At 71.4% G+C, this 115,343-nt stretch carries 96 protein-coding genes and 2 pseudogenes (2 of these 98 running past the window's edge); 46 read left to right on the plus strand and 52 right to left on the minus strand.

Annotated features, from left to right (window positions below; all coding sequences use genetic code 11):
• From AWX74_RS17840 to AWX74_RS17860, 5 genes are all read left to right on the plus strand, one after another.
• Window positions 1–698, plus strand: the final stretch of a protein-coding gene (locus AWX74_RS17840) for a hypothetical protein (RefSeq protein WP_091278067.1). Its footprint begins 3,151 nt before the window's first position; the window shows 698 of its 3,849 coding nt (coding positions 3,152–3,849); the start codon falls outside the window, past its left edge; it ends in the stop codon at window positions 696–698.
• Window positions 699–738: 40 nt separating this feature from the next.
• On the plus strand, window positions 739–2,304 hold the full coding sequence (locus AWX74_RS17845) for a hypothetical protein (RefSeq protein WP_207550357.1): 1,566 nt from the start codon (window positions 739–741) through the stop codon (window positions 2,302–2,304).
• Window positions 2,305–2,522: 218 nt separating this feature from the next.
• The gene (locus AWX74_RS17850) at window positions 2,523–3,320 is read left to right on the plus strand and encodes an RsiV family protein (protein ID WP_242666293.1); all 798 of its coding nucleotides are present in this window, start codon (window positions 2,523–2,525) and stop codon (window positions 3,318–3,320) included.
• A 70-nt stretch (window positions 3,321–3,390) separates the two neighbouring features.
• Window positions 3,391–4,446 (plus strand): LLM class flavin-dependent oxidoreductase, encoded by a 1,056-nt coding sequence (locus tag AWX74_RS17855; RefSeq protein ID WP_423212971.1) that lies wholly within the window; start codon window positions 3,391–3,393, stop codon window positions 4,444–4,446.
• Window positions 4,447–4,653: 207 nt separating this feature from the next.
• Window positions 4,654–5,082 (plus strand): nitroreductase family deazaflavin-dependent oxidoreductase, encoded by a 429-nt coding sequence (locus tag AWX74_RS17860; protein WP_091278071.1) that lies wholly within the window; start codon window positions 4,654–4,656, stop codon window positions 5,080–5,082.
• A gap of 50 nt (window positions 5,083–5,132) precedes the next feature.
• Here the strand turns inward: AWX74_RS17860 and AWX74_RS17865 are convergent, their stop codons facing one another.
• The 5 genes from AWX74_RS17865 to AWX74_RS17890 all read right to left on the minus strand — a co-directional run bounded on the left by AWX74_RS17865 (window position 5,133) and on the right by AWX74_RS17890 (window position 10,520).
• Window positions 5,133–6,062, minus strand: a complete 930-nt coding sequence (locus AWX74_RS17865) for a class I SAM-dependent methyltransferase (RefSeq protein ID WP_091278072.1) — start codon at window positions 6,060–6,062, stop codon at window positions 5,133–5,135.
• A 229-nt stretch (window positions 6,063–6,291) separates the two neighbouring features.
• A complete protein-coding gene (locus tag AWX74_RS17870) occupies window positions 6,292–7,485 on the minus strand; it encodes a cytochrome P450 (protein WP_091278074.1) in 1,194 nt (397 codons plus the stop codon).
• A 208-nt stretch (window positions 7,486–7,693) separates the two neighbouring features.
• The gene (locus AWX74_RS17875) at window positions 7,694–8,428 is read right to left on the minus strand and encodes an SDR family NAD(P)-dependent oxidoreductase (protein WP_091278077.1); all 735 of its coding nucleotides are present in this window, start codon (window positions 8,426–8,428) and stop codon (window positions 7,694–7,696) included.
• A 126-nt stretch (window positions 8,429–8,554) separates the two neighbouring features.
• Window positions 8,555–9,325, minus strand: coding sequence for a TetR family transcriptional regulator (locus AWX74_RS17880; protein ID WP_311984678.1), 771 nt, complete (start codon window positions 9,323–9,325; stop codon window positions 8,555–8,557).
• 133 nt (window positions 9,326–9,458) lie between these two features.
• Complete coding sequence (locus AWX74_RS17890; RefSeq protein ID WP_226931324.1) at window positions 9,459–10,520, minus strand: protein kinase family protein; 1,062 nt, start codon at window positions 10,518–10,520, stop codon at window positions 9,459–9,461.
• A gap of 423 nt (window positions 10,521–10,943) precedes the next feature.
• Here AWX74_RS17890 and AWX74_RS17895 point away from each other — a divergent pair, with 423 nt between their 5' ends.
• Complete coding sequence (locus tag AWX74_RS17895) at window positions 10,944–11,978, plus strand: alpha/beta hydrolase (protein ID WP_226931323.1); 1,035 nt, start codon at window positions 10,944–10,946, stop codon at window positions 11,976–11,978.
• A 13-nt stretch (window positions 11,979–11,991) separates the two neighbouring features.
• Here the strand turns inward: AWX74_RS17895 and AWX74_RS17900 are convergent, their stop codons facing one another.
• A complete protein-coding gene (locus AWX74_RS17900) occupies window positions 11,992–12,804 on the minus strand; it encodes a glycerophosphodiester phosphodiesterase family protein (RefSeq protein ID WP_091278079.1) in 813 nt (270 codons plus the stop codon).
• Window positions 12,805–12,841: 37 nt separating this feature from the next.
• A complete protein-coding gene (locus tag AWX74_RS17905; RefSeq protein ID WP_226931322.1) occupies window positions 12,842–13,450 on the minus strand; it encodes a TetR/AcrR family transcriptional regulator in 609 nt (202 codons plus the stop codon).
• A gap of 137 nt (window positions 13,451–13,587) precedes the next feature.
• Between AWX74_RS17905 and AWX74_RS17910 the strand changes: the two genes are divergently transcribed.
• On the plus strand, window positions 13,588–14,193 hold the full coding sequence (locus AWX74_RS17910) for a nuclear transport factor 2 family protein (RefSeq protein WP_165615675.1): 606 nt from the start codon (window positions 13,588–13,590) through the stop codon (window positions 14,191–14,193).
• Window positions 14,194–14,423: 230 nt separating this feature from the next.
• Here the strand turns inward: AWX74_RS17910 and AWX74_RS17915 are convergent, their stop codons facing one another.
• Both AWX74_RS17915 and AWX74_RS17920 read right to left on the minus strand, forming a co-directional pair.
• Window positions 14,424–15,206 (minus strand): Mut7-C RNAse domain-containing protein, encoded by a 783-nt coding sequence (locus AWX74_RS17915; RefSeq protein ID WP_207550360.1) that lies wholly within the window; start codon window positions 15,204–15,206, stop codon window positions 14,424–14,426.
• Window positions 15,207–15,240: 34 nt separating this feature from the next.
• The gene (locus AWX74_RS17920; protein ID WP_091278083.1) at window positions 15,241–15,843 is read right to left on the minus strand and encodes a TetR/AcrR family transcriptional regulator; all 603 of its coding nucleotides are present in this window, start codon (window positions 15,841–15,843) and stop codon (window positions 15,241–15,243) included.
• A 294-nt stretch (window positions 15,844–16,137) separates the two neighbouring features.
• On the opposite strand from AWX74_RS17920, the gene AWX74_RS17925 reads away from it, so the two are divergent.
• Window positions 16,138–16,953, plus strand: a complete 816-nt coding sequence (locus AWX74_RS17925; protein ID WP_091278085.1) for a mycofactocin-coupled SDR family oxidoreductase — start codon at window positions 16,138–16,140, stop codon at window positions 16,951–16,953.
• A gap of 122 nt (window positions 16,954–17,075) precedes the next feature.
• Here AWX74_RS17925 and AWX74_RS17930 read toward each other — a convergent pair whose 3' ends face one another.
• Window positions 17,076–18,113 carry a zinc-binding dehydrogenase gene (locus tag AWX74_RS17930; protein WP_193209852.1) on the minus strand — a complete coding sequence of 346 codons (1,038 nt, stop codon included), beginning with the start codon at window positions 18,111–18,113 and terminating at the stop codon, window positions 17,076–17,078.
• Between the two features lie 126 nt (window positions 18,114–18,239).
• Window positions 18,240–18,653 (minus strand): annotated as a pseudogene (locus tag AWX74_RS17935) (aldo/keto reductase); the annotation flags it as partial.
• Window positions 18,654–18,885: 232 nt separating this feature from the next.
• Here AWX74_RS17935 and AWX74_RS17940 point away from each other — a divergent pair.
• Window positions 18,886–19,866: a helix-turn-helix domain-containing protein gene (locus AWX74_RS17940; protein ID WP_091278089.1), complete on the plus strand. Its 981-nt coding sequence runs from the start codon at window positions 18,886–18,888 to the stop codon at window positions 19,864–19,866.
• Window positions 19,867–19,888: 22 nt separating this feature from the next.
• Here AWX74_RS17940 and AWX74_RS17945 read toward each other — a convergent pair whose 3' ends face one another.
• The 8 genes from AWX74_RS17945 to AWX74_RS17980 form a co-directional block, all read right to left on the minus strand.
• Window positions 19,889–20,755, minus strand: a complete 867-nt coding sequence (locus tag AWX74_RS17945; protein ID WP_226931321.1) for a Fic family protein — start codon at window positions 20,753–20,755, stop codon at window positions 19,889–19,891.
• Between the two features lie 118 nt (window positions 20,756–20,873).
• A complete protein-coding gene (locus AWX74_RS17950) occupies window positions 20,874–21,194 on the minus strand; it encodes a DUF4286 family protein (protein ID WP_091278091.1) in 321 nt (106 codons plus the stop codon).
• Window positions 21,195–21,223: 29 nt separating this feature from the next.
• Window positions 21,224–22,510: a metal-dependent hydrolase family protein gene (locus AWX74_RS17955; protein WP_091278093.1), complete on the minus strand. Its 1,287-nt coding sequence runs from the start codon at window positions 22,508–22,510 to the stop codon at window positions 21,224–21,226.
• A complete protein-coding gene (locus AWX74_RS17960) occupies window positions 22,510–22,842 on the minus strand; it encodes a hypothetical protein (RefSeq protein ID WP_091278230.1) in 333 nt (110 codons plus the stop codon). Before AWX74_RS17960 ends, AWX74_RS17955 begins: the two co-directional genes overlap by 1 nt.
• Window positions 22,843–22,853: 11 nt before the next feature.
• The gene (locus AWX74_RS17965) at window positions 22,854–24,113 is read right to left on the minus strand and encodes an aromatic ring-hydroxylating oxygenase subunit alpha (RefSeq protein WP_091278095.1); all 1,260 of its coding nucleotides are present in this window, start codon (window positions 24,111–24,113) and stop codon (window positions 22,854–22,856) included.
• A 26-nt stretch (window positions 24,114–24,139) separates the two neighbouring features.
• Window positions 24,140–24,730, minus strand: a complete 591-nt coding sequence (locus tag AWX74_RS17970) for a carboxymuconolactone decarboxylase family protein (protein WP_091278097.1) — start codon at window positions 24,728–24,730, stop codon at window positions 24,140–24,142.
• Entirely contained in the window at window positions 24,727–25,509 is a 783-nt protein-coding gene (locus AWX74_RS17975; RefSeq protein WP_091278100.1) for an SDR family NAD(P)-dependent oxidoreductase, read from the minus strand. The genes AWX74_RS17970 and AWX74_RS17975 overlap by 4 nt, the downstream gene beginning before the upstream one ends.
• 14 nt (window positions 25,510–25,523) lie before the next feature.
• Entirely contained in the window at window positions 25,524–25,805 is a 282-nt protein-coding gene (locus AWX74_RS17980) for a 2Fe-2S iron-sulfur cluster-binding protein (protein WP_091278102.1), read from the minus strand.
• A gap of 154 nt (window positions 25,806–25,959) precedes the next feature.
• On the opposite strand from AWX74_RS17980, the gene AWX74_RS17985 reads away from it, so the two are divergent.
• On the plus strand, window positions 25,960–26,610 hold the full coding sequence (locus tag AWX74_RS17985; protein WP_226931320.1) for a TetR/AcrR family transcriptional regulator: 651 nt from the start codon (window positions 25,960–25,962) through the stop codon (window positions 26,608–26,610).
• Here AWX74_RS17985 and AWX74_RS17990 read toward each other — a convergent pair.
• From AWX74_RS17990 to AWX74_RS18000, 3 genes are read right to left on the minus strand one after another with little or no spacing between them, the layout of a single operon-like run.
• On the minus strand, window positions 26,544–27,389 hold the full coding sequence (locus AWX74_RS17990; protein WP_091278104.1) for a TauD/TfdA dioxygenase family protein: 846 nt from the start codon (window positions 27,387–27,389) through the stop codon (window positions 26,544–26,546). The genes AWX74_RS17985 and AWX74_RS17990 overlap by 67 nt on opposite strands.
• Window positions 27,386–27,724 carry a hypothetical protein gene (locus AWX74_RS17995; RefSeq protein WP_091278231.1) on the minus strand — a complete coding sequence of 113 codons (339 nt, stop codon included), beginning with the start codon at window positions 27,722–27,724 and terminating at the stop codon, window positions 27,386–27,388. The genes AWX74_RS17990 and AWX74_RS17995 overlap by 4 nt, the downstream gene beginning before the upstream one ends.
• A gap of 5 nt (window positions 27,725–27,729) precedes the next feature.
• Entirely contained in the window at window positions 27,730–29,019 is a 1,290-nt protein-coding gene (locus tag AWX74_RS18000; RefSeq protein WP_091278106.1) for an aromatic ring-hydroxylating oxygenase subunit alpha, read from the minus strand.
• 238 nt (window positions 29,020–29,257) lie between these two features.
• Between AWX74_RS18000 and AWX74_RS18005 the strand changes: the two genes are divergently transcribed.
• Window positions 29,258–30,706, plus strand: a complete 1,449-nt coding sequence (locus tag AWX74_RS18005) for an aldehyde dehydrogenase (RefSeq protein WP_091278108.1) — start codon at window positions 29,258–29,260, stop codon at window positions 30,704–30,706.
• A gap of 76 nt (window positions 30,707–30,782) precedes the next feature.
• Here the strand turns inward: AWX74_RS18005 and AWX74_RS18010 are convergent, their stop codons facing one another.
• From AWX74_RS18010 to AWX74_RS18025, 4 genes are all read right to left on the minus strand, one after another.
• On the minus strand, window positions 30,783–31,631 hold the full coding sequence (locus AWX74_RS18010) for an SDR family NAD(P)-dependent oxidoreductase (protein ID WP_091278110.1): 849 nt from the start codon (window positions 31,629–31,631) through the stop codon (window positions 30,783–30,785).
• A gap of 318 nt (window positions 31,632–31,949) precedes the next feature.
• Window positions 31,950–32,801, minus strand: coding sequence for an NAD(P)-dependent oxidoreductase (locus AWX74_RS18015; RefSeq protein WP_091278112.1), 852 nt, complete (start codon window positions 32,799–32,801; stop codon window positions 31,950–31,952).
• 46 nt (window positions 32,802–32,847) lie between these two features.
• Complete coding sequence (locus AWX74_RS18020) at window positions 32,848–33,390, minus strand: nuclear transport factor 2 family protein (RefSeq protein ID WP_091278114.1); 543 nt, start codon at window positions 33,388–33,390, stop codon at window positions 32,848–32,850.
• 87 nt (window positions 33,391–33,477) lie between these two features.
• The gene (locus tag AWX74_RS18025) at window positions 33,478–34,533 is read right to left on the minus strand and encodes a zinc-binding dehydrogenase (RefSeq protein WP_091278116.1); all 1,056 of its coding nucleotides are present in this window, start codon (window positions 34,531–34,533) and stop codon (window positions 33,478–33,480) included.
• A gap of 168 nt (window positions 34,534–34,701) precedes the next feature.
• On the opposite strand from AWX74_RS18025, the gene AWX74_RS18030 reads away from it, so the two are divergent.
• The 5 genes from AWX74_RS18030 (at window position 34,702) to AWX74_RS18050 (ending at window position 39,614) form a co-directional block, all read left to right on the plus strand.
• Window positions 34,702–35,319: a TetR/AcrR family transcriptional regulator gene (locus AWX74_RS18030; protein ID WP_091278117.1), complete on the plus strand. Its 618-nt coding sequence runs from the start codon at window positions 34,702–34,704 to the stop codon at window positions 35,317–35,319.
• Window positions 35,309–35,740 (plus strand): nuclear transport factor 2 family protein, encoded by a 432-nt coding sequence (locus AWX74_RS18035; RefSeq protein ID WP_091278118.1) that lies wholly within the window; start codon window positions 35,309–35,311, stop codon window positions 35,738–35,740. Before AWX74_RS18030 ends, AWX74_RS18035 begins: the two co-directional genes overlap by 11 nt.
• Window positions 35,741–35,984: 244 nt before the next feature.
• Window positions 35,985–37,220 (plus strand): acyl-CoA dehydrogenase family protein, encoded by a 1,236-nt coding sequence (locus tag AWX74_RS18040; protein ID WP_091278120.1) that lies wholly within the window; start codon window positions 35,985–35,987, stop codon window positions 37,218–37,220.
• Window positions 37,213–38,427, plus strand: coding sequence for an acyl-CoA dehydrogenase family protein (locus AWX74_RS18045; protein ID WP_091278122.1), 1,215 nt, complete (start codon window positions 37,213–37,215; stop codon window positions 38,425–38,427). The genes AWX74_RS18040 and AWX74_RS18045 overlap by 8 nt, the downstream gene beginning before the upstream one ends.
• Complete coding sequence (locus tag AWX74_RS18050; RefSeq protein ID WP_091278126.1) at window positions 38,424–39,614, plus strand: acyl-CoA dehydrogenase family protein; 1,191 nt, start codon at window positions 38,424–38,426, stop codon at window positions 39,612–39,614. The genes AWX74_RS18045 and AWX74_RS18050 overlap by 4 nt, the downstream gene beginning before the upstream one ends.
• A gap of 293 nt (window positions 39,615–39,907) precedes the next feature.
• On the opposite strand, the gene murD is transcribed toward AWX74_RS18050, so the two are convergent.
• The 9 genes from murD to AWX74_RS18095 all read right to left on the minus strand — a co-directional run bounded on the left by murD (window position 39,908) and on the right by AWX74_RS18095 (window position 50,028).
• Window positions 39,908–41,263, minus strand: a complete 1,356-nt coding sequence (gene murD / locus AWX74_RS18055) for a UDP-N-acetylmuramoyl-L-alanine--D-glutamate ligase (protein WP_091278128.1) — start codon at window positions 41,261–41,263, stop codon at window positions 39,908–39,910.
• Complete coding sequence (locus tag AWX74_RS18060; RefSeq protein WP_091278131.1) at window positions 41,250–42,689, minus strand: MurL-like N-terminal domain-containing; 1,440 nt, start codon at window positions 42,687–42,689, stop codon at window positions 41,250–41,252. Before AWX74_RS18060 ends, murD begins: the two co-directional genes overlap by 14 nt.
• Window positions 42,690–42,847: 158 nt before the next feature.
• Window positions 42,848–44,212, minus strand: a complete 1,365-nt coding sequence (locus AWX74_RS18065; RefSeq protein WP_091278133.1) for a KamA family radical SAM protein — start codon at window positions 44,210–44,212, stop codon at window positions 42,848–42,850.
• Between the two features lie 43 nt (window positions 44,213–44,255).
• A complete protein-coding gene (locus AWX74_RS18070) occupies window positions 44,256–45,764 on the minus strand; it encodes an amidase (RefSeq protein WP_131799492.1) in 1,509 nt (502 codons plus the stop codon).
• On the minus strand, window positions 45,761–46,327 hold the full coding sequence (locus tag AWX74_RS18075) for a hypothetical protein (protein WP_091278137.1): 567 nt from the start codon (window positions 46,325–46,327) through the stop codon (window positions 45,761–45,763). Before AWX74_RS18075 ends, AWX74_RS18070 begins: the two co-directional genes overlap by 4 nt.
• 70 nt (window positions 46,328–46,397) lie before the next feature.
• A complete protein-coding gene (locus tag AWX74_RS18080) occupies window positions 46,398–47,276 on the minus strand; it encodes a TauD/TfdA family dioxygenase (protein ID WP_165615676.1) in 879 nt (292 codons plus the stop codon).
• Window positions 47,277–48,302: 1,026 nt separating this feature from the next.
• Window positions 48,303–48,569, minus strand: coding sequence for a hypothetical protein (locus tag AWX74_RS18085; RefSeq protein ID WP_091278139.1), 267 nt, complete (start codon window positions 48,567–48,569; stop codon window positions 48,303–48,305).
• A 262-nt stretch (window positions 48,570–48,831) separates the two neighbouring features.
• Window positions 48,832–49,605 carry an SDR family oxidoreductase gene (locus AWX74_RS18090; protein WP_165615677.1) on the minus strand — a complete coding sequence of 258 codons (774 nt, stop codon included), beginning with the start codon at window positions 49,603–49,605 and terminating at the stop codon, window positions 48,832–48,834.
• Window positions 49,606–49,824: 219 nt separating this feature from the next.
• Window positions 49,825–50,028 carry a hypothetical protein gene (locus AWX74_RS18095; protein ID WP_006538649.1) on the minus strand — a complete coding sequence of 68 codons (204 nt, stop codon included), beginning with the start codon at window positions 50,026–50,028 and terminating at the stop codon, window positions 49,825–49,827.
• Window positions 50,029–50,310: 282 nt separating this feature from the next.
• On the opposite strand from AWX74_RS18095, the gene AWX74_RS18100 reads away from it, so the two are divergent.
• On the plus strand, window positions 50,311–50,937 hold the full coding sequence (locus AWX74_RS18100; protein WP_006538648.1) for a peroxiredoxin: 627 nt from the start codon (window positions 50,311–50,313) through the stop codon (window positions 50,935–50,937).
• A 184-nt stretch (window positions 50,938–51,121) separates the two neighbouring features.
• Here AWX74_RS18100 and AWX74_RS18105 read toward each other — a convergent pair whose 3' ends face one another.
• The 3 genes from AWX74_RS18105 to AWX74_RS18115 form a co-directional block, all read right to left on the minus strand.
• Entirely contained in the window at window positions 51,122–51,508 is a 387-nt protein-coding gene (locus tag AWX74_RS18105; protein WP_193209851.1) for an MmcQ/YjbR family DNA-binding protein, read from the minus strand.
• A 78-nt stretch (window positions 51,509–51,586) separates the two neighbouring features.
• Complete coding sequence (locus tag AWX74_RS18110) at window positions 51,587–52,264, minus strand: response regulator (protein WP_006538646.1); 678 nt, start codon at window positions 52,262–52,264, stop codon at window positions 51,587–51,589.
• Window positions 52,261–53,463, minus strand: a complete 1,203-nt coding sequence (locus AWX74_RS18115; protein ID WP_226931318.1) for a sensor histidine kinase — start codon at window positions 53,461–53,463, stop codon at window positions 52,261–52,263. Before AWX74_RS18115 ends, AWX74_RS18110 begins: the two co-directional genes overlap by 4 nt.
• Before the next feature lie 380 nt (window positions 53,464–53,843).
• On the opposite strand from AWX74_RS18115, the gene AWX74_RS18120 reads away from it, so the two are divergent.
• A complete protein-coding gene (locus AWX74_RS18120; RefSeq protein ID WP_091278141.1) occupies window positions 53,844–55,964 on the plus strand; it encodes an MMPL family transporter in 2,121 nt (706 codons plus the stop codon).
• Between the two features lie 86 nt (window positions 55,965–56,050).
• Here AWX74_RS18120 and AWX74_RS18125 read toward each other — a convergent pair whose 3' ends face one another.
• The gene (locus tag AWX74_RS18125; RefSeq protein ID WP_242666294.1) at window positions 56,051–57,241 is read right to left on the minus strand and encodes an ABC transporter substrate-binding protein; all 1,191 of its coding nucleotides are present in this window, start codon (window positions 57,239–57,241) and stop codon (window positions 56,051–56,053) included.
• Between the two features lie 728 nt (window positions 57,242–57,969).
• Here AWX74_RS18125 and AWX74_RS18130 point away from each other — a divergent pair.
• The 4 genes from AWX74_RS18130 to AWX74_RS18145 all read left to right on the plus strand — a co-directional run bounded on the left by AWX74_RS18130 (window position 57,970) and on the right by AWX74_RS18145 (window position 64,105).
• Window positions 57,970–59,100: an SGNH/GDSL hydrolase family protein gene (locus tag AWX74_RS18130; protein WP_091278145.1), complete on the plus strand. Its 1,131-nt coding sequence runs from the start codon at window positions 57,970–57,972 to the stop codon at window positions 59,098–59,100.
• A 328-nt stretch (window positions 59,101–59,428) separates the two neighbouring features.
• Window positions 59,429–61,762, plus strand: a complete 2,334-nt coding sequence (locus tag AWX74_RS18135; protein ID WP_091278147.1) for an FdhF/YdeP family oxidoreductase — start codon at window positions 59,429–59,431, stop codon at window positions 61,760–61,762.
• Window positions 61,759–62,631, plus strand: a complete 873-nt coding sequence (gene purU / locus AWX74_RS18140) for a formyltetrahydrofolate deformylase (protein WP_091278149.1) — start codon at window positions 61,759–61,761, stop codon at window positions 62,629–62,631. Before AWX74_RS18135 ends, purU begins: the two co-directional genes overlap by 4 nt.
• A 301-nt stretch (window positions 62,632–62,932) precedes the next feature.
• Complete coding sequence (locus AWX74_RS18145) at window positions 62,933–64,105, plus strand: lipase family protein (protein ID WP_242666295.1); 1,173 nt, start codon at window positions 62,933–62,935, stop codon at window positions 64,103–64,105.
• 86 nt (window positions 64,106–64,191) lie between these two features.
• Here AWX74_RS18145 and AWX74_RS18150 read toward each other — a convergent pair whose 3' ends face one another.
• Window positions 64,192–65,103 carry a TIGR03564 family F420-dependent LLM class oxidoreductase gene (locus tag AWX74_RS18150; protein WP_091278238.1) on the minus strand — a complete coding sequence of 304 codons (912 nt, stop codon included), beginning with the start codon at window positions 65,101–65,103 and terminating at the stop codon, window positions 64,192–64,194.
• 289 nt (window positions 65,104–65,392) lie between these two features.
• Here AWX74_RS18150 and AWX74_RS18155 point away from each other — a divergent pair, with 289 nt between their 5' ends.
• From AWX74_RS18155 to AWX74_RS18170, 4 genes are all read left to right on the plus strand, one after another.
• A complete protein-coding gene (locus tag AWX74_RS18155) occupies window positions 65,393–65,992 on the plus strand; it encodes a hypothetical protein (protein ID WP_091278153.1) in 600 nt (199 codons plus the stop codon).
• Complete coding sequence (locus AWX74_RS18160) at window positions 65,992–66,600, plus strand: FHA domain-containing protein (RefSeq protein WP_091278155.1); 609 nt, start codon at window positions 65,992–65,994, stop codon at window positions 66,598–66,600. Before AWX74_RS18155 ends, AWX74_RS18160 begins: the two co-directional genes overlap by 1 nt.
• A gap of 118 nt (window positions 66,601–66,718) precedes the next feature.
• Window positions 66,719–68,947, plus strand: a complete 2,229-nt coding sequence (locus AWX74_RS18165) for a serine/threonine protein kinase (protein WP_091278156.1) — start codon at window positions 66,719–66,721, stop codon at window positions 68,945–68,947.
• A gap of 42 nt (window positions 68,948–68,989) precedes the next feature.
• Entirely contained in the window at window positions 68,990–70,303 is a 1,314-nt protein-coding gene (locus tag AWX74_RS18170) for a VWA domain-containing protein (protein ID WP_091278158.1), read from the plus strand.
• A 37-nt stretch (window positions 70,304–70,340) separates the two neighbouring features.
• On the opposite strand, the gene AWX74_RS18175 is transcribed toward AWX74_RS18170, so the two are convergent.
• Complete coding sequence (locus AWX74_RS18175) at window positions 70,341–71,453, minus strand: transporter substrate-binding domain-containing protein (RefSeq protein WP_242666296.1); 1,113 nt, start codon at window positions 71,451–71,453, stop codon at window positions 70,341–70,343.
• A gap of 83 nt (window positions 71,454–71,536) precedes the next feature.
• Complete coding sequence (locus tag AWX74_RS18180; RefSeq protein WP_226931317.1) at window positions 71,537–72,922, minus strand: hypothetical protein; 1,386 nt, start codon at window positions 72,920–72,922, stop codon at window positions 71,537–71,539.
• 230 nt (window positions 72,923–73,152) lie between these two features.
• On the opposite strand from AWX74_RS18180, the gene AWX74_RS18185 reads away from it, so the two are divergent.
• Window positions 73,153–74,901: a serine/threonine-protein kinase gene (locus AWX74_RS18185; RefSeq protein ID WP_091278163.1), complete on the plus strand. Its 1,749-nt coding sequence runs from the start codon at window positions 73,153–73,155 to the stop codon at window positions 74,899–74,901.
• A gap of 93 nt (window positions 74,902–74,994) precedes the next feature.
• Here AWX74_RS18185 and AWX74_RS18190 read toward each other — a convergent pair whose 3' ends face one another.
• The 3 genes from AWX74_RS18190 to AWX74_RS18200 form a co-directional block, all read right to left on the minus strand.
• Window positions 74,995–75,861, minus strand: coding sequence for an acyl-CoA thioesterase (locus AWX74_RS18190; protein ID WP_397312791.1), 867 nt, complete (start codon window positions 75,859–75,861; stop codon window positions 74,995–74,997).
• Window positions 75,862–76,007: 146 nt separating this feature from the next.
• Window positions 76,008–76,742: a response regulator gene (locus tag AWX74_RS18195; protein ID WP_278184636.1), complete on the minus strand. Its 735-nt coding sequence runs from the start codon at window positions 76,740–76,742 to the stop codon at window positions 76,008–76,010.
• Window positions 76,743–76,791: 49 nt separating this feature from the next.
• Complete coding sequence (locus AWX74_RS18200; protein ID WP_242666297.1) at window positions 76,792–78,306, minus strand: sensor histidine kinase; 1,515 nt, start codon at window positions 78,304–78,306, stop codon at window positions 76,792–76,794.
• 260 nt (window positions 78,307–78,566) lie between these two features.
• On the opposite strand from AWX74_RS18200, the gene AWX74_RS18205 reads away from it, so the two are divergent.
• Window positions 78,567–79,292 (plus strand): ABC transporter ATP-binding protein, encoded by a 726-nt coding sequence (locus AWX74_RS18205; protein ID WP_091278164.1) that lies wholly within the window; start codon window positions 78,567–78,569, stop codon window positions 79,290–79,292.
• Window positions 79,292–81,787 carry an ABC transporter permease gene (locus tag AWX74_RS18210; protein ID WP_091278165.1) on the plus strand — a complete coding sequence of 832 codons (2,496 nt, stop codon included), beginning with the start codon at window positions 79,292–79,294 and terminating at the stop codon, window positions 81,785–81,787. The genes AWX74_RS18205 and AWX74_RS18210 overlap by 1 nt, the downstream gene beginning before the upstream one ends.
• 63 nt (window positions 81,788–81,850) lie before the next feature.
• Here AWX74_RS18210 and AWX74_RS18215 read toward each other — a convergent pair whose 3' ends face one another.
• On the minus strand, window positions 81,851–82,285 hold the full coding sequence (locus AWX74_RS18215) for a PH domain-containing protein (protein WP_242666298.1): 435 nt from the start codon (window positions 82,283–82,285) through the stop codon (window positions 81,851–81,853).
• Window positions 82,286–83,055: 770 nt separating this feature from the next.
• Here AWX74_RS18215 and AWX74_RS18220 point away from each other — a divergent pair.
• Together AWX74_RS18220 and AWX74_RS18225 are read left to right on the plus strand one after the other, a co-directional pair.
• Complete coding sequence (locus AWX74_RS18220; RefSeq protein ID WP_091278168.1) at window positions 83,056–84,276, plus strand: ABC transporter substrate-binding protein; 1,221 nt, start codon at window positions 83,056–83,058, stop codon at window positions 84,274–84,276.
• Window positions 84,277–84,387: 111 nt separating this feature from the next.
• Window positions 84,388–86,343 (plus strand): M13 family metallopeptidase, encoded by a 1,956-nt coding sequence (locus AWX74_RS18225; RefSeq protein WP_091278170.1) that lies wholly within the window; start codon window positions 84,388–84,390, stop codon window positions 86,341–86,343.
• A 597-nt stretch (window positions 86,344–86,940) separates the two neighbouring features.
• On the opposite strand, the gene AWX74_RS18230 is transcribed toward AWX74_RS18225, so the two are convergent.
• Entirely contained in the window at window positions 86,941–87,714 is a 774-nt protein-coding gene (locus AWX74_RS18230; RefSeq protein ID WP_091278172.1) for a GntR family transcriptional regulator, read from the minus strand.
• A gap of 136 nt (window positions 87,715–87,850) precedes the next feature.
• Between AWX74_RS18230 and AWX74_RS18235 the strand changes: the two genes are divergently transcribed.
• From AWX74_RS18235 to AWX74_RS18250, 4 genes are all read left to right on the plus strand, one after another.
• Window positions 87,851–89,023, plus strand: coding sequence for an amidohydrolase family protein (locus AWX74_RS18235; RefSeq protein WP_091278174.1), 1,173 nt, complete (start codon window positions 87,851–87,853; stop codon window positions 89,021–89,023).
• A 172-nt stretch (window positions 89,024–89,195) separates the two neighbouring features.
• Window positions 89,196–90,431, plus strand: a complete 1,236-nt coding sequence (locus AWX74_RS18240; protein WP_091278175.1) for a cytochrome P450 — start codon at window positions 89,196–89,198, stop codon at window positions 90,429–90,431.
• Between the two features lie 50 nt (window positions 90,432–90,481).
• Complete coding sequence (locus AWX74_RS18245; protein WP_226931316.1) at window positions 90,482–92,560, plus strand: AMP-dependent synthetase/ligase; 2,079 nt, start codon at window positions 90,482–90,484, stop codon at window positions 92,558–92,560.
• Between the two features lie 70 nt (window positions 92,561–92,630).
• A complete protein-coding gene (locus AWX74_RS18250; protein WP_207550362.1) occupies window positions 92,631–93,587 on the plus strand; it encodes a DUF6454 family protein in 957 nt (318 codons plus the stop codon).
• A 472-nt stretch (window positions 93,588–94,059) separates the two neighbouring features.
• Here the strand turns inward: AWX74_RS18250 and AWX74_RS18255 are convergent, their stop codons facing one another.
• Window positions 94,060–95,733 carry an MFS transporter gene (locus AWX74_RS18255; RefSeq protein ID WP_226931315.1) on the minus strand — a complete coding sequence of 558 codons (1,674 nt, stop codon included), beginning with the start codon at window positions 95,731–95,733 and terminating at the stop codon, window positions 94,060–94,062.
• Window positions 95,734–95,801: 68 nt separating this feature from the next.
• Between AWX74_RS18255 and AWX74_RS18260 the strand changes: the two genes are divergently transcribed.
• The 5 genes from AWX74_RS18260 to AWX74_RS18280 all read left to right on the plus strand — a co-directional run bounded on the left by AWX74_RS18260 (window position 95,802) and on the right by AWX74_RS18280 (window position 103,772).
• On the plus strand, window positions 95,802–96,413 hold the full coding sequence (locus tag AWX74_RS18260; RefSeq protein WP_226933052.1) for a TetR/AcrR family transcriptional regulator: 612 nt from the start codon (window positions 95,802–95,804) through the stop codon (window positions 96,411–96,413).
• Window positions 96,414–96,463: 50 nt separating this feature from the next.
• Entirely contained in the window at window positions 96,464–97,246 is a 783-nt protein-coding gene (locus AWX74_RS18265; RefSeq protein WP_242666299.1) for a PaaI family thioesterase, read from the plus strand.
• 259 nt (window positions 97,247–97,505) lie between these two features.
• Entirely contained in the window at window positions 97,506–98,759 is a 1,254-nt protein-coding gene (locus AWX74_RS42070) for a Fic family protein (RefSeq protein ID WP_193209849.1), read from the plus strand.
• 295 nt (window positions 98,760–99,054) lie between these two features.
• The gene (gene helR / locus AWX74_RS18275; RefSeq protein ID WP_091278178.1) at window positions 99,055–101,238 is read left to right on the plus strand and encodes an RNA polymerase recycling motor ATPase HelR; all 2,184 of its coding nucleotides are present in this window, start codon (window positions 99,055–99,057) and stop codon (window positions 101,236–101,238) included.
• A 671-nt stretch (window positions 101,239–101,909) separates the two neighbouring features.
• Window positions 101,910–103,772 (plus strand): alkyl/aryl-sulfatase, encoded by a 1,863-nt coding sequence (locus AWX74_RS18280; RefSeq protein ID WP_091278256.1) that lies wholly within the window; start codon window positions 101,910–101,912, stop codon window positions 103,770–103,772.
• 236 nt (window positions 103,773–104,008) lie between these two features.
• Here AWX74_RS18280 and AWX74_RS18285 read toward each other — a convergent pair whose 3' ends face one another.
• Both AWX74_RS18285 and AWX74_RS41360 read right to left on the minus strand, forming a co-directional pair.
• Window positions 104,009–104,683: a GAP family protein gene (locus tag AWX74_RS18285; RefSeq protein WP_165615678.1), complete on the minus strand. Its 675-nt coding sequence runs from the start codon at window positions 104,681–104,683 to the stop codon at window positions 104,009–104,011.
• 135 nt (window positions 104,684–104,818) lie between these two features.
• Window positions 104,819–105,062: pseudogene (locus AWX74_RS41360) on the minus strand (RNA-guided endonuclease TnpB family protein); the annotation flags it as partial.
• Window positions 105,063–105,110: 48 nt separating this feature from the next.
• Between AWX74_RS41360 and AWX74_RS18295 the strand changes: the two are divergent.
• From AWX74_RS18295 to AWX74_RS18305, 3 genes are all read left to right on the plus strand, one after another.
• Window positions 105,111–108,431, plus strand: coding sequence for a helix-turn-helix transcriptional regulator (locus tag AWX74_RS18295; protein ID WP_242666300.1), 3,321 nt, complete (start codon window positions 105,111–105,113; stop codon window positions 108,429–108,431).
• 107 nt (window positions 108,432–108,538) lie between these two features.
• Window positions 108,539–108,832 carry a hypothetical protein gene (locus tag AWX74_RS18300; RefSeq protein ID WP_091278183.1) on the plus strand — a complete coding sequence of 98 codons (294 nt, stop codon included), beginning with the start codon at window positions 108,539–108,541 and terminating at the stop codon, window positions 108,830–108,832.
• Between the two features lie 33 nt (window positions 108,833–108,865).
• Window positions 108,866–110,002, plus strand: coding sequence for an FG-GAP repeat domain-containing protein (locus tag AWX74_RS18305; protein WP_091278185.1), 1,137 nt, complete (start codon window positions 108,866–108,868; stop codon window positions 110,000–110,002).
• Window positions 110,003–110,261: 259 nt separating this feature from the next.
• Here AWX74_RS18305 and AWX74_RS18310 read toward each other — a convergent pair whose 3' ends face one another.
• A complete protein-coding gene (locus AWX74_RS18310; RefSeq protein ID WP_091278187.1) occupies window positions 110,262–111,515 on the minus strand; it encodes an ATP-binding protein in 1,254 nt (417 codons plus the stop codon).
• A 303-nt stretch (window positions 111,516–111,818) separates the two neighbouring features.
• A complete protein-coding gene (locus AWX74_RS18315) occupies window positions 111,819–112,484 on the minus strand; it encodes a GOLPH3/VPS74 family protein (RefSeq protein ID WP_091278188.1) in 666 nt (221 codons plus the stop codon).
• A 147-nt stretch (window positions 112,485–112,631) separates the two neighbouring features.
• Between AWX74_RS18315 and AWX74_RS18320 the strand changes: the two genes are divergently transcribed.
• The 3 genes in view from AWX74_RS18320 to AWX74_RS18330 are tightly spaced (at most 36 nt apart) and all read left to right on the plus strand, a layout consistent with a single transcriptional unit that may run on beyond the window.
• Window positions 112,632–113,456 carry a S1C family serine protease gene (locus AWX74_RS18320; RefSeq protein WP_091278190.1) on the plus strand — a complete coding sequence of 275 codons (825 nt, stop codon included), beginning with the start codon at window positions 112,632–112,634 and terminating at the stop codon, window positions 113,454–113,456.
• Window positions 113,457–113,492: 36 nt separating this feature from the next.
• Window positions 113,493–114,578, plus strand: a complete 1,086-nt coding sequence (locus tag AWX74_RS18325) for an AAA family ATPase (protein ID WP_207550364.1) — start codon at window positions 113,493–113,495, stop codon at window positions 114,576–114,578.
• On the plus strand, window positions 114,578–115,343 hold the 5' portion of the coding sequence (locus AWX74_RS18330; RefSeq protein ID WP_091278192.1) for a DUF58 domain-containing protein. The gene runs 122 nt beyond the window's last position; only the first 766 of its 888 coding nucleotides appear in the window; it begins with the start codon at window positions 114,578–114,580; its stop codon lies off the right edge, out of view. The genes AWX74_RS18325 and AWX74_RS18330 overlap by 1 nt, the downstream gene beginning before the upstream one ends.

Here is a 115,343-nt window from a genome sequence, read left to right on the forward strand (position 1 = left end):
CTTCGCCGGCCGCCGCGGCCGCGCTCGCGCCGGCGGCGCTGGCCAGCGCGCTGGCGGAACTGGTCTCGCCGGAAGGACGCCTGCCCATCCTGTCCCGGCTGCCGCTGGACCAGCTACCGACCGCTCTGGTCCCCGACGTCGCCGGGCCGGCCGCGCTCGACCCGTACTGGCTCGAGGTCGTCTCGCCCGTCCGCGCGCACCTGGCCCGGTTCGAGGCGTACCAGCTCAGCAGGCACGTCTGGGGACTGCGCCCGCTCGCCGCGTGGACGAACCGGCCGGGCGACCCGTGGCAGCGCGAACCCCTGCCCGACGCCGACGCGCCCCCGGTGGACAACCACCTGCTCGCGGCGTTCGGCCCGGCCGGGGCGCTGGACCCGGCCGCCGGCCCGGCCCGGCCCGTCGCGCTCGGCCTGGTGGACTCGTTCAGCGAGGTCATCCCGGCCACCGACCACACGACGACGGTCGCCTTCCACGTGGATGCGCCGGCGTCGCGGGCACCGCAGGCCGTGCTGATCGCCGTCCCGCCGGATGTCGACGTTCCGCTCGACACCGAGGCGCTCGTCGACGTCCTCGCCGACACCCGCCGGCTGGTCCGGGCCCGCGCGGCCGCCCCGCCGGACCTGGACGCGCTGGCCGCGGGCACCCCGTCCGTGCTGCTGCCAGCGCACCAGCCCACCGGCATCAGCCTCACGAAGTAAGGGAGCGGACAGTGCTGCAGCGGACGGTGCGGAGCGCCTCATGACGCGATTCGATCTGGGACGTCGGCTGGAGCCGATCCGCCCCGTGACGGACCTCGGCCGTGGGTTCCGCGCCGAGATCGCGGACCCGGCGTGGTTCCTGGCCCGGCAGTGGCACCTCGGCGAGCACCAGGGCGAGGACGCCGCCTCCCCCACCCTCGTACGCCACGTGGCCGCGCATCACCCGGTCGACCCGCTGCTGCCGCCGGCGACCGACCCCGACCAGGCGACGGATCCCGCGGTCGTGCCCGCCGAGGCGATCATCGAGGCGGAGTCCGACGAATGGTGGACACCGGGCCGCCGGATCCGCGTCGGCCGTGACCTCGCGACGTCCAGGCCGGCGCTGCTGGCCGACACCAGCCTGCGGCTCGCCGGGCTCCCACCGCCCTACGACGCTCTCGACGGCACCGGCGTCGACGGCCTCACGGCCTACCGGCGACGCGCCGAGCTCGGCCTGACGGCGGCCGACTTCCCCGGCGTGCCGACCGTCCCCGCCGCCGACCTGTGGGATCCCGCCGAGTTCGTGCACACCGCCGAGTTCACCAGCGGTGGTGTGGCCCTTCAGGTACCTCGCCATCGGGGCGGGGACGTCGACTGGTACTCGGTCCAGGCCAAGGAGCCGCCCGCTCCGGGCAGCGGCCCGGAGGTGCTGCGGGAGGTGCTGCCCAGCCGGCTGAAGTACCCGGGCGCGCCGCATCCCCGCTGGTGGCAGATCGAGAACGCGCACGTCGACATCGGCGGCTTCCCGCCGGACCGCAGCCACCTGGCGACCATGCTGCTGATCGACCTGGTGATGTCCCACGCCGACGACTGGTTCAGCTTCCCGGTGGAGGCGAGCGCCGGGACCCTGGTCACACTGCGGGAAGTCGTCGTCGTGAACTCGTTCGACGAGGAGATCGTGCTGACGGCACCGGCGGACTGGAGCCTGTTCCGCATCACCGGCCTCGAACCCTCCACCCTCGCCATCTGGCCGACGGCGGTGACGCCGCTGAGCGACCGGCCCGTCGACGACGTCGCCGTCGGCCTCGACGAGGACGCGAACCTGCTGTGGGCCGTCGAGCACCGGGCCGCCGGCCGCGACCTGGCACCCGTCGCCGCAGCCACCGGCTCCACGTCGCCACCGGAGGGGCCACCGGATGGCCCCCCGCAGGCACCCGACACCTCCGGCGAGGTGCTCGGCAGCGAGCCCGTCAGCTACGCCTACCGGCCGAGCACGACGCTGCCCCGGTACTGGCACCCCTACCCGGTGCGCGAGGTCGACGGGCGGCGGCGCTTCGTCCAGGGGCAGCTGCGGGACCTGGAGGCACGCCCGCCGGTGCCGATGCCCGCGCCGGTCAGCCCGCTGCTCGAGGACCCACACGCGCCGGCCGACGGGCCCGCGCACCAGATCGAGCCGGCCGCGCTCCCGACGACCGGCGTGCGGCTGCAGCGGCAGTGGAAGCTGGCCAGGCGGACCGACGGCCGCCCCGTGCTGTGGATGCAGCGCCAGCAGCTGCCGTTGATCGGCCCACCGGTCTCCGGGCTGCGCTTCGACATCGCCGAGGCCCGGCACCCTTCCGCCGGCTGAGGCCGGCTGAGGCCGGGGACCGCTCCTGCGGTAACCGTCGGAAAACCGACCGGCATCCTGTCGCGTTGGCTTCAGCCCACATGACGGTGTCGAGCCACCATGGGCCCGTGATCAGGATTTCAGGGCCCAGAGGTCAGCAGCAGGACGACAGCGCCGGTACCGGCCCCGGCCTGCCCCGCCGCAGTCTCCGCCTGGTCCGGTCGCGGCCCCGCGGTCCAGTGACGGCGGCCGTCGCCTGCGTCCTGCTGTTGGGGGCTCCGCTGGCGCTGGTCACCGGCTGCCAGCCGAGCAGCGGCAGCGGCGGCAGCGGGAAGAGCACCGGCACCCACACTCATGCCAGTACGCGCACGACACCGCGGGACAAACCACCAGCCGTGCCGGCGGGACAGCCGAACTCCCCCACCACCCGGGCACCGGGCGGGTCGTCGGCCTACCGGATCACCATCAGGAACGAGCGGGGGGCGATCGAGCCGAGCGCCAGCTACACCGCGCAGGTGCCGGTGCTGGCCGGCCCCGACGCGACGGTCGTGCGCCGGGTGAACGCGGCCATCGCCGCGTACGTCGACCAGGAGAAGGCCCACACCGCCCATGAGACCCTCACCCTGACAGCCGGCGATCCGCATGTGGGCACGCGGGTGCTGGCCCTCTCCTTCGGCGGCGACCGCTACCCACCCGGCGCGGCGCACCCCAGCGAGCTCGCCAGTGGCCTGGTCTTCGACCTGCGCACCGGTGACCGCGTCACCATCGAGGACGTCTTCACCTCCACCGACGCGGGCCTGCGCCGGCTGGAGCCGGTCGTCCGGGCCGAGCTGGAGCGGCGGTTCCCGGACGGCCCGACGGGCGGGGTCACCGATCCGCTGCCGGCCAACTACCAGCAGTTCGTGGTGAACCCGAAGGGCCTGGTGGTGATCGTGACGGAGCTGCCGTACGTGCTCGGGCCGCAGAGCGTCCTCGTCCCGTGGAACAGCCTCGACGGCCTCGTCCGGCCCGAGCTCGCCGAGATCCTGCGCTCCTGAGCACCTGCGCTCGTGAGCACCTGAGCACCCGCGAGCGCTCCTGAGCCGAGATGCCGCGCTCTCGCGGGGAATGCCTCCAGGCGGGGCGGGATTGACACTACGAGTGAGCGACGTCGACGAATCCCTTCCGCTGGCCGTGCTCGACTTCGTGGGGATCGAGCACGGCGAGAGCCCGGCTGCCGCGATCGCGGGTGCGGTGAGCATCGCGCAGACCGTCGAGGCGGCCGGATACCGGCGGTACTGGGTCTCCGAACACCACAACATGCACAGCCTGGCCTGCAGCGCCCCGGAGCTGCTGACCGCGCATGTCGGGGCGCTCACCTCCCGGATCAGGGTCGGCGCCGCCGGGATCATGCTGCCGAACCACACGTCGTTCAAGGTCGCGGAGCTGTTCCGGACGCTGGTGGCGATGTATCCCGGGCGCATCGATCTGGCGCTCGGCCGGGCGCCGGGCACCGACCCGCTGACCGCGCACGTGCTGCGCCGGGGTGGCGGCGCCGACGCCGGCGCGGAGTTCCCCCACCAGGTCGGTGAGCTGCTGGCGTTCCTCGGCGACGGCTTCCCGTCCAATCATCCGTACGCGCGGCTGGTCGCCGCGCCGGTGGTCGACGAGCGGCCCGAGCTGTTCGTGCTGGGCTCCAGCCCGTACGGACCGCGGTTCGCGGCCGTCAACGGCCTGAGCGCGGTGTTCGCCCATCACATGAGCCCCGAGCTGGCGTTCGACGCGCTACGCGCCTACCGGCGTGAGTTCACCGCCCGCGGCGGCGGCAGCGACAGGCCGTACTCGGCGATGTCCGTGCTCGCCTTCGCCAGCGAGGACGAGGAGGCCACGCTGGACTTCGAGGCGGCATGGACCCTCACCATCCAGAACATCAGCCGCGGTGTCCGGGAACCGCTGCGTCCCGAGGACGTCCACGGCTTCGCCCGCTCCGAGCGGTTCCGGGCGGCACGGCGCGACGACGGGCGGATGGTCACCGGGGAGCCGAAGGCCGTCGCCGCCCGCCTGTTGGAGATGAAGCAGCAGGCCCAGGCCGACGAGATCGTCGTCGTCACCCCGAGCCTGGACCGGGCCCGGCGCCAGGCCAGTTTCACCGCGCTCGCCGAAGCCTGGCGCAGCGCGGCCTAGCCTAGGCCGGTTCTGGGCCTGGGCAGGTTCTGCGCGGTTCCGCGGAACCGGGCAGGTTCTCCGCGGTTCCGCGGAACCGCGGAACCGCCCTGCGCCCAGCCCCGCCGGTGGCGCGGCTGTCTTGCGCCACCCGGCAGCGGGAAGTTCACACAGTGGCAGGCTGGCGCGGCGGCAAGCTGACGCAGGGACACCGGAGGGGATGTCGGGATGGCCGAGGCAAACGACTGGAACGCGCAGATCATCGCCGAGTTCCGGGCGAACGCGGGGCAGGTCGGGGGGAACTTCTCGGGCGCCCCGATGGTGCTGGTGCACCACCGGGGCCGCAGGAGCGGCCGCGAATACGTCAATCCGATGATGTACCTGGCGGACGACACCGATACCAACACGATCTACGTGTTCGCGTCCAAGGCCGGCGCACCGTCGAATCCGGACTGGTACTACAACCTGACGTCCGCCGGTGCGACGACCATCGAGCGCGGCGCCGAGACGTACCAGGTCGGCATCCGGGAGCTCACCGGCACCGAGCGCGACCAGGTGTACGCCGAGCAGGCGCGCCGCTACCCGGGGTTCGCGGAGTACGAGACGAAGGCCGCGGGCGTCCGGACGATCCCGGTGCTCGCCCTGCAACGCTCCTGATCGAGGCGCACTCCCGGATACCCCGGGGCCCCGGGGCCCCGGGGCCACTGTCACTGCGGGCGGTCGGCGACGACGACCCGGCCGCTGCGCAGTGAGTTGCGGCGGGAGGTCGGGGTGTCCAGGCGTTCGGCGATGGCGAGAAGATCCTCGTCGCGCCGGACGGTGAACCCGTGCCGGCCGAGGAGTTCGCACATCGTGGCCGCCGTCCAGTAGGAGCGCCACGGTTCGTTCACCCACATGCTGCTCCGCCGGGCCAGGGTGTGCATCATCCGGGCGATCCACTGGCCGATCGCGATCCGGACCTGGCGGGCCTGATAGTTGATGATCAGCCGGCTGTCGGGGGCGGACAGGCCCGCGACGACGGCCATGGTCCGCTCGACCTCGGCCCGGGTGAGGTACGGGACGACTCCCTCCCAGATCCAGGTAGTCGGCGCGTCCGCGCGGTGACCGGCGGCGGCCAGGGCGCTGCCGAGCCGGTCCCGGGCGAAGTCGACGGGGACGAACCGGACCGGCTCCGCGGGCCCGGCGGGCCCGGCGGGCCGCGTGATCTCCCCGGGGCCCGTCACCCACGGCTGGCCCAGGCCGACGAGCCGCTCCCGCTTGTCCCGCTGGGACGCCGGATGGTCGACCTCGAACACGACGCTGCCCGCGAGCTCCGGCATCCGCCAGGCTCGATCGTCCAGGCCCGCGCCGAGCAGCACGACCTGCGGGGACGGATGGTCGCGCAGCGCGTCGTCGATCGCGATCACCCGCGGCACGATGATCGTGGCGCAGGCCCGCACCGACTCGTAGTCGATGCGGTCGGGCAGGCTGGCGGGCGGTTTGCCGGCACGCACCTGCTCGACCGTTCGCCGCTCCTCGCCGCGCAGCAGGTGTGCCGCGAGCGGGTCGGCGAAGCGGCCGGTGGCGGTCAGCCCGTCCGCGACCGCTCTGCCCTGGCAGACGAGCACCGCCGTGCGACTGCCCCCGGCCGCCTTCATCCCGCACCACCATTCGACTCGTCCCGCCGCAGGCCCGCCTGGCCGCCCGACCGCCAGGCCACCCGACCGCCAGGCCACCCGACCGCCAGGCCACCCGACCGACCGCCCGCCGCCGTGCCGGCCCTCCGTCGCGCCGCCCGCACGGCAACCGGGCAGACCTCCATCACGCGCCAGACCCGCGCCCCCGTCAACTCGGCGAACCCCGGCGGCAGGGCGCGGCATCCGCAGGCTAGCCGATCGTGATCGGGAGCGACTCCCAGCCGCGGACGGTCGAGGTCTGGGCGAGCTTCGCGGTCTCCCAGTCGACGTCCCAGGACGGGAAGCGGCGCAGGATCTCCTCCATCGCCACCCGGCCCTCGAGCCGGGCGAGCGCCGCGCCCAGGCAGTAGTGCGCGCCGAGCCCGAAGGTGAGCTGGTTACCCATCCGGCGGTGCAGGTCGAGGCGGTCCGCGTCGGGGTACCGGGACTCGTCCCGGTTCGCGGAGCCGACGATGAACAGGATGGCGCTGCCGGCGGGAACCGTCCGGCCGTGGAACTCGACGTCCCGCGTGACGTACCGGCCGATGAAGGGGCCCGGCGGCTCGAGGCGCAGGATCTCCTCGATCGCGGCCGGGACCAGCGACGGATCGGCGACGATCTCCGCGCGCTGCTCGGGGTTCCTGGCGAGCGTGGCGCCGATCCAGCCGACCAGGCGACCGGTCGTCTCGTTGCCCGCGCCGGCGACGACGGTGGTGTAGGTGATCACCTCGTCCCGGGTGAGGGTCCGCACCGTGCCGTTCTCGTCCTCGAACTCGGTGTACAGCAGGTCGGTCATCAGGTCGGTCGACGGGTTGTCACGCCGCCAGTCGATGTACTCGGCGAACGCCTCGTTGCTGAGGATCGCGCCGCCCTTGAAGTCCATCTGGCCGCCGGCCTCCGTGCGCAGGCTCTCGTCGGCGGTGTCGCGCAGCGCTTCCTGATCGGTCTCGGGGATGCCGAGCAGCATGCCGATGACGCGCATCGGCAGCTCGGTGCCCACCGCGGCCATCAGGTCGAAGCTGCCGGCGCCGACCAGCGGGTCGAGCGTGCGCTCGCAGTAGGCCCGGACCTTCGCCTCTAGCTCGCTGATCCGGCGCGGGGTGAAGACCCGGGCGAGCAGCTTGCGGTGGATGTCGTGGGCGGGCGGGTCCTCGAAGATGAGCGTGCCAGGCGGGATCTCGATGCCCGACTTGATCAGTTCCAGGATGCCGCCGCGCGCCGACGAGAACGTCTGCCAGTCGGGCAGCCCGCGCTCGCAGTCGACGTACCGGCTGACCGCGTAGAAGTCGTATTCCGCGTTGTAGTAGAGCGGTGCCTCCTCCCGCAGCCGGCGGTAGACCGGGTACGGGTCGGAGACCAGTGACGGGTCATAGGGATCCCAGTGGACCGCGCTGTCGGTGCTCAAGGTTCGTCCTCTCTGCGACGGGATCTGCCGCGTGCGCCGTCTCGCCCTCTCACCGCGGCTGGGCGGCCGGGCGGGGCCGGATCCGCATCGCCGCGCCACGAAACGAGCATAGCGAGATCGATGCATGAAGTCTCGCACCAATTCGGATCCCGGCGGTGCGGGAAGAGGAACAGCGGCCCGGGGGGACTTGCCTGGCAGGTCGAAGGACTCAGATCGCGGGCCGGCCCGCTCCGGCCGCGATCGTCGCGCCCGTGATGAACCGGGCACGGTCGGAGGCAAGGAAAACGACCGTCTCGGCGATCTCGCGAGGTGTGGCGAGCCGGCCGAGCAGGGTGTTGCGCGCGAGCCGGTCGAGGCCGTCCGCGCTGGTGGCCGCGACCAGTGCGTCGGTGCCGGTCGGTCCGGGCACGACGGTGTTCACGCGGACGCCCGCCGGGCCGAACTCGGTCGCCCAGGCACGGCTCAGCGACTCCAGTGCGGCCTTGGTCGCCCCGTAGGCGGAGAAGCCGGGCATGCCGACCCGCGCCGCCAGAGTGCTGATGTTGACGATGCTGCCCGTGCCATTCTCGACCATCGTGGGCACCAGCGCGGCGGTGAGAAGGTAGGGCGCGCGGACGTTGATGGCGAGCGCCGCGTCCAACGACTCGACGTCCTGCGACACCGTCGGCGCGCCGGGAATCGCGGCCGCGTTGTTGACCAGGATCTCGACGGGGCCCGCGAGCGACGCGAGGCGGTGCGGCCCGGCCGGGTCGGCCAGGTCTGCCGCGACGAACCGGGCCGACCCACCCGCCGCCGCGATCTCCGCGACGAGGTCGGCTCCACGGGCGGCGTCACGGCCAGTGACGACGACCCGAGCCCCGGCCGCGGCCATCAGCCTGGCTGTCTCCCGCCCGATGCCTCCGGTGGAGCCCGTGATCAGGGCGGTCTTTCCGGCAAGTTCCATGACGACTTCCTATCGGAAGCGGTCAGGCCGGCGCGTCCTGCGTCATCCACGGCCCGTCCACCACAGCCAGCCGGAGTCGTCACCACTCCGCCCTCGGCCGCCGTCCACCCGCGCGCCGGGCTGCCCTCACCCGCTGCCCGCGGAACTCGCCTCGCCCGGCCCGCCGTCAGGCTCGCCGCCAGGACCGTCGCCGGCTCGGACCGCCGCGCCCAGCGTCGCGATCACCCAGTTCACGGCGCGGGTGGCACGTTCGGGATCCAGCTTCCAGGTCACCGTCAGCCGCTCGTAGGACGGGACGTTCCAGAAGACGTCCAGCATCGCGGCGGCCAGCTCGGCCTCCTCGTCCGGCCAGTCCACGGCGGCGTCGGAGACGGCGGCGATGAGCGCGCGGCGCCGGCGTTCGTCGATGTCGGCGAAGGTCGGATCCTCCGGCGGCGGCTGGGCCACCGGGAAGGAGGACAGGTAGGCGAACATCCGCCCGACGACGTCGCCGAACTCCTCCAGCCGGAGCCCTTCGAGGTCGACCCCGGCCTCCTGCTCCAGGCGACGCATCACCGCGTCGCGCAGGCGCCGTTCGTTGGAGAAGTAGCGGTACACGGTGCTCTCGTTCACCTGGGCGCGGCGCGCCACCGCCCGGATGGTGAGGGCTCCCCAGTCCCAGGTCGGAAAACCGTGGACCATCTCGGTCGCCGCGGCCAGGATGCGATCCCGCGTCACCGCGGCCTGCTGGCGGCGCAGCGGGCTCTCGTAGTGACGGCGACCGCCCGCGCCCCGGGCCCCCTCCGCCCGCTGCTCTGCCGACTGCTCCGCCGGCTGCTCCGACGGCTGCTCTGCCGACTGCTCCGACGGCTGCTCTGCCGGCTGTTCCGACGGCCGTTCTGCCTCAGGCCCATCCACGGTCAACGACCACCAGATCCTTCCGCGGCGTCGCGTCACCGGCCGATGCCGGTCGAACCCGTACGCGGCTTCCTGCCATCGGAGGAGATGATGCCGGATCGGCCGCGGTGCGCGCGCATCCCTGCAGGTGAGATCACGGCTGGCCGGCTGCCTCCGCGTCGAGGTCGCGGAACGCCGTCGCGTAGCGCCCCACCAGTGCCAGGGAGACGTCGTGGCGCTGCCAGCCGTCGGTGCCCAGCGTCGACAGCCAGATCGCGAGGCCGTAGGCGGCGCTGGCCCGGTAGCCGCGCCAGGCCGACTCCCAGGACGGACGGGCGTCCGCCGGCAGGTCGAGCGCGTCGAGGTAATGCCGCAGCAGGTCGGTCTCGTGGTCCCGCCGGTCCGGCGTCGTCAGCGCGCCCATCAGGAAGTAGCCGACGTCCTGGGACCAGCCACCGCGCCGGACGACCTGCCAGTCGAGGAAGCCCACGTCGTCACCGGGCAGGACGTAGGTGTTGCCGATGTGGGCGTCGGCGTGCAGCAGGGTCGGCGTCTCCTGCCCGACCGCGGCCACGTAGCGCGCCCACAGGTCGACGATGCCGTCGGCGCCGTACCGCGCAACCTCGGCGGGGAGCTGGCCGTCGGCCCGGTCGAGGCCGGTCGGGATGCGTGATCGCAGGCCGCCGGCGAAACCGTCCGTCGGCTCCCAGGTCCGCACCCAGGCGAGAGCGGGCTGGGTCGCCGCGTCGAAGTCCCAGTAGTGGCTGTGCAGCCGGGCCAGCCCGCGCAGCCCGGCCGCGGCCTGGTCGACCGTCAGGGGACGGGTCGCGTCCCGCGGGTCGGCGCCCCGCAGCGTGACGTCCTCCATCACGAGGAGCCAGTCGAGGCCGGGGCGGTCGACCAACGCCCGGTAGACGAGCGGGTGGTCGACGGGTAAGGGAACCTCGGAGGCGAACAGGTCCACCTCGTTGAAGAGATTCCCGTTACGGCTGTGCACCAGCCGGTGCTCGCCCTCGGCCTTCAGGAACACCCGGCGAGGGCCCGACCCGGCGGCGAAGTCCAGCTCGAACCGCGCCCGCCGGTTGGTGCCGTCGTCACGCAGAACGAGGTGGACGTCGCCGACCCGCGCGCCGGGGTGATGACGCGCGAGCGCGGCCGTCATCCACTGCGGGGTCACCTCGTCCCAGTCGGCGGGAACTGTCAACGGTTGTGACATGGCCTGGCCCTTCTCATCCGTGGCGGCTGCGTTCCCAGCCGCTGCGTTCCCGGCGGCTGCGCACGATCGCGGGCCCACCGCGCCAGGATGCCACCCCAGGGCCCGCCGCCGACCGGCCGTCGCCGTGCCCGAGCCTCGTCCAGGACGCAGCATCGCGCGATTCATGCAACATCTCATGGTCTAATTCGAGCACGGATTCCGGCCCGGGAACAGAAATGCGACACCGGGAGTCAGCGAGAGGTCGCACTGCCGGTACCGCGGCACCGCGTCGCGGCGGTTCCGCGGCGCCGGGGTTCCGCGTCGCGGCGGTTCCGCGGTGCCGGGGTTACATCGCGGCGGTTCCGCGGTGCCGCGTCGCGGGTGGCCGTGACCGCCGGAGCCCTGGAGGACGCACGGGCGCCGAATTGCTGGCAGTGTGGCGCCATGAGCACTCGGGCGGTCGGACCTGACGAGCTGCCGCCAGCGTTGCACGTCCCCGAGCGAGTCGTGCCGGTGCCGGCGAGCGTGAGCCCCGAGGCGCAGGCGATGCTGGGGCTGGGGGTACTTACCCCCGCGACGCGGTGGCCCGCGCTCGACGACGTCGACGGCTGGCGCCGGGTGATCACCGAACGCGACCAGGCCGCGCTCGCCGCGGCCGGGGCCTCCCCGCTCCCGGCAGGTACCGAGGTCCGCGACATCGACCTCGGCGACTTCCCCGTCTACGAGATCGCCCCGGTCGGGGCGGCGGGCGACGACCGGCGGGTCTATCTCGACTTCCACGGTGGTGGCTTCGTGCAGGGCGGTGGCGCGGTCTGCCGGGCACGGACGTACAACACATCGCAGTGGATCGGTGCCCGGGTGTGGTCCGTCGACTACCGCATGCCGCCCGATCACCCATACCCAGCCGCGGTCACCGACTGCGTCACCGCCTACCGGGCGCTGCTTGATCAGTACCGGCCGCAGGACGTGGTCCTCGGCGGATCCTCCGCCGGTGCCTCACTCGTCGCGAGCACGATTCTGCGCGCCCGCGACGAGGGCCTGCCGCTACCGGCCGCAGCGGTGATGAACACGCCGGTCGTCGACCTCGGCACCTGGGGCGACACCTTCCACACCAACCACGGGATCGACTCCATCCTGGACCGGGACCTCGTGCAGGCCCTCCTGCTCTACGCCGGCGGCCACGACCTGCGCGATCCCTACCTCTCGCCGCTTCACGGCGATCTGGCCAAGGGCTTCCCACCGACCATCCTGCTCAGCGGGACCCGCGATCTCCTGCTGTCGGACACGGTGCGCTTCCATCGGGCGCTGCTGCGGGCCGGCCTCGAGGCCGAGCTGCATGTCTTCGAGGCCGCGGGGCACGGGGGCTTCCTCGGAACCGCCCCGGAGGACCGGGAGCGACTCGCCCAGATGCGGCAGTTCGCGGAATCCGCCTGGGCCCGCGGCCAACAGGACCGGCGACCGCGACCGCCACAGCCGTAGAACCACCCGCCGCCTAGTTGGACCCCCACCACTGGCCGCGGCTGACCAGATGGGCTTTCAGTATCTCCGGGTAGTCGGTGATCAGCCCCTGGACGCCCAGATCCAGCAGCCTTTCCATCTCGTCGGTGTCGTTGATCGTCCAGGCATGCACCGGTACGCCGAGCCGTGTCGCGCAGCGCACGAAGCGCGCGTCGCATACGGGCACACCACGGAAGGCCGTCGGGACCTGCACGACATCGGCCCTCCCGCGCAGCCGCCCACGTTGGGCGGCCGCAGGCAACAGGCTCTGCAGGCGCAGGGACCCGACAGTCCTGGTCCCACCGCCGACGCAGAGGTTCTCGCCGAGCAGACTGCGCACCTGGCGGATCGTGGCGTCCCGGAAGGAGGTGACACACACCCTGCTCACGGCGTTCGCCCGCCGGATGACGTCAACGGTGGGAGCCACGGCGCCCGGCTCCTTGATGTCGATGTTCAGGCGGATGTCGGGCCACCGGTCGAGCAGCTGGTCCAGCCGCGGGATCTCCTGGTCCGCCTCCGTGCCCGGCTCGTGGGCGTTCCCGGGCGAGCGGAGCCTGATCCCGGCCGCCTCCCGGCAGGTCAGCGAACTGATCGGCCCGGTCGAGTCCGTCACCCTGTCGAGGGTCTCGTCGTGCAGGAGCAGCACCACCCCGTCGCTCGTTGCCCGGACGTCGGTCTCGAGGTACCGGTAGCCGAGCCCGACCGCGTTCTCGAAGGCGGGCCAGGAGTTCTCCGGCCAGCTCCCCCTGCCCCCGCGGTGCGCGAACGGGATGGGGCCCGGATGATCCAGAAACTCCAGATGCCGCACTGAATCTCCCTTCCTGCCGGCCGGGTGGCCTGGGCTGTCAGGCCGAGGCGGGCGGCCCGAGGTAGGCAAGCAGATCGTCCACCAGGTCGGACGGATCCGCGCGGCCCTTGCCGGCAGCGGCGAGGTGACCGGCGAGCGCGAGGTCGACAGCACCGTGGGCGAGCGCGAGCAGTAGCGCGGTCAGCCGTTCGGGATCCCCTGCCGGCAGCTGACCGGCCTGTTGGGCCTGGGCGACCGCCGACACGAACGCCGATCGGGTCGCGGCCGCCGCCTCGCCCAGCTCCGCGGAGCCTCTGGTCCACGCCCCGTAGACGAGCTTGAACCGGGCCGGATGCGCCAGCGCCCAGGCGACGTAGGCATGCATGATCGATCGGACCACGCCGCCCGGCGGCTGCGGCCCGGCCAGCCGATCGTGGACGGCCCGGCCCTGGCCGGCGAGCTCCCGGGCCGCCACGGCGGCCAGCAGCGCCTCCTTGTCGGCGAAGTGCTTGTAGGGCGCGTTGTGCGAGACCCCGGCCCGGCGCCCGACCTCGCGCAGGGTCACCGCGCCTGGGCCGCCCTCGTCGAGGAGCGCGACAGCGGCGGCGACCAGCGCCTCCCCCGTTTCACCCGCAGCCATGCTCACCCGCAGCCATACCGCAAGCATAGGACGCATCCAGGTTGACGCCGTCAACCACAATCATCTAAGGTTGACAGCGTCAACCTTAGATGCCGGAACTACCGCACCCGAGGTTCTTCCCACTACTTCCCCGAAAGGCGCTGCCTGCCGTGCCGGCGAAATGGATGTTCCGATCACCAACGCTTCTCGCCACCCTGCTGGGAACCCTTGTCATTGCCACTCTGTCCGGCTGCGCCGGCACTTCCGGCCCAGCCGAGGAGGAATCCAGCCCACACACGACGTCAGCTCGGGCGACCGGGGCCCCGGAAGGTCAGCCCGGCGTCGTTCCGCAGCGGACGCTGGATTTCTTTCGCGCGATGGAACGGCGCGAGACGGCGACCATGGAGGCGATGCTGGCGCCCGACGCCACCTGGCGGGTCGCGATGAGCTTCTCGGGTGATCGGGCGGACCAGTCGTACTTCGGCGACCGGGCGGCGGCCCTGGCCAACCTCCGGCAGATCTCCACCATGGTGAGCACGGTCCGATTCGTCGACACCCGGGTGAGCGTCACCGGCGACGGGGCGACATCGTTCATGCAGGCCAACGGCGACTTCGTCACGGCCGCCGGAAAACCGTACCGGAACACGTATGTCTTCCGCCTCGACTGGCGAAACGGCCTGATCACCCAGGTGGAGGAATACACGAACCCGATCACGATCTGCGCGAGCTTCGGCCTGCCACTGTGCGTTCCCGATGATTCCGGCGCCCAGCAGTCACCGGCCGCCGGCTGAACCCGGCGGTTCGAGGCGGCGGTTCGAGAGTTGAGGATTGGTCGTTCCGACAACCGCAATCCTCGGCTCTTGCTCGGCAGCAGCGACCGAGAACTCGGCCTGGCAAGGGTCAGAAGCAGCCGCAGTGGCGTGCGCCATGACCGCAACAGGCGTTCGGCTTCGCTCCAGCAGGTCACGTCGGCCGACCGCAGCGCGCGTCCGCGCCGCCACAGAGGACGTCCACGGCGCCCTCACCGACCTGCTCGACTGTGCTCGCGCCGTCGAACCTCCGAGGCCGCAACGTTCCCTGCTCCGGCGCTGATCCGGGCCGTGGCCGCGGCGACCAGGGCGTCAAGCCGTCTCGCATGGGCCCCCCGCCAGAACACGCGCCCGCACCCGGCGCAGCGCGTGAACCGCGTCGCGGTCCGCCGGGTGCCCGGCGCCAGCTCGTCCAGCACCTGCTCCCTGGTCGCCGGCCGCAGCCACGCGCCGCAGGACAGGCAGCGGGTGAAGGGTGCCAACGGCGGCGCGAACCGTGTCAGGACGTCACGCACCTGCTCGTCGGGCAGCTGGCCGCGCACGTAGGCGCCCCGTGGGAGAGCCCGCCGCAGCAGGAGGCCACGGTCGCGTGTCAGCAGTACCCGGTGCTCGCGCCGGGCCCACGCGACCAGGTCGTCATCCGCCGCGTCGTTGCGGTAGGCCACGTCCAGTCCGAGCAGGCGCAGCCGGCGCGCCAGCGCACCGAGGTGGACGTCGAGGAGGAACCGCGGGTCGACCAGAAGCTGCGGACGTGACAGCGGCATGACCCGCACGACCTCGTCGGGAGCAGGACGGTAGGACGGGACGAGAGCCGTCCCGTCGCACCGCCGCAAGGCGCCGACCTCGGTCAGCGGCACGCCGACGGACTGTACGACGTGCCCGAGCGACGCATGCGGATCGGCGGGCAGGCCGCGGATCACGCCGTGCACGCAGGCCCGGCGCCCGGACGCGTACAGCAGCGGACGCAGCTCCTCGGCGACTTCCAGCACGACCACGACGCAAGGCATACCCGGTGGGCGTCGCGGCCGTTCACTCCTCGGGCGGGCCCGCCCGGCGGGCCTCCAGGCGGGCCACCAGGCGGGTCATCGCGGCGGTGGCCTCCTCGTGGGCGGTGTCGTGGCCGGCCGCCCGGTCGGCGACGACCGCGAACGCGAGGCCCTGGACGGCGGCGGTGACCAGCGCGGGCGGGAAGTCGTCCAGGTCGAGTCCGTACTCGCCGAGGATCGACGTCATGGCCTCCATCTGCATCCGCCGCAGTTCGCGCGCCACCCGGCCGACCTCCGTCCGCAGCGCCGGCCGATGGTTCGCGGCCGCGACGAACTCCACGGTCAGCCCGGTTCCGCGTGGGTCGGAGACCAGCTCCCACCAGGCACCCAGCGGCTGTGGGGAGGTCAGTGCCGCTTCCGTCCGCGCCAGGGTCTCCTCCGCGCGCCGCCGCAGGACCGCGACGAACAGATCGTCGATCGTCGCGAAGTAGTAGTGCAGGAGCGGCGCGGTGATCTCGGCGCGGGCGGCGACGCTGCGGGAGCTGACCGCCGCGTAACCCTCCGCCAGCATGATCTCCTCGGTCACGTCGAGGAGCCGGGTGACCTTCTCCGCGGTCGCCGCCCGGCGTCGGCGGGGCTCGGCCATGCACCCCACCTCCAGGACAGGTCGTCCGGCTCCGGGCGCCGGCGGACGTCCCATCATGACGGATCCGCCCGTTCGGGAGCCGGTTCCGTGGCCGCGGCGTGACCTGGGCGACAGCGGCTATGGCCGGCGACCGGCTCGCGAATCGGACCGGCCCGTCGGGCCGAGCGGGTCCGTCGAACCCGTGCACGCGACCTTCGCGGCCCGGCGATTTGGTTGACATGGGCCACCGGCAAAGTTAGAACGACTGTTAAAAATCCAGACACAGCACGACACGGCGGGACTCAGGGAGAAGTGATGGGAAAGCTTGACGGCAAGGTCGCCTTCATCACCGGTGCAGCCCGCGGCCAGGGCCGTAGCCACGCGCTGCGGTTGGCGCAGGAGGGCGCCGACATCATCGCCGTGGACCTCTGCGGCCCGGTGCGCTCGGTCGCCTACCCGATGCCCACGCTGGACGACCTGCAGCAGACCGCGAAGGACGTCGAGGCCCTCGGCCGGCGGGTCGTCGCGCGCCAGGCCGACGTCCGGGACTTCGCCGGGCTGGAGGCGGCGTTCAAGGAGGGCGTGGCCGAGCTCGGCCCGGTCCAGCTCGTCGTCGCCAACGCCGGGATCGGCGCCGGCGGTGTCGCCACCGACGATGAGCAGTGGGAGGACGTCGTCGCGGTCAACCTGACCGGGGTGTGGAACACCGGCCGGGTCGCGATCCCGCAGATGCTGGAGCTGAACCAGGGCGGGTCGATCGTCCTGACCAGCTCCACCGGCGGCCTGGTCGGCGTCGGCATCCCCACCGCCGGGTTCCTCGGCTACACCGCCGCCAAGCACGGCGTCATCGGCCTGATGCGGTCGTGGGCGAACTTCCTCGCGCCGTTCAACATCCGGGTGAACAGCGTCGCCCCGACCGCTGTGCGCACGCCGATGGCCGGTGACGGGAACCTGCAGAAGATCCTCGAGCACGCCCCGCAGCTGGCCAACGCGCTCACCAACGCGATGCCGGTCGACCTGGTCGAGCCGATCGACGTCTCCAACGCCGTCGCCTGGCTGGTGTCGGAGGACGCGCGGTACATCACCGGCACGGTCGTCCCCGTCGACGCGGGCCTGCTCAACAAGCGGTAGCACCTCCGGAGCGGTAGCACCTCCCCGCCGCCGAGGCGGTGAGCACCCAGGCTCAGGACGTACTCGGGTGGCAGCCTGCGGGCCATGGCCGGTTCGCGGCTGCCACTCAGCCTGACGTCATGTCACGGGCGGACCACGACCTTCAGGGCGTGGCGGGAGTCCATGGCCTGGTAGGCGTCGGCGACGTGGTCGAGGTCAACGGTTCGGTCGAACACCCGGCCGGGGTCGATCCGGCCTTCGAGCACGTCGGGCAGAGCCCGCTCGATGTAGGCGCGGACGGGGGCCGGCCCGCCGTTGAGGGTGGCGTTCTTGCGGAACAGGGAGCCGAACCCGACCGGTGCCTGCTCGTACTGCGGCACCCCGACCCGGGAGATGGTGCCGCCGGGGCGCAGCACGCCGTACGCCTGCTCGTAGGCGGGCAGGTGCCCGACGGCTTCGAGCACGACGTGGCTGCCCGCGCCGCCGGTGAGCGCGAGGACCGCGGCGACGCCCTCCTCGCCGCGGGCGGCGACGACGTCGGTGGCACCGAACTCACGCCCGAGGTCGGTGCGGTCGGTGTGCCGACCCATGAGGATGATCCGCTCGGCGCCCATCCGCTTCGAGGCCAGCACCGCGGACAGCCCCACCGCGCCGTCACCGATCACGGTGACGGTCCGCCCGGGCGCGACCCGGGCCATGTGCGCGGCGTGCCAGCCGGTGAGGTAGACGTCCGAAAGGGTCAGCAGCGAGGGCCACAACGCCTCGTCGACGTCGGCGGGGAGCTTCACCAGGGTGCCGGCGGCCTGCGGGACCCGCACCGCCTCGGCCTGCGCGCCGCCGACCCCGCCGACGCCGTACCAGCCGCCGTGCACGCAGGAGGTGTGGAAGCCCTCGCGGCAGAACTCACAGGTGTTGTCGGAGAACGCGAACGGGGACACGACGAAGTCACCGGGCGCCAGGCCCGTCACCGCCGCGCCGACCTCCTCCACCACGCCGATGAACTCGTGCCCCATCGGAACACCGTCGCCGGTGGCGAGCATGGAGCGGTACGGATGCAGGTCCGACCCGCACACGCACGCCAGCACCACCCGCACGACGGCGTCCGTCGGCTCGTGCAGCTTCGCGTCCGGGACGTCCTCGACGCGGACGTCACCGGGGCCGTACATGAATGTTGCTCGCATGGAACGGTCACCTTCCGTGTACCGAGACAGCGCGGGACGGCAGCTGGACCAGCACGTGGTCAGCGCTCGATCATCCGCATCTGCTCCTCGTTGTGATGATCACCGGCGGGTACGGTGAGGCCGTCGAGCCAGGGCTCCGACGACGTCCTCGATCGGCGTCTGCGGGTCGACCCGGTGCTGGTAGTACAGGTCGATGTAGTCGGTTTCCAGCCGTCGCAGCGACCCTTCGACCGCGGTGCGGATGCTCGCCGGGCTGCTGTCCAGGCCGGCGCGGCCGGTGTGCGAGACGAAGCCGAACTTCGTGGCCAGCACGACACTGTCGCGACGGCCCTTCAGCGCCCGCCCGACCAGTTCCTCGTTCGTGAACGGGCCATAGACCTCGGCCGTGTCGAGGAAGGTCACGCCCAGGTCGAGCGCCCGGTGGATGGTCCGGATCGACTCGTCGTCGTCGCTGCCCGCGCCGGTGTACCCGAACGACATGCCCATCGCGCCCAGACCGATCCGGGAGACGTCGAGATCTCCCAGTCTGACGTGCCGCATGGTCGTCTCTCCCTTGCCTGCGTCGTGCCCTGCCTGCGTCGTGCCCTTCCTGCTTCGCGCCCTGCCTGCGTTGTGCCCTGTCCGCGTTGTGACTCGCGGGCGGCAGGGGCCCGGTCGGGCAGTCCCCACTCTGGAGCCGGCCGGGACGTCCGGGGAGTGCCTGGCCTTCCAGGTAACGGCAGTACCTCCCTGCTCGCCGTTCCCCGGCGGCGGCCGTGCCTACCGTGGACGCATGGACAACCAGGCGGGTGACCGGGCAGACGACCGCGCGGGCAACCGGGCGGACAACCGAGCCCAGGTCCGCGAGTTCCTCATCTCGCGGCGGGAGCGGATCACCCCCGAGCAGGCCGGGCTGCCCGCCTACGGGGGCGCCAACCGCCGCGTCAAGGGACTGCGCCGCGAAGAGGTCGCCCTGCTCGCCGGGGTGAGCGTCGACTACTACGTCCGGATGGAACGCGGGAACCTCACCGGTACGTCGGACGCCGTCCTCGGCTGCCTCGCCACCGCGCTGCAGCTCGACGACGCCGAGCGCGAGCACCTGTTCGACCTCGCCCGCGCCGCGCAGCCCGCTCCCACCCGGCAACGCCGAGCGGTGACACCGGATGTCACCGACGGGATCCAGCGGGTCCTCGACGCCATCACCGAAGCCCCGGCCTGGGTCCGCAACGCCCGCCACGACCTGCTGGCCACCAACCGGCTGGCCCGCGCGCTGTACGCCCCGGTGCTCGCCGACCCGCGGCGGCCGGCCAACACCGCCCGCTTCATCTACCTCGACCCCGCGTCGCGTGCGTTCTTCGCCGACTGGGAACGCGCCGCCGACGACACCGCGGGCATGCTGCGCTCCGAAGCCGGCCGCAACCCCCACGACCGGCAGCTGATCGAACTGATCGGCGAGCTGTCCACGCGCAGCGCGCAGTTCCGCACCCGCTGGGCCGCGCACAACGTCCGCTTCCACCGCACCGGCCGCAAACGGCTCCACCACCCCGTGATCGGCGCCCTCGACCTCACGTTCGAGGCCATGGAGTTCCCGTCCCACCCAGGCCTCACGCTGGTCGTCTACACCGCACCGACCGGCACCCCCGCCGCCGACGGCCTGCGGCTCCTCGCCAGCTGGGCCGCCACCACGGAGGCCGAGGCAGTGGACGGCGAAACCGCCGAGGCCGAAGCGGCCGACGGCGACAGCACGGCCGGGCGCCCCTGGAAGACCGTCTGATCGTTCGGTCGGGGCTCGCCGGTCAGCCGGCGGAAGCGTACGGATTGCGCAGGGTCATCGGCGTGTGGGCGACGTCCAGCGCCGGCTGCGGGAAGCGGGCGCCAGCCGTGTAGTAGCGGGCCCGGGTGCGGCCGACCGGCTGCAGGACCTGGGCGGTGGTGAGGTCACGCAGGTCGCGTTGCGCCTGCTGCAGGCTCAGGCCTTCGGCGTGCTCGTAGCGCGCGCGGCGGACCCGTCCGGTCATGGCCACGTCGTGCAGGGCGGTCACGACCCTCTCGCCCAGCCCGGTGCTCACGGCGAACGCGGCGAGTGCCTCCCCCACCCGCCCGGAGCGGTCGAGTCGCCCCGCAACGGTCTGGGCCTGCTGGTGGTAAGCGGTCAGGCTGAACCGGATCCAGCTGGAGACATCCTGGTCGGGAAGGTAGGTCGGGCCCCGGTCGGCGAGCTCGCGGTAGTACTCCCAGGTGTTGCCGGGGCGGCCGAGCCACGCCTCGATGGAGGAGAACTCCGGGGCGAGGACACCTTCACGGGCGATCATGAGCGTCTGCAGCGAGCGGGACATCCGGCCGTTCCCGTCGGCCCACGGGTGGATGGATACCAGGTGCAGGTGGGCCATGGCCGCCCGCACCAGCGGGTGGGTGCCGTCGTCGGCGTTGAGCCAGTCGACGAGTTCCCGCATCAGGGTGGGGACGGCGTCGGCGCCCGGGGCGGTGTAGGCCGCGATGCTGGGATCGCGGGCGTCGGTGACGTAGACGGGGGCCCGGCGCCACTGCCCCGCCGGCCTGCGCACCGCGTGGCGGTGCCCCTGCAGCATCCAGTGCAGCGCGTTGAGCAGGCCCTTGCTGTAGGTGAAGTCCTCAGCGTCGTGGAGCGTCTGGATGTAGGTCATCATCCGCTGGTACGCGAGGGTCTCCTCGCGGTTTGGGCCGACAGGGAGGCCGAGCGCCCGGAAGGTGTCGCCACCGGGGAGGGCTCAGCGGGTTTCGCCAGCCCTCCCGGGCGACCCGCTAGGCGTCCTGCCCGATGGCGCCGAGCTGGCTGAAGAAGCGAACGGTCGGAGGCGGGGTCAGTTCCACTCCGACCGGACGTGACATCGCCCCGGAGCCCAGCGCCTGGCCCAGCGCGGCCTTGGCCGCCTCGACATCACCGTCGATCTCGTAGATCGCGATGAAGGTGTCACCGCCGAGGGCCGCGAGCCGCCGGGCGGCGACGAAGCCGTCCACCTTGAGCATCTCGGGCAGGTGCGTGTTGTCGTACCAGTCGTGGTAGGCCGCGGCCTCCTGCGGCGAGGCGGGACGCGATTCGACGATCAGAACACCGCTTGCCATTCCTGCTCCGTTCGGATCGATGACGATGATCAGACCTGTTTGTGGACGTGCCCGTCCTTCATGACGAACCGGACGTCCTGGGTGCGGGTGATGTCCTGGGCGGGGTCGCCGGGGACGGCGATGATGTCGGCGAGGTAGCCCTCCCGCAGCCGGCCGAGCTCGTGGTCCAGCCCGATCAGCTCCGCACTGGTCACGGTGGCGGCCCGCAGCGCCTGTACCGGGGTCATACCCCGCGACACCAGCGCGACCAGCTCCTTGGCGTTGTCGCCGTGCGGAACCGCCGGGGCGTCGGTGCCGCAGGCGATCCTGACGCCGGCGGCGACGGCTCTGGGCAGCATCGCCTTGGCGCGGGGGAACACCTCGGCCGCCTTCTTCCGCAGCTCGGGTGCTGCCCGCGCGATATCCATGCCGTCGGTCAGGTACGTCGTCGACACCAGGAAGGTGCCGTGATCGACCATCATCCGCAGCGTCTCGTCGCTGGCGAGGAAGCCGTGCTCGATGCAGTCGATGCCGGCCCGGACGCAGGCCTGAACCGCCCGGTCGCCGACGGCGTGCGCGGCGACGCGGATGTCGGCCCGGTGCGCCTCGTCGGCGATCGCCGCCAGCTCCTCGTCGGAGTACTGCTGGGCTCCCGGGCCGGTGCTGTGCGACATCACGCCGCCGGACGCCGACACCTTGATCACCTTGGCGCCGTGGCGGATCTGGTAGCGGACGCAGGCCCGCACGTCGGCCACCCCGTTCGCGATCCCCTCCGCGACGCTCAACGGCATGATCCCGGGCGCCAGGCGCTGGAAGACGGTCGGGTCGAGATGCCCGCCGTACGGCGTGACCGCGTGACCGGCCGGAATGATCCGTGGCCCTTCCACCCAGCCCTGCTCGATCGAGCGCGCCAACGCGACGTCGAGCAGGTAGCCCCCGGTCTTGACCATCAGCCCGAGGTTGCGGACCGTGGTGAAGCCGGCGTGCAGCGTCGTGCGGGCGTTCACGGTCGCCCGCAGCGTGCGGTACGCGGGGTCGTCCTGGACGCCGTGCATCGGCAGCGGCAGGCCCGTCGGGGTCTCCGGCCCGCCGATGAGCAGGTTGAGCTCCATGTCCATCAGCCCGGGCAGCAGGGTGACATCGCCCAGGTCGATCTCGACCGCGTCAGCGCCCGCGTGCGCATCCACGTCCATGCCCACGGGGAGATCGGTCGGGTTGACCGCGCTGATCCGGTCACCCACGACGACGATCACCGCCGGCGACCGGACCTCCCCGGCGTCGACGTCCAGCCAGCGCCGCGCGCGCAGGATGATGGTCGGGGCCGTCGCCGTCGCCATCAGGGCACTGGCTCGACGAAGCAGTCGAAGGACGCCGATCCGGTGTCGGGGACCCGGGGCTGGCGCCACACCTCGACCGGGAACGACACCTCGATCGTGGAGTACAGCAGGTGCAGGAGGTTCACCGCGTCCTCGGGTAACGCGTCGAACGGGAGCTTCTCCAGGTACACCATGGCGCCTTCGACCCGAGGTTTCGCGGCGTCGTACAGCGCCTGCATCTCGTCCATGGTGGAGGCCAGCCGGGTGTGGTACCGCTCGTGTTCGGTCGGCAGGCACCATTTCGCGGCGAAGGGTTCGAGGTCGGCGAACTCCGCCGGCAGCAGCGCGGTCATCGGCGGCGTGGTCATCGGCGGGCCCCCTCGAAGTCCGCGACCCAGTCACGGACGACCTTGTGCAGGTGTCGGCAGAGGATTTCCTGGTCGTTGAGCAGGAACTCGCTGACGTAGTCGTTCTCGAGCATCATCTGGGTGGCCTCGAGCGTGTTGGAGTCCTGCAGCGCGAACTCCTTGAACGTCACCGCCGCCATCTCCTGCGCGACCCGTTCCCTGATGTTCGTGGCCGGCGGGAAATACGCGCTGCCCTCGAAGACGTGGGTGTTGTACGCCGTCGGCCAGTACTGGTAGGTGATGTACCAGCCCTGGCTCCAGATCAGGATCACGAAGTTCGGGAACAGCTGGAACGAGTCCAGCCCCCACGGGTCGCACCCGGCCGGGTTGAGCCCGGGTGGCATCTCCCCCAGCTCGGCCTTCTCCCACGGACCGAACAGCCCGCTGCGAGTGATGATCTCCATCGGCTTGAGCAGGTCCGCGTCCATCTCCCAGAAACGGACGCCGGAGGTGCTCACCAGCCGGTGCGGCCCGTCGAGCTGGTAGTGCGGTGCCTCGAAGCCGGCCTGCGCGGCGGCCGCCGAGTACTTCTCCGGCGACTGCTTCGCGTGCAGGATCGGCGCGTGGTAGAACTCGGCGAACGCGTCCATGTACAGCTTCCAGTTCGACTGGATCGTCGTGCTGTATCCGAAGCGGGCCGTGAGCTTCTCGAAGGGATAGCCTTCGAGCGCCGTCACCATCGGGCCGAGGAACTCGCGCAGCGACTGCTCCGGCTCCGGGGCGAAGTTCACGAAGACGAATCCGGCCCAGACGTCGCAGTGCACCGGCGCCAGGCCGTACCGGCTCCTGTCGACGTCGAAGAACTCCCCCTCCTGCTGGATGAACTTCAGCGCGCCGTCGAGGTCGTAACGCCAGCCGTGGTACTTGCAGGTGAACTGCCGGCAGATGCCCTGGCTGTCGAGCTTCGGGTCCTCCGTCCAGACGAGCTTGTTACCACGGTGGCGGCAGACGTTGTGGAACGCGCGGACCTGCCCCGCCCGGTCTCGGACGACGACGATCGACGCGTTGGCGGCACGGATGTCCTTGGTGAAGTAGCTGCCGACACGGGGCAGCTGTTCCACCCGGCCGACATGCAGCCACGCACGCTTGAAGACCGCCTTCTTCTCCCGCTGGTAGTACTCGGGTGAGGTCGAGTCCTCGTAGGACACCGGGGCCGTTCCAAGCTCCGGGTAATGCTGGGTCCAGCTGCCTTCCGGTGGTTTCGGGAAACGCGGCACGGGCCGCCTCCTTCGCAGGATCGGTGTCAGGGAACGGGCTTGGTCGCCGGTTCCAGCCCAACGCTGTTCAGCACCATGGCGAGACACGTGTAGCTTCCGACCACGAAGATCGCCTCAAGGAGCTGTCGTTCGTCGAGAAAGGAGGCCAGTCGCGCCCAGAGAGCGTCGTCGAGGGCGTGGTCGGCAACGAGCTGATCGGTGGCGCGCAGCAGGTCGCGGTCCCGCTCGGCCCACCCGGCGGCCTCGGGGCCCTCGGTGACGGCGGCGGTTCGCTCCCGCGTCAGCCCTGCCGAGCGGGCGAGACCGACGTGTTCCGCCCACAGGTAGCGGCAGCCCGTCCGGGAAGCGACCCGCAGAATCAGCAGTTCCCGGTCGCGCGGGTCGAGCGTCCCGGCGTCGAGCAGGCGGCCGTTGAAGGCGAGCCAGGGCCCACCCACCCGCGAGTGCCGGGCGAGAAGGCCGAGGATGGGTGGCATCGGTGGCGCGTCGGCGTCACCGGAGAGGTAGCGATCGGCGCGGGCGAAACTGCCGCGCAGCGTCTCGCGGTCCTGTTCGGACCATTGCGCGACCGGCAGCGGGCCCAGCCGGGGCGCGGCGGAGCGGGTCGATGACGTCAAAGCACGGACCCGCCGTTGACCCCGAGGACCTGCCCGGTGATGAAACCGGCCTCTTCGGAGGCGAGGAACACGGCCGCCGCGGCGATGTCGTCGGGAGTCCCGAGATGGCCGAGCGGGATGGTCCCGGCCATCACCTCGTTGCTGGGGAGGTTCCCCTCGGCCTGCGACTGGTGCTGCATCGGCGTCTCGATGCCCGACGGCGGGATGCTGTTGACGGTGATTCCGTGCGAGGCGTACGCACGGGCCAGCGACTTGGTCAGGACGATCACACCGCCCTTGGCCGCGGCGTAGTGCGCCATGTTCGGCGACCCGCGCTGGGCGCTCGACGACGCGATCGTGACGATGCGGCCCCAGCGCGCCGTGACCATGTCGGGGATCGCCGCCTGGCAGCTGTGGAACGTGCCGGTGAGGTTCACGTCGAGGACGCGGTTCCACTGGTCGAGCGTGATCTGCTCGAACGGGTCGAACGCGACGAGGCCCGCGCTGGTCACCAGGATCTCCGTCGGCCCCAGCGTCGAACGGATCTCGGCGAAGGCCGCGTCGAGGGCTGGCCGGTCGGTGACATCCGCGGCGAGGCCGATGGCCTGCCCGCCGGCGGCCCGCACCTGCTTGGCCACCCGGTCCGCCGTCTCGCGGTCGAGGTCGAGCACGGCGACGCGGTGGCCTCGTTCGGCCAGCTGGTGGCAGGTGGCCTCGCCGATGCCCGACGCCCCGCCGGTGACCACCGCCACCCGGGACCTGGGCGGCCTGGCGCCTGGCCCTGGCCTGGTACCTGACATACCCGTCTGCCTCCTCACTCGTAGACCACTTCGACGGTCGGGGTGGCGGGCTCGGCCTGGCAGGTGAGCACCCAGCCCTCGGCGACCTCGTCGAGGGTCAGCGCGTCGTTGTTACGCATCTCGGCCCGCCCCCGCACGATCTGCGCCATGCAGGTGGCGCAGCTTCCCGTCTCGCACGACGAGGGGGGCCGCAGGCCCGCGGACCGCGCGGTCTGCAGCAGCGTGGCGCCCCGGCGGTAGGCGGTCGTGATCGTCCTGCCGCCGAGCCTGATGGTCACCTCGACGTCCTCTGACACGTGTTCTCCATATGACTAACATCACGATGGCCGGGTGTGCGAGCAGCCCACCGGTGCCGGCGGCGTAACACTGGAAGCGCAGTTGAGGGCAGCGAAGCGCAGTTGAGGGCAGCTGAGTGCGGCTGCGGCACCGCCGACCAGCAGGAGGACGTTCATGGCGCCGGCACGGCGGAGCACCGTCGAGGACTCGATCACCCGCACGGCGCTTCTCGACGCCACCGAGAGCCTGATGCTGGAAGAGGGCTACGCCGCCGTCACCACCCGCCGGCTGGCCAGCAAGGCCGGTGTCAACAACGGGCTCGTCTACTACTACTTCGGGACGATGGACGGCCTGTACATCGAGCTGTTCCGGCGTGGCGCCGAGCGGAGCCTGGCGCGCCTGCGGCTCATCCTGCAGTCCCCGCAACCACTGTGGGCGCTCTGGGACCTGACCCACGACTTCTCCAGCAACGCGCTCACCATGGAGTTCACCGCGCTGGCCAATCACCGCAAGGCGATCCGGGCCGAGATAGCGGCCTACTCGCGTACCTTCCGCAAGCTGGAGCTCGACGCCCTCACCGAGGTGCTCAAGGACTACGGAGTGGACCGCGAGCGATGGCCGCCGGTGTCGCTGATCCTCGCCATGACCGCGATCTCCCGATTCCTGCAGATCGAGGAGGACTTCGACGTCACCGTCGGCCACGCCGAGATGGTCGCCGTGATCGAACGTGAGATCCGCGCCCTGGAGGGAGAGCGCCGTCAACGGATCGGCTCGTCACCGAAGACCGTCGTCCGCAGCATCTCCCGCGGCGAGCCCGGGTCGTAGGGCGCCGCCCGGTGCACCACCCCGGTGTTGTCCCAGATGACGGTGTCACCGACGGACCACCGGTGGCGGTAGACCCGTTCGGGCGCCGTCGCCCGGTCGAGCAGGTCCTGCAGCAGCCGCCGGCCCTCGGCGAGATCCATGTCGACGACGTGGCCGGCCTGGACGCCGATGACGAGCGACCGCCGGCCGGTGCGGCGCCGCCACACCAGCGGGTGGACGGACGTCGGGCGGGCCCGCCACCGCGCGAGCTGCTCAGGGGTCGGATCGGGGGTGACCCGGCGTTGGGAGGCCTCCATGGCGTGGACGACCCGCAGGGCGGCGAACGCCTCCTTCTCCTCGCCACCGAGCGCGTCGTGGGCGGCGTAGGTGCTGGCGAACTCGGTCTCCCCGCCGGTCGCCGCCACCGCCTTGGCGCTGAGCACCGTGGCCTTCTGCGGTGGCTCTCCGTGCAGCGGGGTGCAGCCGTCCATATGCCACTCGAACGTGGCTTTCAGGTAGTCCGCCGAGGAGTTCTTCGACGCGTCGAGGGTGACCCGGTAGATCCCGGGGACGGGGTGGTGCCCGGGCTCGTAGTCGATCTCGCCGAGGCGCCGGGAGAAGGCGACCTGGGATTCCGGGTCGAGGTCCAGACCGCGGAAGACGAGCACTCCGTACTGCTCGAGTGCCGCCAGGACGGCTCCGGCGACCTTGTCGTCCCGGCCGAGCTGTTCCGCGTCGACCCCGCTGACCTCGGCGCCGACCGTCGCGGCCAGCGGCTCACAGATGATGGTCGGCGTCACGGTGCGGGCTCCAGGTAACGGTCGAAGTAGGCGGTCCCGGAATCGATGACCCGCGGCTGGTGCCAGACCTCGACGGGCAGCGACACCATGATGAGCGAATAGACCAGGTGGAGAAGATTCTCCTGCGTCGCGGAAAGCTCCTGCAGGGGGAACTTGTCGAGATAGGCCATGGCGTCCCGTACCCGCCCGAACGCGGCGTCGTAGAAGGCCTCCATGTCGGCCATCGTGCTGTTGAGCCGCTCGGCGTATCGGGCCGGCTCGGTCGCGAGGCACCAGCGCCGCGCGAAGGGCTCGAGGTCGGAGAACTCCGCCGGGAGTAACGGCCCGGCCGACATGTCACTCACGCCCGGACCGCCTTTTCGTCACGAAGGTAGGACTGCACCCAGTTCTCGGCGACCTTGTGGAGATGACGAACAGTGATCTCCTGGTCGGAGAGCGGGTACCGGTCGATGACCCGGGATTCCAGGCCCATCTGGGTGCCGTCGAGGGTGCCGGCGTCCTGCAGACCGGCTTCCTTCGAGATGACGGCGGTGAGCTCGTGCCGGATCCGTTCGCTGGCGTTCCGCGACTGCGGGAAGTAGTACGACATCTCCCATGAATGGGTGTTGTGGGAGGTCGGCCAGTACTGGTACGTGAGGTACCAGCCCCGCTCGTAGACCAGAATCACGAAGTTCGGGAAGATCTGGAAGTTCGAGATCGACCAGGGGTCGAGACCGCCCGGATTGAGACCCGCCGGCAGGTTCGCCGGGTCGAGCTCGGGAATGTCCGGGCGCTGCCAGGGCCCCATGAGCCCGGCCTCGATGTTGGGCTCGATCGGGTACATCTGGTCGCGCGGCAGCAGATGGCGTGGCACGCCCTTCCAGCCACCGGTGCTCACCAGCCGGTGCGGCCCGTCGGTCTGGTAGTACGGGGCCTTGAAACCGGACTCGAAGCTTCGCAGGCTCGGGACCTGCTGCTGCGAGTGCAGGACGGAGGCGTGGTAGTACTCCTGGAACGCGTCCAGGTAGATCTTCCAGTTGCTGAGGAGATCGGCCTTGTACGCGTACCGCTCGGTGACGAGGTGGAACGGATAGCCTTCGAGCCCGCGCACCATCGGCCCGAGAAACTCGGGCAGCGTCTGGCTGGGCTCGTCCGCCAGGTTGATGAAGATGAATCCTTCCCAGACCTCGCAGTGGACGGACACCAGCGGGAAGTCCGCCTTGTCGAAGTCGAAGAACTCCTCCTCCTGGAGAACGAACTTCAGCTGCCCGTCAAGCCCGTAACGCCAGCCGTGGTATCGGCACATGAACTGGCGACACACACCGCTCGTCTCGTGCTTCGGGGTGTTCTCCCACACCAGTTTGTTACCCCGGTGCCGGCAGACGTTGTGGAAGGCCCGAACCCGGCCGTCCAGGTCGCGCGCGATGATCACGGCCGTCTTCGCGACGTCCAGGTTCTTGGTGAAGAAGCTTCCTTTGCGGGGCAGCTGCTCGACTCGGCCGACGTTCAGCCAGGCTCGCTTGAAGATCGCCTCGCGTTCGAGCTCGTAGAACTCCGGGGAGATCGAGTCCTCGTACGACACGAGCCCGGTGCCCAGGTCCGGGTAGCGCCCGGTCCAGCTGGCCTCCGCCGGCTTGCCGGCATGCGCCATGGCTAGCCCTCCGTTCGCATCCGTGGAGATCACCAGATCGGCATGTTCAACACTCGACTAACTTTCTGTTCTACAAGTGACTAACATGAGGACCCGCCGGGCCGCAAGGTCCCGGCTCGGCTCGCGGCCGGCATCGGCGGAGGCCGTGGCAGGTCCCGGTGGCGCCTCCGGTCGGCATCGGCGGAGCCCGCGGTAGGCATCGGCGCAGCCCGCGGTTGGCATGGACGAGGGAGCAGGCATGTGGGATCGGCAGCACCTGTTCATCGGGGGCGCCTGGGTCGCGCCGAGCACCGACCGGCAGATCGAGATGATCTCTCCGCACTCCGAGGAACCGATCGGCCAGGTGGCGGCGGCGAGCGTCGCCGACGTCGACCGCGCCGTCGCCGCGGCCCGGCAGGCCTTCGACGAGGGGCCCTGGCCGCGCACGGATCCGGCCGAGCGGGTCGAGGCGATCCGCCGGCTGGCCGCGCGCTACGGAAAGCGCGGTGACGAACTGGCCGCGCTCATCTGCGCCGAGCTGGGCGCACCGATCTCGTTTGCCAGGCGGGCGCAGGTCGCCCTGCCGGGCATGATGATGACCGCGTTCGCCGACATCGCGGCCGGCTACCCGTGGCAGGAGAAACGACCGGGCGTGTACGGCCAGGACGTCATCCTGCGCCGGGAGCCGGTCGGTGTCGTGGCCGCGGTGGTCCCCTGGAACATGCCCCAGTTCCTGACCGTGACAAAGGTGATCCCGGCGCTGCTCGCGGGCTGCGCGGTCATTCTGAAGCCAGCCCCCGAATCATCCCTGGACGCGCTTTTCTTCGCCGATCTCGTCGAGGAGATCGGCCTGCCCGCGGGCGTCCTGAACGTCGTTCCCGCGGACCGCGACGTGAGCGCCTACCTGGTCGGCCATCCCGGTATCGACAAGGTCTCGTTCACCGGCTCCTCGGGCGCCGGCCGGCAGGTGGCCGCGGCGTGCGCCGCCCAGCTCACCAAGGTCAGCCTGGAGCTCGGCGGCAAGTCGGCGGCCATCGCGCTGGCGGACGCCGACCCGGCCGCCGTGGCGCTGGCAGTCCGACTCTCGGGCATGGGCATGGCCGGGCAGATCTGCAACTCCCTCACCCGGGTGGTGGTGCCCGCGAGCCGCATCGACGACCACGCCGACGCGCTCGCGGCGACCCTGTCCGCAATCAGGGTCGGCGACCCGGCCGATCCCGCGACCCAGATGGGCCCGCTGGTCGCCAGGCGCCAGCAGGAGCGGGTGCGCGGGTACATCGACACCGGCATTCGGGAAGGCGCCCGGCTCGTCACCGGTGGCACCGCGCTGCCCGACGGTGTCGACCGCGGGTGGTACGTACGCCCGACCGTCTTCAGCGATGTCGACAACGCGATGACGATCGCCCAGGAGGAGATCTTCGGCCCGGTCGTGGTCGTCATTCCCTACCACGACGAGAACGAGGCCGTCCGAATCGCCAACGACTCCGAGTACGGGCTGGCCGGATCGGTCTTCACCGCCGATGTCGAGCGGGGGCTCGCGGTGGCGGCCCAGGTCAGAACCGGCACCTTCGGCGTGAACCAGGGTTATGCGATGGACCCCGCGGCCCCGTTCGGGGGCGTGAAGGCCAGCGGCTACGGCCGCGAGCTCGGCCGGGAGGGCATCGAGAGCTACCTCGACGTCAAATCCATCTCCGTCGCGGCCCCGTGACGCCGGTGCCGCCGCGGTTCCGCGGAACCGCGGCGGCACCAAACCGCGGAACCAGCACCGGCACCGTTCACTCCCGTCACTCTGACGGATCGGTTCCCGGTGCGGCAGCCGCGTCGGCCGCGTGGCTGGTGGCGGGGGCGTGGCTGGTGGCGGGGGCGCTGGCTCGGCTCATCGCGAGCACCGCGTCCCGGCGGGGCATCGCGCCGAACGGCGAACCGCCGGTCGGGTCCGCGCTCCCGAAGATCCAGGTCGGTCCGTCGGCGAGGTGGTCGAGCGCCTCCCGGGCGACGTCGGAAGGGTCGGCGGCGTCCCCGTACGGCTCGCCCTTGGCGTCGAACACCCGGCGCATCGACGGTGTGTCGGTCTTGCCGAGCACCAGGCCCAGCACGGCGACCCCACTGGAACGCCATTCGGCCCACAGCGCCTCCGCCAGGACGAGGTCGAACGCCTTGGTGGCACCGTAGGCGGCGAGCGTGGCGCCACCCACCCAGGCCGCTCCCGACGTCACGAGAACCACGCCGCCCCGCCCGCGCGCCACCATCGGCCCGCCGAAGCGGTAGGCCGCCTCGAGCACGCTGTCGCAGTTTCGGTGGATCAGCTGCAGGTGGGTGTCGAGATCCTTGTCGAGGAACGGGGTGCTGAAGTCGTCGCCGCCGGCGTTGTACACGAAGAGCCCGACCTCGAGTTCGGCGGTCGCGCTCGCGAGCTCCGCCAGCGCGCCCGGGGCACTGAGATCAAGCGCGACCGCGCGGACCTCGACGCCGTGCTTCGCCCGGATCTCCTCGGCGAACGCCTCCAGCACGGGAACCCGCCGCGCCACCAGCACGACGTTCAGGCCCCTGGCGGCCATCTCGTGAGCGAACGCCGCCCCGACTCCGTCAGATCCGCCGGCCACGATCCCCCACGGCCCGTACTCATTCGTCATCGCGGTATCCATGCTCGTCTCCCGGGGTATTCGAGTCGTCCAGTGCCAGCGATCAGTGATCAGTGATCAGTGAGCCCGTCGCGGAATCCCGGGCTTCGGGCTTCGACTGCTGCCGAGCAAGAATTGAGGATTTCGGTCGTTCCGACAGCCGAAATCCTCAACTCTTGCGGATTAGCAAGCGACTCTACGCCGCATTTGTACTATTAGCGGAAATTGCCGATGCTGCGCGGCGACGCGGGATCCCCGGTGGGCCGCCGCGCGGCGGGTGGGAACGCGGACCGGCGGGTCCCAGTCCCAGACGGTTCTCAGGGTCTGCTGTCAGGCCCCGGCCTCAGGTCCGCTCCCCCGCCCGAGCACCTTCTCCGCGACCACCTCCGACGCGAGGACCGTGCCGATGATCCCGAGCTCCGCGCCCGCGTTGCGGGCGACCTCGCGCACCACCGTGACGTCCTTGAGCATGAGGTCGCCGATGCGGCCCGCGACGGCGTCGACCGAGCCGCCACCGGCGACGACGCCAAGGCCACGGCTGGCACCACTGCCGTGTTGGAGGGCAGCCAGAATCGCCGACTCCTCGATCCCGAGGGAACCCGCGAGACGCACCGCGTCGATCGCGAGCCCCACCTGCGCCACGAACAGCGCGTTGTTCACCAGCTTCACCCGCTGGCCGTTACCGACCGGCCCGACGGACATGACCGGTGACGCGTACGTGCCGAGCACCGGACGCATCCGGTCCAGCAGGGCCTCGTCGCCACCCACCCACAGCGTCAGCCGGCCCGCGGCGATGTCGTGCGGGCCGCCCGAGAGCGCGGCGTCGAGTACCCCGATCCCCCGGCCTGATCCCGCCGCGCCCGCCGCGGCGAGCAGGTGTGCGGTCCGCGGATCGGACGTCGTGTGCTGGACGAGCGTCGCGCCCGGCCTCATGGCCGCGATGGCGCCGTCCGGGCCGAGGCACGCCGAGCGGACCTGATCGTCGGTCAGGACGACGACGAACACCGCGTCGGCGTCGCGGACCGTGGCCGACACCGTGTCGGCAACGGTCAGCCCGTCGGCCTGCGCCGCCGCCCGGGCCTGCGGGCTGCGCACCAGGACGGTCACCTCGTGGCCCGCGGCCATCAGCCGGTCGACCATCGGCCGGCCCATGCGACCCGCGCCGATGAACCCGATCTTCATTGATCCTCGATCCTTGGAGTGTGCTGGTCACCGTGCCGACGCGCGGTCAGGTCGACCCGCGGTCGCCGGCAGGAACGGACGACTGTGCCGGCGGGGGCTGCCGCGGCGGTGCCAGCATCTCGCGGTGTTCGGCCGTGCCGTCGAGGTTGGCGTTGATCCGCTCGGTGATGCGCCAGCCCTGCGCGGTGCGCGCCCAGCGCCAGGTGTTCGCGGAGACCCGGGCCACCCAGAACCGGTCTGCGCCGGCATCCCAGCGGATGTTGAGCGCGTAGCTGCGGCCGGTCGCCTCATCGCCGTCGACCACGATGTGCGGCACCGTCAGGACGTGGCCGCAGCCGTTGCGGATCAGGCTCTGGTGGCCGCCGTTGACCATGTCGACGATGTCACTCCGCCCCCGCATCCGCAGGTGGGGAACGGCGTCGAAGGCGCCGTCCTCGGTCCACAGCGCCGCGGCGGCCTCGGCCGAGCCGCTGTCGACGGCGGGCCCGTACTGGGCGACGAGCTGCATGATCTCGACCTGGTCCTCCAGGGCGTGGACCCGGGCCGCCAGCTTCTCGACCACGGCACGAAGATCGTCGATCTCGCTCATACGCGACAGCCTTTCCGGGACGACGACGCGGTGCAGGGACTGGCACGCGGCTCGGGGACTGCGCGCGGCTCAGGGAGTGGATGCGGCTCAGGGGACGACGACGATGCGGACCGGCCCGTCGGCGTCGCGGGACGCGTCGAGGGCCGCCGCGACGCCGTCGAGCCCGACCGTCCGGCCGAGCATCGGGGTGACGTCGAGGCTGCCCGAGCAGACCGCTTCGAACGCCTCGTCCCAGTGCTGCAGCGACGGGCCACCGCCGAACTGGATGTTCAGGCCCTTCCGCTTGGCGATCAGGGTGCTCAGGTGGTCGCCCTCCGGCGGGCCGCCCATGGAGAAGATCCGGGTGCCGCGCTCGCACCCCCTGATGATCGAGTCGAGGACACCGGGGACACCGACGCACTCGAAGACGACACAGCCGGGCAGGCCGGCCATCGCGATCATCTCCTTCGTCGACTCGGGTGAGCCGTGGGCGACGTCCCGCCAGGCCTGGTACGGCGAGATCTCGGCGGGGTCGATGACCACGTCGGCACCCATGGCCAGCGCGGTCCCGCGCCGGGAGGCCACGAAGTCGACCGCGATGATCGGGCCCACGCCGAGGCGCCTGAGCTGGGCGATCACTGAGAGGGCGATCGCCCCGCAGCCGATGACCAGCGGCACCTCCTTCGTCGTCAGCTGGGCCCGGGAGGCGGCCGACCAGCCGACCGAGATCGCGTCGGCGATGCACACGATCTCGCTCGGGAGCTCCGAGGCCGCGACGCGGGTGAGGGACTCGTCCAGCAGGAGGTACTCGCCGAACCCGCCGGGCGACTCGGGGTTCTGGCCGATGATCCTGCGGCCGGTGCCGGTGGACAGGACCGGCAGGGAGCTCACCCGGGTGCCGATCGGGATCCGGCGCTCGGTGCCCGGGCCGTGGTCGACGACCTCGGCGCAGTACTCGTGACCCATGACGATGTCGACGTCCCGGTCGTAGGTCGACATGCCGCTGTCGTCGTCGGCGCCGGCTTCCAAATGATCCATGAAGTGGATGTCCGACGCGCAGATCCCGCAGGCGAGCGATCGGACGAGGAGCTGCCCCGGCCCCGGGACCGGATCGTCGATGACGCGCGCCTGCACCGTTCCGCCCCGCAGTACCGCAGCACGCATCGGCCGCTCCCTCTCGTTCGTGTGACGGGGACTGCCCTGCCACGGGACTGTAGCGACCGTTCTGGAGTTATAGAAGAGACCGTCCTAAAAAAATTATAGAAGATCTTGTCCTGTAAATCGGCGCCGGCGGCGCTGGCCGGAGGCGCCGCCGGCGTTACGATCGCTGGCATGACAGAGCCCGCCCGCCGGCGCCCGGGTCGTCCCCGCGACACGAGCATCGACGAGCGGGCGCTGGCCTCGACCCGCGAGCTGCTCGTGCAGCGCGGCTTCGACGCGACGACCATCCAGGCGGTCGCCGGGCACTCCGGGGTCCACGCCTCCGCCATCTACCGCCGCTGGGGGTCGCGGATCGAGCTGATCGAGGAGGCCACGTTCCCCGGCCTCAGCCCGCTCAGCGTCCGGCCGACCGGGGACCTCCGGCGCGACCTGCGCCGCTTCATCCGCGCCTATGTGGCGGCCTTCGACGCACCGGCGGCACGCGCGGCCGCCGCCGGCCTGCTCGCCCATTACCAGACCGGTGGCCGGCAACGCCCGCCGGAGCTCTACCTGCGGGTGTCGGCGCGGCCGCAGTTCCAGGACATCCTGTGCGCCGCCCCGGCGGGAAGCGTCGACCCCGCCGTGGACCCGGACGACGTCTTCGACCTGCTCCTCGGCGCCGTCCTGACCCGCACGCTGCTGTTCAACGCCACCGCCCGCCGCCGCCCCATCGAGCGCACCGTCGAAATGATCCTCCGGGTGCTGCAGCCTCAGGCGGTCCCCATCCGAACGGAGAGCCATGACCAGTGACCGCGACGCGATCGCCGACGTGCTGCTGCGCTACTCGACCGGTATCGATCGCCGCGACTGGGATCTGTTCCGCTCCTGCTTCACCGACGACTGCGACCTGGACTACGGCGAGATCGGCACGTGGCGAGGCGCGGCGGCGTTCACCGAGGTCTTCACCGCCCTGCACGCCCCCCTCGGCCACACCATGCACAGTCTCAGCAACATCGACATCCGCCTCGAGGGCGACCACGCCCAGGCACGCACCCACGTCAACGCACTGATCATGTCGACGGACGGGCGCAGCGGCGTCACCGCGCACGGCGTCTACGACGACGACCTCGTCCGGACCGCGGGCGGCTGGCGGATCGCCCGGCGGCACTTCACCTCGGTCCACACCGGCGCCATCGGGGCTCCCGCGGACCCGGCCGGCGACGGTTCCTGACCCTCACCCAGGTCACCGGTTGCGGGCGCCGGTCGCTGGCGCCCGCGAAGGCGTCGGCCCGGCGGCCGCCGCGGGCCATCGGCGCGATGTTCCTGGTCGTGGGCTCGCCGGGGCGCGCCGCCACAGCAGTGGTTGACACCGCCGGCAGCTGACGGCAGGCTGACAGCCAGAAATAAGCGGTCGCTTAGTCAGTCGCTGTGCCGGACGGCGACGGCATCCCACCGACCAGTCCCTGGAGGGGCCGATGGAGTTCTCGCTCGACGCCCGCACCGAGGATCTGCGCGCCGACCTGCTCGACTTCGTGGCGACCTGCGTCGAGCCGGCGGAGGCGGAATTCGACTCCCAGCTCGCAGCACGGCCGGACCGGTGGGCGTGGGACACCGTCGCAGCGCTCGTGGATCTGCGTACGCAGGCGCGTAAGCGGGGCCTGTGGAACCTCTTCCTGCCCGGCGACGACGGTGCCGGCCTGACCAACCTGCAGTACGCGCCGCTCGCCGAGATCACCGGTCACAGCCGTCTCGCGCCAGCCGCGGTCAACTGCTCCGCCCCCGACACGGGCAACATGGAGGTACTGCGCGACTTCGGCACACCGGAACAGAAGCGGGCGTGGCTGGAGCCGCTGCTGGCCGGCGAGATCCGCAGCGCCTTCGCCATGACCGAGCCCGACGTGGCCTCCTCCGACGCGACCAACATCGCCACCCGGATCACCCGGGACGGCGACGAGTACGTCGTCAACGGCCGCAAGTGGTGGATCACCGGGGCGATGAACCCCAACGCGCAGATCTTCATCGTCATGGGGAAGACCGACCCCTCCGCCGACCGCCACCGGCAGCAGTCGATGATCCTCGTCCCCCGTGACACCCCCGGCGTGGAGATCAGACGTGGCCTGGAGGTCTACGGGTACGACGACCACGACCACGGTGGCCACGCCGAGCTGGCCTTCCACGACGTCCGGGTGCCCGCCGCGAACCTGGTCGGCGAGCAGGGGTCGGGGTTCGCGATCGCGCAGGCCCGCCTCGGCCCCGGCCGGATCCACCACTGCATGCGCTCCATCGGCGTCGCGGAGAAGGCGATCGCGCTGATGTGCGAGCGGGTGGAGGGCCGGGTCGCGTTCGGCCGGCCGCTCTCGGAGCAGGGCGTGATCAGGGACTGGATCGCGCAGGCCCGGGTCCGGGTCGAACAGCTGCGTCTGCTGGTGCTCAAGACGGCCTGGCTGATGGACACGGTCGGCAACAAGGGCGCGCACACCGAGATCCAGGCCATCAAGATCGCGACGCCGGCGACCGTCCAGTGGATCCTCGACAAGGCCATCCAGGCCCACGGCGCCGGTGGGCTCTCGCCGGACTTTCCGCTCGCCCGCCAGTACGCCGGCATTCGAACCCTGCGGTTCGCCGACGGCCCCGACGAGGTCCACAAGAACGCCCTGGCGCGGGCCGAGCTGCGCCGCCAGGCCAAGGCACGGGAGGCCCGCCATGGCTGACGAGCACGCGATTCAGGCGATCCACGCGGACCTGCGCACACGGGTTCGGACGTTCCTCGCGGACCATGACCCGGCAGGCGTGCGCACCGACGCGGACCGGCTGGAGTTCCTGCGTGCCCGGTACGACGCCGGCCTGGCCTGGGTCGCGTACCCCGTCGGCCACGGCGGCCTGGGACTGGGGCAGTCGTACCAGTCCGAGGTGGACGCGAGCTTCGCCGCCGCCGGCGCGCCCGACAACCGGCCGCACGCCAACGGCATCGGGCTCGGCATGGCCGCGCCCACGATCGCCGCCTTCGGGACCCAGGAGCAGAAGCGGCGGTACCTGCGCCCGTTGTGGACCGGCGAGGAGATCTGGTGCCAGCTGTTCAGCGAGCCGGGCGCCGGTTCGGACCTCGCCAATGTCGCCACCCGCGCCGTACGTGACGGCGACACCTGGATCGTCAACGGGCAGAAGGTGTGGACGTCGGGTGCCCATCATTCCGACCTGGCGATCCTCGTCGCCCGCACCGACATCGACCTGCCCAAGCACCGCGGGCTGACCTACTTCCTGTGCGACATGCACGATCCGGGGGTCGACGTGCGCCCGCTGCGGCAGATCACCGGCGAGGCGGAGTTCAACGAGGTGTTCCTCACCGACGTCCGCATCCCGGACAGCCAGCGCCTCGGGGCCGTCGGGGACGGCTGGCGGGTGGCCACCGGCACGCTCAACAACGAGCGCGTCTCGATCGGCGGCAAGGCGACCGTGCGCGAGGCCGGAATGATCGGAGTCGTCGCGCAGACCTGGCGGGCGCGCCCCGAGCTGCGTACACCCGAGCTGCACGACCGTCTGATGAAGCTCTGGGTCGAGGCGGAGGTCGCCCGGCTGACCGGTCGGCGGCTGGCGCAGAAGCTGGCCCAGGGGCAGCCCGGCCCGGAAGGCTCCGCCATCAAGCTGGCTTTCGCCCGCATCAACCAGCAGCTGTCCGGCCTCGAGCTTGAACTGCTCGGGGAGGAAGGCCTGCGTTACTCCGACTGGACGATGGTCCGACCGGAGCGGGTCGAGTTCACCGCCCGCGACGCCGGCTACCGGTACCTGCGTGCCAAGGGGAACTCGATCGAGGGCGGCACCTCGGAGATCCTGCGCAACATCCTGGCCGAGCGGGTGCTCGGCCTGCCCGGTGAGCCACGCGTCGACAAGGACGTTCCCTGGAAGGACACAGCGCGTTGACAGATCTCGATCTGCTCTACACCGAGGTCGAGGACGACCTGCGCTCGACCGTGCGCGACCTGCTCGCGGATCGTTGCCCGCCGGCGGCGGTCACCGCCGTGTACGACGGCGACCGCACGCTGGTCGACCCGCTCTGGCAGGCCCTGGCGGTCGACCTCGGCCTGGCAGGGCTGCTCGTTCCCGAGGACCGGGGCGGCGCCGGGGCCTCGGCACGGGAGGCCGCCGTCGTGCTGGAGGAGCTCGGCCGTGTGGCGGCGCCGGTCCCCTTCCTGACCAGCGCGGTCGTCGCGACGACGGTGCTGCTGGCGGCCGGTTCCGAACTCGCGGCCAGGTTCACGGCGTCGCTCGCGGCCGGTGAGCGGACCGCGGCGCTGACCGTGCCGTTCACGGCGGCGCCGTTCACTGCCGCGCTGTCCGCGGCGGCGTCGGGCGCGCAGGCGCGGGGCGTGGAGGCGCGGGGCGCGCGGCTGGCCACTGTCGACGTTGTCAGGCCGCACACGCTCACCGGCACGGTGACCACCGTGGCCGGTGCACTGGAGGCGGACCTGCTGCTGGTACCGGCGTCCCGGGATGGACGTGTCGTGCTCTACGCCGTCGACGCCGCCGCGGTGGATCGGCCGCCCGTGGTCTCGTTCGACATGACCCGCCAGCTTGCCGATGTGCACCTGGTGGACGTCGAGGCCACGCCCGTGCTCGACGACCCCGCCGACCCTGGCGCCGCGGAGCGGGCGATTCGCGGCGGGCTGACCGCGGGCGCCGCCCTGCTCGCCTCCGAGCAGCTCGGCGTTGCGAGCTGGTGCCTGGACGAGACCGTTAAGTACCTGAAGACACGTCGCCAGTTCGGCCGGGTGGTCGGTGGCTTCCAGGCGCTCAAGCACAGGCTGGCCGACCTCTACGCCGGCGTCGAGTCCGCGGCCGCGGCCGCCCGCTACGCCGCCGCGGCACTGGCGTCCGGCGACCCGGATCTGGCTGTGGCCACCAGCGTCGCGGCGGCGTTCTGCGGCGACCTCGCGGTCGTCGCCGCGGAGGAGGCGGTGCAGCTGCACGGCGGCATCGGCATGACCTGGGAGTACCCGGCGCACCTTTACCTGAAGAAGGCCAAGGCCGACCAGATCGCGTTCGGCACCCCGGGTGCCCATCGCGCCCTGCTGGCATCGCTGGTGCACCTGCCGGAGGCTCCGCGCTAGCGCCCGGTGCGCCGTCGGGGCCCAGCCCGTCCGACGATCTGGAGATGTTCGTCGCCCCGGCAGCCGTCGCAGAATCCCGAGCTTTGGGCTTCCACCACCACCGCCGTTGTCCACCATCGCCGCCGTTGTCGCTGAGCAAGAAGCGAGGATATTGGCTGCGGCAACAACCGAAATCCTCACTTCTTGCGAGCCGTCAAGCCGGCTCCAGGCCCCACTTGCCCCTATTAAGGTTGAATTGCCGATGCTTTGCGGTGCCCGGTGGCAGCCGACCACCCCTCGGGTAGCGCGGGCTGTCAGGCGATCTGGGGGCTCGGGGAGTAGAGCCGGGTCACCGCGTCGTGGAACTCCGCGGACTTCTCGGCGTAGTTCGCGTACCGGTCGTAGCTCGGCGCGCCCGGCGAGAGAATCACGTGGCTGCCCAGCGAACCCAGGCGGGCCGCCAGGGCCACCGCTTCCCGCAGCCCGCGGGCTGGGTGGACCCGATCCGGGTGGCGCTCGCCGAACTCCGCGACCACCGCGAGGCCGTTCGAGGGAATCGCGATGACGTCCACCCTGCGGGGGCTGCCCAGCAGGAAGTCGTTGAGCGGCTGGTAGGAGATGCCGCGGTCCTGACCGCCGACGATGAGGATCGTGTGCTCGGCGTCGAACGCCTCGACCGCGGCGACGACGCTGTTCGCGGTGGTGGACAACGTGTCGTCGACCCAGACGAGCCCGCCGTCGCGGCTGATCGTCTCCAGCCGGTGTGGGAGGGGCGCATGCCCGGCGAGGCCTCGGTGCACGGCGTCCGGCGACAGCGGTGTTTCGAGGGCCGCGCCGGCGGCCAGCACCGCCAGTCGCACGCTGGAGACCAGATGACCGGCCCGCAGGTGCGGCGGCAGCTCGCGCACCGTCAGCAGGCGGGTGCCGTCACGATCCACGATGTCTTCGCCGGACGTGGCGGCCAACAGGGTGGGCAGCCCGCGCACCCGCGGCTCGACCGAGACCAGCTTCGCCAGGGTCGGCTCGTCGCAGACCAGCACCGCGGCGCCGTGCACCGCGATCCGCGCCTTGTCCTGCCAGTACCGCTCCAGTGAGCCGTGCCAGGGAAGGTGCTCCTCGTAGAGGTTGGTGACGACGGCCACCCGCGGCGACCGGGTGATCCAGAAGCACTGGTAGCTCGACAGCTCCGCGACGACCGCGGCCGGGCCCGGCGGCACGGCCAGCAGCGGCAGGCCGATGTTCCCGGCGAGCACGGCGCCCGCGTCGGTGCCGGTCGGCTGGCTCAGGATGGCGTGGATGAGGGACGCCGTGGTGCTCTTGCCCTTGGTGCCGGTGACCCCGACCGCCCGCTCGGCCTCGGACTCGAGCCAGACCGCGGAGCCCGAGGTCAGGTGGATCTCCTTCGCCCGCAGCGTCTCCAGGAACGGGTGGGTCCTCGGTATCCCGGGGCTCACCACGACGAGGTCGCAGTCGAGCAGCCGCTCCAGGCTGCCGGCGCCCCAGTTGTACTCGACCCCGGGGAGAGTCTCGGCCACGTCCGCGGACGCCTCCCGCTCATCCACGACGACCACCCCGGCGGGCGAAGCCGCGACGGCGCCGAGGACGGCGCGCCCCTCCAGGCCGAGACCCCAGATCCCGACGCGCCTGGTGGCGATCTCAGCCAAGCGCATCGAGTGCCTCGCGGAAGGGCCGCGGGATGAAGTGGGTGGCCGAGGGCTCGAGCAACGCGGCGTCGAGCCCCGGGGCCGGGGTCTGGCCCTTGGCGTGCATCTCGTCGGTGAGCGGCCCCACCAGCCGGGCCTGGACCCACCCGGGATCGCGCCCCAGCAGGGCCAGGGCGACCAGAGCCTCGTCGTACTCGCCGACGCATTCGAAGGGCTTGTGCCCGCGAAGACCCAGGATCTCCAGGTAGCCGTCGAGGTTCGCCGGGTCGTCGAGCATGTTTCCCCCGAAGATCTCCGTCAGCCGACCGCTCGAAAGGAAAGGGGCGAGCACCAGGAAGACGAACTGGCACTTCGGGCATTCACGGCACCAGGACGACGCCCGCTTGGACTCGTCGATCCGGAAGCTGCGGTTACAGCTGGTGAAAGCCTCGAAATAGGCCGGCAACCCGGCGAACCGACGGGCGATCTCCAGCTCCGAGAGCGGGCGAAGCAGCGAGAAGTACGCGTCGGCACCGGTTCCTCCGGAAGCAGCTCCCCCGGAACTCTCCAGCGCCGAACGGAGCAAAGCCTCGAAATGAATGCTCTTCGACCACTGATGATTGATGGTGTGGCCGTTCCAGGAGAGGTTTCCGTATTCCGCCGACCGCTCGTTGGACATGACCACCGGGCCGAGGCCCAGGCGCTCCGCGGCCATCAGGGCGATCAGGCTGACGACCGCGGTGACGGGCACATGGCCGTTGTGAGCCCCCTGCCGGTTGGCCTCGAGCAGGGCGGGGTCGATCGACCTCTGGGCGGAGACCAGTGGCTGCCCGCTGACCCGCGCGCAGCGGGTGATCGGCGCGAACGTGTTGACGGAGAAGAGCACCGGGTCGAAGCCCGCGGCCTTCAGCGACTCGATCGTGACCACGGAGTCCTTGCCGCCGCCGACCGGAACGAGCGGCGCGGCCGGCGCCGCGGCCACCGCGCCGCCAGCTTCGCCACCGCCGCGAGCTCCGCTGCCGCCGCCGGCAGCTCCGCCGCCGACCGCGCCCGTGATCTCGTCGGGGACCTCGTCCAGGCGCTTGCCCGTGATCTGGGGCGTGAGGGCGCCGGGCAGCTGGTTGCGGAACGCGAATTCGCCGAGCCCGTTCCTGATCAGCTCCGACAGGAACGTGTGCTCTCCGTCGGTGAGACCGAACCCCACCCGGACGGTGCCGGGAGCGGCCGCCTTGTAGTAGCTCAGGCCACTCGCCAGTGCCAGCAGCCGAGCCGTCCGCGCCGACGGCACTCCAGCGGGCCGGCCCTGGTTCCCGTTCGGGAGGCGGATCGTCTCGACGAACTCGATGCTCCCAGCCTGCCCCAGCAGTGAGTAGAAGGCGCGAAAGGTCTCCCCGGTCGAATCGAAGGAATAGCCCTCATAGGAGAATTCGCTGAATCCAGCCGGATCGAACATCGTGCTCGGATTTCCTCCCGCGCTCGACCGTGCAGTTTATCGTCGTGCAGCTTATCGTCGTGCGACTCATCACCGTGCCAGCACTGGAGGCCAATCCTACCAGCGAGCCACAGTGAGCACGGAGCGCACCCGACCCGGCCGGGCCCGCGCCGGTTTTCTTACCGCGCCAGGGGAATATCAGGGCCGTGGTCCGCGCCCCAGGACGACCAGGGCACTCCGGGCGCCGCGCCAACCGGTGGGCGCAGGTCGTCCCACCAGCACGCCCGCGGATCATACCGGGCCAGAAACGGCCGGTTCACCAGTCCCGGATCACGGCATTGCAGGAATCTCAGCGCGATGTACTTCTCCGCACCCACGGTATGAACACCGTCGACCACCACCTTTCCCGGCGTGGCGGACATCACCGGCCCACGGACGGTGCGTCCCAGACCGGACACGGAGCGGTAGGCGGCGCTGAAGATCTCGTAGGCGCGCAGCAGCGCGACCTCGAAGTAGCCACGCGGCCCGGTGTCACGCTCCACGAACATGTAGTACGGAACCATGCCGAGCCGCACCTGGCGCTGCCACATGGCCGCCCAGGACCCGGCGTCGTCGTTCACGGAGCGGATGACCGGGCCCTGGGTCCGGATCACCGCGCCGGTCGCGAGCACCCGGCGCACCGCGTGCTCGGCGAGGTCGGTCTCCAGCTCACGCGGGTGTGAGTAGTGGGCCATCAGGGCGAGGCTGCGCCCGCTGGCCACAACTCGTTCGAACAGCCGCAGGGTGTCGTCGGCCCCCGGATCCGTGACGAACCGCGCGGGCCAGTACGACAACGACTTCGTGCCGATCCGGATCGACTGCAGATGCCCGAGCCCGGGTTCGTCGAGCAGCGGCAGCACGCACCGCGCCAGCATCTCGGCCGACATCACCATCGGGTCGCCCCCGGTGATCAGGACGTCGGTGACCTCGGGATGCGCATGTACGTACCTCACGAGGTCGTCCACGTTCCGCGAGGCCATCCGCAGGTGCGGCTCCTGGACGAACTGCGCCCACCGGAAGCAGTAGGTGCAGTACGCGTGGCAGGTCTGCCCGTGGGCGGGGAAGTACAGGACGGTCTCGGGATACTTGTGCTGGAGCCCGTCCAGGCGGGTGCCGGCGAGCTCCGGGACGTTGAGCTCCCGCTGGCCCGCCGGATGCGGGTTGAGCGCCGCACGCACCGCCGCCGCGGCGGCCTGGACCTCACGCGTGGGCGCGCCGCGCGCCAGGAGCTGGGCGATCGGCGCCACCTGCTCGGCGGGCAGCATGTCCGGCTGCGGGAAGACCAGCCGGTAGATCGGGTCGTCGGGGGCCGCGTCCCAGTCGATGAGCGCGTCGACCACGTAGTCGTTGACGCGGAACGGCAGCACAGCCGCGACGGCGCGGGCCATCAGGCGGTCGGGACCGGCGAGCCCGGCCCGCCTGAGCAGGCCGTCGAGCGATGCGGCGTTGTAGAAGCGGGGGATGGCAGGCGCCGAGATCGGCCTGAGCGTTTCGCGTGTGGTCAAGAGGAGCGCTCCTGTGTGGCGGCTCGGGTATGACGGTGCCTGGTCAGCCGACCCAGACGGGCGGCACGCGGTTCGCCCAGGGGGCGAGCCGTTCCAGCCGCAGGGCCAGCCCGAGCAGGCCCGCCAGGTCTCGGGGCCGTGCCATGAGCTGGACCCCGACCGGAACGGGTCCACCGACGCCCGGTGCAGCCACAGCACCCGGCGCACCCGGCGCGACCGGCGCGATCAGCGGTAGCGAGACCGCGCACAGGCCCGCGAGGTTGGCGAACGCGGCGAACGGCGCGAAGTGCGCGGCGCGCCGGAAGACGTCCGCCGGATGTGCGGGGGCGGTGACCCAGCCGTGCGGGACCGACGGCCTCGCGACCGTCGGGGTCAGCAGGACGTCGCCTTCGGCGAGCACGCGGCTGGCCCGCTGGGTGTACGCGCCGAGCCGTGCGATGGCCCGGTGCAGGTCGAGCGCGCTGGTCCGGCCGGCGAGCTCGATGCCCGCCCGCGTCGTCGCGTCCAGCAGTTCGGGCCGAGGATCCCCGTACGCCACCGGAACCGTGCTGCGCACCAGCATCAGATCGTCGAGAACCGCGTCGGCCGACCAGTCCGGTGCCGCCTCCTCGACGCGGCACCCCTCCCCTGCCAACAGGTTCGCGGCCGCCACCGCGGCGGCGGTGCATGCCGGGTCGACCTCGCAGTCGACCGGCGGGACGTTCGTCAGCACGATCCGGTGGTCGTCCGCCGGCCACGGATCCTCGGACACGGCCAGGGCCACCTCGTCGAGGTCGAGCGCACCCAGCGCGGTCAGCCAGTAGATCGCGTCCGCGACCGTGCGGCTGACGACACCGTCCTGGGCGCCCGCGCCCAGAGTCGGGCGCGGGGTCGCGGGGAGGCGGCCCGGCCCCGGCATGACCGCGAAGACCCCGCAGCACGAGGCGGGGATGCGCAACGACCCAGCCCCGTCGCTTCCGTGCGCGACAGCGGTGACCCCGGCCGCGACACTCGCGGCGGCGCCTCCGCTCGATCCGCCGGCGCTGAGCGTGTGATCCCAGGGATTTCGGCAGACACCGTTCAGCTCGGGCTCGGTGACCGGGAGGATGCCGAACTCGGACGTACTCGTCTTCGCGAACACGGCCGCGCCGGCGGCCTTCATCCGTCCGACCACCGGCGCGTCGTGCGGCGGTACGTGCTCCGCGAACGCACGGGACGCGAAGGTCGTGCGCATTCCCGCGGTGGGGGTCAGGTCCTTGACGGACGTCGGGATTCCCCACAGCAGGGGCCGCTCGTCCGGCGCGCTGGTGCGGAAGCGGGAAAGCGACTGCTCGAGTGCCTGTTCCAGGGCCTGCTCCGCGCCGATGGTGACGTAGCAGTTCAGCGCGGCGTTCGCCCGGGTCGCGCGCCGGTGGCAGTCGTCGAGGACCTGCCGCGGGGAGAGTTCCCCCGCGCGCAGCAGCCGGGCGGTCTCCTGGAGGCTGCCGGGGGTGGCGTTCTCCGCCAGTCTCCGCATCGCCCGCTGCCCGAGAACGCGGGCCGGGATCGTCACGGGGCGCTCAGGCCCGCTCACCGGTCACCGTGTCCGCCGTGGTCGGCCGTGGTCCGCTGTGAGCGCCAGCCGTCGTAGAACGCGATCAGGTCGTGGGCGTCGAAAAGGATGACGTTCTCCTCCTCGCCGTAGGCCTGGATCGGGCCGGAGAGCGGCACCAGGGGAACGCCCGCCCGGGCCAGGGCTCGCCAGAAGGGTGCGATGGTCAGGCCGTACATCATCGGCCGTTGTAACTCGACGCAGTGCCGGGCGGCGTTGACCATCAGCTCGTACAGGTTCCTGGCGTCGGCGGTCTCCCGCCGCAGCACACAAAGCCGGCCGAACTCCGCGCCCCTCGTCTGCTCCAGGGGGCCGTCATAGCGGTCCTGCAGCGGCCAGCGGCCTTCGAGGACGACCCGCACCGCGGCGACCGGAGCACCGGTGTCGTCCGTCATCACGATGTGCCGGCAGGCGCGGTCGTACGTGTCCGACGCCCAGGCGTCGAGATGGGCCGGATCGCGCCGGCTGCCGGAGAACGCGGCCCTCCGAAACGAGAGGACCGTGGCGAGGCGGGCCGCGTCACTCCCGTCGAAGATTTCAATCATGACCGATCCTTTTCCGTCGTCGACTCGGACCTGCGGCGTCCCCGGTCATGCACCGTAAGACGAAAAAGGATCACTGGTTCCTGAGATGACCCATCCTGATGAGGACCCGGCGACCCGTGTCATCGAACCCCGTGCGGCCGTGCATGAAACGGGAGTTGTCGAAGACCGCGAGGTTCCCGGGTTCCCAGGAGACCCGCACGGAGACCGTCTCCGCGACCTCGCGGATCTCGGCGAGGAGATCGGCCGGGAATGGGCTCCCGTCCGCCAGCGCGACACGGAAGCTGTCCCTGGCGTAATAGTCGCTTTTCTCCCGATAGGCATAGATCATCAGCGAGTTACAGAAGGACGGAACACCACTTTTTGACGGGATCACCGCCTTTGTGCGGAACCGGCCATGGAGCACATCCCCCTGGAAGTCGCCGTCAAGCCGCTCGTAGGGGCGCAGCAAACTCCCGACCCGAGCCAGCGCCACCCGGGCCTGCGCCACATCGGTCACGCCGAAGGTCTGCTGCCAGCGTGCCGGCGTAGCCTCCCAGCTCCAGTAAAGGTCCAGGTCGCAGACGTACGTACGGGTCGACTCGTCGAGGCGCCGCAGCAGTTCCGCCCCGTCGCACAGGACAGTCTCACCACCGGCGGCGGCGGGGCGCTCGCAGTAGAGGACGAGCAGGTCCGGGCAGCCCGGCGCGTAGGAGCCCTCCCGGTGCAGCGGAATCGCGTCCATACCCTTGTTGACGGTGGACGTGCTTGGATCCGCCCCCACCGGGTCACGTTCGATGGTGTTGGTTGCGTGGTGAACCATCGGGACCATGAGCGCCTCGGTGAACTCCCTGAAGTCGAACAGGGTGGTTCCTGGCCTTTTGATGAACGCCGCGCCGTGCTCGATGACAGCCGTAAGCGCCACACCTGGGTCGACGTCGTCGAGGACGGGAATATGAACACCGGCGACCATGATGAATCCCCCTTTGGAACCGTCCGCACGGAACGGGCCACCACCGCCGGCGGATGCACCTGGCGGGACTTCTGTCGGCACCATCAGTCCGAGAATTCCAGATCGGAACAGTAGCATCGCCGAAGGCCGCCGAACAGAGTTTTCAAGTACGGCCCCGGTTTGGCGGCCACGGCAGACGAGTACCCGCGGGCGCAACGCCGGGAGGTCAGTCAGATATCGGCCGCGCTGGCATCTGGCCGAAGGGTGCCCTCATCGACCTGAGCCCGTTCCACCGGCTGCTCCGGCGTCTGTGGACGGTCGCGCTTCCCGGACCCGGCCGGAGAGGATCTGCTCCAGGACGCCGCGCAGGACCGCGACCGGCTCCATGCCGGCGATCCGCCAGCGGCCTCCCGCGACGGATTGCGTCCTCCACCCGACCACAACCCGGCGACGCGGAGCTTGCCGGCACGGTGGGCGGTCGGCTGGCGGCCGGCGGCCGGCGGCCGGTCTTGCCGACGGCGCGGCGGGACGGGTGGTGGCCGTCCCGCCGTCCGCGCTGGACCCCTCGACACGAGCTCGACCAGTGGTCTTCGGCCCAGTGGACTTCGACAGGGCGTCGTCCAGATCGGTCCTACGACGTCCGCCCTCAGTGCGGAACGATTGATCAGCTAGCTAGAAGTGCGGGTCGATGTCGTCGTGGTTGCCGTGCAGAACGGACAGGACGGTGATAAGCCGGATGACGATGGTGCCGATCGCCAGTGCCGTGCGCACCGGGCGAAGGCGTCCCTCCGTCGGGTTGTCGCAACTGGCAGTCGCGGCCGGCCGTGGAACGCCGGGTCCGTCGCTGCACCTGTGTGGCGGGCGTGGTCTACTCAAAGCGGCCTCTCTCGTTGAGGTTGCAGGTGGGAAGACCTCTGGTTCCGGCGTCTTGATCTCTTGGCGGGGAATGGGACGCCGGTCCAGAGCATGAGATGTCAGCTGCCGCGGGCGGTTCGGCCTGTTGGGCGCTGACTGGGTGACTGCCTTCTTCGACAGTTGCGACGACGATCAGCATGCCGGCCTGACGGTCGGGCTCGAAGTGAGCCATCGGCCGGTCGTCCGATCCGCGGCCCGCCTGGAACCGGCGAGTCGGTGCCGGCTGGCGGCTGCCTCGTTATCCGTGAGCCATCCCTGTTGGGCGGCCCAGGCGCGAGCCGCGCGCTCGGTCGGAGCGAGCCGGTGGAACGGGTCGATCTCGTGCACCCACCACGCGAAGTCGTCGGGTTCGACGTCCGGCTGAGGCGGGTTGTGGGTGATGGCTGAGCGCATGCGCATCTCGACTTCTCCAGTGAATGGCACTGATGGACTACTCAATCCTAGTCACATCTGACTAGGTCGAAGGGTGTGCCGGGCTCACGGGTGGCCGCGAACTGGCATCGCCTCGAAGAGACCCTGGTCAGCGCCTTTCAGGCGCCGACACGCCGCGCGTCGTGCCGGCCGGGACCGACAACCGTCCTCGCGCCCAGTAGCCATCGGCAGGGAGGTTCCGGCCGTACGGCCGGGGCGTGGAGGTGCGGCTGCCGGAGTGGGCTCCGACCTACAGTGCCGAGCCGCCGGTGGTGTCGATGGTCTGGCCGGTGACCCAGCGGGCGTCAGGAGAGGCCACAAAGGCGACCACATCAGCGACGTCCTGCGGCTGACCCACCCGGCCGAAGACCGAGAGGGAGGCGGCGGACCGCGCCGCGGGGGCCTGCTCGTCGCCGCGCAGCCAGTCGGCGTTCACATCGGTGTCGATGATGCCGGGGTTCACCGAGTTCACGGTGATGCCGCGCACGCCGAGATCCTTGGCCAGCGCGAGGCTGAACGTGTCGAGCGCGCCCTTGGTCATGGCGTAGGCCAGGATGTCCGGGGTGGCGATGCGGGTGACGCCCGAGGAGATGTTGATGATCCTCCCGCCGTCACGCAGCCGGACCAGGCCGTGCTGCACGATGAAGAACGGTGCCCGCACATTCACCGCGAACAGCTGGTCGAACTCCGCCGGCGTGACGTTCCTGATGTCCTCCGACCGGCCGATGCCCGCGTTGTTCACGATGACGTCGACCCCGGGGTCGAGGCCGGCTGCCGCGAGCCCCGCGTCGAAGGCGGCCCAGAGCGCCGCCGCGTCGCCGGGCGCGCCCAGCGTTGCGTGCACCGGAAACGCGCGACCACCGGAAGCGATGATCATTTCAACGGTCTGCTTCGCCGCGGCCTCACTGCTGCCGAAGTGGACGGCCACGACCGCCCCGTCCGCGGCGAGCCGCCGCGCAATCGCCCGACCGATGCCACGGCTGGCCCCGGTGACCAGCGCCGTCCTGCCGTCAAGCACACCCATTGTGCCGATCACCGTCTCTCGGTCGCCGCGCGGCCGCATGCTCCCATGCGCCGTGCGGGCGCGCAGCGCGGAAACCGGGGAGCCCAAGCCACGGCCACCTGCCTGGCCTGGCCACCTGTCCGGCGATTGGTGACCTGCCCCTACGGCTGGTGACCTGCCCCTGCGCCTGGCGACCTCCGCCCGGGCGGCCTGGTGACCTCAGCCCGGGCGGTGCGCCGGCTACCTGCTCTCGGCGAGGCGGCAGCGGATGGCGGCAGCCTCGTTGTCGGCGAGCCAATGGCGGCGGGCGGCTCGGGCGCGGGCCTGGCGGACAGGCGGCGAGAGCCGGTGGAACGGGTCGATCTCGTGTACCCACCACGCGAAGTCGTCCGGGCCGGCGTCTGGTTGCGGCGGCACGTAGGAGACGTCAGAGCGGTTGCTCATGTCGCAGCTCCCTCTCGGATGGCACTGGCCGACCACCATCGTAGCTACATCGGACTAGTGCTTTTGGGGCAGGTAGCCGACACCTGAGGCCAGGCCGCTCGGCGGCGAACCGCGGATGGGGGGTGCCGGCGTCCTCGTGGCCGTCGTGACCTCGGACGTCTCTGCGATGCTGGACCCCGGGACGTGCGGGGGGCAGCGCAATCTCAGGTAGTTTCTGGCCTACTGTCACGCCTCGGGCCGTGGCAGCCGTGCGGTCTCTGACAACGACGAAGGGACGCTCCTATGGGCCTCCGCCTGGGCGACATCGCGCCCGATTTCACCGCCACGACCACCGATGGCGAGATCTCGTTCCACGACTGGAAGCAGGGCTCGTGGGCGGTGCTGTTCAGCCACCCGGCCGACTTCACCCCCGTGTGCACCACCGAGCTCGGGCGTACCGCGGCTCTGCATGGTGAGTTCGACAAGCGCAACACGAAGGCGATCGCGCTGTCGGTCGACTCGGTCGAGGACCACCGCGGCTGGGCACCCGACATCGCCGAGGTGAGCGGGACGGCGCTGAACTTCCCGATCATCGCGGACCCGAACCGTGCCGTCGCCGAGCTGTACGACATGATCCACCCCGGCGAGGGTGACACGTCCACCGTTCGTTCGGTCTTCATCATCGACCCGAACAACAAGATCCGTCTGACTCTCACCTACCCCAAGTCGGTGGGGCGCAACTTCGACGAGATCATTCGGATCATCGACGCGCTGCAGGCGACCGACAAGAACCCGATCTCCACGCCGGTCGACTGGAAGCCCGGCGACCGGGTGATCGTCGCGCCGACGCTGTCGACCGAGGACGCCAAGGGCAAGTTCAGCAACGTCGAAGAGGTCAAGCCCTACCTCCGGTACGCCGACGCTCCCTGAGCTGCCTGACGGCTCGGGTTCGTCCGCGCCGCTGCCAGCCCGTACATCGCCACGGGCCGGCAGCGGCGTTCGTGTTTTCGGCGCCCATGGGCAGGAAACGCGGTGAGTCCGACCCGCATCCGGGTAGCGGCGTCGCTTCCGGCACGTCTGAAACGTCTGTGCCCGGCACCGCGGACTCCCCTGCTCAGCGGGCCTGCCCGAGACTCGCCTCGTCCAGGTCGCTCACCAGCTCCTCGGGTGCGCGCATCCGCCAGGCGTCGGTCACCAGCTCCGCCAGCCGCTCGGCCGTCACCTTCGCCAGGCGCACCATCAGCACCGGCCAGCCGTCGTAACCGGGCGCGGTGAAGAAGCGGTCCGGTTCGCCGAGCAGAAGCGCCTGCTTCTCCGCCTCGTCGCCCACGAAGAGCACGGCGATGTCAGTTCGGATCACCCGCGGCTTCCCCGGCACACGTTCCGGGTAGGACCAGACGAATCCCTTGTCCGCGACCCGGAAGTCGAAACCGTCGCTGTCGATCTCCACGACATGCGGCAGGCTCATCGCGAGGCGCCGCACATCGTCGGCATCAGCCACCAAGGCCCTCCTTCGGACGCACAGTTCGAACCTTGACGAGGCTACGACGAGCCTGTCTGACGGGCCGAGACACCGGTCTCACCGGCCGATGTCGTGGTCGCCAGCCTCGACCAGCCCGCTTTCGTAGGCGAAGACCACGACCTGGGCGCGGTCGCGAAGGCCGAGTTTGGTGAGGATGCTCGACACATGCGACTTGACTGTCGCGGGCCCGATGAAGAGTTCCTTGGCGATCTCCGAATTGCTGGACCCGCGGGCGACCGCGACCACCACGTCACGTTCGCGGTCGGTCAGACGTTCCACGCGGCGCGCGACCGTCGAGCTGACAGGCCTGCGTTCGGTGAACCGGCCGATGAGGCGCCGGGTGATCGACGGCGCGATCAGTGCGCCACCGTCGGCGACGGTGCGGACCGCGACGGCGAGCTGGTCGGCCGGAATGTCCTTCAGCACAAAGGCGCTCGCTCCGGCGCGGAGCGCCTCATAGACGTACTCGTCCGGATCGAAGGTGGTGAGAATCAGTACCCGCACGCCCCAGTCGGCCTCGGCGAGAATTCTCGACGTGGCTTCCAGGCCATCCATCTCCGGCATCCGGATGTCCATGAGGATGACGTCGGGACGATGCTCCCGGGCGGCCTCCATCGCCTCCAGCCCGTTGCCTGCCTCGGCCACCACGTCGATGTCGCTGTGGATCCGCAGCACCATGGCCAGGCCACCACGGACCAGGGCCTGGTCGTCGACGATGAGAACACGAACAGTCAACCCGGTTTCCCTCCGAAAGGCAGGTGGGCAGCGACCTGGAACCCGCCGCCCACGCGAGGTCCTGCGTCCAGGCTCCCGCCCAGCAGCAGAGCCCGCTCCCGCATCCCGACGAGGCCGTGGCCTCCCGGATGGTCGCCATCGGCGTCTGACCTGGGGGCGACGGTGCTGCCGCGACCATCATCGCGGACCTCGATGACCATGCCGTTGCGCCCGGTACGCAGACTCACCTCAGCCCGGGTTCCAGGGCCGGCGTGCTTGAGGACGTTGGTCAGCGCCTCCTGGATGATGCGGTAGGCGAACAGATCCGTCCGGGCAGAGAGCTCCGCTGACGGCAGGTCCATCGCCAGTTGCACGACCACACCGGCTCCGCGCAGCTGCTCGATCAGCCGGGGGAGCTCCGCGAGGCTGGGTTGGGGGCCCAGGCCGTCATGGCCTGTCTCGGGACGCAGGACGCCGAGAAGATGGCGAAGCTCGTCGAGGGCCTGGCGCCCCGCCTCCTCGACCGCTGTCATCGCGTGCAGCGCGGCCTGTGGGTCCTGCGCCGCGACAGCCCGGGCTCCGCTCGCCTGCACGGTCATGAGGCTCACCCGGTGGGCGACGACGTCGTGGAGCTCCCGCGCGATGCGGGCCCGCTCCTCCATGACGATCCGCCGGTTCTCCGCCGCGTGCTCGCGGCGGCGCTCGACGGTGCGGGCACGGCGCAGCTGGATGCGGCGCCCGGCATACCACGCCCCGGCCATGAAGAGGCCGCCGAACGCGGGCTCCTGCCACCACGGGCCCGGATCGTCGAGGCCATCGAGACCGACCAGGCCGGTCGCGACGACAACTCCGACAGCGCCCTGCCAGTCCGCCGAGCTGTACCGCCCCGCGGCGTACAGCGCGATGATCGACACGCAGCCCAGCTGGGTGTCGCTGCCGACCAGCGCGGCCCAGCAGACCAACGTCAGGCCGAGCACACGCAGCGGCGCGCGCCGGCGCCAGAACAGGGCCGGACTGGCCACCGCGCAGACCAGCAGGACGAGGATCGGGACATCGCCGAGCGGGCGGATCGTTATCGCGTCTCCAGGCCCGTCGGCCATGAAAGCGGCCATGAAGTAGAGCGCGAGGACGAGCACGGTGTCGGCGGCGCGCGGCCAGCGGGCGAAGGGCCCTCGGAACCTCCGCGGGACGTCCTCATGCGGCGTCGGGGTAATCGGCATCGCACGGCTTTCCATCGGGTTCTCAGCGAGGTGAACCGCGACTGGTCGCGGCTTCGTCAGTGGGCACGGGCTCACGGTATGCCAGTGCGGCAGTGCGGTCTCCGGCCTTCCGGCGGGGACGGTTCTCCCCCGCCAGACGGAGAACGGCTCGGAATCCACACGACGCAATCCTTCTCGCGGCGGGTTGCCGAATCCGCTCCCAGGCGGGCGACAGCTTCGGGGCACAGCCAGCACAGTTGAGCCCGCACGGCGCTCGGGTCGAGGGCCGGGCCAGGCCGGCCCACCTTCCGCGCACAGGGCACCGCCTCCGGGCGGTCCCGGCCGGCCCTGCCTTCAGAACCACCGGTCGAACCACGCCGAATCCCGCAGGAGAGGTAGCCATGAATCGGCTCACCCGCCACATCGCAGCAGTGAGCGCACGCAGGCCTCGGCGCACGGTCGCGGCCTGGGTATTCGCCGCCGTCCTCGCCCTCGCCCTGGCCAGCACGGTCGGAGGGTCGTTCGTCGACGACTTCGTCGCTCCCGGCAGCCAGAGCGAGAAGGCGACGGATCTGCTGGAGCAGCGCTTTCCCGACGCCGCCGATGGCAGCGCGCAGGCAGTGTTCGCCGTGCCGGCGGGCCAACGACTCGACCACCACCGTGCGGCCGTCACCGCCGCCGTCGCGCGGATCGCGGAGGTGGATCACGTCACCGCGGTGGCCAGCCCGTTCGCCGCCGGTACCACCTCACCGGACGGCCGGATCGGCTACGCCCAGATCACGTTCGATGTGCCGGCGACCGATCTCGGTCCAGGAGCACTCACCGCGATAAGCGACGCCATGCGGCCGGCGCGCGACGCGGGTGTCGTGACAGAGCTGGGCGGCGACGCCGCGTTCATCAACGGTGAGGCGGCTACGTCAGGTGCGGAGGCAATCGGCCTGCTGGCCGCACTGGTGGTCCTGCTCCTGGCCTTCGGCACGATCGTGGCCGCGCTGATCCCGGTCGCGCTCGCGCTGATCACGGTGGCCGTGGGGCTGGGGAGCGTGCTGCTGCTGGCGAACGTCCTGGAGGTCTCCTCCGCGGCGCCGACGATCGGCGCGATGATCGGTCTTGGCGTCGGCATCGACTACGCCCTGTTCATCGTGGCCCGCTATCGGGAGAACCGTGGCGCCGGCCAGGACAACGCCGCCGCGCTCTCCGCGGCGATGGCGACCTCAGGCACCGCCGTCGTGCTGGCCGGTGGGACGGTCGTCGCCGCGATGGCGGCCCTCGCACTGACCGGTCTGGGCTTCCTGACCTCGGTCGGTCTGAGCACGGCGCTGGTGGTGGTTTGCGCGGTAGCGAGTGCGCTGACCCTGCTGCCAGCGATGCTTTCGTTGCTCGGTGACCGGGTCGACGCGGGTCGAGTCCCGGGCCGCCGCCTCCACTCGCTGCCTGAGAGCACCGTGTGGTGGCGCTTCGCTCACCGGGTCGCCCGCCGGCCGTGGCCGTTTCTGATCCTCTCGGTAACCGTGCTGCTCGTGCTGGCCGCCCCCGCACTGCGCCTGCAGACGGGCTTCCCGGACGCAGGTGATGACTCGCCCAGCAGCAGTTCCGCCCGCCGGGCCTACGATCTGCTCGCCGAAGGCTTCGGTCCGGGCGTCAACGCACCGTTACTGCTGGTCGCCGACCTGCGCAGCCCAGGTGTGGATCGTGGCGCACTCACCGCGCTGTCCGATCGGGTCGAAGCCGACCCCGGCATCGCGGAGGTCGGTGATCCCCGGTTCTCACCCGACGGCGACACGGCTGTGCTGTCGATGCTGCCCACCACTGCACCCGCGGACGACGCGACCTCGGAGACACTCGCCCGCGTCCGTGATCTCGTCCCGGGCAACGTCGCGGTCGCGGGCCTGACCGCGATGACCGACGACCTCGACCGGCAGCTGAGCGACACTCTTCCGATCTTCATCGCGGCGATTCTGGCGGCGTCGTTCCTTCTGCTGATGGTGATGTTCCGTTCCATCGCGGTGCCACTGAAGGCCGTCGCGTTGAACCTGCTGTCGATCGGTGGCGCGTACGGCGTCGTCGTCGCCGTGTTCCAGTGGGGGTGGTTCGGGAGTGTGTTCGGCCTGGAGGAGACCTACCAGATCGCCTCTCCACTGCCGACGATCTTCTTCGCGGTGCTCTTCGGCCTCTCCGTCGACTACGAGGTGTTCCTCCTCTCCCGGATCCGCGAGGAGTACGACGCCAGCGGCGACAACGTCGAGTCAGTCGCCCGGGGCCTGGCCGGCACCGGGCGCGTGATCACCTCGGCCGCCCTGATCATGACGGTGGTGTTCCTGGGTTTCGTCGCCGACCCGTCGCCGTTGGTGCGGATGCTGGGCCTCGGGCTGGCGACGGCGATCGTGCTCGACGCGACGATCGTCCGCATGATCCTGGTCCCCGCGATCATGACGTTGCTGGGCAGGGCGAACTGGTGGCTGCCCCGCTGGGGTGGCCACCGGGCCCCGCGCCCGCGCGCCGGCGTCGTCGAACACGGCTGAACAGCCCTGCCCGGCCTTCGTGTTGTCTCCGAAGGCCGGGCAGGGGTTCGCGTCCGGTCAGCTGGCGGGCTTGCAGGAGTCGTATCTCACTGGGCCGGCAGCACGCTCCCGCAGAGCCTGCGGTCCACCACGTCGAACGAGTTGCCGGCGTCGTTGACGCGGACGAAGGCCAGACAGTTCTGCGGTTGGCTGCGGCGACCGCTGATGTCCGTGGGCTGGATCAGCCCGCCCGCGTCGTAGTCGCGCATACTGTCGAGCGCCCTGATCACGCTCTCCCGGTCGGGGCACTCCCCCGCGGCCGCCACCGCGCGCAGCAGCATGTCCGTCTCGATGTAGGAACGGATCGTGAACTCCTGTTCCGGGTTCCCCACCTGCGGGGCGTAGTGGGCGATCGCGGCCGCGTACTGCTCCGCGGCGGGCCCACCCAGCTCCAGCGGCGTCACATAGCTCATGATCGACACCCCGGCCAGCGCTGGACCGTACCGGCCGAGCAGGTTCGCGTTGTAGCCGGGGACGGAGAGCGTCGCGCGCAGCGTCGCGCCGGCATTGCGCAGGGCGTTGAGAATGCCGGCGAGCACCGGCGGGTCGATGATGCTGACAAGGACGTCGGCGTCGGTGGCGGCGAAGGCCTCGGCGACCCGTTGCGGGCTCTGTGATGCCTCGGCGAACTGCACGATGCCCGCCGGAACGACACCGGCCGCCCGTAGGCCGAGCGAAATCCGGTCGGCATAGATGGCCGTCGACGCGACGTTCTCCGGGATGACGATCAGCGCCCGGGTGCCCCCGTTGTTTCTGAGGTACCGCCCCCAGGTGTCGACGGAGCCACTCATGTTGGCGAACACGAACATGTTCTCGTACTGGGACCAGACCGGCTCGGTGCCCGCACCTGTCACCGGGACGCCCCGCTCGGCCAGATAGGCCGCGGAGCCGCTCATCGTGAAGCTGGTCGCGACGAGCCCCGCGATACTGACATCCTCGACGAGCTCGCCGACGACACGGCGGTTCGTCTCCGTCGACATCTGGTCGTCGCGCCATTCGTAACTGACTTCGCGGCCGTTGATGCCACCCTGTTCGTTGGCCAGCCCGACCCGCGCCTCCACCCCGCCGCGCGCCGCGGAGAACGCACCGGCATCCGTGCCCGTGTCGGGGTAGACGAAGCCGATCTTCACCTGGTCCGCGGTGACTCCCGGAGCGACGCAGCTCTCGGCGGCCGGTGCACCGCTGCTCCCCGAACAGGCGGACGTCGTCGCGAGAAGCAGCGGAAGGGTGACCGCCACGGCGCACCGGCCGGCCAGAGCGCGCACAGGTCCCCCGCCACGCCGCCGCCGAGTCGCGGCACCGGAGCCGGCTCGCGATCCATTTCGCATGGACGAATCGCCGCGCATTGATGGCGAGTCTGTTAATCTAAGGTTGTCGTTTTGTACTGATAGCCTCCCGGACGCTGGACGGACCTGTGACGACGGCGGGATCTGTGGGGGCGGCAGGATCTGCGGCAACGTGAGGTTCCTCTCGATTCGGGCACGCCGAAGTCGCGCACTCGGCAGCATTCAGCAGACCGAGCCCAGTTCTCCACGCACCCCGGAACGCCGGATTTTACTGATTACCGAATCACCGAATTGACTATCAGAAACAAACGGGACCACACCGGCACGCGCACCCGGACCGTCACCCTCGGCAAACATGCCCACGGAAACCCTGTCGCCGATCGCCGGATCGCCGGATCGCCGGGCAGGAAACCCAAAGCATGGGCGACCAAACTCGGCAAATCGGATTATTTGCCGAGTCGCGCGACATTCGGCCACGCTCCGCGCAAGGTCGCCTGCCTGGGCCGGACGACCAGCCCACACCGAGCCGGGACAGTGCACGCCGCGCGGCCGACTGGCACCTTCGGGTGAACCCGAAGGTGTTGCCGCCCGCCGGATGCCCGACGGCCGGCCAGCGAAGGCGCCTCAGTGCCAGGATCAGCGACGTCCCTCCCGATTCGGCGAAAAGCGGTGAGACGAGCGTGGGCAGACACCGCCGCGTCCAGCCCAGCCCCGGCGCGCGGTTGCGGCAGCCGATCCGCAGGGCGGCCGGGGTGGCAGGCACGACGATCGTGCTCACCGGCACCGTGACCCTGGCCGGAACGGTTGTGACCAGCCCGGCGGCCGTGGCCGCCGCGCAGACCCGGGTGATGATCCTGGGTGACTCGGTCACCCACCAGACCGCCGGGGACTACACCTGGCGTTACCGGCTCGCCCAGCACCTGAGCCTCAGCGCGCCCGGCGCCGTCGACTTCGTCGGGGACCGCATCGACGTCTGGGACAACACCGCCAACACGGCCGGCTCGAACGACTACGTCGACGCCTGGTTCGACCGCGACCACCACTCCATCTGGGGCGACGCCACGCGGACCGAGCGCGACGCGGTCGAGGGCCTGCTGCGAGCGACCCCCGCCGACGTGCTCATCGTGGCGCTCGGCGCAAATGACCTCACCTACTTCTCGACCCCGCAGCAGGCCGCCGACGACATGCTGGCGCTGATCAACAACGCCCGCCGGGTGAACCCCGACATCGACGTCGTCGTCGCCCAGGTCCTCGACCGCACGGACTACACCGGCGGTCGGAACCTGCAGCCCCAGGCCACCGCCTACAACACCCTGCTCGACCAGCAGCTCGGCAACTGGCAGACCGCGACGTCCAAGGTGGTCGTCGCGCGGGACTACGCCGACTGGAACCCCTACCAGCACACCTGGGACGGGTCGCATCCGAACCCGACCGGCGACTTCGTCATCGCCCGCGGGGTCGCGAACGCCCTGGCACAGCTCGGGATCGGCACGGCCTTCGGCCCGCTGTACGGCACCGTGCCCTGGCCCGGCACCGGCCGCGCGGTCACCGCCGTCGGGAAGCCCGGCCAGCACACGCTGACCTGGGCGGCGACGCCCGGCGCGTCCGCCTACCTCGTCGAGCAGCGGGTGCTCTCCTACGGTGAGCAGACGTTCTACCGCCTGCCGTACCCGCTGGCGGCGAAGCCCGGGACGAACACGTGGACGACCGGCACCCTGCCAGCCGGGCTGAGGAGCGAGTACCGGATCGTCCCGGTCAAGGGCAGCATGATCGGCCAGGCCGGCCCGTCGGGCACCGCCACCGCGCAGTAGCGGCGCGACCGCCCGACAGTCTCGGCTGGACGCCGAACGGCCCGGCACTGCTCACGGACATCGCCGCGGGCGCCTGTGCGCCGGCCAGCTGACGACACGCCCTCACCGTGTGCACGTGACATGACCAGCCGTGGCCAGATCCAGGCACCGCACCCGGCGCAAGGGCAAGTACGGACAGGAACTGGTCAGCAATGAATACGTTCGGTGCACCTCGCGGCACCCGGGTCCGCGCGCGCGGGTCTCGTACGATGTCACGGCTCGCCAAGCGACGGGTATCAGCCGGGCCGGGGTCGGTCCCGCTCCGAAGATCTTGTGGAGGTGGGCCACCGTGGCACGCGGACCGGTGAGCGCGGATCCGGGCGACGAGCAGCTGTCGGTACGCGGCCCGGCGGCGTCGGCCGCGGGGCTGCCCGCCGTCTCCCACGCGCTGGGGCAGGCCTGGAGCCAGATGGGCGTCCGGCGGACGGTGACCACCCTGCGGCTGCTCAACCAGACGTCCGGCTTCGACTGCCCGGGCTGCGCCTGGCCGGACCCGGACCACGAGCGCCGCCACCTGGCCGAGTTCTGCGAGAACGGCGCGAAGGCGGTGGCCGAGGAGGCCACGCTTCGGCGGCTGACACCGGAGTTCTTCGCCACCCACTCGCTGACGGATCTCGCCGGCCGGTCGGGCTACTGGCTGGGCCAGCAGGGCCGCCTGACCGAGCCGATGTTCCGGCCGGCCGGTAGCGACCACTACCAGCCGATCGGCTGGGACGAGGCGTTCGGGATCATCGCCGCCGAGCTGAACGGGCTGGCGAGCCCGGACGAGGCCGCCTTCTACACCTCCGGTCGGACCAGCAACGAGGCCGCTTTCGCGTACCAGCTGTTCGTCCGCGCGTTCGGAACGAACAACCTGCCGGACTGCTCGAACATGTGCCACGAGTCGTCCGGGGCCGCCCTCGTCGAGACGATCGGGATCGGCAAGGGCAGCGTCACCCTGGACGACCTGGAAACAGCCGACCTGGTGCTCGTCGTCGGGCAGAATCCCGGGACGAACCATCCGCGGATGCTGACCTCGCTGGAGAAGGTCAAACGGAACGGCGGCAGCATCGTCGCGGTGAACCCGCTGCCGGAGCCGTCGCTGCTGCGCTTCCGCAACCCGCAGCGGCCCGCCGGCGTCCTCGGCCGTGGCACCACCCTCGCCGACCAGTTCCTGCAGATCCGGCTGAACGGCGACCTGGCCCTGTTCCAGGCGGTGTCCCGCCGCCTGCTGGACGCGGAGGACGCGAACCCGGGCACCGTGCTCGACCACGACTTCCTCCGCGTGCACACCACCGGTTTCGAGGCCTTCGCGGCGCACCTGCGCACCCTGTCCGACGACGAGGTACGGGCGGCCACCGGCCTGACCGACGCCGAGATCGACGAGCTGACCCGCCGGGTGCTGGCCGCCGAGCGGATCGTCGTGTGCTGGGCGATGGGCCTGACCCAGCACGCGAACTCGGTCGCCACCATCCGCGAGGTCGTCAACTTCCTGCTGCTGCGCGGCAACATCGGCCGGCCCGGCGCCGGGGTGTGCCCGGTGCGCGGGCACAGCAACGTGCAGGGCGACCGCACCATGGGCATCTGGGAGAAGATGCCGGACGCCTTCCTCGACGCGCTGGGTACCGAGTTCGCGTTCACCCCGCCCCGTCGGCACGGCTACGACGTCGTCGACACGATCCGCGCGATGCGCGACGGCCGGGTCGGGGTCTTCGTCGGGATGGGCGGCAACTTCGTGGCCGCCGCACCCGACACCGCCGTCAGCGAGGCGGCGCTGCGCGGCTGCCGGCTCACCGTGCAGATCTCCACCAAGCTCAACCGGTCACATGTGGTCACCGGCGAGCAGGCCCTCATCCTGCCCACACTCGGCCGCACCGAGCTGGACGTCCAACCGGCCGGCCCGCAGTTCGTCACGGTCGAGGACTCCATGGGCGAGGTGCACGCCTCCCGTGGCACGCTCACGCCGGCCGGGCCGGCACTGCGTTCCGAGGTCGCGATCGTCTGTGGGCTCGCCGCCGCCACCCTCGGGCCCACCACGCCTGTGGACTGGGCCGGCCTGGCCGCCGACTACCGGCGCATCCGTGGCCACATCGAGGCCGTGATCCCCGGGTTCGCCGACTACGAGCGGCGGGTGGCCGAGCCCGGCGGGTTCCGGCTGCCCCACCCGCCGCGGGACGGCCGGCGTTTCCCGACGCCGTCCGGTCGTGCGGTGCTGACGGTGAACGCGCTGGAGGTGCTGCGCCCACCGCCCGGTCACCTGCTGCTGCAGACGATCCGCTCGCACGACCAGTACAACACCACCATCTACGGGCTCGACGACCGCTACCGCGGTGTCCGCCAGGGCCGGCGGGTCGTCTTCGTCCACGCCGACGACCTCACCGCCGCCGGGCTGTCCGACGGACGCCGGGTGGACATCGTCAGTGTCTGGGCGGACGGCGTCGAACGCCGCGCCGAGGACTTCCGCCTCGTCGCCTACCCCACCGCCCGCGGCTGCGTCGCCGCCTACTTCCCCGAGACCAACGTTCTGGTGCCCCTGGACAGCACCGCGCGGCGCAGCAACACCCCCACCTCGAAATCCCTGGTCGTCCGGCTGGAGCCACGGCAGCCACGGCCGGCCCCGGCGCAGGATCCGGGGGCCTCGTGACCGCGCCCGCCGGCGCCCAGCACGGGGTGCTGCTGCTGTCCTGCCCGGACACGCCGGGCATCGTGCACGCCGTCGCCGAGCTGTTGCTGCACGAGAAGTGCACGATCGTGGCGAGCCACCAGTTCGGCAGCGCCGCCACCCGCACCTTCTACCTGCGGGTCGAGTTCGCCCACATCGACGGTTCCCGGCTCGACCTCGACGAGCTGCGGGCGCGGATCGCACCGCTGGGCGCCCGGTTCGGGATGACCTGGCGGCTGGCCGACACCGCGCATCGCACCCGCACGGTCATCATGGTCAGCAGGTTCGCGCACTGCCTCAACGACCTGCTGTTCCGGACGTCGATCGGCGAGCTGAACCTCGACGTCGTCGCGGTCGTGTCCAACCACCCCGATCTCGGCGGCATCGCCCGCCATTTCGACGCCCCGTTCCGGCACCTCCCGGTCACCCCCGCCACCAGGGCCGAGGCGGAGGCCGACCTGCTCGACCTCGTCCGCGCCGAGCAGGTCGACCTGGTCGTGCTGGCCCGCTACATGCAGATCCTCTCCCCGCGCCTGTGCGAGCAGCTCGCCGGCCGGGCGATCAACATCCACCACTCGATGCTGCCGAGCTTCAAGGGCGCGAAGCCCTACCACCAGGCCTACGCCCGCGGGGTGAAGTTCATCGGAGCGACCGCCCACTACGTGACCGAGGACCTCGACGAGGGCCCGATCATCGAGCAGGAGCTCATCCGGGTCGACCACACCCTCGACCCGGACCAGCTCGCCGCCCGCGGCCGCGAGGCGGAGACCCGGGCGCTGGCCCGCGCCGTGCGCTGGCACACCGAGAACCGCATCATCCTCAGCGACGGGAAGACCGTCATCCTGCACTGAGCCCGGCACCCGCACCGGGCGCGGCGCCCGGCTGGCGACGACACCCGCGGTCGGGGGCACACCTTGGTGCCATCGACCGACGATGACCTATACGCATCGTGACCACGCTCCTACCGTCAAGACATCCGTACTCACCGGTAGAACCCTGCGGTAACACCCGCCGGTAACCGTGCGGAGGCCTGTTCCGACGGCAGGAGAGATCATGAACAGATCGGTTGGATCAGGGCGTCGAGCACGCCCGAGAGCGATGCGCCGCAAGGCGGGAGTCCTACCGTTAGCACTGGCCGTGACGGTGGCCGCGGTGCTGACGGCGTTCCCCGCCGGGCCGGCCCACGCCGACACGGCCCCTGCTCCCGGGTCGGTCGTCCCGGACGAGGACCCCTTCTACGACGCCCCCGCGGACATCGCCTCCTACCAACCCGGCGAGGTCGTGGCCACCAGACCGGTCACGCCCAAGGGCCTGACCGGCGTCAATGCCTGGCAGATCTCCTTCCGCACCAACGACGCCCACGACTCCCCCGAGCTCGCCGTCGCCACCCTGCTCGAGCCGAGAACACCCTGGCGTGGCACCGGTCCTCGGCCGGTCGTGTCCGTCCAGGTCGCCGAGGACTCCACCGGCACCCAGTGCGCCCCGTCGTACGGGCTGGCGTCCGGCAACGGAGTGGGCGCGATCATCGCCACCGGATCGGCGCAGCCGATCCTCGACCGGGGCTGGGCAGCGGTCCTGCCCGACTTCGAAGGCGCTGCCTCCGCCTTCATGGACGGACTACTGGCCGGCCATGTCGTGCTGGACAGCATCCGTGCCACCAGGAACGCGGGCCTGGGCGGCGTGGGAACGACCAACCCATGGGCGATCGAGGGCTATTCCGGCGGAGCCCAGGCCACCGGCTGGGCCGCTCAGCTACAGCGTTCCTATGCCCCTGACGTCCAGCTCGTGGGAGCGGCGATAGGCGGCATTCCCGCCGACCCGGCCGCGGTCAGCCGGTACATCGACGGCGGTCTGGTCGCCGGCTTCGTCTTCGCGGCCACCGCCGGCTTCGACAGCCAGTACCCGGAGGCTGGCATAAGTGCAATCCTGAACGCCGCGGGCAGAAAGGCGATGGCCAATGCCCGCGGTATCTGCATCACTGATCTGCTCGTCAGGTTCGCCTTCAGGAAGCTGGCCGACCACACCACGGTGCGCGACCCACTGGCCGTACCCTCGGTGGCTCGCGTCCTGGCCGCCAACACTCTTGGTGCCGCGCCCCCCACGATGCCGATCTACGACTACCACGCCAACACCGACGAGATCGTTCCGGTCGCCCAGGACAACACTCTCGTGAGCCGCTGGTGCGCCGCCGGGGCCACGGTCCACACCGTCCGCGACCTCATCGGTGAACACGCCCTCGAGGCCATCGTCCGCCAGAACGACAAACTCGCCTTCCTCTCCGACCGTTTCAGCGGGCGAGCTCCCACGAACACCTGCCCACGCTGACAGCCCGCCTCCTCCCGCCGGCCCGGCGGCCGGCGGGAGCCAGCGGTCGGCCGGAGGCAGAGGTCGGCCGGAGGTGGAGGTAAAGGTCAGGCGGCGGTGGCCAGCTCGCCCAGCAGGGCGCGGGTGCGGGCGGCGTCCGGGCCGGAGAACGCGGCGGCGACGAAGTCGGTGACGCCGGCGTCGCCGAACTCCTCAATCCGGGCGCGCACCGACTTCTCGTCGCCGATCAGCGCGATGTCCGCCGGGCCGGTGACCCCCTCACGGTCGAGCATGGCCCGGTAGGACGGCAGCGTTCCGTACACCTCGAACTCACGGGCGGCCCGCTCACGCGCGGCTTCGGTGTCGTCGGTGACAGCCACCGGCAGCATCGCCACGACCCGGGCCGGTGGCCGCCCGGCCTCGGACGCGGCCGTCTGCAGCGTCGGCATGACGTGGTCACGAACTGTGGACACGCCGGTCATCCACAGCACGGTGCCGTCGACCCGGGCGCCGGCCAGCCGCAGCATCTTCGGCCCGAGTGCCGCGACCAGCACCGGTACCCGGCCCACCCGGGGCGTGGTGAGGCCGGCGACGGCCCGTACCGTCTCGCGCCTGACGTCGACCGGCTCGCCGTCGAGCAGCGGCAGCAGCGCGTCCAGATAGTCGGAAAGGTGCCGCAGCGGGCGGTCGAAGCTGTAGCCGAGCATGTCCTCGATGACGATCCGGTGCGACAGCCCGATGCCCAGGGTGAGGCGCCCGCTCACCGCGAGTGCCGTGGTCAGCGCCTGCTGCGCGAGCGTCACCGGATGGCGCGGGAACGTCGGCACGACCGCGGTGCCGACCTCGATGCCGGGGACCTGGCTGCCGGCGACCGCCAGGGCGGTCAGCGCGTCCAGCCCGAAGATGTTCGACAACCACGCGGACTGCATACCGTTCGCCGCCGCGTCGGCGAGCTCGTCGCGCAGCCGTGTGAGCGCGTCCGGTCCGCGGGAATCCGTGAGGGTGATACCGATACGCATGATGACTCCGTCCGTCGCCGATCGTCTCGCCGTCGTGTCCGTGCCGGTTCCAGTTCCGTTCCCGATCGTCTCGCCACCCGCAGCACACAGCACACCGGCCACCCAAGATGCCGCGATAACCCCCGCCGGCGCACCACTATGTACACGGTGCGCCCACATCGCTCCACAGGAGACACGCCCGGGGGCAGTTCACCCAAAGTATGATCCGGACGTCAGCGCGGGGTACGCCGTGATACCGAAAACGGCTTTCCACACAAAGCAATCGCGGGCGGAGACGGGGGGATTGTCGATGTTCCATGGACGCACCGGCGACGAGCTGCCCGCCGACGACCTGGGCCCTGACGACCTGGGCGCGCTCACCAGGACAATGGCCGACATCGAGCACCTCGCGCGCAGCGGTTCCGCGCTCGCGGCACAGGCCGAGGGCCAGTTCGTCGCCGCACCCGGTCTGGTCGAGCTCGCCGACACCGAGTGCCTCGACGGCCCGTCCGGCCTGCGGCCCTGGCTGGATGACCTGCGGGCCGCGCGAGAGGCCGGCCGCGACGAGAGAGACGTCGCCGCCGGCATCGCCGCCTGGCGCCTGCGGGCCGAGAGCACTCGCGAGATCGTGCGGACCATGGTCGACACCAACGACAGGGTCATCCGGGAGTCGACCGCGCTCATGAGCGAGCTGCGCCACCGCCTGGAGGGCTTCCAGGTCAAGGCGGGCCATCTCGGCGTCGCCGAGGAGCCGGAGCTGTTCCGGCTGCATGCCGCGGCGCAGGAGGCACTGGGTCGGCCACCGGTCGACCTGGGCCCGGCCGCCCGGCTGGTCGCGGAGTACGTCGCGGCCGTTAACCGGCACGGCCCGGACGCACCGGATGCGCCCGCCAGTCCCGGGGCGCGCTGATGCCCGACGCGCCCGCGACACTGCGCCATCCGCGCTGCCCGGTCTGCGGCACCACGCGCCAGCAGGAGGAGCCGTTCTGCCTCGGCTGCCGGTTCGAGTTCGCCACCGGCAACCCGCCCCGGCCCCCGCGCCCGCCGCAGCCGCCCCGGCTGGTTCCTTTCCGCAGAAGGCGCTGGGAGCTGCACATCGAGGCCGATCGCGGGTACTACGACTCGCTCAGGCAGGATCCGGTCTTTCCCACCCCCCCGCCACCGATCCACGTCGCGCCGCTGCGGGCCGCGGTCGTCGTGCTGGGCTCGCGCCCGTCATCGCGCTTTCGCACCCAGGGGGTCGATCTCGTGAAGCCCCCGCCGGACCCGGGCATGTCGGCGTCCCACGCACAGCTCGACCTCCAGTACGACGGGCGGTACCTGCTGCATGACCTCGGTTCTCTCAACGGCATCCGGCTGCAGCCCGGCCACCCGAGGCTGGGCCGGGAGGAGTCCGTCTGGCTGCGCGACGGTGACCAGTTCTTCCTCGGTTCCTGGACCAGGGTGACCGTCCGCCACAGCTGGGATCCGCCGGCCCCGCCGAGCCCGGAGGGCAGCGAACGCCCCACCCGCGCCTGAGACACCGCACCGAGCCGTCGCGCCCCGGAGCGAATCAGGAAAGGACCAGTTCTGATATGACTCTCCGCGTCAGATCGGCACGATTCCGGGGGTTGGCGATGTCCGGGGAACCTCGGCCATGAGCAACGAGCCATCCGGCGTCGCCTGCGTCCGGCCGCGCTGCAACGGCAAGGGGATCATCGGGCCGCGTGGGCGTTGCACCGTCTGCGGGCACCCGCCGGAGCGGCAGCGCGAAACCAGAGGCGACCGGCCACCGCCCCACGAACGGTGGGAAGCCCCGATCGATCGGACCCGGCCGCCGTCGGTGGCGAACGACTCGGCCTCCGGCCCACCGCCGGTCATCTCGGACGAACGAGTTCCGCCGGATGACTGGCGATGCGAGGGATGCGGCCACAGTCTCGGCGCCGCCGCGGTGGCCGACGGCCGCTGCCCCGGCTGCGGGCATCCCCTTTCCCCGGCTCCGTCGACACTGGCGCTGCGCACCGACGACCTCGTGGAGGGCCGTTATCGGATCCTCGGCCGGATGGCCCGCGGCGGTCAGGGCTGGATCTACGCGGCGAAGGACGAGCGGTCCGGTATCTGGGTGGTCCTCAAGGGCCTGCTCGACACCGGGGACACCCGGGCGCGAATAGCCGCGGAACGCGAGCGCGTGTTCCTCACCGCCGTGGAGCACCCCGACATCGTCCGTATCCGCGATTTCGTCACGCACAACGGCGCGGAATACATCGTGATGGACTACGTCCGCGGCGATTCCCTGGAGAAAATGCGACGGGACCAGAACGGCCGGCTGGACCCGGCCGACGCGACACGTCACGTGCAGCAGCTGTTACCCGCGCTGCGCTACCTGCATGAACGCGGTCTGGTCTACTGCGACCTGAAACCCGAGAACGTCATGGTCAGGTCGGACGCCATCACGCTGATCGACCTGGGCGGAGCACGCCGGGCCGACGACCTGGTCTCGCCCTATCTGAGCACGCCGGGCTTCCGCGCACCCGAGATCGACGACGCACACGCCTCGGGCGGCACCGGTTCCGCGCCGCGGGCGTACCCGTCGGTCGCCTCGGACATCTACGCCGTCGGGCGGACCCTCGCCGTTCTTCTCCTCGGCACGGGCTGGGGCCTGACCGGCGAGCATCGGCACAGCCTCCCGGCCCGCGACGAGCACCAGGTGTTCCGCGACCACGAGTCGCTGCACCGGCTGCTGCTGCGAGCCACCGAGCAGGATCCGGCCGCCCGGTTCACCGACATCGCCGAGCTGGAGCACGAGGTGCTCGGCGTCACGCACGAGATCCTCGCCAGGCAGGGCTCCCGGCGGAAGATCGATCGCGCGCTGCCGCCGCCGCTGAGCCGCCGGTTCACCCCGATGCCCTACCTGACCGGCGAGGATGACGACCCCCCACCGGACGCCATCCTCCCCAGCCCGCAGGTCGATCCGGATGACCCGGCCGCCGCGGCGCTCGCCGCGATCCCGGCCGACGGTGATCCGTCCACCATCGCCCGGATGCTGGCGGAGCTCACGCCGATGACGGCGGAGGTACAGCTGCGGCGGGTGCGTTTCGAGCTCGACGCCGGTCGGCCGGGCAAGGCCCGCGACCTGCTCGAGAAGATCGCCCGGGACGGTGGCGCCCGGGGCGGCCTGAACGACCCGTCGCGGCCGGCCGGCTGGCGGGTGGACTGGTACCGAGGTCTGGTGGCCCTCGCCGAGGGGAAGCCCGCGGACGCCGCGGAACCGTTCGACCGGGTCTTCTCCGCTGTTCCCGGGGAGCTCGCGCCCCGGCTGGCGCTGGCCGTCGCCTACGAACGTGCCGGCGACCACGACCGCGCGGCCGAGTACTACGACGTTGTCTCCGTCGCGGACCGGTCGGCGATCGGTGCCGCCTTCGGGCTGGCCCGCTGCCGGTCGAAACCCACCGACCGGATCGCCGCGTACGCCCGGGTGCCGGAGACGTCGCGTTTCCATCCCGAGGCCCGTGCCCGCATGGTCGAGGCACTCGTCGCCTCGCTCACGGCCGAGCTGGACACCTCGACCCCGCGCGATCGGTCGATGGAGCTGGCGGAGGAACGCCTGGACCGGGCCTGTCGGCTGCTCCGCAACGGCGAGCGGGAGATGACCGCGCCTCGGCGGCTCGGCCTGCGGCTGAGGATCTTCCGAGTCGCGAGTGCCCTGCTGGCCGCGGGTGCCCTCCCGGCGACGGGCACCGTTCTCGGCCACCCCTGTGATCCGGACAGTCTGCGCCTGGCGGTGGAGAAGACGCTGCTGGAGCTGGCCAGCCACACCGAGGACCGCCGCACCCGGGTTCGGCTCGTCGACGAGGCGACCCGGATCCGCCGCTGGACCTGGTACTGAGACCTGCGCGGTGCGCAGACCTGCACGCAAGGAAGGACCAACTTGATCACCTTCGAGGTCGCCGTCGCCCAGAACCAGTTCCTGCCTTCGGGTGAGACCGAGATCGACGCCATCGTGACCGTGCGGGCCCGCACGGACGGGGCCGCGGCCATCCCAGGGCAGCGGGCCATCGTGCTGATCATCGACGTCTCGAGCTCCATGGGAGCCGTGCCCGACCGGCAGATCGCCGCGAAGGCGGCGGCCCGGGCAGCGGTCGAGGCGCTCCCGGCCGGGACCCTCTTCGCCGTCATCGCGGGCAATCACCAGGCCGAGGCCGTCTACCCGCCCACCGGCCTGGCCAGGGCCGACCCGGAGACCCGGGAGGCGGCTAGATCGGCCATCCGCCGGCTCAGGTCCCAGGGCGGGACGGCGATGGACACCTGGCTGACCCGGGCCCGGGAGGTGTTCGACCAGCACCCGGAAGCGACGATCCGGCAGGCGGTCCTGCTCACCGACGGCTACAACGAGTCCCCCCGGGAGGAACTCGAGGCGACGGTCAGCCACAGCGAAGGTCATTTCCGCTGCGACTGCCGGGGCATCGGTGTCGACTGGAAGGCCGAGGACCTGCTGTTGATCTCCGATCGGCTCCAGGGCACCTCCCTGGACGCGCCCACCGGCAGCGACCTGCAGCGCGACTTCCGCGGCCTGGTCACGGCGGCGGCGGACCGGGCGGCCAGCGCGGTACGGCTGCAGGTCTGGGTTCCTCTCGGCGCACACATCCGGTACGTCAAGCAGGTCGCACCGACCATCCAGGCCCTGACCGGGGTGCCGGATCCCGACGACCCCCAGACGTTCGACTTCCCCATCGGCGACTGGGGCAACGAGCAGCGGGACTACCAGATCGGCATCGGCGGCCTGCAGGACCCGGACGATGACGACGGCGACGCAAGCCTGGCCGGATGCGTCACAATCGTCCACGGCGGGCCGAGGTCCGGCGGTACGAGCGCCACGGCCACGAACACGGCCACGGCCACCGGTGGCGAGATCTTCGCGCTGTGGACCGAGGACGCCTCCAGCTACTCGGTGGTGAACCGGGAGGTTGCCAGGTACGCGGGGCTGGTGGGGTATGGCGAGGCCGTTCGCCGCGGAGTCGCCGCGTACAGCGAACACGACCTGGCGCTGGCCGCCGAGCACCTCGGCCGCGCGGTCCAGCTCGCGTACGAGGCGGGTGAGCAGAAAAGGATCGATCAGCTGGAACGTGGGCTGCTCACCGTCATCGACGCCGCTGCCGGCAAGGTGCGGATCCGCGAGGACGTGAGCGCGCACAACCTCAACATCAACGAGCTGCGTTCACGCTGGACCGTACCCATCGGCTGAACACCCGTCGACTGACGGCCACACACAGGCGGGGAGGTCACCCCTCCGGCCAGGCGGGGTTCTGGGCCAGTGGGGTGACGATCTCTTCCGTGGGCTTCAACCAGGTCTGGTAGCTCGCCGTCCACGCCCCGCTGGTCATCATGTCCCGCAGCACGCCGTTGACGAACCGGACGAACTCTTCATCGCGCAACTTGTTCGCGTTCCGGTCATCGAGATGGCTGCGATGCAGCGCGACACCGTAAGGCTCGGCCAGATCGTCGCCCGCGGCGGTGACGCCGCCTGGGGGGATATCCACATACTGGTCCCGTGCCTTCATTCCGGCGAGGATGATGTCATCGGTCGCGACCCCGTCCGCCTCGCCCTGCTGCACCGCGACGAGGCAGTCGGCGGCGCGGGGGCGCAGAGTGATTGTCAGCGGCGGGTCGCCCGGAGCCAACGCGCTGCGGGCCGCGTCCTCGAGCTTCCGCACAGAGGTCGCGCCCTCGGTCGAGCAGACCGTGTAACCCGCGAAGTCGCGAAGCGTCCTGAAGCCAGCCTTCGCCGGAACCAGCAGGGCGAAGCGCGACTCGAAGTACACCCCGGAGAACAGGATGTTCTCCTTTTCCTTCCGTTCGCAGGTGATCGTGTAGGTCGCGACGACGATATCCACGCCTGAGTTCGGGTCCGTCAGGAGCGCGGCACGGTCCTTCGTTGTCACCGCACGGAACCGGATCTTGCTTTTCCCCCCGTTACCGAACAGGGCGGTGGCGATGGCGCCGGCGATGTCGACGTCGAAGCCCTCCAGCGTGGGCTCCGTCCAGTTCATCGAGCCCGCGGGCGGAGCGTCGGTGACGATCGCGACGGTCAGGTCGCCCTTTCGCCAGATGTCGTCCATGATCGAGCCGGGGCGGAAGACTCCGGGCGCGGGCATCGACGCTGGCGGAGCCGGGCTCCAGCGAACGGGGTGCCCGTCCGCGCAGGGTTTCGCCGCGCCGGATCCGCCGCTGCCTGTGCCTGTGCCCGTGCCCGTGCCCGTGCCCGTGCCCGTGATATCGGCTGTCCTGGTGGCGGTGGCGGCGGGCCGCGGCTCAATCTCCGCCGGGAATCTCGCACCGGTCGTCCCGCAGGCGCCGAGCACGGCGGCGGCCACGACGACCACCAGGGCGGACACCCACCGACGGTGGGAGCGACGACCACCACGTGCCCACCGGCCCTGGGGCGGTGCCGGGGCAGGCGTTGGAGCGCCGGTGGTGTTCACCGCTGGAACCGGTAGGTCTGGAGGCGGTGCCGCATCCCCATGTGGACGAGGATCGCCGCGAGGAACAGCATGCAGCCGGCGGCCCAGCCCAGGGCCGTCGGCACCGGCGATTTGGCGGCAGCCATATGCGCCTGGAATCTCCCGGTGCTGGCGCTGACCGCGGTCTCGAAACTGTTGTCGAGATCCGCGAAGGCCGCCGCGCCCTCACCGACGGTCAGCCGCGCCGCTCTCAGGAACTCCGTGCCGGTTCCGGAGAGAGCTCTGGTGACCTCATCATGGTTCCGCTGCCAGCGCGCGATATTGCTCCTGATCTGGCTTACGGTCTCCGCCGGCAACTCCTCGACGGTCATGGCCTCGCCGAGGTCGGCGAGCGAGTTGTTCCAGTCGTCTTCGGAGTCGTCGTTGACGCCCAGCGACAGCACCGCCAGATTCTCGTCGGCGCGGGCCTGCGAGGCGAAGACCCGTGCCTGCGACAGTGTCGTCATCGGGACGTACCCTTCGTTCACACTGCTGCTGGCCCTGGATTCCTGGAGCAGAGCACTGGCACCGAACAGGCTGGCCGCCGCCAGCACACACCCCGTCGCGGCTACCAGCCGGATCTCGAAAACCCGGCGGCTTCGTCGGGAGTAATAGACCTGCAGCCCGAGCAGCACTGTCCCGCCGCCGGCGACCAACACGACGAGAAGCAGGTCGACACGGCCGTCGGTCGCGGTGCGGAAGTCCGCGTCGACCTCGTTCCCCGCGATCCCGATCAGGCTGTCGACCCGCGGGATGATCTCCTGCCGAGCCAGGTCGGAGGCCCTGCGGAGATACGCCTCCGCGGTCGAGCTTCCCGTCCGTACGTAGGCCTGGGCGGTGTTCACCAGGCCTACGTACTGCGGGATCAGCTCGCCCAGCGTTTTCAGAAGGGTGCCGGCGCACTCCCCCCTGACCGACGGGCCGCTGGTGGGGCAGCCCTCGACACCGAGCTGCCGCATCTCAACCACGCCTGCCGCGGCCGCCGTGATGTCACCGTTGGTCGTGGAACGGTCGGCCGCGGTGCCGTACGCGGCCCGTTTTTCCTCTGGCGTGTCGTGAACGGGATCCGTCTGCGCCACGTGCGCGAACACCGATGCGGCCGCGGCCGCGTCGGCGCTCGACACCTTGCTGCGGACGAGCTGGGCCTCGATGACGACCTCACCGGCCCGGTTCCTGGCGTCGGCCAGCGCGTCGCCGCGCACGGACGCCGCGAAGATCATCGTGGTTCCGGCGACGAGCAGCCAGCCGACGACGAAAAGGGCGGTTCCGCGGAGCCGGATCGGTGTGTCGGCTCGGCTCCACCGGGAGACCACAGGGCTGGCCGCCGCCCCGGCGAGTGCCACGCGCTGCACAGAACTGGCCACAATCCGGGAATATATTCTCCGCGATGCGTCCGGTCCGCACCGCCACCGAAATAGGCCGCGTTCGCAGACATCTGTCCGCTGGACGCCGTCCTGACAACGACCAGGAGAGCCTGCGAAGATTTCGGTGATCCGCGCAGTCGGCGGTGTTCCCCTCCGGGACCCGTGGTACGTCTGGCATATCCCTGGCTGGAGATCGCGGATCGCCAGTGTGACGACGGAGGAACGATCATGTGGCCGACGGGCCGGTGGGCAGCGCGGCGGGCCGGGCGGCGGCACGGCCACGGTGGTGTGCGGTGATCTACGACCGGGAGCAGGTCGCCCGAGCGCTGCCGGACTACGTCCTCGGCGAGCATCTCGGCTCGGGAACGTTCGGTGCCGTGCTGGCCGCGCAGCACCGGGAGATGGACCGGCCGGTGGCGGTCAAGGTGCTGCCGGCCAAGACCTTGCGTGGCAACACCACCGACGAGGCCAAGCTGCTCGGTCAGCTCGACCATCCTCATGTGGTGCGGGTCCACGACGCGAGGCGGACCGACGACCTGTGCCTCGTGGTGATGGAGCTGCTGCCCGGTGGCACGCTGACCCAACGACAGATCGGCTTCGGGCCGACGCAGGTCTGCGCGGTCGGCCTGGCGGTGGCCGCGGCGCTGGCCTACATCCACCGTCCGGGCGGCCAGGCCCAGGGCCTGCTGCACCGCGACATCAAGCCCGACAACATCCTGTTCGCCGCGGACGGAACGCCGAAGGTCGGCGACTTCGGGATCGCGAAGCTCTTCGACGGATCGGGCGCCGCGGCCAGCGGGCTCGCCGGCACCCCGGCGTACATGGCGCCCGAGCAGTTCAACGGCGACCGGCTGAGCCCGGCGACCGACCTGTACGCGCTGGCCACCGTGCTCTACCAGGCACTCGCGGGCCGCGCCCCCTACGACGGGTCAAAGGAGTGGGGCCTGCTGCGCTACCAGAAGCGCAAGGACCCCCCACCACCGCTGGACGACGTGCCCACCCCCGTCGCCATGGTGATCATGCGGACGCTGGCGAGGTCCCCGGCCGACCGCTACGCCAGCGCCGTCGAGTTCTCCCTGGCCCTCGCCCGGGCCGGAGCCGAGGCCTTCGGCCCGGGCTGGCTCACCCGTGTCGGGCACCCCCTGCACCTCGACGACGCCGTCCGGGCCACCGCCGGATCCGGCGTCCCCGGCGGATCGGCCACGGACACCGCCGGCCAGCGGACCATCGTCACGCACGGCGGGCCGCGACGGCACCCCGAGCACCGCGGCCCCCGCACCGGCCAGCCCGGGGGCATCCGCACCGGCCAGCCCGGGGGCATCCGCACCGGCCAGTCCGGCGGCATCCGCACCAGCCAGCAGCGGACCCGGCACGACGACCATCCGGAAGTCCTCGCCGCGGCACACAGCGACGCCAGCGAGCTGAGCGACGTCGGCGACCACGAGGCCGCCCGCACCCTCGACGAGGACACGCTCGCCCGGCGCCTGCGCGTCCTCGGACCCGACCATCGCGACACCCTCGCCACGGCCCACAACCTCGCCGCCGACCTCGCCGCGCTCGGCGACCAGCGCGGTGCCCGCGACCTCTACCTGGACACCTTCGCCCGGCGCCGCGCCGTCCTCGGCCCCGCCGACGCCGGGACCCTCACCACGGCCTTCAACCTCGCGGTCGTGCTGAGCGCCCTCGACGAGCACGAGCACGCCCGCGATCTCGGCGAGGAAACCCTCAGGCTGCGGCGCGGCACGCTCGGCCCCGACCACGCCGACACCCTCGCCGCGGCCTTCAACCTCGCCGTCTATCTGGGCCGGCTCGGCCGCTACCAGGAGGCCCGCACGATCGGCGAGAACGTCTGGGCCGACCGCTGCCGGCTCCTCGGCGCCGGCCATCCCGACGTTCTGCGCACCGCGGCGGCGCTGCAGTGGTGGATCCACCAGGACCAGGCCGCCGCGCCAGAGCAGGCCGTCGCGCCCACTCCGTGAGCTGATCGGTCCTCGCGCCGCCGCCACCGCCCGATCGCCGGCCACCCGACGCCGGCCGCCTGGTCAGCGACCGCCCGGTCAGCGGCCGCCCGGTCAGCGTCGGAGCAGGCCGGCTTCCTGGATGGCGGAGGCGACGAGCTGGCCGTCCCGGGTGAAGAAGGTGCCCCGGGAAAGCCCGCGCGCGCCGCCGACGCTGGGGCTGTCCTGCGCGAACAGCAGCCAGTCGTCGGCGCGGAAGGGCCGGTGGAACCACATCGCGTGGTCGAGGGAGACCACGTCGACGCGGCCCGGCCCGGCGCCGTAGGGCAGGCTCGCGGTGCTCGCCAGGGTCAGGTCGGACAGGTAGGTCAGCGCGCAGGCATGCAGCAGCGGGTCGTCCGGCAGCGGCTGGTCGACCCGTACCCAGACGTTCTGGCGCGGCATCCCGTCGGCAGCCGCGAGCGCGGGATCGAACGCCGGCCGGTGCGCCGCGCCCTCGGCGCCGCTCGGGATCGAGCGGACGTCGATCAGCAGGAACGGCCGGTACTCGGGGGCCTCGTCGATCGGCCCCCACCAGCGGCGCAGCGTCTCCGGCAGCGGGACGTCCGGTGCCTTCAGCTGGTGCTCCTCGGCGGTGTCACGCGGCCGTTGGAACGACGCCGACATCGAGAAGATGGTCTCGCCGTTCTGGACCGCGCTCACGCGGCGGGTGGAGAACGACCGGCCGTCCCGGATGCGTTCGACGAGGTACAGGATCGGCGCATCGGTGCGCCCCGGCCGCAGGAAATAGCCGTGCAGGGAGTGCATCCACCGGTCGGGCTCCACCGTCCGGCCCGCGGCGATCTGGGCCTGCGCCGCGACCTGCCCGCCGAAGGCGCGCATCGGTGCGCCGTCATGGCATGAGCCACGGAAGATGTCGCGATCGATGGTCTCCAGCGACAGCAGATCCGCGAACTCGGGCCGCTGCGCGGTCACCGCCACCCGCCCGCCGGCACCAGAGTGGGCAACGCCTGCACGGCTACCAGCCGAAACGAAAGGATCAGGGCCACGGTTGGAGGCTACGCCGTACCCACCGCGGCCCGCTCATCCCAGCTCGCCGCGGCCCGCTGATCGCAACGCACCGCGGCTCAGCCCAGCTCGCCGCCCGCTCCGGCGCCCGGCGTGACCAGCCCGGTCTCGTAGGCGACGACCACCGCCTGCGCGCGGTCCCGAAGCCCGAGCTTGGCCATGATCCGCGCGACGTGGGTCTTCACCGTCGCCTCGCTCAGGCTCAGTCGCGCCGCGAGCTCCGCGTTGCTCAGACCGGATGCCAGCAGCTGAAGCACCTCGAGCTCCCGCGGGGTCAGGGTGGAGAGGTCACGGTGCAGGGCGGTGCCGCGGTCGGCGCGGGCGAACCGTTCGACGAGTCGTCGGGTGATCGCCGGCGCCAGCAGCGCGTCCCCGAGCCGGACCAGGCGCACCGCCCCGACGAGCTGCTCCGGGCTGACGTCCTTGAGCAGGAATCCGCTGGCGCCGGCGGCCAGCGCCGCGTAGACGTACCGGTCGAGGTCGAACGTCGTCAGGATGATCACCCGAGGCACGCCGGTCACCGTGGCGCTGCCGAGGATGCGCCGGGTGGCCTCCAGCCCGTCCATCTCCGGCATGCGGATGTCCATGAGCACGACGTCCGGGCAGGTCCGGCGCACCGCCTCCACCGCCTGGACGCCGTTGGCGGCCTCGGCGACGACCTCGATTCCGTCGGCGGCCAGGATCATCGCGAAACCAGCACGCACCAGCGCCTGATCGTCGACGATCACCACCCGCAGCGGCGGCGACGCTGCCTCTGCGGCTGCCCCTGCCCCGGCCTCTGCCGCGCCGGTCACGGTGCCGCTTCCGTCCTGACAAACACCGGCCTCATACCTGACGAGGGTGTCACGGCGCGGGCACCGGGATCGGCCCCGGCACCGGGATGACGGCGGTGACACGGTACCCACCTGTGGGCCGCTCCCCGGCCTCCAGCGTGCCGCCGTACACGGCGAGCCGCTCGCGCAGGCCGAGCAGTCCCGCACCGCTGCCGGCGGACGCCGCCGCGGTGGGCATGCCACCCGAGTCGGTGACGTCGATCCGGAGCCGGTCGGGCTCGTACCCGAGGCGGACCTGGATGCGTGCCCCGGCGGCATGCTTCATGGTGTTCGTCATGGCCTCCTGCACCACCCGGTAGGCCGTCAGGTCCGCCCCGGTGGACAGCGCCAACGGCGTCCCTTCGGTGCGCACCTCGACCGCGACGCCGGCGTCACCGACCCGGGCGACGAGCGCGCCGAGCTGGCCGAGACCCGGCTGCGGCTCCAGCCCGGTCTCGGCCCGATCCACCGGCTCCGCCATCGCCGCTGCCGCCGTCGCCGCCGCGGTCGTCTCCGCCGTCGTCTCCGCCAGCGGCATCGTCATCGTCAGCAGGCCCATCACGTGCCGCAGCTCCGACATCGCGGCCCGCCCACCCGCCTCCACCGAGAGCAGCGCCTCGCGAGCCCGGTCGGGGGCGAGGTCGAGCACCTTGCGGGCGGCCCCGGCCTGGATGACCATCACGCTGACGTTGTGCGTGACCACGTCGTGCAGCTCCCGGGCGATCCGGGCCCGCTCCTGGTCGACCGCGCGCCGGCTCGCTGTGGCCTGCTCGGCCTCGAGGCGCCGGATCCGCTGCGTCTGCCCGTGGATGGCGTTCGCCGCCAGCCCGATCGGGATCAGCAGCAGGAACGGCAGGTAGGCGGAGGAGATCTCCGGCACGTTGTGCTCGTGGCGCACGGCGACCACCGCCGCGCCGACCAGGACACACGCGACCGCGGCTCGTCGGTGCGGGCTGTACATCGCCGCGCTGTAGGCCGCGATGAGGACCGAGATGAAGGTGAACACGGTCGTGTCGTCGCCGGTGGCACGCACCTGGACCAGCAGCGCCGGGACGAGCACCGCCGCGTAGGCGGCGAGTGGACGCCACCTGCGGGCGAGCAGCGGCAACGCGCTCAGCCCGGCGAGGACGAGCTGCCAGACCGGGGCACGCCCGGGTACCTGCTGGGCGTACTCGAACGGCCCCACCGGCGCGATCCCCGGCCAGCCCCTCCGGACCAGCGGGTCCGGAGGGTCCGGAGGGTCCGGAGGGTCCGGCTGCTCTGGCCGTTCCGGCTGTCCTCGCTGTTCTGGTTGTTCGACCGGGTCAGACGGTTCCACCGGGTTCCGCTGGCCCTGTGCCTGCGAGTGCTCGCCGACGCCGGACGACACGGGCACCCGGACGCTGAAATCGCCTGACGACTGCCAGGTCGCGATCATCGTCGCCGCCGCGAGCACCACCGCCAGGATCACGTCGGCCGCCCAGGCCCAGGCCGACAGCCCGCCGGCCGGGCCGTCGACGCGGGGTCGGAGCCGCCGCCAGCGGTCACCGGGGCTGGGGCGCGTCACCGGACCAGTGTCGCAAGGCGGAACAGCCGGCACATCAACCTCAGCGGTCAGCTGGCTACATCGACGACCTACATCCCCAGGATGACCTGCCGGTCGATCAGTCGGAAGCGGTACCAGACCTCGCCCCCGCGGACGACGTGCCGAGCCGCGCTCCGGGCCTACCGTCCGCGTTGGCCCGACCACGTTGACGCGACTGCGGGCGCCCCCGGCCGCCCTGCGGCCCGAAGCGCCGGCTCTGCAACCGAGGAGGAACCCCGTCCGTGACCAGCACCGAGCCCCTTACCGAGGAGCCCGCCGCAGGAGCACCACCGGTCATCGAGCTGCGGGAGGTGACCAAGAAGTACGACTCCGGAGCGCCCGCGCTCGCCAGCCTGTCGCTGCGGGTGAGCCCCGGCGAGGCACTCGCCGTCCTCGGCCCGTCGGGCAGCGGCAAGTCAACCCTGCTCAACCTGATCGCCGGGCTCGACCGGCCGAGTTCGGGCGCCGTCACAGTGGACGGACGCCGGGTCGACCAGATGAGTGAGACGGCGTCGGCGAAGTTCCGCCGTGGCCGCGTCGGCATGGTCTTCCAGTTCTTCAACCTGCTCGACGACCTCACCGTGCTGGACAACGTCCTGCTGCCGGCCCAGCTCTGCGGGGTGCCCCGCGCGCAGGCCCGGGAACGTGCTGTGGGCCTGCTCCGCCACCTGCGCATAGACCGGTACGCGGCGGCCTACCCCGGCCGGTTGTCCGGTGGGCAGCGGCAGCGGGTCGCGGTCGCCCGCGCGCTGGTCAACCGCCCGGCGCTGCTGCTCGCGGACGAGCCGACCGGGGCGCTCGACACCGCCGCCGGCGAGGAGGTGACGGCGCTGCTCGCCGAGCTCAACCGGGAAGGGCTGACCGTCGTGCTCGTCACGCACGACGTCCGGCTCGCCGAGGCGACCGCGACCCGTGTCATCGAGCTGGTGGACGGCGCGATCGTGCGCGATGCCGCGGTGGGCGCCTGATGGCGGCCGTCGGGCGGGTGGTGCGCTCCGGGGTGGCGCGCCGGCGGGTGCAGACCGCGGTGATGGTGCTGACCGTGGTCACCGCGGTGAGCGCGTCGGTACTCGCGGCAGGCCTGCTCGTCGCTTCCCGGGCGCCCTTCGACCGCGCGTTCGCCCGGCAGGCCGGGGCGCACCTGACCGCGCGGTTCGACGGCGGCGCCGTCCATACCGACACGCTGGCCGCGACCCGTTCCCTTCCAGGAGTCGCGGCCGCGGCCGGGCCGTTCCGCACGCTGTCCACCCGCCCCACCGCGGTCACCCTGCCCGACGGCGGCGGCCTGAACATTCCGGACGGACAGCTGCCGCTGCTGACGTTGGTCGGCCGCTCCGCGGCGGACGCGGCCGGCCAGGTCGACAAGGTGATCCTGGTCGACGGCCGTTGGCCGACCGGGCCGGGTGAGATCGTGCTCGACGCCGGTGCCTCGCTGCCGCCGTTGACCGGACTGAAGCTCACGTTCGCCGATCTGCCGGGCGCTCCGGTTCTCACGGTTGTCGGCCGGGGCCGATCCATGACGCACAGCGCGTCCGGCTGGGTCACGCCGGATCAGCTCACAGCCCTGGCGCAGGCCCCGGAGTCGGCGGGATACCAGATGCTCTACCGGCTCACCGCGGCCGCCACCGACGCCGAGGTCCAGGCCGGGCGGGACGCGATCAGCGCGGCGCTGCCGGCCGGCACGATGACCGGCTCGCAGTCCTATCTGCCCGTCCGCAGGAGCGCGCTCGCGGACACCACGGTCTACGTCCCGTTCGTGGCCGCCTTCGGGCTGCTGGCGCTCGCGATGTCCGCACTGATCATCGGCATCGTGGTCAGCGGGGCGGTGGGCGCCTCAACCTGGCGGATCGGAGTGCTCAAGGCACTCGGCTTCACGCCGGTCCAGGTCGTGCGGGCCTACGTCGGCCAGGCCCTGGTACCGAGCGCGGTCGGCACCGGGCTCGGGCTGCTGCTGGGCAACCTCGCGGCGGTCCCGATCCTCGACCAGCAGGCTTCGGCCTACCAGGTGGGGGCGCAGACCATTCCGCCCTGGGTCGACATCGCCGTCGCCGGCTGGGTCCTCCTCCTCGTCGGCCTCGCCGCGCTGCTCGCCTCGGCGCGGGCGGGCCGGCTGCGCGCGATGGACGCGATCGCGGTCGGCCGGGCGCCGCGTGCCGGCCGCGGCCGGCTGGCGCAGCGGTTGGCCGGCCGGCTTCCGCTGCCCCGCCCGATCGCTCTCGGGCTCGCGGCCCCGTTCGCGCACCCCGCCCGCTCGGCGGTGCTCGCGGCCGCGGTGTGCCTCGGTGTGGTCGGAGCGACGTTCGCCGTCAGCCTCGGCGCCACGCTCACCACGCTCACCGAGGACAACGGCGCGGATGGCCGCGGCGACGTCCTGATCGACATGGGGGGCATGCTGGCCGCGGGTGACGGCGTCGCGGCCGTCGAGACCCGCGGGAAGCCGGGGAACCAGGCGGGCCCGGCCGGCGGGGCGGTCGGCGGCGGCTCAGTCGGCGGCTCAGTCGGCGGCGGAGGCCCGGCCAACGGCGGCGGTCCGGCGCAGGAGCCGGACCCACGGGCGGCGGCAGCGGCGATCTCCGCCGCGCCGGGCACGGAGCGCTTCTACGGAACCGCCGAGACCGAACTGTCCGCGGCGGCGATCGCCGGCCCGCTCCAGGTCACCGCCTACGACGGCGACGCCTCCTGGGCGAGCCTTCCGATGATCTCCGGCAGGTGGTTCGGCGGACCCGGCGAGGCCGTCGTCGACACCCGGTTCCTGCGCGCGGCGAACACCGAGGTCGGAGGAACGGTCACCCTCGACGGCGGCGGGCGCACGGTCACACTGCGGATCGCCGGCGAGTTCTTCGACCTCCATGCCGACACCATCGATCTGAGGACCGACATGGGCTCGCTCGCGAGCCTCGGGCTCGGCCTGGCTCCGAGCAGGTTCGACGTCGATCTCAGGACCGGCACGGACGCCGTGCAGTACCTGGCACGGCTGCGGCCGGACCTCGAGGCCGCCGGCGCGATGGGCTGGACGAACGATCCCGCGCCCGGCAGCACGATCATCATCATGAGATCGCTGATCACGATGCTGACCCTGATGATCGCCGCCGTGGCGGTGCTCGGCGTCCTCGACACGGTCGTGCTGGATGTCCGACGCCGGGTGCGGGACTTCGGCATCCTCAAGGCGCTGGGCATGACCCCGCGCCAGACCATGGTGGTGATCGTGACCTCGGTGGCCGGCATCGGGGTGCTGGCCGGGTTGGTCGGCGTACCCACCGGGATCGCCCTGCACCACTTCGTCGTGCCCAGGATGGGTGCCACCGGCGGCACCAGCGTCCCGGCCCGCTATCTGGACGTCCTGCGCCTGCCGGAACAGCTCGGCCTGCTCGCCGGCGGCCTCGTCATCGCCGTCGCGGGAGCGCTGGCACCTGCCGGGTGGGCGGCGGGAAGCAGGACCGCGACGGCCCTGCGTTCCGAGTAACCCGCGCTCCGAATGACGCGCCGGAGCCCGCTACCGACGCCTGCCGTGGTTGATCGACCGCGACTACTCCCCCGCGGTGGGCTCCGGCGCGCCCCCGAAAATGCTGTTGCAGAACAGCAGGTAGAACTGGTCGGGCTGGGGCACGTACTCAAGCTTCTCCAGCTCGCTCTTGTGGTCCCCCTCGGTCTCCAGGGCGAACGTGCCATAGCCGAGCACCCGACCGTTGGGATCGAGGGTGTAGGAGAGGTCCGTGATCTTCGACATCGGAATGCTCTGCACCTTGAGGGAGATGATGCCGGACACCTTGACAAACCGCGAGTTCGTGACCAGCAGGATCGTGCAGTACCAGGTGAGCATGCGCCACAGCAACCGCAGGACCGCGGCGAGCGCACCCCACCACAGCAGCGTGATCAGGATGCCGCCGCCCCTGCCATGGGCCGCCGCGTAGATGTTGAGTGCCACGACGCCCACGAGGACCGCGACCGTCTCGAGTACCACCCGAGCAAGAACCACCCAGTGCAGTCTAATCCGGACAATTGCCTGCTCATTCGCCGCCAGAAATCGGTAATTACGCACGCAGAGCTCGCCCCCGTCTCCACACTTTGCCACATGATCGCACATTTCGGGCGCGGCTGACCACCCCGAACGAGATCCGACTCCAAGGAGCGCGGGCGAAGCCGGCACAGCGCCGGGTCGACGTGAAACGAATCGCGCTCCGGAACAATCGTCCGAGCTGCCAGCCCGCCATTGGAACCGGCATTGAACCGCGGCCCCGCCGACCCGGCGGCGACAATGTCGCGACAGCGACATTGACATCACCACCGAAGCCGGCGATGATCACTCACCTCCGCCGGCTCGGCGGTTTGGAGTCAGCCACCCGCGGGTAACGGCCCCCCGAGGCCCCGCGGTGAGATACCGCGGCCCGGCGGATAGCGCACCCCCCACCGCCGGGCGGCCCGGGGTAGCTCCGCCAGGTGGCTCGACGGTGAATCGAAGGAAAATTTCCGTCGACGAAGCCGACAGCTCGAAACCATGGCGAGAACACATTTCCCAACGACGGCAACCCGCACTCACCAGGTCAGTCGATCTTGGTATTGTTGCCGCGAAAGTGTTTAGCCTGCGGAGTTCGGTGGATGGATCACAGCCACGAACTCCACTCCAGGGGGAGAGCTCACAGGTGATCGGGATGCCAGGTTTACGGCGCGCCTGACGTACGGCGACACGACCCGATCCCACTTTTCTTTCGAGACCACCAGCCAGGGGGCCTGATGCTCTCCCGCCGTCGGACGCTGTGCGCTGCACTCTCCGCGGTCATCCTCGGCACGGCGAGCCTGCTCGCCGGATGCACGTCGCCCGAGGCAAGCGCGGCCGTCGGCTGCACCGCGCCCGGTGTGACCGACGACCAGATCAGTCTCGGCGTACTGGTCCCGGACTCCGGGCCGGCCGCGGAGGGCTTCACGAACTCGCTGGCCGGGGTCGAGGCCCGCCTCGGCGCGGTGAACGCGGCCGGGGGCGTGAACGGCCGAAAGGTCGTCTACCAGTGGCGCGACGACAAGGGCTCGACAACCGGAAACGACCTCGGTGCCCGCGAGCTCGTCGAGCGCCAGCAGGTCTTCGGGCTGGTCGAGCTGTCGGTGGCCGCCTCGGCGAGCGCGGCCTACCTGGCCGGCCGGGGCGTTCCCGTGACCGGCCTGGCCAACGAGCCGGTCTGGTCGACGATGCCGAACATGTTCGCGTTCACCTATGTGACCGGCGCCGCCGTCGACACGCAGGGGCGCTTTGTGAGCTCCCAGGGCGGTACCCGTGCGGTGATCCTGCAGCCCGCACTGTCGGCGGGCATGACCGAGACCGGGCAGAAATACGAGGCCAGCATGAGGGCCGCCGGCGTTCGCGTGGTCGACATCGTCAACTTCACCTCGGGCGTGGACACGCCGACCACGGTTGCCAAAAGAGTCATCTCGGCAAAGGCCGACACGATTATCAGCCTCATTTCCCCGGAGAATCTCATCGGCGTTCTCAACCTGCTGCGGCAGGCCAGTCGCGCGCCGAAGGTGGTTCTTTCGACCAACGGTTACGGCCGGGAGCTCCTGCAGAACTTCGGGGCGCAGGCGGCGGGAATCACCATGCCGCTGGTTTACCGGCCGTTGGAGCTCGGCGGCCCGGCGACCGAGGCCTACCTCGACGCGATGACGCGGTACGCACCGCAGGTCACCCATCCCGAGAACGACGCCTCGGTGCTCGCCTACATCGCCACCGACATCTACCTGGAGGGCCTGCGCCTGGCCGGGGCCTGCCCGAACCGCCAGGGCTTCATCGGCCGGCTGCGCGCGGTGAACAGCTACGACGCCGGCGGCCTGATCAGCCCGATCAGCTTCCGCACCGACGCGATCCGGCCGACCACGTGCTACTCCTTCGTGCAGGCCAACTCGGCCGGCAACGGGTTCCTGGTGGTCGAGCCGGATCTGTGTGGCAGCGCGATCAGCCCCTGATCAGGGTCCCTGACCAGAGCCGCCGGCGGACCGGCCGACCGATGTTCACCCAGAACGGATTCGCCGTGGGCTCCTTCCCTGAACCCGGGTTGGGCGCCAGACTTCGTTGTTGTGAGCATCCTCGACGACGCCCTTGAGGGCATGGACCTCGACGTCCGACCGCAGGACGACCTCTTCGGCCATGTGAACGGCAGATGGCTCGTCGAGGCGGAGATCCCTTCGGACCGTTCGAGCTGGGGCCCGTTCGTACAGCTCGCCGACGCTGCCGAGCAGCAGGTCCGCGACATCATCGCCGACCTCGCCGCCCAGGACCCCGCCGCCCAGGGCGAGGAGACGCGGAAGATCGCCGACCTCTACAACTCCTTCCTGGACTTCGACGCGGTCCAGGCGCTCGGCCTCGACCCGGTACGTCCGCTGCTGGACGCCGCCGGGGCGCTGCGTGACGTCCAGGGCCTCGCCGCCTTCCTCGGCGGCTTCGAGCGGGTCGGCGGCAACGGGCTGTTCGGCTCCTATGTCGACACCGACGACCGCAACTCGGACCGTTACCTGTTCCATCTGCGGCAGGGCGGCCTCGGCCTGCCCGACGAGTCGTACTACCGCGACGACCGGTTCGCCGAGATCCGCGAGAAGTACGCCGCCTACCTGGCCCGCATGTTCGAGCTCGCGCAGCTGCCCGACCACGAGGAGGCCGCGCAGCGGATCCTCGCCCTGGAGACCCTGCTCGCGAAGGGCCACTGGGAGCGGGCCGAGACCCGCGACGTCCAGAAGACCTACAACCTCATGACCACCGCCGAGCTGGCGGCGCTGTGCCCCAGCTTCGACTGGGACGCCTACGTCACCGCGCTGGGCGGTCAGCTGACCGGCCCACACGCCACACTCGCCGAGGCGTGCGTGCGGCAGCCGTCGTTCTTCGAGCATCTGTCGATCGTGCTGAGCGACACTCCGGTCGAGGTCTGGCGCGAGTGGCTGGCGAGCCGGGTGCTGCGCGCGGCCGCACCGTACCTGTCGGAACCGTTCGTCCAGACGAACTTCGACTTCTACGGCCGCACCCTCAGCGGCGCGCCCGAGCCGCGGGCGCGTTGGAAGCGCGGGGTGTCGTTCGTCGAGACCGCGATCGGTGAGGCCGTCGGCCGGGAGTACGTCGCCCGTCACTTCCCGCCGCAGGCCAAGGCGCAGATGGACAACCTTGTCTCGAACCTGCTCGCGGCCTACCGCGAGTCGATCTCCCGGCTGGACTGGATGACCGAGGAGACCAAGCGGCGCGCCTACGAGAAGCTCGAGACGTTCCGGCCGAAGATCGGCTACCCCGACCGGTTCCGGGACTACTCGGCCCTGCAGGTGCGCCGGGACGACCTGGTCGGCAACGCGCAGGCCGCCGCCGCGTTCGAGACGGACCGGGAGCTCGCCAAGATCGGCTCGCCGGTCGACCGGGACGAGTGGTTCATGCTCCCGCAGACGGTCAACGCCTACTACAACCCGGGCACCAACGAGATCTGCTTCCCGGCCGGCATCCTGCAGAAGCCGTTCTTCAGCCCGGACGCCCACCCGGCCGAGAACTACGGCGGCATCGGCGCGGTCATCGGGCACGAGGTCGGCCACGGCTTCGACGACCAGGGGGCGCAGTACGACGGCGCCGGCAACCTCAACGACTGGTGGACCCCGGCCGACAAGGCCGCCTTCGAGGTGAAGTCCAAGACGCTGGTCGAGCAGTACAACGCGCTCGAGCCGCGCAACCTCCCCGGGGAGAAGGTGAACGGTGCGCTCACCGTGGGCGAGAACATCGGTGACCTCGGCGGCCTGACCATCGCGCACACCGCGTACATCATCGCCACCGGCGGCGAGGCGTCCCGGGATGACCGGCGGCGGCTGTTCATGAACTGGGCCTATGTGTGGCGCACCAAGCGCCGCCTCGAGCTCGAGCGCCAGTACCTCGCCACCGACCCGCACAGCCCGCCGGAGCTGCGGGCCAACATCGTGCGCAACCTCGACGAGTTCCACGAGGTCTTCGGCACCACCCCCGGCGACGGCCTGTGGCTCGACCCGGACGACCGGGTCCGCATCTGGTAGACCGCATCCGGTAGCGGACCCCCTCGGGAGCCTGCGGCAGGCTCCCGGGCTCCGGACTTTGGCTGCTGCCAAGCAAGGGTCGCCAGGCCGCTGCGCTGGCCTCCACGGATGCAGGGAGGAACAGGGCCGCCACACCTGGCGATCAAGCCCCGACCTGCGGCTCGCGTCGGTTTCCCGGGTCAAAGTTGAGGATCTGGTCGTCTGGTCAGTGGGGAGCGGGCAGCAGGATGGCGCCAGCCGGGTTTTGACGGGATGTGACCACTACCAGCTACTACTCGGCGACCATGGGGGGTGGGAGGGGTTGGAGGCCAGGAAGATCAAGGGATTTTGGTCGTTGTAACGACCAAAATCCCTTGATCTTGTCCGATAGCAAACGCGGACGCGGACGCGGACTCGGTGGCGGCTGGGTGTCGCCGCGCCGCCGGGCAGGGGCCGCCGCGCCTGGCCCATCAAGCCCCGACCCCTGACTCACGTCAGTTTCGTGCCAGAGTGGAGGATCTCGGTCGTTCCGACAGCCGAAACCCTCCACTCTTGCGGGTTACCAAACGACCCTGCGCCCCGTTTTGTCGCTCTTGATGTGAATTGCCGGCGACGATCTCAGGCGGCGGCGTTCGTCCCGTCCGCGCGCAGCACGCCACGGCGGATCAGCTCGCCGATGACCTCCTCGGCCGCCGCGCGGGCGTCGGCGAGCCGGGCCCGCGCCGCCGCCTGAGAGTGACCGGCGACGATGGCGTCGACGACGCGCCGCTGAGCCTCGACGACCTCCTCGGGTGCGCGCCGGTCACTCTCCCGCGCGGCCCAGGCGAGGAAACCGCCCACGCCGTGCAGCTCGGCGAGCAGGCGTGGGGTCGCACCCGCATCATGCTGCAGCTGGACGATCTCGGCGACGAGATCCTTCGTCCGGGTGCCGGCCACCGCCGCGTCGGCCCGTCCGTCGGCGGACGCACCGCCAGCGGACGCGTTGTCGGCAGACGTACCGCCAGCGGACGCGCTGTCGGCAGACGCGCTGTCGGCCAGCGCCTGGAGGAGGCCCTGGAGCCGGGCGAGCACCCGCGGGTCGCGGTCCTTCGCGACCCGCGCCGCCGCGACCCCGCTCAGCACGCCCAGGACGTGGAAGTCCGCGCGCAGCGTGCCGGCGTCGAAGTGCGCCACGATCGCCACCCGGTGCATCCGGGTGGCGATCAGCCCGTCCCGCTCGAGCAGCACGAGTGCCTCGCGGACCGGGGTGGGGCTCACCCCGAGCGCCGTGCCGATCCGTTCGACGTCGATCCGGTCACCGCGCCGGAGACTGCCCGCGAAGATCTCCCGCTGCACGTACTCGACGACCGCGGCGCTTGTTCGGGTGCGCCGCAGCGCGGCTGGGACAACCACCTGACCATCGTGACCACCACGGGCGGCAAACGTCAATTAAGTATCCAAAATTGTAGATTGCCAGCGGTACAGAGTGAACGTACACTCATGTCCGCGTGAGCGCGGCCACGGCCGCACCGACCCAAGGAGGCCCTGAATGGCGGGACTGGCTGGTCTGCGCGTGGTGGACGCCGACGCCCACATGACCGAACGCCACGACCTGTTTACCGAGCGCGCGCCGAAGGGGTACGAGGACCGGGTCCCCCACGTCGAGAAGATCGACGGCATGGACATGTGGGTCATCGAGGGCAAGACGTTCGGCAAGGCAGGCTCGGGCGGCACCGTCGACCACGACGGGAAGAAGCACGCGTTCCGCGACTCGCAGGGCGGCTCGTGGGGCATCAAGGACGTGCACCCGGCGGCGTGGGACCCGAAGACGCGCCTGGCCCTGATGGACGAGCTCGGCATCCAGGCCCAGGTCCTCTACCCGAACGCGATCGGCATCGGCGGCCAGAACCTGCGCAACTCGGTCAAGGACGAGGTACTACTCCGGCTGTGCGTCGAGCTGTACAACGACGCGATGGCCGAGGTCCAGGCCGAGTCCGGCAACCGGCTGCTCCCCATGCCGATCATGCCGGCGTGGGACATCGCGGCCTGTGTCCGCGAGGCCGAGCGCTGCGCCGCGCTGGGCTACCGCGGGGTCAACATGACCGCCGACCCGCAGGACTCCGGCTCTCCCGACCTCGGCCACCCCGACTGGGACCCGTTCTGGGAGGTCTGCGCCGGGCTGAAACTGCCGGTGCACTTCCACATCGGCGCCAGCCAGACCTCGCTGTCCTACTTCGGCACCACCTACTGGCCCAGCCAGGACAACTACGTCAAGCCGGCCATCGGCGGCGCCTCGCTGTTCCAGAACAACTCCCGGGTGCTGCTCAACAGCGCCTACTCGGGCATGTTCGACCGGCACCCCGACCTGAAGATGGTCTCCGTCGAGAGCGGCATCGGCTGGATCCCGTTCATGCTCGAGGCGATGGACTACGAGCTTGAGGAGAACGCCCCCAAGCACGCGGAGAAGCTGAACAAGCTGCCGTCGGAGTACTTCCGTGACAACTGGTACGCAACGTTCTGGTTCGAGACCGGCCGCGGCGACCTGCAGCACCTCATCGACCAGGTCGGCGAGGACACCATCATGTTCGAGACGGACTTCCCGCACCCGACCTGCCTGCACCCGGACCCCATCGGTCTGGTCAGCGAGAAGATTCTGAGCCTGCGCCCGGAGACGCAGGAGAAGGTCATGGGCGGAAACGCCGCCAAGCTCTACCGGATCTGACGACTCGTCGACGGATTGGGCGGCTGGGACACCTGGAACGAGCAGTGACCCGGCCGCCCACCCGGCATCCCCAGTGCGGATCCGCCCAGCTCAGGGCACCAAAAGATAAACGAACACTGACTTATTGTTATCCTGAGCGAACCGACCAATCGGGCGCACAGGAGCCAAGGAAATGACCGATACGACGACCCCCACCACGGGGGCCATTGACGCGGAGTGGGTCGAACAGCATTTCGATCACCTCTCCCCCGAGCTCGCCCGCGACCTGCATCCCGCGTTAGCGCTGGCTCGCTCAAAGTGCCCGGTCGCCCACAGCGATCAGCACGGAGGATTCTGGGTCGCGAGCGCCTACGAGGACGTTCTGAAGGTCGCCCAGGACTGGCAGACCTTCAGCTCCGAGCTGGGCATCACGGTGCCGCGCCAGGGCGAGCAGCGAAAGGTCCTCCCGGTCACGATCGACCCACCGCTGCAGCGCACCTTCAAGAAACTGATCAACATTCACTTCCGCCCGGCGACCGTCGCCGCCTGGGAATCAGCGACCCGCGATCTCGTGAACCGTCTCATCGACGGATTCATCGAGGCCGGTGAATGCGAGTTCATGGAGGCCTTCGCCCGGCCGCTGCCCGGCATGGCCTTCTTCGACCTGGCCCTGCACGCGCCCGCCGAGGACCTCGAGGAGGTCAACCGGCTGGCGACCCTCGCCTCGTCACCGCACCTGCCGGAATCCCGCGAGTCGCACGGCAAACTGGCCCTCTGGATCAAGGACTTCCTCGAGGAACGGCGACGGTCCGGCCCGCGCGACGACGTCGTGGACGCGGTGATGAACGCGGAGATCGAGGGCCGGCCGATCACCCTCGAGGAGGCGATCGGCACCATCCACCTGCTCATTCTCGGCGGCCTGGAGACGACCGCGGGCGTGCTCGGCGCCTCGCTGCTGCGCTTCTGCGCGCACCCGGAGATCCCGGCGCTGCTGCGCGAGCAGCCGGAGCTGATCCCCAAGGCGATGGAGGAGCTCCTGCGCCTCGACGGGTCCTTCATCTGCATCGGCCGCACCGCCAGGAACGACACCGAGCTCGACGGCAGGCAGATCAAGGCAGGTGAGCAGGTACTCATCTACTGGGCGTCCGCCAACCGGGACGAGGGCGAGTTCGCCAACCCCGACGAGTTCGACGTCACCCGGGAGCAGAACCGGCACATCGCGTTCGGCGCCGGGCCGCACCGCTGCGCAGGCTCCAACCTCGCCCGGATGAACCTGCGCATCGCCTACGAGGAGATCGTCCGCCGGCTGCATGACATCCGGCTGCAGCCAGGCGCGGACGTCCACTACCACTCGACCTTCAACCGGGCACCGCTTTCGGTGCCGATCACCTTCCGCCCCGGCCCCCGGGTCTTCCCGGCGGACTCGTAGCCACGACGTTGAACAGGTCGGCGGCGGAGGACAGGTCGGACAGGTCGGCGATGGCAGACGGGTCAGCGGAGACGGGGGCTCAGGCGGCGGACATCCAGGCCGCGGTCGCCGGCCGCACCGTGCCCGGACTACTCGCGCGGCAGTGCCGGACTCGACCCGACGAGGCCAGCGTGCACTGGCGGGACGGGGACACCTGGCGCGCCTGGTCGTGGCGGGAGTACGGGGCGCAGGTCGCCCGGATCGCGGGAGCGTTGGAACGGCTCGGGTTCCACCGCGGTGACCGGGCGGTGCTCCTGACCCACCCGGGCCCAGAGTTCCACGTGCTGGACTCGGCCGTGCTCCTGCTCGGCGGATGCCCGATCTCGATCTACAACTCGTCGCCACCCGAGCGGATCCGCCACCTCGTCGCGCACGCGGGCGCGAGCGTCGTCGTCGTGGCGGATCGTGTGCTCCTCGACAGGGTCCTGGCCGTCCGCCATGCGTTGCCGGGGCTGCGGCACGTCATCGTGCTGCGCCCCGGCACCGGCGACCCGGCCGACGCCCCGGTCGGTGACCTGGCCAGCGGCACGCCGACCGAAGGCCCGCCACCCGGTGGCGTGCTGCCTGACGGTGTGCCACGTGACGGTGCGTTCCCCGATGGCGTGCTGAGCTGGACGGACCTGCTCGAAGCCGAGCCGGTCGACCTCGCCGGGCGGGCGGCGCTGGCCCGGCCCGAGGATCTCGCCACCGTCATCTACACCTCGGGCACGACCGGGCTCCCCAAAGGCGTACTGCTCGACCAGCGGGCGGTGCTGTGGCAGTGCGAGAGCTACCGCCGCCGGCTCGACCGTGACCTGACCGGTGCCCGCTGGATCAGCTACCTGCCGCTCGCCCACATCGCCACCCGCTTCTACGCCCAGTACTGCCACGTCTACGCCGGCCTGGAGGATGTCGTCTGCCCCAACCCGGCCGACGTCGCCTCGGTGCTCCCGGACCGGCCGCCACAGCTGTTCTTCGCCCCGCCCTACCTGTGGGAGCGGTTCCTGGGCGAGCTGCGGGCCTGGGTCGACTCCATCGGTGACCCGGCGCTGGCGGACCGGTACCGGCGCGCGCTGGAGCTCGGCCAGCGGGTCGCGCTGCACGAGTTCGCGGGCGAGGCGATCCCCGGCGAGCTGGCCGGCGAGTACGCACGACTGCGACCGGCCGCCCGGGAGCTGCGTGCCCGCCTCGGCCTCGGTGACCTCTGGACGGGCGCGATCGGCGCCGCGCCGGCGAACCCGGCGCTGCTGGCCAGCTGGATCGGCCTGGGCGTGCCGATGTTCGAAGGCTACGGCCTGTCCGAGTCGACCGGACTGCTCACCGTCGACCCGTTCGCGTACCGGCCTGGCACCGTCGGCCGGCCCATGCCAGGTGTCGAGGTACGCCTCGACGACGACGGTGAGCTGCTGTTCCGCTCCGGGGCAGCGTTCCGCGGCTACCTCGACGACCCCGCGCAGACCAGCGCCGCGGTCGATCGGGATGGCTGGGTCCGCACCGGCGACCTCGCCTGGCTCGACGACGGCTACGTCGTCCTGCGGGGTCGCAAGAAGGAACTTCTCATCACGGCCGGCGGGGAGAACGTCTCACCGGTCGCCGTCGAGATGGCGCTCGCCGCCCAGCCGCTCGTCGGGCAGGTCTGCGTCGTCGGCGACGGCCAGCCGGGCCCGGGGGCGCTGGTCATCCTGGACCCGCAGGCCGCCGAGCACTGGGCCACCGAGCACTGGACCACCGAGCACTGGACCGCCGAGCAGGGCGCCGTGGGCCACGACCCGGCCGACCCGGCCGAGCCGGCTCGGCCGGCCATGCCGGTCGACCTGGCCGACCTGGCCGCGCATCCGGACCTGCTCGCCGCGCTGGCCCGGCAGATCGGCGCGGCGAACGAAACCCTGGTCCGCCCGGAGAAGGTCCGCCGGTTCCGCGTGCTGGCGGCCGAATGGCTGCCGGACTCCGACGAGCTCACGCCGACCGCGAAGCTGCGCCGTGCCCAGATAGCGGCCAAGTACGCCGCGGACATCGCCGCGATGTTCGCCGCCCCGCCGAACGTCCCCGCCGCCCCCCGACGGCCCGCGGACACTCCCTCTTCCGGACGTCCGTCCGCCACCGACTGGTAACCGTCCGGCCAGGCCAGGTGTGCAGGCTCGGTGACGCGAACCGGCTGTGCACCTGTCTGGGAGGATCCGCATGAAACGTTCCTGGCTCGTCCGTGCCGCCGCGGCGATCGCCTCGGTGGCCGTCGCCGGTGCCGTGGTGAGCACGTCGTCGGCGACGGCCAGACAGCCGCGGCGCGACGATCCGGCCACGGTCGCGTTCGCCGCCACCACGCGGTCGACGTCCTGGACGCAGGTGCAGAAAATCGCGTTGCGCTTCCCGACCTACCATCCGCAGGGATTGGCGCTCGTCGGCGACAGGATCTTCCTGTCGACCGTCGAGATCCTGGAGGCTCCGGTGCGCTACCCGGCGCCCGTCGACGGCTACGACCGGACGCCGGGCCGGGGCGTCGGGCATGTGCTCGTCCTGGACCGGCAGGGCACCCTGCTCAAGGACGTGACCCTCGGCGAGGGCACGGTCTACCACCCCGGCGGCATCGACTTCGACGGGACGTCGGTGTGGGTCCCGGTCGCCGAGTACCGGCCGAACAGCAGGGCGATCGTCTACCGCCTCGACCCGCGGACGTACCGGGCCGCCGAGGCGTTCCGGGTGAACGACCACGTCGGCGGGGTCGTCCGGGACCGGGAGACCGGCATCGTGCACGGCGTGAGCTGGGGCTCGCGCACCCTGTACGCCTGGTCGGCGAACGGCCGCCAGCTGACCCGGCAGGCGAACGAGGACCACATGCTCGACTACCAGGACTGCGACTACGCCGGCGCCGGCAAGCAGATCTGCGGCGGGGTCACCGGCCTTGCGACCGCGACCGGCGGCAGCTACGAGCTGGGCGGGATCGCGCTGCGCGACCTGTCGGACAACGCGATCCTGCACGAGATCCCGTTCCCGAAGTTCTCCTCGGCCGGCCACGTCGTCACCCGCAACCCCATCGCCCTGGAGCGGACGGGTAGCACGCTGCGCATGTTCACCGCGCCGGACGACGGCGAGGAGGTCGCCGGCACGGAGCTGATCGTGTTCGAGTCGCCCGTCGCCTGAGACCGAGGTCGGTCTGCCCGGCCGGGTGCGGTGCCCGGCCGTTTCAGATAGCAGTTGTCGGATGCGGTGGCAGCTGACGCCGGGCGAGGTGACATGGGCGTCGGAAAGTGGGCCGGCCGCCGACCAGCAGGACGGCCGGAACCGCGGCGTTTGGCGAGTCGCAAGAGTGAAGGATTTCGGTCGTTCCGACGACCAAAATCCTTCGTTCTTGCGGGTCGTCTGGTGCATTTTGGGCGGTTTGCCACTGCTGGGCGGCGGCGCGGGATCGTCGGTTGGGTGGCCGTGCGGGTGGGGTTCGCCCTCCGTCGGCACGGCTCCGCCAAGCCCATACCGGTGCCCCGGATCCGCCGTTTCTCAAAATTCTGCTACGGGCTCTGCGGCGGCAAGAATCCTCACTTCTTGCCTGGAGGCAGCGGCGGCGGAAGCCCGAAGCTCGGGATGCGGCGCCATGCCCGCCAACTACCAGAAATTCTCAACTCTTCATTGCGAACGACTCGGCCTCCGGGGACTTCGGTGACACCGAGGCTGGGCCAGAGGACGCCGGGTGCGGGACGGCGGCCGCGGCCCGGTCGCGGCGCAGCAGGGCCGCCACGGCGAGGGCGGCGACCGCGGCCGCGACGGCCGCGCAGGTGAGCGCGAGCTGCATGCCGTCGACGAACGCGCTCTGCGCCTGGCGCGCCACCTCGGGTCCCAGCCGGGAGGCGACCGCCAGCGAGGAGCGGGCCTGTTCGACGACCTGATCCGGCAGACCGGCCGGCTGCAGCTGGTCGCGGTAGGTCGACTGCATGACGCTGCCGAGCACGGCGATGCCGAGCGCGCCGCCCAGCTCGCGGGCCAGGTCGTTCACCGCCGAGCCGACGCCCTGCTTCGCGGCCGGCAGCGCCTCGGTGATCGCGGTCGTCGCGGGGGTCATGGCCAGGCCCATACCGGCGCCGAGCGGCAGCAGGCCGGCGAGCAGCGACCAGTAGGCGCTCGTGCCCTCCAGCCGCGAGATCACCAGCAGACCGGCGGTGACCAGGACGAGCCCGAGGATGATCACCGGGCGCGCGCCCACCCGGGGAACCAGCCGGGGCGCCATCCCGCGGGCACCGGACATGATCGCCAGGGACATCGGCAGCAGGCTCAGGGCCGCGCGCAGCGCGCTGTCACCCCGGACGAGCTGCAGATACTGCAGGACCAAAAAGATGAAGCCGAAGAAGCCGAAGAACTGCACCGTGATCGACAGCGTCCCGGCGGCGAAGGCGCGATGACCGAACAGGCGCGGGTCAAGAAGCGGGCTGCGGGCCCGAAGCTCCCAGGCCACGAACCCGGCCAGCACCGCGAGCCCACCCGCGATGCCGCCGAGCGTCCAGGGGCTGGTCCATCCCTCGGTCGGCGCCTCGATCACCGAGTAGACCGTGACGCCGAGGCCGACCACCGTCAGCAGCGCGCCGAACAGATCCAGCCGCGGGGCGGACGGGTCAGCCGACTCCGGGATCACCCGCAGCGTCGCGGCCAGGGCGACCACGGCGAGCGCGACGTTCAGCCCGAAGACGGAACGCCACGACCAGAACTCCAGGAGCAGGCCGGAGGTGAGCACTCCCAGCAGGGCGCTCGCCCCGGCGACGCCCGTCCAGGCCCCGACGGCGCGCGGGCGCTGATCCGCGGGGAAGGTCGCGGTGATGGTCGACAGGGTCGCCGGCATCACCAGGGCGGCGCCGGCGCCGAGCACGGCGCGCAGGGCGATCAGCCAGCCGGGAGTGCTCACCGCCAGCGCCGCCACCGAGCCGGCACCGAAGATCGCGAGGCCGGCGATCAGGGCTCGGCGGCGTCCGTACCGGTCGCCGATGGCCCCGCCGAGCAGCAGCAGAGCAGCGAATGGCAGGGCGTAGGCATCGATGATCCAGGACAGCTGGGTCTGGGTGGCATGGGTGTCGCGCGCGATCGACGGGAGCGCCACGTTCAGCGACGCGACGGCGGCGACGACGGTGGCGAGCGCGAGCATGATCACTGGGAGGGTGGCGCGGCTGGTGGCTCCGGCGGCGCCGCCGCGAACGCCGATGCCGCTGGTGCCGCTGGTGCCGCTGGTGCCGACGGTGCCGCTGGTGCCGACGGTGCCGCTCTGCGGGCCGGTTGGCGGCTCCTGGGCCGCCATGGGAATGGTCATCGTGACCTCCGGTGGGGAGATGCTGACGTTGCCAACCTGCGGCACCGCGTCCCATGATTTCAACGGTGATGAATAAACCCGTCGCGGGCAGCCGCGGCCGACGGCCCGGCAGCCCGGACACCCGCGCCGCGATCCTCGAGGTCGCCCGCCGCCGTTTCCTCGACCAGGGGTACCGCTCGGTCTCGCTGCGTGCGATCGCCGCCGAGGCCGGCGTGGACGTCGCCCTGATCAGCTACTTCTTCGGCTCCAAGAAGGGCCTGTTCGGTGCGGCGCTCGGTCTGGTCGCCAACCCGCCCGAACTGCTGTCCAGCGCGCTGCAGGGTGACCGGGCCACCATGCCGGAGCGGGTGCTGCGCACGATCGTCACCACCTGGGACGAGCCCGACCTCGGCGGCCAGCTGGAGGTCATGGCGGTGGCGCTGATGCAGGAGCCCGAGTTCGCCCGGCTGTTCCGGGAGGTACTGGAGCGCGAGATCATCGGTCGGGTGGCCGAGTACCTGGGCGGCGCCGATGCCCCCCAACGGGCAGCCGCGTTCAGCGCGCAGGTGGCCGGCATCATTTTCAGCCGCTACATCCTCCGGCTCGAACCCATCGCGAGCATGCCCGCCGATGAATTAGTCCGGTACCTCTCCCCCGGCCTGCGTGCCGTGCTGCGCTCCCCGCACCCAGGCTGGCGATGACGGTCACCGCGAGCGACACGGAACTGGCCACCCGTGCCATATTCGGACGCGTGACCAGTCCACAGGAGACACGCAGACGACTTCCGGCCTTCGCCGAGGTCGGGCTCGGCCTGGGCCAGATCGTGGACGGCGAGCTGCCCGGCACCATCGAGGTGCTTCCGACGATGTGGGCGTCCGGCAGCCGCCGGCCGATGATCTCGATCGCGGCCACCTGGGTCGACACCCAGCTCGGCATGCTCGCCATCCAGGCCCTCGAACCGCGGCTGGTGGTCACCCTCGAACTGGACGTCCACCTGTTCGACGGGATCGACGGCGCCACCTCACTGCGCACCGCGGCGCGCATCGCCCGCGCCGGGTCGTCGATTGTCGTCGCCCGGATGGACATCACCACGGCGACGGGGGTACGGGTCGGTTTCGGCCACGGCACGTTCATGGCCGCGCCCGACCCGACGAGGACGATGCCCAGCATCGCGAAGGCGCTGGCCAGGTACCAGGCCGGGCAGGCACCCCTGGACGAGCCGTTCGCGCGGCGGGTCGGCTGCGAGCGCACCGCGCCGGGCGAGGCCGTGATGCCCGTGGCCCCCTACGTGGTCAACGGCACGAAGGCGATCCAGGGCGGCCTGCTCACGGCGACCGTCGAGGAGGCCGCGCGCTCCGCCGACCCCGACAACCGGCCGCTGGCGCATATGCACGTCCGCTACCTGCGGCCGGTGCGGGTCGGGCCCGCCGTCGCCCGCGCCGCCGTGCACGGGGGCATCGGCGAGGTCGACGTCCACGACAGCGGCACCGGGGCACTCGCCCTGATCGGCACCACCCACGCCGCCACCAGCTGAGCCCGCGTCCGGCCTCCGGCGGCAGCTCAAGGCACACAACACCAAAATTCACCACAAAAGCGACTAAACCCACTTGGCGGCCCGCAAGCGTGAAGGATTTCGGTCGTCGGAACGACAAGAATCCTTCACTCTTGCGACTCGTCAAGCCGGAGCTCCAGCCCCCAGGGCGGGCATCGCCTGGCCGCGCGCCACCGGCGGATCCGAGCCCTCACCCGCCCCATAGTTTCAGTTACAGCACTACTGAAGCTAAGATTCGACCATGGTTTCAGGTCCGTCGGGCGGCCAGCGGGCCGGAGACACCCAGGCCGGCACGGGCGCGGGCACGGGCACCGGCTGGCCGGCCCTGGGCTGGGAGGAGCACGACTGGGCCTCGAAGATCCCGGATGATCTGGTCTCCACCCGGATGCGCGCACGCCATCGGGGTCCGTATCGAGCCGCCGTCGTGCCGGTGATCGCCGACCGGGCTCCGCCGCTCCCCGTCCACGTGGCGTCGCTGGCGGACGACGCCTCGGCCGAGATCGCCCGCTTCGACGCGGAACTCGGCGCGGAGGTCGCGCCGTTCGCCTCCGTCCTGCTCCGTTCCGAGTCCGCCTCATCCTCCAGGATCGAGAACCTCACCTCGGGAGCCAAGGCGATCGCCCTCGCCGAGCTCGGCAGCACCGAGAAACGCAACGCGGCCGAGATCGTCGGCAACGTCGCCGCGATGCGGGCGGCCCTCGACCTCGCCGACCGCCTGGACGAATCCGCCGTCCTCGCGATGCACGCCGCGCTGATGGCGGGCCACGCGCCGAGCATCGGCGGCCGGTGGCGCGAGGAGCAGGTCTGGATCGGCGGCGACTCCTACGGGCCCCATGGGGCGTCGTTCATACCCCCGCATCACCGCCACGTCCCGGCCCTGATGGCGGATCTCCTGTGCTTCGCGAACAGGGCCGATGTTCCGGTCCTGAGCCAGGCCGCCGTCGCGCACGCCCAGTTCGAGACGATCCACCCGTTCCCCGACGGGAACGGCCGAACCGGCCGTGCGCTCGTCCACGCGATGCTGCGTCGCCATGGCCTGACCCGCAACGTCACGGTGCCGGTCTCGGCCGGCCTGCTCACCGACACCGCGGCCTACTTCGACGCCCTCGACGCCTACCGTGACGGCGACGTGGCCCCGATCGTCGAAAGGTTCGCGACGGCGTCGGTCACCGCGATCACGAACGGGCGCCAGCTGGCGAGCGAGCTGCGGGCGATCCGCGCCGGCTGGGAGAATCGGCTGAAGATCCGGCGCGACGCCCGGGCGTGGCAGCTCGCGGACCTGCTGCTGCGCCAGCCCGTCGTCGACGCCCAGGCGGTGGCGGCCGAGCTGGGTGTCACCCGACAGAACGCCCAGCGGGTGATCGCGCCACTGGCGGAGGCCGGGATCATCACCGAGTTCACCGGCTTCACCCGCAACCGGATGTGGCAGGCCTCCGAAGTCCTCAGCGCGCTGGACTCGTTCGCCGCCCGCGCCGGCCGCCGCGGCGCCCCGTAGTAGCGGCCAGGGGGCACACCCGGCCAGCGAACGCGGTTCGACGGGGGGCGGCAGCAATACCGAACAGATGCGGCCGAGCAGATGCGTTGGAGCCGCGGAGATCCGGGCCCGGGCAGCATCCTGCTGCCATTATTAAGCTATAGCATGCTGGGGGGCTTGCCGCAAGACCCAGGTTGTACCGCAGAATCGCGGACCGAAGCCGGAACTGCGGAAACGAGGGTCGCGATATGCACGTGTCGCTGTCGACGAACGAACCACACGGGGTGGACATCCACCTCGGTTCGGAGCCGCTCGCGTGAATCCGGTGACGACGAGCGCGTTCGGTCTTCCCGACCATCTCACCGCCAAGGCCGCGCCGGAGCTGATCGCCGACGACGAGCGGCATCTGGCAGCCGTCGCGGCGAGCCTGGAGCAGTCGATCGCCGACCTGGTCCGCCGGCTCGACGCCGAGCGGCTGGCTCCCGGTGGTCTCGGCCAGGCGGCGATGGATCGGGACATCGAGATCTACCGGCTGAGCACCCGCCTGCGCGCCCTGCGCCGCTTCGGTCTGGACCTGTGCCTCGGCCGCATGGTCCACCCGGACGAGCCCGAACCCCTGTACGTCGGGCGGCTCGGCCTCACCGACGGCGCGGGGCGCCGGCTGCTGCTCGACTGGCGCTCCCCCGCGGCCGAGCCGTTCTTCGGCGCGACCCATGCGAACCCGATGGGCCTGACCAGCCGCCGCCGCTACCGCTGGGCCCGCGGCCGGATCAGCGACTACTGGGACGAGATCTTCACCGACGACGTCTTCGACGGGCACGCGGCGCTCGACGACCAGTCCGCGTTCATCGCCAGCCTCGGCAGCAGCCGGACGTCCCGCATGCGCGACGTGCTCGGCACCATCCAGGCCGACCAGGACGCCATCATCCGGGCCGGGTCCGACGGCGCGCTGGTCGTCGACGGCGGCCCGGGCACCGGCAAGACCGTCGTCGCGCTGCACCGCACCGCCTATCTGCTCTACTCCGACGCCCGGGTCGGGGCCCGCCGCGGTGGCGTGCTGGTGGTCGGCCCGCACCAGCCGTACCTGGCCTACGTCGCGGACGTCCTGCCGAGCCTCGGCGAGGAGGGCGTGCAGACCTGCACCGTGCGCGACCTGGTCACCGAAGGCGCGGCGGCGGTGGTCGAGGCCGACCCGGAAGTGGCCCGGCTGAAGTCGTCGGCGGACCTGGTGGGGGCGATCGAGGCGGCCGTCCGGTTCTACGAGGAGCCCCCCACCCAGGGCATGACGATCACGACCGGCTGGTCGGAGCTGTGGCTCGGCCCCGACGACTGGGCCGAGGCCTTCGACGCGCCGGAGCCCGGCACCCCGCACAACGAGGCACGTGACCGGGTCCTGGCGGAGCTGCTCACGATCCTGCTGGACAAGCACATCGACGCCGCCGGTATGGACTCCGACGGCGGCGACCGCGGCGAGGCCACGGCCGGGCTGGTCCGCCGGTCGCTGCTGCGCAACCGGGAGCTGCTCACCGCCCTGAACAACGCCTGGCCGCTGCTTGAGGCGGCCGACCTGGTCGCGGACCTGTGGTCGGTGCCCGCCTACCTGCGCAGATGCGCGCCGTGGCTGAGCCCGGACGAGGTCCGCCGGCTCCAGCGCCCGCGGGCGGGCGCCTGGACCGTCGCCGACCTGCCGTTCCTCGACGCGGCCCGCCGCCGCCTCGGTGACCCGGCCGAAGCCCGCCGCCGACGCCGGCAGTCCGCCGCGACCGCGGCCGAACAGGAGCGCATGACCAGGGTCATCGACAACCTGCTCGCGGCCGACGACGACGGCGAGGGCGCGATGACGATGCTGCGCGGGCAGGACCTCCGGGACACCCTCGTCGACTCCGCCGCGCTGCCGGCGACCGACCCGGACCTGCTCGCCGGCCCGTTCGCGCACATCATCGTGGACGAGGCCCAGGAGCTGACCGACGCGCAGTGGCAGATGCTGCTGGCACGCTGCCCGTCCCGCAGCTTCACCGTCGTCGGGGACCGCGCCCAGGCCCGGCACGGTTTCACCGAGTCGTGGCAGGAGCGGATCGGGCGGGCCGGCTTCGACCGGATCACGCTGGCGTCGCTGACCGTCAACTACCGCACCCCCGAGGAGGTCATGGCCGCGGCCGAGCCGGTCATCCGCGCGGCGCTGCCGGACGCCAACGTGCCGACCTCGATCCGCAGCAGCGGCCTTCCCGTCGTGTACGGGTCGACGTCCGAGCTGGGTTCGATCCTCGACACGTGGCTCGCCGCGAACACCGAAGGGACCGCCTGCGTCATCGGCGATCCGACGTTCGCGGCGACGTCGCGGGTGCGGTCGCTGCCACCGGAGCTGTCGAAGGGGCTCGAGTTCGACCTGGTCGTCCTCGTCGACCCGGCGGCGTTCGGCGACGGCGTCGAGGGGGCCGTCGACCGCTATGTCGCGATGACCCGCGCCACCCAGCAGCTCGTCATCCTCACCAGCCGCTGACCGCGACCTGACCCGCCAGCTCGCTGGCCCGGTGTTCCGCGAGCAAGGGTCGCCAGGCCACTGCGCCGGCCTCCACGGATGCAGGGAGGAACAGGGCCGCCACACCTGGCCGATCAAGCCCCGACCCGCGGCTCGCGTCGGTTTCTCGGGTCAGGATGGCGCCAGCCAGATTTTGGCGGGATCTGACCACTACCAGCTACTACCCGACGACCATGGGGAGCGGGAGGGGTTGGAAGCCGGGAAGATCAAAGGATTTTGGTCGTTGTAACGACCAAAATCCCTTGATCTTGTCCGATGGCAACCGCGGACGCGGTTGCGGCCGGGTGTCGCCGCGCCGCCGGGCAGGGGCCGCCGCGCCTGGCCCATCAAGCCCCGACCCGCGACTCAGTCAGTTTGGTGTCAGAAGTGAAGATCTTGGCGCCGGCAGCAACCGAAATCCTCACTTCTTGTGGATTGTCAAGCGATCCCGCGCCCCGTTTGTGACTATTGCCGTGAATTGCTGGCGTCGGGTTGCCGGGAGTGCCGTGCGGTCGACTTGCCGAGCCCGGCGTCGCCGCCAAGGATCCAACGCACACGATGCGTCATCCGAACAGGTCAGCCAACCGCGCTCTGTCCGGAAGCCAGCCGGACTACCCGCCGGTGCCGAATACGCAATGCCGGGAGACGTCGACATGGGTGATCCGGGTTTTCCCTTCGAGGACCGGCAGGACTTCGCCGACGCGGAGCGGGGGCTGATCGCGACGCTGGACCCCGGGGTGGTCGAGGACGACCACGGCACGGTGGTCTGGGACAACGACTCCTATGCGTCGTTCCTGCGTGGTGACGGTGCCGACTCGGTACACCGGAGCCTGTGGCGGCAGTCGTCGCTGGTCACCCGCCAGGGGCTGTTCGAGGTCGTGCCCGGTATCTACCAGGTGCGGGGCCTGGACCTGTCGAACGTCTCGTTCGTGGAGGGCGACACGGGCGTAGTCGTCATCGATCCGCTGTTGTCGGTGGAGACCGCGCGGGCGGCGATGAAGCTCTACCGGTCGCAGCGCGGCGGCCGGCCGGTCACCGGTGTGATCTACACGCACAGCCACGCCGACCACTTCGGCGGGGTGAAGGGCGTCGTCGACGAGGCGGATGTCGACGCCGGCCGGGTGCCGGTGATCGCGCCGCAGGGGTTCCTGGAGCACGCGATCTCGGAGAACGTCTACGCGGGCACGGCGATGGCCCGCCGGGCCGGCTACATGTACGGCGCGGCGCTGCCGCGCGGGCCCCGGGGCGGGGTCGGGGCCGGGCTGGGGCAGACGACCTCGACCGGGACGGTGAGCCTCATCCCGCCCACCGTCGACATCACCCGGACGGGCCAGGAGCTGACCGTCGACGGGGTACGGATGGTGTTCCAGCTGGCGCCGAACTCCGAGGCACCGGCGGAGATGCACTTCCTGCTCCCCGCGCGGCGGGCACTGTGCATCGCCGAGAACGCGACCCACACCCTGCACAACGTGCTGACGCTGCGCGGGGCGCTGGTGCGTGACCCGCGTTCCTGGGCCCGCTATCTGACCGAGGCCATCGAGATGTTCGCCGGCGCCGCCGACGGCGCTTCGGGCGTGGACGTCGTCTTCGCGTCGCACCACTGGCCGACCTGGGGCGCGGACAACGTCGTCGAGTTCCTGCGGCTGCAGCGCGATCTGTATGCGTACCAGCACGACCAGACCGTCCGGCTCATCAACAAGGGCTGGACCGGGGCGGAGATCGCCGAGATGGTCGAGCTGCCGCCAGCCCTGCGGCGCGCCTGGCATGCACACGGCTTCTACGGGTCGGTCAGCCACAACGTCAAGGCGGTCTACCAGCGCTACATGGGCTGGTACGACGGGAATCCGGCCCGGCTGTGGCAGCATCCCCCGGCGGAGGCGGCACGCCGCTACGTCGAGTTCATGGGCGGCGCCGACGCCGTGGTCGACAAGGCGCGCCGTTGTGCCGACGAGGGCGACCTGCGGTGGGCCGCGCAGGTGCTCGACCATGTCGTGTTCGCCGAGCCCGACCACAAGGAAGGCCGGGCCCTGCTCGCGGACGTGCTCGAACAGCTCGGGTTCGGCTGTGAGAACGGCACGTGGCGCAACTGCTACCTTTCCGGGGCGCAGGAGCTGCGGGACGGCAACTTCGGCACACCGACCGTGACCAGCGCCCCCGACCTGCTCGCCCAGCTCCCTCCGGAGATGTTCCTCGACGCGCTGTCGGTGCAGGTGAACGGGCCCGAGGCGTGGCATCTCGACCTGGCGATCCGCTGGGTGTTCCCCGACGACCGGCCGGACGGGTCGTCCTTCCGCACGACGCTGACCAACGGCGTCCTCACCGCGGTGCGCGGAGGTGCCGGTGACGTCTCACTCACGATCACCCTGCCCCGGGCGGCGATGACGGCGGTGGCCGCGGGCCGCCTCGACGCCGCCCGCGGCGCCGGGCTCTCGCTCGACGGCGACGAGCGGACCCTGCAGCAGCTGCTCGGCGTCCTAGACCCCGGTGACCCCGGTTTCAACATCGTCGAACCCTGATCCGCCCCTGATCCGACACCTGTGGGTGGCATTGCCGGCAAGCAAGAAAGGAGGATTTCGGCTACCACAATGACCAAAACCCTCACTTCTTGCGGATTATCAGGCGACCCTGCGGGGGCTTTTTGCCGCTCTTGTCATGAATTTTTCGGCCCAGGTGCCAAGGCACGCCACCAGCGGAGCTCATAGCCGCGCAGGAGATCGCCAGCTGCGGCCGATGGCGGGCAGCTCCCCGCCGGTCAGCGGCCACCGCCGATCGCCTTTCCGAACAGCAGGGCGCCGAGCAGGAGGAACAGCACCATCATGACCGGCCCGTTGTGCGCGACCATCCACCGCCGCCACTCGTCGAGCGGCGCCCTCGCCCGTTCCCCCAGCGCAAGGTAGAAGACCAGCGGTGTCAGGATGCCCACCGAGCCGAGCAACACGTAGACCGTGAGCGCGCCGGCCTGGGCCAGCCCGGACACCCCGGTCTGGGCGACCACGGCAGCGGCGGTCACGGTCAGCGACAGGTTCTTCGGGTTGGCAGCCGCCACCAGCGCGCCGAGCCTCGCCGACCGCCGCGGGCCGATCTTCTGGATCGTCGCCATCCAGGTCGGCTGGGGCGCCGGGTGCCGCCCGTCCGGGCGACGCCGCCACAGCTGGGCCGCGCGCCACAGGAACAGCGCCCCGAGACATCCCTTGATCACCCGTACCGCGGTCGTGGGGCCGCTGTGAGCGCTGTAGTCGCGGCCGTCCGCGACGACCAGGGCGAGCGCGGTGACGACGCACAGCCCCACCAGCCAGCCGGCCGCGAAGGCCGGCCCACAGGCCCGTGCCCGCGGCGCGCCCAGCAGCAGGATCATCGCGACGATCGGCAACGGGCTGATCGCCGCTCCGACCGCCAGTGGCAGGAGAACCTCCGCCGCCTCACCCATGGCCGGACATTTCACCCCGGCGACGAGCCTTCCGGCGAGGCCCCCGCATGGACACTCCATGAATTCGATCCACCACTCCAAGTATCCCAGCGTGGGTGGACGACCAGATCAGGACCGACCAGCCGGGGAGCCGGGGAGCCGGAAGCATCCCTCGCTGCGGCGACGTCTCCGAAGGCCGGGTTTTCGGTGCGAACCACGGAAGAAGTTCGCCCGCGCGGCCATGAAAATCCCGCAACGCCTGCTGTTGCACGATCACACTGCCCGCAGCCGGCCACGGGCTGTCCGCCCGAGCCTCGGTCAACTGCCGATTCTGCTCGGCGTAGGCGGGCGCCGACCCGCGACCCGGCGCCCGCCACGACTGCTGCTCGACGGCAAGGTTGGTGGCGGGTCAGCCCGCAACCGCTGGCCCGCCGTGCACACTGAGCCGGTGGATGATCGTGCCGAAGCGAGCGAGGCGCCAGCCCGCGACGTGCCTGCGCCCGACGCGATCGTCGGGCGCAGGCGGGAGATCGCGGCGCTGCGCGGATGGCTGAGGTCGGCTGGCGGCGGCGCCGGTCGCCTGGTGCTGTGCGCGGGCGAGGCGGGAATCGGGAAGACCCGACTGGCGCGCGAGCTGGCCGGGATGGCCCTGGCCGGCGGGTGCGCCGTGGCGTGGGGTCGCTGCGCCGAGACGGAGGGCGCACCCGCCTTCTGGCCGTGGCGCCAGGCGCTGCGGTCCCTCGGCGCCGATCCCGACGGTGTGCTGGGGCGCGGCGAGGCGCAGTCGCCGCAGGACAGGTTCCGGGTGTTCGAGGGCGTCGCCGACGCGATCGGTGGCATCGCGGCCCGGGGTGGGCTGACCGTGGTCCTCGACGACATCCACCGCGCCGACGAGCCTTCCCTGCTCGTCCTGCGCCATCTCGCCGATCAGGTGGCCGACGCGCAGCTGCTGATCCTCGCCACCTTCCGTGACCGCGAACCGGCCGGCGCACTCGCCCGCGTGCTGCCCGATCTGCTGCGGTCACCGGCCGCCGTGCGTCTCGACCTACGGGGATTCGACCTGGCGGAGGTCAGCGAACAGCTGCGGCGCATGACGACCTCGGGGACGGACTCGGGGACGGACTCGGGGACGGAGGTCGCCGCGTCCGATGGCGAGTCCACCGCCACCGCCGACGAGACCGAGGCCGAGATGACGGCGTCGGCGTCGGCGTCCGCGACGGCGCGGCTGGTGCTTGAGGTCACCGCTGGGAACCCGCTGTTCGTCCGGGAGATCGGACGGGCGGTGGTGGAAGGCACCTGGCGACCGGAGCAGCCCCCGCGTACCGTGCTCGACGCCGTTGGCGCCCGGCTCGACCGGGTCGGTCCACGATGCCGCCGGCTGGTGCAGGCGGCCGCCGTCGCCGGCCGGCGTTTCGGGATCGCGCTCGTCGCCACGATGATCGGCGAGCCCGTCGAGGAGTGCCTGCGGCTGGCCGACGAGGCGGCCGCGCATGGCCTGCTCGACCGGCTCGGCGCCGGCGAGTTCCAGTTCGTGCACGTGCTGACCAGGGACGCCGTCGAGGCGTCACTCGCCGGCCCGGAATCGGCCAGCCTGCACCGCGCGGTTGCCACCGCCCTCGCGGACCGGTTCGCGGACGATCCGGCCGAGCACCTCGCGGACATCGCGCGGCACTGGGCGCAGCTCGCGCCCTACGGCGCGGCCGAGGCCGAGGCGGCCCGCGTCTGGACGGCACGGGCCGCCGATGAGGCGGTGCGCCGCCTCGCCCACGAGGAGGGCGCACGGCTGTACCGGGCCGCTCTCACCTTCGGCCAGAGCTCGACGACCGACACCGACCGGTGTCACCTGCTGGTCGCGCTCGGCCGGGCCAGCTACCTGGCCGGTGATCTGGCTGGCTGCCTGGACGCCGCCGCCCGGGCGGCCGACGCCGCACGCGCGGCCGGACGGCCCGATCTGCTCGCCGACGCCGCACTGGTGCTCGAGGCGGCGCCGGGGCAGGACGTCAACGCGCTCGCCCACCAGCTCTGCGAGGAGGCCCTCGCCCGGCTGGGCACAGCCACAGCGGCCACTGGCACAGCAGTTACTGGCACAGCAGCCGCGACCGCGGTGTCCGAGGACCCGACGTCCCCGACGGTGGCGTTGCGCGCCCGGCTACTGGCCCAGCGCGCCCACCTCGCGTTCTACGCCGGCGAGCAGGACCAGCTGGCGAGCCAGAGCGCCGAGGCGCTCACGCTCGCCCGCAGGTGTGCTGACGACCAGGCGCTCACCGACGCGCTGCGCGCCCGGCAGGAAGCCTGCCCGGGGCCGGCGGGCCGGGAGGAGCGGCTTGCGCTGGCCACCGAGATGCTGGCGCTCTCCCGGCGGACGAACAGTGCCCGAACGGCCATGTGGGGCGAGCTGTGGCGAATCGAGGCGCTGGTCGAGAGCGGCCAGCTTCCGGCGGCGGCCGAGGAGCTCCCCGGACTGCGGGCAGCTGTCGAGCAGGTCGGCGGACCGGTCAGTGCCTGGCACCGTGACCGGGCCACCGCGTGCGTCGCCCAGGCACGGGGCCGCTACGCCGAGGCGCTCGCGGCCGGGCGGCGCGGGTTCGACCGTATGCGTGTCATCGAACCCGCACCGGCCGGCGGCGCCTACATGGCGCTCACCTACGCGCTCGCCTGCCACCTCGGCCTCGGCGCCGGCACCGGCGTCGGCAGCGGCTTCGGGACCGGGACCGGGGCCGGGGCCGGGGCCGGGGCCGGGGCCGGGGCCGGGGCCGGGGCCGGGGCCGGGGCCGGGGCCGGCAGCGAGGCGGACAGCGAGGCGGAGGCGGTCCTGCGGCAGACGTTCGAGCCGCCGCCCCGCTTCCGGACAATGGCCCCGCTCACCCGGGCGGCCATGTTCCTCGTCGCCGGGCAGCCGGAGGCGGCAGCGGCGACGTACGAGCTCGCCGGGCCGCCCGCCTCGTGGTCGCTGCCGGCGTTCTTCGTCCTGCCTGGCCAGGTGTACGCCGTGCTCACGGTCGCCGGACTCGTCACCGCGGGGCTCGGGAGGTCCGACGAGCTCGACGGCCTGCTCGAGCGGCTCCAGGCGTTCCGCGGCGAGCACGCCAGCGGCGGCGGGGTCTCCTATCTTGGCCCGGTGGAGCTGGCGCTGGGGCGCGGCGCGCTCACCCTCGGCCGGCTCGACCAGGCCGTCGACGACCTGACCACCGCGGCCGGGATCGCGGGCCGCGCCGGTGCACCCGGCTTCGTGGCCCAGGCGCGATACCACCTGGCGACCGCGCTGCTGGCTCGCGGCGCGCCCGGCGACCGGGCCCTGGCCGTCGCGGCCGCCCGCGATGCCAACCGCGTCGCACAGGTCCTCGGCATGACGGCCTACACCGGCCTGACCTCGGCGCTGGTCGCCGACCTCGGCGATGCCGGCACGCCCAACGGCGCCCGCTCATCCGGTGACATCCACCTGCCTGCGTCGGTCGGAGGGTCTGCCGCGGTCGGAGGGTCTGCCGTGGTCGGAGGGTCTGCCGTGGTCGGCGGACCCGCTGCCGCGGAGCTGGTGCCGGATCCCGGGGAGGAAATGCTGAGCCCGCGAGAGCGGGAGGTAGCCCGCCTGGTCGCCGAGGGCCTGACCAACCGGCAGATCGCGGCACGGCTCGTCATCTCCGAGCGCACCGCGCAGAACCACGTCCAGCACATACTCACCAAGCTCGGTTTCCGCGCGCGCAGCCAGATCGCCGCCTGGGTCGTCCGTAACTCACGCGATGAGCAGCGGATGAGTATGCCCGCTGAGTAGTTCGGCGGACGTCACGGCGCCGCCGCCCGCCTAACGTTCCTCTCGTCGCCGGCCCTGCCCGGGCCGGAAAACGAAAAGGAACAGCAGGAACCGGGAGGAAACCAGAAATGCAGTGGATCACTGTTGCCATTCCGCCGTTCGAGACGGTCGAGCAGGCCGACGCCGTGTTCGCCCAGGTGGGCGCGGAGCCCGCCGGGCTGCGGGAGCGCTACGTCGGGGCGGGCCCCGACGGCAGGCTGCGCGTCGTCGCCCTGTGGGAGTCGAAGGCGCACGCGGACGAGTTCTTCGCGACGACGCTGGGCCCGGCGCTGGCCCGCGCGCTGGGCCCCGAGCCCGCCGGTCGGCCGGAGATCATCGGCATCGACGTCGCCCGCGCCTACGTCAGCCAGCCGACTCGTTGATCAGCCCCCTGGCTCGAAAGGTCCAACCAGGCAATGAGGCTTCAGGCAGGCCGGATCGCGCTGGTCGCCGCTGTTCTGTGGTCGGCCAGCTGGGCCGTCGCCGACAGCGCCGCGGCATCTACGTCGGTCTCCGGTTTCGCGAACCGCAGTGGCGATTTCAATGGTGACGGGCGGGACGACATCCTTTCCTTCGACCATCAGACCAACGGCGTGGATGTCGCCCTGAGTACTGTCCTGCCGGCGCAGTGGAACTCCCTGCAGACCTTCGGTGTTCGGGAACGCTGGGCGGACACGCCGCGCGGGCCGGACGATCTGACGCTGGTCGGCGACGCCGACGGAGACGGCCTCGACGACCTCGTGACCATCACCGCGCGGAAGGGCGATGCCGGTGTGGTCCGCGTCTGGCTCAGTACCGGCTCCACGTTCGTCGACTCGCCTGGCTGGCAGGACTCCCTGCCGGCCGGGCAGCTGGTGACCGCTGACGACCTGGCGGTCGTACCGGCGGTCGGCGACTTCAACGGCGACGGCCTGGCCGATGTCGCGGCCTTCGTCACCGCCGGCTCCGCGGCCGGCACCGTCCGGTTCGCGCTGTCGACCGGTACCGGTTTCGATTCCGTCCAGGCCGTGGCCGACGCGTTTCCCGCCGGGACTGGAGCAGCGCCCGAGGTGGGAGACTTCAACGGCGACGGCCGGGACGATTTCGCCGTCTTCACCCGAGGCGTCACCGCCGACGTGTATGTCTCGGTGTCGACCGGCTACGGGTTCGATCCCGCCGCACTGTGGCATGACAGTTTCGCGGGCGGCAGCGGATATCCCGCGGTCGGGGATTTCAACGGTGACGGCCGGGACGACATGGTGGCCTTCACCCACGACGCCGCGGCCGACGTGTACGTGGCACTGTCGACGGGCAGTGGATTCTCCGGGACGACGAAGTGGCAGGACAACTTCGCGCCCAGGCCGGAATACCCGGGAGTGGGCGACGCCGACGGGGACGGCCGCGACGACATCCTGGTCTACACCGGTGGTCCCGCCAATGACGTGTGGGTCGCGCTCAGCACCTACTTCTGGACGCCCCGGACTGGTGTCGTCCGGTACTTCGGAAACAGCGAAAAATGGCACGACAACTTTTCGATTGGAAACTACGCACTAGGCATCGCATACTGGCCCTGATCCATTCCCGGGCCCACTGTGCCGTGCACGACTACTACTCACGTCTCGACCTCGAGGTCCTGTTCGGCGTCACCCGGTGCGGCTGAGCGCCCCCTGCGCCCACCGGCCCGCGCCCCGCGTTCGCCGCACCACGGCGAACGCGGGGCTTCGGCATGCTGCGTATCGGCTGTATCCCAAGCCGGGGTCCGCTCACGCAGCCAGCTGCACATCGCCCTCGCACGCTTCGCGGACCGAACGAGCCGGCCACGGCCAACCACGGCTAACCGACGCGGGCGGCCCACAGGGCGCTGATGGGCAGGGCCCAGATCCGGTCGCCGAGGTCGAACGGCAGCGGACCGGTGTGGAACACGACGCCCGCGCGGAAGTCCGCACCGAGCTGGTCGCGCAGCCAGGCGAGATGGCGGGCGTCCCGGGCCGACGGCGCCGAGGATGCCTTGATCTCGATCGCGATCACCTGGCCCCGGCCGAGGTCGATGACGATGTCGACCTCCTGCCCGTCGCGGGAGCGGATGTGGTGCAGCCGGGCACGCGGGTGCAGCAGCGTCACCTCCGGTCGCAGCTGAGCCACGACGAAGGTGTCGAGGATCCGGCCGAGCAGGTCCCCGTCGCGCAGGACGCTCTGCTCATCCACCCGGGCTGCGGCGAGCGCGAGGGCGGGGTCGGTCAGATACCGCTTCGCCCGTTTGGTCAGCCTGTGCAGACGGTTCGTCGACCAGGCGGGAACGAGGTCGAGCAGGTACAGCGCGCCCAGGATCCGGTCGTAGGCGTCCGCCGTCCGCTGGTTGATCTCGGCGGCCTGGCAGAGCGTGCCGTCGGCGGGAAGCCCGGCCGTCGAAAGCCCCAGCACCTCGAGATAGCGGCGCAGCCGGACGGGGTCGCGCTGCTCCCCAGCGGCGGCCACATCGCGGGTGACGACATGGTCGACATAGGCGTCCAGCCAGGCGAGCCGCCCACGCGCGCTCAGGTGCAGGGCGGCCTGGGGAAAGCCGCTGCGCAGCGCCAGGTCCACATAGTCGTCCAGGCTCGGCGGCGGACCGGAGACGCTCAGGCGGGAGAGGTCGCCGGTGAGGAGCAGTTCGAGCAGGCTCGGCCGGTCGACCGCACCGGCGATCTCCCGCTCGGTCAGGCCGTGCAGCACCAGCCGGACGACCCGCCCCGTGCCGGGCCACTGGCGGGTGGTGAATTCCGCTTCGACGCTGCCGGTGAGGAGGAACCGGCCAGGTCGGGGATCTTCATCGACCGCACGCTTGACCGCGCCCAGGACCTCCGGCACCTCCTGCCACTCGTCGAGGAGGACCGGCTCGCTCACCCGGCGCAGGGCCGCATCCGGATTCGCCGCGACCGCCGCGGCGACCGCGGGGTCATCGAGCCGCAGAACGTCGCCGGCGATCCGCCTGGCAGAGGTCGTCTTCCCCGCCGCACGCGGGCCCGTGACCATGACGGCAGGCAGCTCGGTGAGCAGATCGGCCAGTGGTCCATCAGCGATCCGTGGAACGTACCCTGACATGGGCATACAGCAACACTACACGTTTTGCGGGGCGTGCAGTACAAGTTCCGCGGACCTTCGAGTACACGTTTTGCGGGGCATTGGCTGAGCACCAGGGCGTCGGCGTCGGAGGTGTCGACCCCTCGAAGACTTGCAAAAGCGGCGAAGGAATGGACGTCAAGAGCTCTCAAGGAAGAGGAACGCGAAGCCCTCTAGTTTCGTGGGTGGAACGGTCACGCTCGCGCCGAAAGCTGACCAGTGCTGTCAGAAACCCCGAATATCGACCAGGTGCAAAGCCCACAGCCGGGCCGACGTCCCGCCCGGGGATCCTCACCCCCGTGCGGGACGTCGGCTGGCGAGCGCGACGGCCGCAGGGCCGGCCAGGGCGGTGAGCGTGGCGATCCGGTCGGCGAACGCCCTGCGTTGGCTGACGTTCACCAGTGTGATCACATCGCCGGCCGCCGCCAGCGCCACCAGCGCGACCAGGTCCGCCGGGGCGGCCTGCGGGGTGACCTCACCGCGCAGCACCGGACCGGCGGCGCGGTTCAGCTCCCGCACCCGAGGCCGGTCGAGGAGCACGACCGCAGACGTCGGGATGACGGAGAGCACCCGCCCCCGGGCCACCCGCAGCCAGCCCGCCGACTCCAGGTCGTCACGGGTCTCGACCGCCGCGCGGCGGTGGTCGTGGTCGATCCAGTCCACCCAGGCTCGTGGGGCCGGAGCCTCGCTGATCTGGCGGTGGACCGCGGCGACGAGCGGATCGGCGCGCCCGGCCCCGCCCCGCGGCGTCGGCTCCCCTCGCCCGGGCGGCAGGTCCGCGGCCACCCGGGCCAGCCCACCGTCGTCGGTGAGCCATCCGTCCGTCTCCAGTTCGACCAGCGCCGCAGCCCGCAGGGCCCGGCCGAGGCGCCGGTTGGCGTACATCTGGTCCTTCTCCAGGTTGTAGGCCAGGAGATAGAGCTTCGCGGGCAGCGAGGTGGGCAGGTCAGGATTCACACGAATGTGAATACAACGCCACGCCCAAGCGGCCAGTACCGCAGGCGACAGCCCCGGCACGCGGCCAGGCCTGCGCGCGGGGGCCGTCCGCCCGATACACAGCAGTTGTTCAGGTGCTGCTCAGCAATGGGCCTTAGCGTAAGGACCATGACGTCCGGGCCCGAGCCCCGAGCGGCCGCCGGGCGCGCCTTCGGGTTACGCGGCATACACACCCTGCTGATCGCCTCCGCGGTCACGATCGTCACGCTCGCCGTGGTGGTCGCCGTGCTCGCGTCCCGGCCCGGCGGGAGCCCGCAGGCACGGGCAGGCACCGTCCCGACACCGTCGGCAAGCCCCAGCGCGAGCCCGTCCCCCAGCGTGGCGGATGTCTACCAGCGGGTCGTGCCGTCCGTGGTGGTGGTGCGGACAGAGCACGGGACGGTCGGCTCCGGGGTGATCGTGGCGGGCGACGGCACCGTCCTCACCGCCAGCCATGTCGTCACCGACGGCGGCGCGATCAGCCTCACCTTCTCCGACGGGACCCGGTCCACCGCCACGGTGGCCTCGACGGACCCGGAGACCGACACCGCGATGCTCACACCGGCGACACTGCCGCGGCCGGTCGTGCCGGCCACGCTCGGCAGCCGCGTCGAGGTCGGCGGCGAGGTGATCGCGCTGGGCAATCCGCTCGGGCTGACGTTCAGTGTCTCCTCCGGCGTCGTGTCGGGCCTGGATCGCACCGCGCCCTCGACGGCCACGGAGAGCGGTGAGCTGTCCGGGCTGATCCAGTTCGACGCCGCGGTGAACGCCGGCAGCTCCGGGGGCCCGCTACTCGACGCCGACGGCCTGGTCGTCGGGATCGTCGTCTCCATCGCCGACCCCGGCGAGGACGAGGCATTCGCCGGCATCGGTTTCGCCGTGCCCATCTCCAGCGCCCTGCGCAGCGGCGGTGGCGGCTCCGGGCCCGGTGGCGGCCGCGGGCCGCGGATCTGACGTCCACCAAGGTCACGAAAGGGATCGACAGAGACCATGACGCAGGACGCCGACGTCAGCAGCCCCGCTGGAACGGCCGACGGGGGCACCGGCAGCGGGACCCCCATGACCGCGCCCATACCCGCGCCCGCCCCGGCACCCGCACCCGCCCGCGGCGCGGCCAGCCCGCTCGAGCAGGTGCTGTTCGAGGTGAAACGCACGATCGTCGGGCAGGACGTGCTGCTGGAGCGGATGGCGATCGGACTGCTCGCCGGCGGCCATCTGCTGGTCGAGGGCGTGCCGGGGCTGGCGAAGACGCTGGCGGTGAAGTCGCTGGCCAGCGCGGTCGGCGGGCAGTTCCAGCGCATCCAGTTCACCCCTGACCTCCTGCCCGCCGACCTGGTCGGCACCCGGGTCTACCGCCAGCACACCGGGGAGTTCGAGACGACGCTCGGACCGGTCTTCACCAACCTGCTGCTCGCCGACGAGATCAACCGGGCCCCGGCGAAGGTGCAGAGCGCGCTGCTGGAGGTGATGCAGGAGCGTCAGGTGACGATCGGGCGCGAGACCTACCCCGTCCCCGACCCGTTCCTGGTCCTGGCGACGCAGAACCCGATCGAGTCCGAGGGCACCTACCCGCTGCCGGAGGCCCAGGTCGACCGTTTCATGATGAAGGTCCTCGTCCACTACCCGGCGCCGGTGGAGGAGCACGCCATCGTCGACCGGGCCCTGCGGCCCCCCTTGCCGACCCAGCGGATCCTCACCCCCGAGGACCTGGTGCGGATGCGGGCGCAGGTCCAGGACGTGTACGTCGACCCGGCCATCGTCGACTACGCGGTGCGGCTCGTCGTCGCCACCCGCTCGCTGGGCACGGTGGGGCTGGGCAACCTGGACCGCTACGTCACCCACGGCGCCAGCCCGCGCGCGTCGATCGCCCTCGTGCTGGGCGCCCGGGCGCTGGCCTACCTGCGCGGCCGGGACTACGCCATTCCGCAGGACCTGTACGCGCTCGTCCCCGACGTGCTGCGCCACCGCCTCGTGCTGTCATATGAGGCGCTGGCCGACGACGTCGCCCCCGACACCGTCATCGCCGGCGTGCTGCGGGCCGTGCCGATGCCCGAGGTCCCGCTGCGGGCCCGGTGATGGCGGGCGCACCCGACCGGCTGCTGCTGCGGCTGGAGTGGCAGGTGGTCCGCCGCCTCGACGGGCGGGTGCTGGGCGCCTACCGCACGCCGTACCGCGGGTCCGGCCTCGACTTCGCCGGACTGCGCGGCTACGTCGAGACCGACGACGCCCGCCGCATCGACTGGAACGCGACCGCCCGGCTGAACGAGCCGCAGGTACGCCAGTTCACCGAGGACCGCGAGCTGACCCTGTGGCTGGTGCTCGACCGGACGGCGTCGATGACCGTCGGCGCCCCCGGCCGCGGGAAGCATGACGTCCTCGCCGAGCTGGCGCTGGTGCTGGCGCGGCTGTTCGGGCGCGGCGGGAACCGGGTCGGCGCGGTCCTCCACGACGGCGCCACGACCCGGGTCGTGCCACCGGGCACCGGCCGTGGCCAGGTGCTGCGCATCGGCCACGAGCTGGCCCGCACCGCCACGGCACCACCGAAGGCGGGCACCACCGACGTCGCCGCGATGCTGGGCACCGCGGCACGCCTGGCGCGGCGCCGGTCGCTGATCATCGTCATCTCCGACTTCATCGGCACCGCCGGCTGGGACCGGCCGCTGCTGCGGCTGGCACACCGCCACGAGGTCGTGGCCCTGCGCGTCGTGGACGCCGCCGACGACGCCCTGCCGGAGGTGGGGCTCGTCCTGGTCGAGGACGCCGAGACCGGCGAGCAGCTGCTCGTCGACTCCGGTGACCCGCTGCTGCGCGCCCGGCTACGCGACGCGGTGGCCGAACGTG

The organism is Parafrankia irregularis, from assembly GCF_001536285.1.
GTDB lineage: Bacteria > Actinomycetota > Actinomycetes > Frankiales > Frankiaceae > Parafrankia > Parafrankia irregularis.

Excerpts from the sequence above, each read along its gene's own strand:
- AWX74_RS17845 (WP_207550357.1), top strand. The coding sequence starts at position 739 with ATGACGCGATTCGATCTGGGACGTCGGCTGGAGCCGATCCGCCCCGTG.
- AWX74_RS17855 (WP_423212971.1), top strand. The coding sequence starts at position 3,391 with ATGCCTCCAGGCGGGGCGGGATTGACACTACGAGTGAGCGACGTCGAC.
- AWX74_RS17860 (WP_091278071.1), top strand. The coding sequence starts at position 4,654 with ATGGCCGAGGCAAACGACTGGAACGCGCAGATCATCGCCGAGTTCCGG.
- AWX74_RS17865 (WP_091278072.1), bottom strand. The coding sequence starts at position 6,062 with ATGAAGGCGGCCGGGGGCAGTCGCACGGCGGTGCTCGTCTGCCAGGGC.
- AWX74_RS17875 (WP_091278077.1), bottom strand. The coding sequence starts at position 8,428 with ATGGAACTTGCCGGAAAGACCGCCCTGATCACGGGCTCCACCGGAGGC.
- AWX74_RS17890 (WP_226931324.1), bottom strand. The coding sequence starts at position 10,520 with ATGTCACAACCGTTGACAGTTCCCGCCGACTGGGACGAGGTGACCCCG.
- AWX74_RS17895 (WP_226931323.1), top strand. The coding sequence starts at position 10,944 with ATGAGCACTCGGGCGGTCGGACCTGACGAGCTGCCGCCAGCGTTGCAC.
- AWX74_RS17905 (WP_226931322.1), bottom strand. The coding sequence starts at position 13,450 with ATGCTTGCGGTATGGCTGCGGGTGAGCATGGCTGCGGGTGAAACGGGG.
- AWX74_RS17910 (WP_165615675.1), top strand. The coding sequence starts at position 13,588 with ATGTTCCGATCACCAACGCTTCTCGCCACCCTGCTGGGAACCCTTGTC.
- AWX74_RS17920 (WP_091278083.1), bottom strand. The coding sequence starts at position 15,843 with ATGGCCGAGCCCCGCCGACGCCGGGCGGCGACCGCGGAGAAGGTCACC.
- AWX74_RS17925 (WP_091278085.1), top strand. The coding sequence starts at position 16,138 with ATGGGAAAGCTTGACGGCAAGGTCGCCTTCATCACCGGTGCAGCCCGC.
- AWX74_RS17930 (WP_193209852.1), bottom strand. The coding sequence starts at position 18,113 with ATGCGAGCAACATTCATGTACGGCCCCGGTGACGTCCGCGTCGAGGAC.
- AWX74_RS17940 (WP_091278089.1), top strand. The coding sequence starts at position 18,886 with ATGGACAACCAGGCGGGTGACCGGGCAGACGACCGCGCGGGCAACCGG.
- AWX74_RS17945 (WP_226931321.1), bottom strand. The coding sequence starts at position 20,755 with ATGACCTACATCCAGACGCTCCACGACGCTGAGGACTTCACCTACAGC.
- AWX74_RS17950 (WP_091278091.1), bottom strand. The coding sequence starts at position 21,194 with ATGGCAAGCGGTGTTCTGATCGTCGAATCGCGTCCCGCCTCGCCGCAG.
- AWX74_RS17955 (WP_091278093.1), bottom strand. The coding sequence starts at position 22,510 with ATGGCGACGGCGACGGCCCCGACCATCATCCTGCGCGCGCGGCGCTGG.
- AWX74_RS17960 (WP_091278230.1), bottom strand. The coding sequence starts at position 22,842 with ATGACCGCGCTGCTGCCGGCGGAGTTCGCCGACCTCGAACCCTTCGCC.
- AWX74_RS17975 (WP_091278100.1), bottom strand. The coding sequence starts at position 25,509 with ATGTCAGGTACCAGGCCAGGGCCAGGCGCCAGGCCGCCCAGGTCCCGG.
- AWX74_RS17985 (WP_226931320.1), top strand. The coding sequence starts at position 25,960 with ATGGCGCCGGCACGGCGGAGCACCGTCGAGGACTCGATCACCCGCACG.
- AWX74_RS17995 (WP_091278231.1), bottom strand. The coding sequence starts at position 27,724 with ATGTCGGCCGGGCCGTTACTCCCGGCGGAGTTCTCCGACCTCGAGCCC.
- AWX74_RS18000 (WP_091278106.1), bottom strand. The coding sequence starts at position 29,019 with ATGGCGCATGCCGGCAAGCCGGCGGAGGCCAGCTGGACCGGGCGCTAC.
- AWX74_RS18005 (WP_091278108.1), top strand. The coding sequence starts at position 29,258 with ATGTGGGATCGGCAGCACCTGTTCATCGGGGGCGCCTGGGTCGCGCCG.
- AWX74_RS18010 (WP_091278110.1), bottom strand. The coding sequence starts at position 31,631 with ATGACGAATGAGTACGGGCCGTGGGGGATCGTGGCCGGCGGATCTGAC.
- AWX74_RS18015 (WP_091278112.1), bottom strand. The coding sequence starts at position 32,801 with ATGAAGATCGGGTTCATCGGCGCGGGTCGCATGGGCCGGCCGATGGTC.
- AWX74_RS18020 (WP_091278114.1), bottom strand. The coding sequence starts at position 33,390 with ATGAGCGAGATCGACGATCTTCGTGCCGTGGTCGAGAAGCTGGCGGCC.
- AWX74_RS18025 (WP_091278116.1), bottom strand. The coding sequence starts at position 34,533 with ATGCGTGCTGCGGTACTGCGGGGCGGAACGGTGCAGGCGCGCGTCATC.
- AWX74_RS18030 (WP_091278117.1), top strand. The coding sequence starts at position 34,702 with ATGACAGAGCCCGCCCGCCGGCGCCCGGGTCGTCCCCGCGACACGAGC.
- AWX74_RS18035 (WP_091278118.1), top strand. The coding sequence starts at position 35,309 with ATGACCAGTGACCGCGACGCGATCGCCGACGTGCTGCTGCGCTACTCG.
- AWX74_RS18040 (WP_091278120.1), top strand. The coding sequence starts at position 35,985 with ATGGAGTTCTCGCTCGACGCCCGCACCGAGGATCTGCGCGCCGACCTG.
- AWX74_RS18045 (WP_091278122.1), top strand. The coding sequence starts at position 37,213 with ATGGCTGACGAGCACGCGATTCAGGCGATCCACGCGGACCTGCGCACA.
- murD (WP_091278128.1), bottom strand. The coding sequence starts at position 41,263 with ATGCGCTTGGCTGAGATCGCCACCAGGCGCGTCGGGATCTGGGGTCTC.
- AWX74_RS18060 (WP_091278131.1), bottom strand. The coding sequence starts at position 42,689 with ATGTTCGATCCGGCTGGATTCAGCGAATTCTCCTATGAGGGCTATTCC.
- AWX74_RS18075 (WP_091278137.1), bottom strand. The coding sequence starts at position 46,327 with ATGATTGAAATCTTCGACGGGAGTGACGCGGCCCGCCTCGCCACGGTC.
- AWX74_RS18080 (WP_165615676.1), bottom strand. The coding sequence starts at position 47,276 with ATGGTCGCCGGTGTTCATATTCCCGTCCTCGACGACGTCGACCCAGGT.
- AWX74_RS18085 (WP_091278139.1), bottom strand. The coding sequence starts at position 48,569 with ATGCGCATGCGCTCAGCCATCACCCACAACCCGCCTCAGCCGGACGTC.
- AWX74_RS18090 (WP_165615677.1), bottom strand. The coding sequence starts at position 49,605 with ATGGGTGTGCTTGACGGCAGGACGGCGCTGGTCACCGGGGCCAGCCGT.
- AWX74_RS18095 (WP_006538649.1), bottom strand. The coding sequence starts at position 50,028 with ATGAGCAACCGCTCTGACGTCTCCTACGTGCCGCCGCAACCAGACGCC.
- AWX74_RS18100 (WP_006538648.1), top strand. The coding sequence starts at position 50,311 with ATGGGCCTCCGCCTGGGCGACATCGCGCCCGATTTCACCGCCACGACC.
- AWX74_RS18115 (WP_226931318.1), bottom strand. The coding sequence starts at position 53,463 with ATGCCGATTACCCCGACGCCGCATGAGGACGTCCCGCGGAGGTTCCGA.
- AWX74_RS18120 (WP_091278141.1), top strand. The coding sequence starts at position 53,844 with ATGAATCGGCTCACCCGCCACATCGCAGCAGTGAGCGCACGCAGGCCT.
- AWX74_RS18150 (WP_091278238.1), bottom strand. The coding sequence starts at position 65,103 with ATGCGTATCGGTATCACCCTCACGGATTCCCGCGGACCGGACGCGCTC.
- AWX74_RS18155 (WP_091278153.1), top strand. The coding sequence starts at position 65,393 with ATGTTCCATGGACGCACCGGCGACGAGCTGCCCGCCGACGACCTGGGC.
- AWX74_RS18160 (WP_091278155.1), top strand. The coding sequence starts at position 65,992 with ATGCCCGACGCGCCCGCGACACTGCGCCATCCGCGCTGCCCGGTCTGC.
- AWX74_RS18165 (WP_091278156.1), top strand. The coding sequence starts at position 66,719 with ATGAGCAACGAGCCATCCGGCGTCGCCTGCGTCCGGCCGCGCTGCAAC.
- AWX74_RS18210 (WP_091278165.1), top strand. The coding sequence starts at position 79,292 with ATGGCGGCCGTCGGGCGGGTGGTGCGCTCCGGGGTGGCGCGCCGGCGG.
- AWX74_RS18220 (WP_091278168.1), top strand. The coding sequence starts at position 83,056 with ATGCTCTCCCGCCGTCGGACGCTGTGCGCTGCACTCTCCGCGGTCATC.
- AWX74_RS18235 (WP_091278174.1), top strand. The coding sequence starts at position 87,851 with ATGGCGGGACTGGCTGGTCTGCGCGTGGTGGACGCCGACGCCCACATG.
- AWX74_RS18240 (WP_091278175.1), top strand. The coding sequence starts at position 89,196 with ATGACCGATACGACGACCCCCACCACGGGGGCCATTGACGCGGAGTGG.
- AWX74_RS18245 (WP_226931316.1), top strand. The coding sequence starts at position 90,482 with ATGGCAGACGGGTCAGCGGAGACGGGGGCTCAGGCGGCGGACATCCAG.
- AWX74_RS18250 (WP_207550362.1), top strand. The coding sequence starts at position 92,631 with ATGAAACGTTCCTGGCTCGTCCGTGCCGCCGCGGCGATCGCCTCGGTG.
- AWX74_RS18255 (WP_226931315.1), bottom strand. The coding sequence starts at position 95,733 with ATGACCATTCCCATGGCGGCCCAGGAGCCGCCAACCGGCCCGCAGAGC.
- AWX74_RS18260 (WP_226933052.1), top strand. The coding sequence starts at position 95,802 with ATGAATAAACCCGTCGCGGGCAGCCGCGGCCGACGGCCCGGCAGCCCG.
- AWX74_RS42070 (WP_193209849.1), top strand. The coding sequence starts at position 97,506 with ATGGTTTCAGGTCCGTCGGGCGGCCAGCGGGCCGGAGACACCCAGGCC.
- AWX74_RS18280 (WP_091278256.1), top strand. The coding sequence starts at position 101,910 with ATGGGTGATCCGGGTTTTCCCTTCGAGGACCGGCAGGACTTCGCCGAC.
- AWX74_RS18285 (WP_165615678.1), bottom strand. The coding sequence starts at position 104,683 with ATGGGTGAGGCGGCGGAGGTTCTCCTGCCACTGGCGGTCGGAGCGGCG.
- AWX74_RS18300 (WP_091278183.1), top strand. The coding sequence starts at position 108,539 with ATGCAGTGGATCACTGTTGCCATTCCGCCGTTCGAGACGGTCGAGCAG.
- AWX74_RS18305 (WP_091278185.1), top strand. The coding sequence starts at position 108,866 with ATGAGGCTTCAGGCAGGCCGGATCGCGCTGGTCGCCGCTGTTCTGTGG.
- AWX74_RS18310 (WP_091278187.1), bottom strand. The coding sequence starts at position 111,515 with ATGCCCATGTCAGGGTACGTTCCACGGATCGCTGATGGACCACTGGCC.
- AWX74_RS18320 (WP_091278190.1), top strand. The coding sequence starts at position 112,632 with ATGACGTCCGGGCCCGAGCCCCGAGCGGCCGCCGGGCGCGCCTTCGGG.
- AWX74_RS18325 (WP_207550364.1), top strand. The coding sequence starts at position 113,493 with ATGACGCAGGACGCCGACGTCAGCAGCCCCGCTGGAACGGCCGACGGG.